General features: G+C 59.0%; 104 protein-coding genes (1 of these 104 cut by a window edge). 52 read left to right on the top strand and 52 right to left on the bottom strand.

Features of this window, described 5'->3' with window-relative positions; translation table 11 throughout:
- Positions 1–361: 361 nt before the first annotated feature.
- The 4 genes from GGR28_RS12675 to GGR28_RS12660 all read right to left on the bottom strand — a co-directional run bounded on the left by GGR28_RS12675 (position 362) and on the right by GGR28_RS12660 (position 4,870).
- Positions 362–1,246 carry an NAD kinase gene (locus tag GGR28_RS12675; RefSeq protein WP_183496175.1) on the bottom strand — a complete coding sequence of 295 codons (885 nt, stop codon included), beginning with the start codon at positions 1,244–1,246 and terminating at the stop codon, positions 362–364.
- Between the two features lie 75 nt (positions 1,247–1,321).
- A complete protein-coding gene (locus tag GGR28_RS12670) occupies positions 1,322–2,725 on the bottom strand; it encodes a BamA/TamA family outer membrane protein (RefSeq protein WP_183496174.1) in 1,404 nt (467 codons plus the stop codon).
- A gap of 62 nt (positions 2,726–2,787) precedes the next feature.
- The gene (locus GGR28_RS12665) at positions 2,788–3,672 is read right to left on the bottom strand and encodes a DMT family transporter (RefSeq protein ID WP_183496173.1); all 885 of its coding nucleotides are present in this window, start codon (positions 3,670–3,672) and stop codon (positions 2,788–2,790) included.
- Between the two features lie 115 nt (positions 3,673–3,787).
- Complete coding sequence (locus GGR28_RS12660) at positions 3,788–4,870, bottom strand: Gfo/Idh/MocA family protein (protein ID WP_319936731.1); 1,083 nt, start codon at positions 4,868–4,870, stop codon at positions 3,788–3,790.
- Between the two features lie 102 nt (positions 4,871–4,972).
- Between GGR28_RS12660 and nadA the strand changes: the two genes are divergently transcribed.
- On the top strand, positions 4,973–5,980 hold the full coding sequence (gene nadA, locus GGR28_RS12655; RefSeq protein WP_183496171.1) for a quinolinate synthase NadA: 1,008 nt from the start codon (positions 4,973–4,975) through the stop codon (positions 5,978–5,980).
- Here nadA and GGR28_RS12650 read toward each other — a convergent pair.
- The 10 genes from GGR28_RS12650 to GGR28_RS12605 form a co-directional block, all read right to left on the bottom strand.
- A complete protein-coding gene (locus GGR28_RS12650) occupies positions 5,977–6,204 on the bottom strand; it encodes a DUF805 domain-containing protein (protein ID WP_183496170.1) in 228 nt (75 codons plus the stop codon). The genes nadA and GGR28_RS12650 overlap by 4 nt on opposite strands.
- Positions 6,205–6,224: 20 nt before the next feature.
- Complete coding sequence (locus GGR28_RS12645; RefSeq protein ID WP_183496169.1) at positions 6,225–8,792, bottom strand: OmpA family protein; 2,568 nt, start codon at positions 8,790–8,792, stop codon at positions 6,225–6,227.
- Between the two features lie 47 nt (positions 8,793–8,839).
- A complete protein-coding gene (locus tag GGR28_RS12640; RefSeq protein WP_183496168.1) occupies positions 8,840–9,943 on the bottom strand; it encodes a PorP/SprF family type IX secretion system membrane protein in 1,104 nt (367 codons plus the stop codon).
- A 35-nt stretch (positions 9,944–9,978) separates the two neighbouring features.
- Positions 9,979–10,485 carry a DUF2480 family protein gene (locus GGR28_RS12635; protein WP_183496167.1) on the bottom strand — a complete coding sequence of 169 codons (507 nt, stop codon included), beginning with the start codon at positions 10,483–10,485 and terminating at the stop codon, positions 9,979–9,981.
- A gap of 12 nt (positions 10,486–10,497) precedes the next feature.
- Positions 10,498–11,088: an SMC-Scp complex subunit ScpB gene (gene scpB, locus GGR28_RS12630; protein ID WP_183496166.1), complete on the bottom strand. Its 591-nt coding sequence runs from the start codon at positions 11,086–11,088 to the stop codon at positions 10,498–10,500.
- A gap of 23 nt (positions 11,089–11,111) precedes the next feature.
- The gene (locus GGR28_RS12625; protein WP_183496165.1) at positions 11,112–11,552 is read right to left on the bottom strand and encodes a MarR family winged helix-turn-helix transcriptional regulator; all 441 of its coding nucleotides are present in this window, start codon (positions 11,550–11,552) and stop codon (positions 11,112–11,114) included.
- Positions 11,553–11,556: 4 nt separating this feature from the next.
- On the bottom strand, positions 11,557–12,402 hold the full coding sequence (locus GGR28_RS12620) for an alpha/beta fold hydrolase (protein WP_183496164.1): 846 nt from the start codon (positions 12,400–12,402) through the stop codon (positions 11,557–11,559).
- Positions 12,403–12,463: 61 nt separating this feature from the next.
- Complete coding sequence (aat, locus tag GGR28_RS12615; RefSeq protein ID WP_183496163.1) at positions 12,464–13,147, bottom strand: leucyl/phenylalanyl-tRNA--protein transferase; 684 nt, start codon at positions 13,145–13,147, stop codon at positions 12,464–12,466.
- Positions 13,148–13,150: 3 nt separating this feature from the next.
- On the bottom strand, positions 13,151–13,447 hold the full coding sequence (locus GGR28_RS12610; protein ID WP_183496162.1) for an ATP-dependent Clp protease adaptor ClpS: 297 nt from the start codon (positions 13,445–13,447) through the stop codon (positions 13,151–13,153).
- 27 nt (positions 13,448–13,474) lie between these two features.
- Positions 13,475–13,945 carry a redoxin domain-containing protein gene (locus tag GGR28_RS12605; RefSeq protein ID WP_183496161.1) on the bottom strand — a complete coding sequence of 157 codons (471 nt, stop codon included), beginning with the start codon at positions 13,943–13,945 and terminating at the stop codon, positions 13,475–13,477.
- A 130-nt stretch (positions 13,946–14,075) separates the two neighbouring features.
- Here GGR28_RS12605 and GGR28_RS12600 point away from each other — a divergent pair, with 130 nt between their 5' ends.
- Complete coding sequence (locus tag GGR28_RS12600; RefSeq protein WP_183496160.1) at positions 14,076–14,891, top strand: alpha/beta fold hydrolase; 816 nt, start codon at positions 14,076–14,078, stop codon at positions 14,889–14,891.
- Positions 14,884–16,803, top strand: a complete 1,920-nt coding sequence (locus tag GGR28_RS12595) for a PAS domain-containing hybrid sensor histidine kinase/response regulator (RefSeq protein WP_183496159.1) — start codon at positions 14,884–14,886, stop codon at positions 16,801–16,803. The genes GGR28_RS12600 and GGR28_RS12595 overlap by 8 nt, the downstream gene beginning before the upstream one ends.
- Here GGR28_RS12595 and hscA read toward each other — a convergent pair whose 3' ends face one another.
- Positions 16,804–18,687: a Fe-S protein assembly chaperone HscA gene (gene hscA, locus GGR28_RS12590; protein WP_183496158.1), complete on the bottom strand. Its 1,884-nt coding sequence runs from the start codon at positions 18,685–18,687 to the stop codon at positions 16,804–16,806.
- 143 nt (positions 18,688–18,830) lie between these two features.
- On the opposite strand from hscA, the gene GGR28_RS12585 reads away from it, so the two are divergent.
- Positions 18,831–19,442, top strand: a complete 612-nt coding sequence (locus GGR28_RS12585) for an L-threonylcarbamoyladenylate synthase (protein WP_183496157.1) — start codon at positions 18,831–18,833, stop codon at positions 19,440–19,442.
- Positions 19,443–19,446: 4 nt separating this feature from the next.
- On the opposite strand, the gene GGR28_RS12580 is transcribed toward GGR28_RS12585, so the two are convergent.
- Positions 19,447–19,746, bottom strand: a complete 300-nt coding sequence (locus GGR28_RS12580) for a hypothetical protein (protein WP_246416701.1) — start codon at positions 19,744–19,746, stop codon at positions 19,447–19,449.
- 13 nt (positions 19,747–19,759) lie between these two features.
- Here GGR28_RS12580 and GGR28_RS12575 point away from each other — a divergent pair, with 13 nt between their 5' ends.
- Complete coding sequence (locus GGR28_RS12575) at positions 19,760–20,620, top strand: hydroxymethylglutaryl-CoA lyase (protein ID WP_183496156.1); 861 nt, start codon at positions 19,760–19,762, stop codon at positions 20,618–20,620.
- Between the two features lie 43 nt (positions 20,621–20,663).
- Positions 20,664–21,278, top strand: a complete 615-nt coding sequence (locus GGR28_RS12570) for a DUF4294 domain-containing protein (protein WP_183496155.1) — start codon at positions 20,664–20,666, stop codon at positions 21,276–21,278.
- Positions 21,279–21,297: 19 nt separating this feature from the next.
- Here the strand turns inward: GGR28_RS12570 and GGR28_RS12565 are convergent, their stop codons facing one another.
- Both GGR28_RS12565 and GGR28_RS12560 read right to left on the bottom strand, forming a co-directional pair.
- A complete protein-coding gene (locus GGR28_RS12565; protein WP_183496154.1) occupies positions 21,298–21,855 on the bottom strand; it encodes an FKBP-type peptidyl-prolyl cis-trans isomerase in 558 nt (185 codons plus the stop codon).
- A gap of 21 nt (positions 21,856–21,876) precedes the next feature.
- Positions 21,877–22,560: a hypothetical protein gene (locus tag GGR28_RS12560; protein WP_183496153.1), complete on the bottom strand. Its 684-nt coding sequence runs from the start codon at positions 22,558–22,560 to the stop codon at positions 21,877–21,879.
- Positions 22,561–22,636: 76 nt separating this feature from the next.
- On the opposite strand from GGR28_RS12560, the gene GGR28_RS12555 reads away from it, so the two are divergent.
- Both GGR28_RS12555 and porQ read left to right on the top strand, forming a co-directional pair.
- Positions 22,637–23,293: a toxin-antitoxin system YwqK family antitoxin gene (locus tag GGR28_RS12555; RefSeq protein ID WP_183496152.1), complete on the top strand. Its 657-nt coding sequence runs from the start codon at positions 22,637–22,639 to the stop codon at positions 23,291–23,293.
- Between the two features lie 36 nt (positions 23,294–23,329).
- Positions 23,330–24,379, top strand: a complete 1,050-nt coding sequence (gene porQ / locus GGR28_RS12550) for a type IX secretion system protein PorQ (RefSeq protein ID WP_183496151.1) — start codon at positions 23,330–23,332, stop codon at positions 24,377–24,379.
- A gap of 185 nt (positions 24,380–24,564) precedes the next feature.
- Here porQ and GGR28_RS12545 read toward each other — a convergent pair whose 3' ends face one another.
- From GGR28_RS12545 to GGR28_RS12535, 3 genes are read right to left on the bottom strand one after another with little or no spacing between them, the layout of a single operon-like run.
- The gene (locus GGR28_RS12545; RefSeq protein ID WP_183496150.1) at positions 24,565–25,596 is read right to left on the bottom strand and encodes a radical SAM/SPASM domain-containing protein; all 1,032 of its coding nucleotides are present in this window, start codon (positions 25,594–25,596) and stop codon (positions 24,565–24,567) included.
- A gap of 18 nt (positions 25,597–25,614) precedes the next feature.
- Positions 25,615–28,776 carry a glycosyltransferase gene (locus GGR28_RS12540; RefSeq protein ID WP_183496149.1) on the bottom strand — a complete coding sequence of 1,054 codons (3,162 nt, stop codon included), beginning with the start codon at positions 28,774–28,776 and terminating at the stop codon, positions 25,615–25,617.
- Positions 28,773–29,672 carry a glycosyltransferase family 9 protein gene (locus GGR28_RS12535; RefSeq protein ID WP_183496148.1) on the bottom strand — a complete coding sequence of 300 codons (900 nt, stop codon included), beginning with the start codon at positions 29,670–29,672 and terminating at the stop codon, positions 28,773–28,775. The genes GGR28_RS12540 and GGR28_RS12535 overlap by 4 nt, the downstream gene beginning before the upstream one ends.
- A 155-nt stretch (positions 29,673–29,827) precedes the next feature.
- Here GGR28_RS12535 and GGR28_RS12530 point away from each other — a divergent pair, with 155 nt between their 5' ends.
- Both GGR28_RS12530 and GGR28_RS12525 read left to right on the top strand, forming a co-directional pair.
- The gene (locus GGR28_RS12530) at positions 29,828–30,217 is read left to right on the top strand and encodes a hypothetical protein (RefSeq protein ID WP_183496147.1); all 390 of its coding nucleotides are present in this window, start codon (positions 29,828–29,830) and stop codon (positions 30,215–30,217) included.
- A gap of 280 nt (positions 30,218–30,497) precedes the next feature.
- Positions 30,498–31,229, top strand: coding sequence for an MIP/aquaporin family protein (locus GGR28_RS12525; RefSeq protein ID WP_183496146.1), 732 nt, complete (start codon positions 30,498–30,500; stop codon positions 31,227–31,229).
- 5 nt (positions 31,230–31,234) lie between these two features.
- Here the strand turns inward: GGR28_RS12525 and GGR28_RS12520 are convergent, their stop codons facing one another.
- Positions 31,235–32,230, bottom strand: coding sequence for a Kelch repeat-containing protein (locus GGR28_RS12520; RefSeq protein ID WP_183496145.1), 996 nt, complete (start codon positions 32,228–32,230; stop codon positions 31,235–31,237).
- A gap of 4 nt (positions 32,231–32,234) precedes the next feature.
- Entirely contained in the window at positions 32,235–32,825 is a 591-nt protein-coding gene (locus GGR28_RS12515; protein WP_183496144.1) for a 3-keto-disaccharide hydrolase, read from the bottom strand.
- Positions 32,826–32,950: 125 nt separating this feature from the next.
- On the opposite strand from GGR28_RS12515, the gene GGR28_RS12510 reads away from it, so the two are divergent.
- Together GGR28_RS12510 and GGR28_RS12505 are read left to right on the top strand one after the other, a co-directional pair.
- The gene (locus GGR28_RS12510; protein WP_183496143.1) at positions 32,951–34,801 is read left to right on the top strand and encodes a glycoside hydrolase family 13 protein; all 1,851 of its coding nucleotides are present in this window, start codon (positions 32,951–32,953) and stop codon (positions 34,799–34,801) included.
- A 91-nt stretch (positions 34,802–34,892) separates the two neighbouring features.
- Positions 34,893–35,504, top strand: a complete 612-nt coding sequence (locus tag GGR28_RS12505; RefSeq protein WP_183496142.1) for a hypothetical protein — start codon at positions 34,893–34,895, stop codon at positions 35,502–35,504.
- Here the strand turns inward: GGR28_RS12505 and GGR28_RS12500 are convergent.
- A complete protein-coding gene (locus GGR28_RS12500) occupies positions 35,475–36,179 on the bottom strand; it encodes an outer membrane beta-barrel protein (protein ID WP_183496141.1) in 705 nt (234 codons plus the stop codon). The two genes, GGR28_RS12505 and GGR28_RS12500, sit on opposite strands and share 30 nt — an antisense overlap.
- Positions 36,180–36,512: 333 nt before the next feature.
- Here GGR28_RS12500 and secDF point away from each other — a divergent pair, with 333 nt between their 5' ends.
- From secDF to GGR28_RS12480, 4 genes are all read left to right on the top strand, one after another.
- Positions 36,513–39,578, top strand: a complete 3,066-nt coding sequence (gene secDF / locus GGR28_RS12495; protein ID WP_183496140.1) for a protein translocase subunit SecDF — start codon at positions 36,513–36,515, stop codon at positions 39,576–39,578.
- A 166-nt stretch (positions 39,579–39,744) separates the two neighbouring features.
- Positions 39,745–39,993, top strand: a complete 249-nt coding sequence (locus tag GGR28_RS12490) for a DUF6364 family protein (protein WP_183496139.1) — start codon at positions 39,745–39,747, stop codon at positions 39,991–39,993.
- Entirely contained in the window at positions 39,994–40,407 is a 414-nt protein-coding gene (locus GGR28_RS19485) for a PIN domain-containing protein (protein ID WP_183496138.1), read from the top strand. It abuts the gene before it with no gap.
- A 78-nt stretch (positions 40,408–40,485) separates the two neighbouring features.
- Complete coding sequence (locus GGR28_RS12480; RefSeq protein ID WP_183496137.1) at positions 40,486–41,640, top strand: Gfo/Idh/MocA family protein; 1,155 nt, start codon at positions 40,486–40,488, stop codon at positions 41,638–41,640.
- A gap of 7 nt (positions 41,641–41,647) precedes the next feature.
- Here the strand turns inward: GGR28_RS12480 and GGR28_RS12475 are convergent, their stop codons facing one another.
- The 5 genes from GGR28_RS12475 to GGR28_RS12455 all read right to left on the bottom strand — a co-directional run bounded on the left by GGR28_RS12475 (position 41,648) and on the right by GGR28_RS12455 (position 49,346).
- The gene (locus GGR28_RS12475; protein ID WP_183496136.1) at positions 41,648–43,138 is read right to left on the bottom strand and encodes a class I adenylate-forming enzyme family protein; all 1,491 of its coding nucleotides are present in this window, start codon (positions 43,136–43,138) and stop codon (positions 41,648–41,650) included.
- Positions 43,139–43,147: 9 nt separating this feature from the next.
- Complete coding sequence (locus tag GGR28_RS12470) at positions 43,148–44,137, bottom strand: 3-oxoacyl-ACP synthase III family protein (RefSeq protein ID WP_183496135.1); 990 nt, start codon at positions 44,135–44,137, stop codon at positions 43,148–43,150.
- A 4-nt stretch (positions 44,138–44,141) separates the two neighbouring features.
- Entirely contained in the window at positions 44,142–45,647 is a 1,506-nt protein-coding gene (locus GGR28_RS12465; protein ID WP_183496134.1) for a sodium:solute symporter family transporter, read from the bottom strand.
- A 5-nt stretch (positions 45,648–45,652) separates the two neighbouring features.
- Positions 45,653–48,136 (bottom strand): TonB-dependent receptor, encoded by a 2,484-nt coding sequence (locus GGR28_RS12460; RefSeq protein WP_183496133.1) that lies wholly within the window; start codon positions 48,134–48,136, stop codon positions 45,653–45,655.
- Between the two features lie 247 nt (positions 48,137–48,383).
- The gene (locus tag GGR28_RS12455) at positions 48,384–49,346 is read right to left on the bottom strand and encodes an alpha/beta hydrolase (RefSeq protein WP_183496132.1); all 963 of its coding nucleotides are present in this window, start codon (positions 49,344–49,346) and stop codon (positions 48,384–48,386) included.
- 231 nt (positions 49,347–49,577) lie between these two features.
- Here GGR28_RS12455 and fabG point away from each other — a divergent pair, with 231 nt between their 5' ends.
- The gene (gene fabG / locus GGR28_RS12450; protein ID WP_183496131.1) at positions 49,578–50,321 is read left to right on the top strand and encodes a 3-oxoacyl-ACP reductase FabG; all 744 of its coding nucleotides are present in this window, start codon (positions 49,578–49,580) and stop codon (positions 50,319–50,321) included.
- A 40-nt stretch (positions 50,322–50,361) separates the two neighbouring features.
- Complete coding sequence (locus GGR28_RS12445) at positions 50,362–51,747, top strand: tetratricopeptide repeat protein (RefSeq protein ID WP_183496130.1); 1,386 nt, start codon at positions 50,362–50,364, stop codon at positions 51,745–51,747.
- 367 nt (positions 51,748–52,114) lie between these two features.
- Here GGR28_RS12445 and GGR28_RS12440 read toward each other — a convergent pair whose 3' ends face one another.
- Genes GGR28_RS12440 through GGR28_RS12430 form a run of 3 tightly spaced genes read right to left on the bottom strand, consistent with a single transcriptional unit; the run spans position 52,115 to position 55,785 of the window.
- The gene (locus GGR28_RS12440) at positions 52,115–53,443 is read right to left on the bottom strand and encodes a sugar porter family MFS transporter (RefSeq protein WP_183496129.1); all 1,329 of its coding nucleotides are present in this window, start codon (positions 53,441–53,443) and stop codon (positions 52,115–52,117) included.
- A gap of 51 nt (positions 53,444–53,494) precedes the next feature.
- Positions 53,495–55,006, bottom strand: a complete 1,512-nt coding sequence (locus GGR28_RS12435) for a hypothetical protein (protein ID WP_183496128.1) — start codon at positions 55,004–55,006, stop codon at positions 53,495–53,497.
- Positions 55,003–55,785, bottom strand: coding sequence for a ParA family protein (locus tag GGR28_RS12430; protein ID WP_183496127.1), 783 nt, complete (start codon positions 55,783–55,785; stop codon positions 55,003–55,005). Before GGR28_RS12430 ends, GGR28_RS12435 begins: the two co-directional genes overlap by 4 nt.
- Before the next feature lie 176 nt (positions 55,786–55,961).
- Between GGR28_RS12430 and map the strand changes: the two genes are divergently transcribed.
- The 11 genes from map to GGR28_RS12375 all read left to right on the top strand — a co-directional run bounded on the left by map (position 55,962) and on the right by GGR28_RS12375 (position 64,461).
- Positions 55,962–56,816 (top strand): type I methionyl aminopeptidase, encoded by an 855-nt coding sequence (gene map / locus GGR28_RS12425; RefSeq protein WP_246416698.1) that lies wholly within the window; start codon positions 55,962–55,964, stop codon positions 56,814–56,816.
- Between the two features lie 136 nt (positions 56,817–56,952).
- Positions 56,953–57,171: a translation initiation factor IF-1 gene (infA, locus tag GGR28_RS12420; RefSeq protein WP_183496125.1), complete on the top strand. Its 219-nt coding sequence runs from the start codon at positions 56,953–56,955 to the stop codon at positions 57,169–57,171.
- A 36-nt stretch (positions 57,172–57,207) separates the two neighbouring features.
- Positions 57,208–57,324 carry a 50S ribosomal protein L36 gene (rpmJ, locus tag GGR28_RS12415; protein WP_183496124.1) on the top strand — a complete coding sequence of 39 codons (117 nt, stop codon included), beginning with the start codon at positions 57,208–57,210 and terminating at the stop codon, positions 57,322–57,324.
- A gap of 17 nt (positions 57,325–57,341) precedes the next feature.
- Entirely contained in the window at positions 57,342–57,719 is a 378-nt protein-coding gene (gene rpsM / locus GGR28_RS12410) for a 30S ribosomal protein S13 (protein WP_183496123.1), read from the top strand.
- Entirely contained in the window at positions 57,719–58,117 is a 399-nt protein-coding gene (gene rpsK / locus GGR28_RS12405) for a 30S ribosomal protein S11 (RefSeq protein ID WP_183496122.1), read from the top strand. The genes rpsM and rpsK overlap by 1 nt, the downstream gene beginning before the upstream one ends.
- Before the next feature lie 102 nt (positions 58,118–58,219).
- Positions 58,220–58,834 (top strand): 30S ribosomal protein S4, encoded by a 615-nt coding sequence (gene rpsD / locus GGR28_RS12400; RefSeq protein ID WP_183496121.1) that lies wholly within the window; start codon positions 58,220–58,222, stop codon positions 58,832–58,834.
- 113 nt (positions 58,835–58,947) lie between these two features.
- Positions 58,948–59,949, top strand: coding sequence for a DNA-directed RNA polymerase subunit alpha (locus GGR28_RS12395; RefSeq protein ID WP_183496120.1), 1,002 nt, complete (start codon positions 58,948–58,950; stop codon positions 59,947–59,949).
- Between the two features lie 204 nt (positions 59,950–60,153).
- Complete coding sequence (gene rplQ / locus GGR28_RS19480; RefSeq protein ID WP_183496119.1) at positions 60,154–60,693, top strand: 50S ribosomal protein L17; 540 nt, start codon at positions 60,154–60,156, stop codon at positions 60,691–60,693.
- 106 nt (positions 60,694–60,799) lie between these two features.
- Positions 60,800–61,828, top strand: a complete 1,029-nt coding sequence (locus tag GGR28_RS12385; protein ID WP_183496118.1) for an LLM class flavin-dependent oxidoreductase — start codon at positions 60,800–60,802, stop codon at positions 61,826–61,828.
- A gap of 23 nt (positions 61,829–61,851) precedes the next feature.
- A complete protein-coding gene (locus tag GGR28_RS12380) occupies positions 61,852–63,060 on the top strand; it encodes a multidrug effflux MFS transporter (protein ID WP_183496117.1) in 1,209 nt (402 codons plus the stop codon).
- 15 nt (positions 63,061–63,075) lie between these two features.
- On the top strand, positions 63,076–64,461 hold the full coding sequence (locus tag GGR28_RS12375; protein ID WP_183496116.1) for a sodium-dependent transporter: 1,386 nt from the start codon (positions 63,076–63,078) through the stop codon (positions 64,459–64,461).
- 52 nt (positions 64,462–64,513) lie between these two features.
- Here the strand turns inward: GGR28_RS12375 and GGR28_RS12370 are convergent, their stop codons facing one another.
- A complete protein-coding gene (locus GGR28_RS12370) occupies positions 64,514–65,299 on the bottom strand; it encodes an NINE protein (RefSeq protein WP_183496115.1) in 786 nt (261 codons plus the stop codon).
- A gap of 150 nt (positions 65,300–65,449) precedes the next feature.
- On the opposite strand from GGR28_RS12370, the gene GGR28_RS12365 reads away from it, so the two are divergent.
- On the top strand, positions 65,450–65,857 hold the full coding sequence (locus tag GGR28_RS12365) for an acyl-CoA thioesterase (protein ID WP_183496114.1): 408 nt from the start codon (positions 65,450–65,452) through the stop codon (positions 65,855–65,857).
- A 2-nt stretch (positions 65,858–65,859) separates the two neighbouring features.
- Positions 65,860–66,873 (top strand): YihY/virulence factor BrkB family protein, encoded by a 1,014-nt coding sequence (locus tag GGR28_RS12360; RefSeq protein ID WP_183496113.1) that lies wholly within the window; start codon positions 65,860–65,862, stop codon positions 66,871–66,873.
- 207 nt (positions 66,874–67,080) lie between these two features.
- Here the strand turns inward: GGR28_RS12360 and GGR28_RS12355 are convergent, their stop codons facing one another.
- Positions 67,081–70,317: a T9SS type A sorting domain-containing protein gene (locus GGR28_RS12355; protein ID WP_183496112.1), complete on the bottom strand. Its 3,237-nt coding sequence runs from the start codon at positions 70,315–70,317 to the stop codon at positions 67,081–67,083.
- A 521-nt stretch (positions 70,318–70,838) separates the two neighbouring features.
- Between GGR28_RS12355 and metH the strand changes: the two genes are divergently transcribed.
- From metH to GGR28_RS12340, 3 genes are all read left to right on the top strand, one after another.
- Entirely contained in the window at positions 70,839–74,537 is a 3,699-nt protein-coding gene (metH, locus tag GGR28_RS12350) for a methionine synthase (protein ID WP_183496111.1), read from the top strand.
- Positions 74,538–74,625: 88 nt separating this feature from the next.
- Positions 74,626–75,765 (top strand): T9SS type A sorting domain-containing protein, encoded by a 1,140-nt coding sequence (locus GGR28_RS12345; RefSeq protein ID WP_183496110.1) that lies wholly within the window; start codon positions 74,626–74,628, stop codon positions 75,763–75,765.
- Positions 75,766–75,789: 24 nt separating this feature from the next.
- Positions 75,790–76,596, top strand: a complete 807-nt coding sequence (locus GGR28_RS12340) for a sterol desaturase family protein (RefSeq protein WP_183496109.1) — start codon at positions 75,790–75,792, stop codon at positions 76,594–76,596.
- A 113-nt stretch (positions 76,597–76,709) separates the two neighbouring features.
- Here the strand turns inward: GGR28_RS12340 and GGR28_RS12335 are convergent, their stop codons facing one another.
- On the bottom strand, positions 76,710–78,119 hold the full coding sequence (locus GGR28_RS12335; RefSeq protein ID WP_183496108.1) for an exonuclease domain-containing protein: 1,410 nt from the start codon (positions 78,117–78,119) through the stop codon (positions 76,710–76,712).
- 153 nt (positions 78,120–78,272) lie between these two features.
- Here GGR28_RS12335 and GGR28_RS12330 point away from each other — a divergent pair, with 153 nt between their 5' ends.
- From GGR28_RS12330 to GGR28_RS12300, 7 genes are all read left to right on the top strand, one after another.
- A complete protein-coding gene (locus GGR28_RS12330; RefSeq protein WP_246416695.1) occupies positions 78,273–79,436 on the top strand; it encodes an exo-beta-N-acetylmuramidase NamZ family protein in 1,164 nt (387 codons plus the stop codon).
- Positions 79,437–79,457: 21 nt separating this feature from the next.
- The gene (locus GGR28_RS12325; protein ID WP_183496106.1) at positions 79,458–79,940 is read left to right on the top strand and encodes a hypothetical protein; all 483 of its coding nucleotides are present in this window, start codon (positions 79,458–79,460) and stop codon (positions 79,938–79,940) included.
- A gap of 79 nt (positions 79,941–80,019) precedes the next feature.
- Positions 80,020–80,985 carry a hypothetical protein gene (locus GGR28_RS12320; RefSeq protein WP_183496105.1) on the top strand — a complete coding sequence of 322 codons (966 nt, stop codon included), beginning with the start codon at positions 80,020–80,022 and terminating at the stop codon, positions 80,983–80,985.
- 99 nt (positions 80,986–81,084) lie between these two features.
- On the top strand, positions 81,085–82,095 hold the full coding sequence (locus GGR28_RS12315; RefSeq protein WP_183496104.1) for an SAM-dependent methyltransferase: 1,011 nt from the start codon (positions 81,085–81,087) through the stop codon (positions 82,093–82,095).
- 51 nt (positions 82,096–82,146) lie between these two features.
- Positions 82,147–83,604 (top strand): nicotinate phosphoribosyltransferase, encoded by a 1,458-nt coding sequence (locus GGR28_RS12310; protein WP_246416693.1) that lies wholly within the window; start codon positions 82,147–82,149, stop codon positions 83,602–83,604.
- 72 nt (positions 83,605–83,676) lie between these two features.
- A complete protein-coding gene (locus GGR28_RS12305; RefSeq protein ID WP_183496103.1) occupies positions 83,677–84,390 on the top strand; it encodes an NUDIX hydrolase in 714 nt (237 codons plus the stop codon).
- 27 nt (positions 84,391–84,417) lie between these two features.
- Entirely contained in the window at positions 84,418–85,686 is a 1,269-nt protein-coding gene (locus GGR28_RS12300; RefSeq protein WP_183496102.1) for an aminotransferase class I/II-fold pyridoxal phosphate-dependent enzyme, read from the top strand.
- Here the strand turns inward: GGR28_RS12300 and GGR28_RS12295 are convergent.
- Positions 85,683–86,861: a cystathionine gamma-synthase gene (locus GGR28_RS12295; protein ID WP_183496101.1), complete on the bottom strand. Its 1,179-nt coding sequence runs from the start codon at positions 86,859–86,861 to the stop codon at positions 85,683–85,685. The two genes, GGR28_RS12300 and GGR28_RS12295, sit on opposite strands and share 4 nt — an antisense overlap.
- Before the next feature lie 162 nt (positions 86,862–87,023).
- Between GGR28_RS12295 and GGR28_RS12290 the strand changes: the two genes are divergently transcribed.
- Positions 87,024–89,141, top strand: a complete 2,118-nt coding sequence (locus GGR28_RS12290; RefSeq protein ID WP_183496100.1) for an outer membrane protein assembly factor BamB family protein — start codon at positions 87,024–87,026, stop codon at positions 89,139–89,141.
- Here the strand turns inward: GGR28_RS12290 and GGR28_RS12285 are convergent.
- Entirely contained in the window at positions 89,122–90,735 is a 1,614-nt protein-coding gene (locus GGR28_RS12285; protein WP_183496099.1) for an ArnT family glycosyltransferase, read from the bottom strand. The genes GGR28_RS12290 and GGR28_RS12285 overlap by 20 nt on opposite strands.
- A gap of 39 nt (positions 90,736–90,774) precedes the next feature.
- Between GGR28_RS12285 and GGR28_RS12280 the strand changes: the two genes are divergently transcribed.
- The 3 genes from GGR28_RS12280 to GGR28_RS12270 all read left to right on the top strand — a co-directional run bounded on the left by GGR28_RS12280 (position 90,775) and on the right by GGR28_RS12270 (position 92,815).
- A complete protein-coding gene (locus GGR28_RS12280; protein WP_183496098.1) occupies positions 90,775–91,314 on the top strand; it encodes a hypothetical protein in 540 nt (179 codons plus the stop codon).
- A gap of 448 nt (positions 91,315–91,762) precedes the next feature.
- Positions 91,763–92,317: a phosphoribosyltransferase gene (locus tag GGR28_RS12275; RefSeq protein WP_183496097.1), complete on the top strand. Its 555-nt coding sequence runs from the start codon at positions 91,763–91,765 to the stop codon at positions 92,315–92,317.
- A gap of 6 nt (positions 92,318–92,323) precedes the next feature.
- Positions 92,324–92,815, top strand: a complete 492-nt coding sequence (locus GGR28_RS12270) for a GNAT family N-acetyltransferase (RefSeq protein ID WP_183496096.1) — start codon at positions 92,324–92,326, stop codon at positions 92,813–92,815.
- Here the strand turns inward: GGR28_RS12270 and GGR28_RS12265 are convergent.
- From GGR28_RS12265 to GGR28_RS12255, 3 genes are read right to left on the bottom strand one after another with little or no spacing between them, the layout of a single operon-like run.
- Positions 92,799–93,569, bottom strand: coding sequence for a TIGR03915 family putative DNA repair protein (locus tag GGR28_RS12265; protein ID WP_183496095.1), 771 nt, complete (start codon positions 93,567–93,569; stop codon positions 92,799–92,801). The genes GGR28_RS12270 and GGR28_RS12265 overlap by 17 nt on opposite strands.
- Positions 93,566–94,465: a TIGR01777 family oxidoreductase gene (locus GGR28_RS12260; RefSeq protein ID WP_183496094.1), complete on the bottom strand. Its 900-nt coding sequence runs from the start codon at positions 94,463–94,465 to the stop codon at positions 93,566–93,568. Before GGR28_RS12260 ends, GGR28_RS12265 begins: the two co-directional genes overlap by 4 nt.
- 5 nt (positions 94,466–94,470) lie before the next feature.
- Positions 94,471–94,749 carry a hypothetical protein gene (locus GGR28_RS12255; RefSeq protein WP_183496093.1) on the bottom strand — a complete coding sequence of 93 codons (279 nt, stop codon included), beginning with the start codon at positions 94,747–94,749 and terminating at the stop codon, positions 94,471–94,473.
- A gap of 188 nt (positions 94,750–94,937) precedes the next feature.
- Here GGR28_RS12255 and GGR28_RS12250 point away from each other — a divergent pair, with 188 nt between their 5' ends.
- The gene (locus GGR28_RS12250; protein ID WP_183496092.1) at positions 94,938–96,425 is read left to right on the top strand and encodes a Na+/H+ antiporter NhaC family protein; all 1,488 of its coding nucleotides are present in this window, start codon (positions 94,938–94,940) and stop codon (positions 96,423–96,425) included.
- Positions 96,426–96,546: 121 nt separating this feature from the next.
- Here GGR28_RS12250 and GGR28_RS12245 read toward each other — a convergent pair whose 3' ends face one another.
- From GGR28_RS12245 to GGR28_RS12225, 5 genes are all read right to left on the bottom strand, one after another.
- The gene (locus GGR28_RS12245) at positions 96,547–98,076 is read right to left on the bottom strand and encodes a GH3 family domain-containing protein (RefSeq protein ID WP_183496091.1); all 1,530 of its coding nucleotides are present in this window, start codon (positions 98,074–98,076) and stop codon (positions 96,547–96,549) included.
- A 72-nt stretch (positions 98,077–98,148) separates the two neighbouring features.
- Complete coding sequence (locus GGR28_RS12240; RefSeq protein ID WP_183496090.1) at positions 98,149–98,844, bottom strand: porin family protein; 696 nt, start codon at positions 98,842–98,844, stop codon at positions 98,149–98,151.
- Between the two features lie 61 nt (positions 98,845–98,905).
- Complete coding sequence (locus GGR28_RS12235; RefSeq protein ID WP_183496089.1) at positions 98,906–99,448, bottom strand: RsmD family RNA methyltransferase; 543 nt, start codon at positions 99,446–99,448, stop codon at positions 98,906–98,908.
- A gap of 21 nt (positions 99,449–99,469) precedes the next feature.
- The gene (locus GGR28_RS12230; protein ID WP_183496088.1) at positions 99,470–100,318 is read right to left on the bottom strand and encodes a DUF3822 family protein; all 849 of its coding nucleotides are present in this window, start codon (positions 100,316–100,318) and stop codon (positions 99,470–99,472) included.
- Positions 100,309–100,890 carry a hypothetical protein gene (locus GGR28_RS12225; RefSeq protein WP_183496087.1) on the bottom strand — a complete coding sequence of 194 codons (582 nt, stop codon included), beginning with the start codon at positions 100,888–100,890 and terminating at the stop codon, positions 100,309–100,311. Before GGR28_RS12225 ends, GGR28_RS12230 begins: the two co-directional genes overlap by 10 nt.
- Before the next feature lie 196 nt (positions 100,891–101,086).
- Here GGR28_RS12225 and tsaD point away from each other — a divergent pair, with 196 nt between their 5' ends.
- The 3 genes from tsaD to GGR28_RS12210 all read left to right on the top strand — a co-directional run bounded on the left by tsaD (position 101,087) and on the right by GGR28_RS12210 (position 104,966).
- Positions 101,087–102,079: a tRNA (adenosine(37)-N6)-threonylcarbamoyltransferase complex transferase subunit TsaD gene (gene tsaD / locus GGR28_RS12220; protein WP_183496086.1), complete on the top strand. Its 993-nt coding sequence runs from the start codon at positions 101,087–101,089 to the stop codon at positions 102,077–102,079.
- 105 nt (positions 102,080–102,184) lie between these two features.
- Entirely contained in the window at positions 102,185–104,491 is a 2,307-nt protein-coding gene (locus GGR28_RS12215) for a TonB-dependent receptor (RefSeq protein ID WP_183496085.1), read from the top strand.
- Position 104,492: 1 nt separating this feature from the next.
- Entirely contained in the window at positions 104,493–104,966 is a 474-nt protein-coding gene (locus GGR28_RS12210; RefSeq protein ID WP_183496084.1) for a thioredoxin family protein, read from the top strand.
- Here GGR28_RS12210 and GGR28_RS12205 read toward each other — a convergent pair.
- Positions 104,963–106,096, bottom strand: coding sequence for a glycosyltransferase (locus tag GGR28_RS12205; protein WP_183496083.1), 1,134 nt, complete (start codon positions 106,094–106,096; stop codon positions 104,963–104,965). The genes GGR28_RS12210 and GGR28_RS12205 overlap by 4 nt on opposite strands.
- Positions 106,097–106,099: 3 nt before the next feature.
- Positions 106,100–106,579 carry a hypothetical protein gene (locus GGR28_RS12200; protein WP_183496082.1) on the bottom strand — a complete coding sequence of 160 codons (480 nt, stop codon included), beginning with the start codon at positions 106,577–106,579 and terminating at the stop codon, positions 106,100–106,102.
- A gap of 150 nt (positions 106,580–106,729) precedes the next feature.
- On the opposite strand from GGR28_RS12200, the gene GGR28_RS12195 reads away from it, so the two are divergent.
- Positions 106,730–108,079 (top strand): TlpA family protein disulfide reductase, encoded by a 1,350-nt coding sequence (locus GGR28_RS12195; RefSeq protein WP_246416689.1) that lies wholly within the window; start codon positions 106,730–106,732, stop codon positions 108,077–108,079.
- A 40-nt stretch (positions 108,080–108,119) separates the two neighbouring features.
- Positions 108,120–108,647, top strand: a complete 528-nt coding sequence (gene lspA, locus GGR28_RS12190; RefSeq protein ID WP_183496081.1) for a signal peptidase II — start codon at positions 108,120–108,122, stop codon at positions 108,645–108,647.
- Here lspA and queG read toward each other — a convergent pair.
- The 5 genes from queG to GGR28_RS12165 form a co-directional block, all read right to left on the bottom strand.
- Complete coding sequence (gene queG / locus GGR28_RS12185; RefSeq protein WP_183496080.1) at positions 108,636–109,565, bottom strand: tRNA epoxyqueuosine(34) reductase QueG; 930 nt, start codon at positions 109,563–109,565, stop codon at positions 108,636–108,638. The two genes, lspA and queG, sit on opposite strands and share 12 nt — an antisense overlap.
- Before the next feature lie 64 nt (positions 109,566–109,629).
- Positions 109,630–110,862 (bottom strand): T9SS ring complex lipoprotein PorK/GldK, encoded by a 1,233-nt coding sequence (porK, locus tag GGR28_RS12180; RefSeq protein WP_183496079.1) that lies wholly within the window; start codon positions 110,860–110,862, stop codon positions 109,630–109,632.
- A 150-nt stretch (positions 110,863–111,012) separates the two neighbouring features.
- Positions 111,013–111,984 carry a PorP/SprF family type IX secretion system membrane protein gene (locus GGR28_RS12175; protein ID WP_183496078.1) on the bottom strand — a complete coding sequence of 324 codons (972 nt, stop codon included), beginning with the start codon at positions 111,982–111,984 and terminating at the stop codon, positions 111,013–111,015.
- Between the two features lie 6 nt (positions 111,985–111,990).
- Positions 111,991–114,000: a thioredoxin domain-containing protein gene (locus GGR28_RS12170; protein WP_183496077.1), complete on the bottom strand. Its 2,010-nt coding sequence runs from the start codon at positions 113,998–114,000 to the stop codon at positions 111,991–111,993.
- A gap of 102 nt (positions 114,001–114,102) precedes the next feature.
- Positions 114,103–114,759: a hypothetical protein gene (locus GGR28_RS12165; protein WP_183496076.1), complete on the bottom strand. Its 657-nt coding sequence runs from the start codon at positions 114,757–114,759 to the stop codon at positions 114,103–114,105.
- 217 nt (positions 114,760–114,976) lie between these two features.
- Between GGR28_RS12165 and GGR28_RS12160 the strand changes: the two genes are divergently transcribed.
- A protein-coding gene (locus GGR28_RS12160; RefSeq protein WP_183496075.1) for an MgtC/SapB family protein crosses the window boundary here: on the top strand, positions 114,977–115,343 show its 5' end (the start). It continues 905 nt past the right edge of the window; only the first 367 of its 1,272 coding nucleotides appear in the window; it begins with the start codon at positions 114,977–114,979; its stop codon lies off the right edge, out of view.

Raw genomic sequence — 115,343 nt, 5'->3', positions numbered from 1 at the left:
AAAGGATATATACGTATCAAATGTTCTATTTGAATGCAAGTATATGAAAATATTTTCATAATCTGCTAGTCCCTGCCCTCATTAATAGGTTCCCTGCCGGTACACATGTAATTTTATATCATTAGTTCTAGGTATGTCTGACCCGGCTATACCCTCTCGGTGCCACAATTTTACTTTTGTAAAACCTTCTTGTCACGGTACAAAGGTGGGGTATATAGGGGAGATTGCTCATTTACAAGAAGGAACCCGGGCAGCGCGCCATATTTTTCCCACTATTAAGCAAAAAAGAGCGGCGAGGTTTAATGGTGATTCTACCGTGCGAACGAAGGCTAAAAATCAGCTTCCGGTGTTTATGGGAGGCTTAGTGATTCCTACGGTCTTCGCCCCAGTTTAGCTTTCCGCGCAGGGTATCCATGAAGGTGATGTCGGGAAGTTTGACGAGGTCGATACCGAAATCGTTCTTTCGTACCGCCAATTCGTGGGCCGCGGTAACGGTTTCGAAGCGTGAATCAAGCGTAGATAGGAAGTTATCGGCCCGGCCTTCGATCTGAAAACTGATTACGGCATCGTCACTGATTACAATCGGACGTACGTTCAGATTATGGGGGGCGACGGGAGTGACTACGAAATTACCGCTCCCCGGGAATACAATAGGCCCTCCGCAACTCAGGCTGTAACCGGTACTTCCGGTAGGCGTCGCTACGATAATGCCGTCGGCCCAGTAACTGTTGAGATAGGCTCCGTTGATATACGTATGTATGGTAATCATCGAGGAGGTGTCCCGCTTCAGCAGCGTAAAGTCGTTGAGCGCGTAGGGGGTTTCTCCGAATATGGGTAGATTGCTTTCTAGATAAAGCATATCCCGCTTTTCCGTCTCAAACCGCCCGCGCGCCAGTAGCCGCATGGCTTCGGACATTTTGCTCTTCTCTACGCGTGCGAGGAATCCGAGCCGTCCGAGATTAATGCCCAGAATAGGAATTTTGTAGTCCTTGATCGTGAGCATTGCGTTCAGGATCGTGCCATCACCCCCGAGGGTAATGAGCATGTCGAATTTCTTGATCCGGAAATCGAGGTGGCTCTCGAATACCCCTACATCCCGCAAAAACCGAATGTGGGGCCGGATTTGCTCCAGATAAGGACCGTAAACGTAGGTGGAAAAATTCTCTGCCGCCAGTAGGTTGAACAGCTCCTGCACCGGTTCCCGATCGGATTCTTTGTAAACCTGACTATAAATTACAACCTGCATGGCGGGGAAAATTAGACGCGCAACAAGGTTACGAAATAATCCCGCACCGGCGGCCTCCGAGTCCGAAGTCGTGTGCTAGAAACTAAGGTTAAGGTTTAAGTACACGCCATCTTCGCCCAGGTGATTACGGTTGTACTGCACCCCCGCCACCATATCGTAATACAGCACCAGATCTATTCCAGCGCCCATTCCGGTAAGTAGGTTGTTGTTGAGGCGGTTGGTTCCGTCCACGAAGGGTGCATTGGCGATACCCTGATTAAACTGTAAGGAAACCAATACCCGCAGGGGGATATACCGGAAGGCATCGATAAAGACCAGCTTTCCGAGATCCACCTTCGTTTTAATTAGCTCCCGCCGCACGCCCAGCCGCCAGATGAGCATATCCAAGCCGTCTACGACGTAAAATTGGTATCCAATGAGGCCGTTGTTACCAAAACCAATGGCCCGGTTTTCCAGGAAGGGTTGGCGGGTCCGGATGAGACTATATTTTGCCGCTATCGCATAATTTAGGGAATAGCGTTTCCCAAAGGGTACGAACTTTCGATAATCGCCGTGAATTTCGAGTCCGTCGCGCTGGCCGTATATCCCTAACCCTTCCTTGGCGATGCCTACGGACAGAAATTTTCCTTTCCAGGGGTAGTTCCGGATATCCCGTCGATCGTTCTGGAAATCGTAGGCCAGCCGGAAGTATTTCTGCTGGGTACGTCCCCCCCCATAGAATTCGGGATTCAGTACGCTGCCGATCGTATCCGCTACTTCCGATTGCCGCCAACCAATGGATAAATGGTGGGATACGTATATCTTTTTTCGGTAGCTGAGGGACAAGTCGAGGTTGGATCGCCGGTAAACGAAGGCATCGGGATTGAAGTAAAATTCCTGACGGTTGTCCAGGGTCAGGTAGTTCTGTTCCCGCCGGCGCAGATTGCTGAATTCAATTTCCATACCGATCGACCCGGCCCGGTTGAGGTAGGGTAACCGGTAGCTTGCCTGCAGGGAGCGGGTGTAACCCGTCGTAAACCCTAGTTTGAGCCGGTCGCGTTGCCCCGTAAAATTATAGTAAGTCAGTTTACCGCCCACGTTTACCCGATCGAGCGAGCGCTCTTCCTCCGTCCACCACACGTTAAAATTGCGGTCGGCCAGTTCAAAAACGGGCACCGGATAGATGTACCACGTCTCCCGCATGCGGACGGTGATGGTCACGCTACCACCCCCCCGCACTTGCGTACTGTCGTACTCCAGATCGACGGAAGCGAATAGGCCCGAATTCATGAGGTTGTTGTAACTGCGCCCGACATCGTGGTCGAAATCGTCGAGGGCCAGTTTATCGCCGCGCCCAAAGGTCATTTCCCGGTACACCACCCTAGGACGGGTTTTGCGGTGCCCCAGTAGGATCACTTCCTCGACGAGCACGGAATCTCCCGGCCCTGCCTGGGCGAGCAGGGGAAACAACAGCAGTAGAATAATGGCAGTTAGCCTCATTTAGCGGATGATACGGTAGGCAGGCTCTAAGTACGCAATTATGACTTTGTTAGTTTGTCCCATCACTTACGCTTACTGAGAAAGACCCCGAGTAACACCAGGCCGATGGCCGGCAACTGAAGGAGGGCGAAACGCTCGTCGTCGAAAAGCCCCCACAACAGGGCGACGACCGGAATCAGGTAACTAACGGTACTGGCAAACACGGCCCCGGTCCGCTGTACCAATCGAAAGAACACGAAACTTGCCAGTACGGTGCTGCCGACCGCCAAAATAGTTACGTACACCAGTGCCCACCAACCCGCCGTGCCGGCCTCCTGAACCGTAGGTACTACCCCACCGGCAGTAAAGGCGTAGATCAGCGCCGGCAGGCCGATGAGAAAAAAACTGGTGACGGTAATGGTCAGCGAGGGCAGGTCGCGAAAGTAATTGGCCACCAGGTTCGCCGAGGTGCCGTAGCAGAAACACGCGGCCAGTACCAGACCGGCGTACGCAAGTTGACTGCTCTGGGTGCCCTCTCCGGGGGTCACGTAGGCGAGCAACACGGCCCCCATGAGTCCTACGACGATGCCGATGACTTGCTCGCGTACGGGTCGGTTGCGAAACACCAGCCAGGCAACCAGGAAGGTACACAGCGGAGTAAGGCTGCTGAGCATTCCGGTGAGGCTGCTGCTGAGGTGCCCCTGGGCGATCGGGAAAAGGAAGGAGGGAATGGCCGTCCCCGTCAGCCCCACGAGCAACAAAACGGGCAGCTGCCCGGGGCTAATGCGACGGAGGTGGGTCACCGCGAAGGGTGCCAGCGCCAGGGCCGACAGCCCCAACCGCAGTACGGCGATCTGCCGGGCGGAAAATACGTCCAGTCCCCACTTGATGAGAATGTAGCTGGTGCCCCAGATCAGACTCAAACCGATCAGGGTGAGGAAGTCCATTACGGTCGGTCGGTCCTGCATGCGGCGAAGGTACCGGTTGGACGGGGTATACCGGTTGGACGGGTACCCCCCGTTGGACCGCTGTACAAAACCCGCCCGACTTCACCAAAAAAACCCCGATCAGATTCAAAAAAATCTATTCCCCCGCATAGCTCACCCCAATTTGCCGCCGCACCTCCGTTAGAGTTTTGTGCAGCAACAGACTGTCTTCCAACGACCACTGCGCTGACTCCCTACGGCCGGCCCGCACATCCTCCATCACCGCTCTGGCCTCAAACAGGTACCCCTTCCCGTCGAACGGGTGGTAATGATTGACGGGCGGATCGTTCTTCCCCCGCAGAACGCTGTACCCGCGCGACTCATGAAAACGGGGATGAATGTGCAATGCCCCCTCCGACCCCAGTAAAAGCGCATCGCACTTGGTGATGCCCAAGAGGGTGGAGTAACAGTGTGCCAACGCTCCACCAGCATACCGTAGCGTGACCTGGGTATCCACATCCGCACCTGCGTCCGTCACCCGCGCCGTCGCGTTGATTTCGACGGGCGCGCCGAATATGTACTGAGCCAGCCAGATCGGATAAATACCGATATCGAGGAGCGCTCCCCCACCGAGCGCTGGGTTATAGAGCCGATCACGGGAATAATCCTCCCGCGGTTGACCGAGGAAGCCAAAGTCCGCCCGCAACCCCTCTACCCTGCCGATCGCACCGCCGTCAATCGCCTTTTTGGCTTCCACCAGCGCGGGTAGAAAACGCGACCACAGGGCCTCCATTAAATACACCCCACTCTCGCGCGCGGCAAGCACCATCTGTTCGACGGCACCGTAACTCATCCCCAGCGGCTTCTCACACAGTACGGGTATGCCGCGCCGCAGGCACAATAACGTAAGTTCCAGGTGTCCGGAATGCGGGGTAGCAATGTACACCGCATCGATTCTTGGACCCTCGAAGGTCTGTTCGTAGGTGCCCGCCGCATGTTCCGCACCGTACTGTTCCGCGAACGCATTGGCCCTTTCCTGGGAACGAGAACCCACCGCAACCAACCGGGCATCTTCGATCAAGGCAAGGTCCTGGGCAAACTGATGTGCGATGTTACCGAGGCCGAGAATGGCCCAATGAAATGTGGCGATGGCAATGTATTTTGGTCGGGACCAAGGTAGCAATTTGTTTGGGCGGGTACGCGGGTGCCGTGTATTTACGGGAGCTTCGCTCGCAGTCACCGTGGCATTCACCCGGAAGGTACTTAGTTTTATTATTAAGCAAAGCAACCAATTCGCACCCCAGCGGTTATATTGGCGTTCCTAAACTTTCAATTACTCCAGATGTCCGCCGAAATCGATCTCGCTACTCGCAACCTCAAACGCCGCGGCTATTTAGACCTCGACGTAGACCCGACCCTCGATCTGGCCGAGGAGATCAACCGGTTGAAGAAGGAGCGCAACGCCGTTATTCTGGCCCATTACTATCAGGAGTCGGAGATTCAGGATATTGCCGACTACATCGGCGACAGCCTGGGCCTGAGTCAGCAAGCCGCCTCCACCGACGCCGATATCATCGTATTTGCCGGCGTTCACTTTATGGCCGAGACCGCCAAGATGCTCAGCCCACAGAAGAAGGTCCTCCTCCCCGATCTGAAGGCCGGATGCAGCCTGGCCGATTCCTGCCCCGCCCCCGTTTTCGCAAAATTCAAGGAAAAGTACCCGGACCATATCGTCGTCAGTTACATCAACTGTACCGCGGAGCTAAAGACGCTGACGGACATCTGCTGCACGAGTACCAACGCGCGCCACGTGATCGACTCCATTCCCCTCGATCAGCCCATCATTTTCGCCCCCGACGTCAATCTCGGTCGGTGGCTGATTAAGGAAACCGGTCGCGACATGGTGTTGTGGAACGGCAGCTGTATGGTCCACGAGATCTTCAGCCACGAAAAGATCACCAAGCTCAAGATCGCTCACCCTAACGCGGCCTTAATCGCTCACCCCGAATGTGAAGCCCACATCTTGGATATGGCAGACCACGTCGGCTCCACTTCCAGTCTACTACGCTTTACCCGCGAGAGCCCCCACAGCGAGTACATCGTCGCTACGGAACCCGGCATCATCCACCAGATGGAACTGGCCGCCCCCGACAAGGTCTTCTATCCCGCCCCGCCGAACAATACCTGCGCCTGCAACGAATGCCCGCACATGAAGCGCAACACCATGGAGAAGCTCTACCTCTGCATGAAGTATGAGATGCCGGAGATTACCCTCCCTGAGTGGGTCATTGAAAAAGGAGTAAAAAGTATCGACCGAATGCTGGAGATCTCCGCCCGCGCCGGCCTCTAAACCGTTGAACCTCTTCCCTTCAGGTAGCGAACGAAGCGGACGGTTATCGCTAGCCCCGGCAGCAGCACCAGAATACTGTAGAATAGGGCGACGGTACCGAAAAACCCATCCCCCGACCACTGCTCCAATCCGTGCAGGCATAGGGTGACCCCCAGGTTGATTCCGAGAAAGGAGGCGTATTCCTTCCAGTCGCTCCGTCCACCGAAATCACCGAAACGGCGCAACCCTTTGAGGTACCCGGCGATCATTCCTCGATATCGAAGCTGTATTCTACGAGTTCGATCACCGGTCTTCCGTTGCGATCACTCTGCTCAAGGAAAATGTCGATACCGATGGTCTCGGCTTCTTCCTTGCTGGCACTATCGAAGGTGACCTGCAGCGTGCCCCGGTCGCCGGGTGCGTATACGTTGGAGTTGTCGTGTTCGATCGTCGTACACTCACACGCCTGGATCAGCATGATCTGGGCTGGGACCTTCCCCTCGTTAACGAAGGTATAGGTGAAGGTTCTTTTCTCCCCCTGCTTTACTTTTCCAAGATCGATCTCGCGTCGGTCGAACTGGAGAATGGGTAATCCGTCGATCTCGGCCTTGGATTTACCGTGCAGGGTGCTTTTCGGACTAATGCTATCGCGCGGTTCGGTATTGCGGTCGGGGCCTTCGATGGCCCGTTCGATGATATCACGCCGAATGATGATGGTAGTCGGCCCTTCGAGCACCTTGAATTCCGTGCGGCGGTTGAGCTGGTGGGCGATCTCCCGTTGCTCGTTGTTCGGCAGAGCGTTGATGTAGGCTTCACTCAGGGTATCGCCCGGCTGAAAGATTCCCGTGCGGCCGGCCAGTCGTTCGGAAACGACCAGCGGTACCGTCTCTCCGTATCCTTCAAACTTAACCCGGTTGGCGGCGACGTCTCCCTTAGCGATAAGCCACCGGCGGGCCGCGTCCGCCCGTCGCTTGCTCAGGTTCAGGTTGTACTCATCCTGCCCCCTGAAGTCGGTGTGAGAACTCAGCTCAATGACCAGTTCGGGATACTGCTGCATGAGTGCGGCCAACACCCGGAGGTCCCCCTCGGCATCGGGTCGGATATTGGACTTGTCCAGATCGTAGAGAATATTTTCCAGTGCGATGGACTCTTCGATCTCGATGGTATCGTAAACGGGAATGGTGGCGGGATCGACGGGAATCGGTTTCAGGAAGAATACCTGCTCAAAGCTTTTGCTCTCCTCCAGGCCCAGGGTGTTCAACTCCACAGTATCCGGGTAGTAGCCCGGATGCTTGGCAATGACGCTGTACTCCGTCTCGAGCACGAGGGCGAAATCGAAGCGGTTGCCGTTGTCGCGGCTTTTCTGGGATCCGGGCCCCTCCGGCTGTCCGTTCCGGATGGGCTGCAGCTCGATGGTTCCGTTATTAAGGGGCTGTCGCGCTTCGCTGAACAGACCGACCACCAGATTCGCGTAAAGGCTCGCGATCTCGAAACCGTAAATATCGTCGCAGCAGGTCTTGCTCTTTACCGACCGGCCCTCTCCGGGCCGATTGCTGGTCATAAATCCGATCAGCCCATTACCGTAGACGCTCAGGCTCTGGTCGTCGACGCTGCTGTTAAATCCCGGCCCCATGTTTTCCGGGGTGCTCCATTCGCTGCCGTTCCAGGCGGAATAGAAGAGGTCGGTGCCCCCCATGGTAGGAAGTCCGTCGGTGCTGAAGTAGAGGGTTCCGTCAAAGTAGAACGGAGTCATATCGTCACCTACGGTATTGATTTTTTCACCGAGGTTAACGGGGGTAGCGTAGCGGCCTTCCCCCTCGTAAGTGGCATAGTAGATGTCGAAGCCGCCGTACCCGCCGTCCATATCGCTTACGAAGAACAGCACCTCTTCGCCAAACAGCTCCCCCGTCGCAGGTTGCAGGGCGAGATAGTCGTCGCTGTTGATCCCGGATACGGGATTGCCGCTTTTCCAGCCGGTATCGTCCACGTCGCTCAGGTAGATTTTGGCCTCCGCTACCTTGTTGCTGTTCATGGCCAGGCGATTGTAGTACAACCGGCGACCATCGGCACTCAGGCTCGGATTGGCGCTGTGGACACCCGGACGGTTCACCTCCCGTCCCAGGGGCTCCGGATTTTCCCACTCCCCTTCCTCGTCCCGTACCGAGCGGTAGATCCGCAAAAAGGTATTCTCATCGTTGGCGTCCGTTAGTTCTACCGGCGTTGTCGCCTTTACCGTAGCGTAGTACAGGGTGTTTTCGTTGGCGCTGTAGACGGGCGAGTATTCGCTCCACACGGTATTGATCTTGCGGTCTAGTAATTCCAGCGCCACCTCCCCGGTTTCCGCCACGGCATCGCGGTACATGCGGGCACCTTCGATCTCCATCCGGGCAAGTTGGCCGAGTACGGGGTCGTCGTTATGCTGCAGGAAGTTTGTCAGGTAGGTCACCGCCTCGTCGTACTGCTGGTCCATCTTGAGCAGGCGGCCGAAATAAAAGCGGTGGATGTTATTGGTCGTATCGCTTGCTTCAATACGGCGAAAGGTCTGGGTATACCCCCGGATGCCGGCTGCCACGTCGCGCAGCTCGTAGTTCATCTGTGCCATCAGGGGCAGCAGGTAGTCCTCGTCGTTCTTGTCGTGTAGCTCCCGGTAGGTATCGAGGGCCACGGTCCAATTGTAGGTAACGCGGGCGGAGTCCGCGGCGGCCAGTAGTTGTTCTTCGTTGGAGCTGCCGGCGAGCGGCTGGGCGAAGGAGGGCAGGGCGACGGCCAGGAAGAGTGCCGTGAGCAGTAGCGACTTGGTGTCCCGTAAAGTATCCGTAAGGGTCCGTATCATGGAATGGGCGGGAATAAGTGAACGATTAAAAACGTGGCCGGCAGGCATTAAATTCTCGGGCACAACATCGCGGGTACGACCGTTGGCTTTTTGTAAATATTAAAAATGTACTGTGCCGACAATTCGAACGCTCCCTGGTAATTCGTTACCGTTCGGGACTGGCTGAGGGTGATGTCGTAGCTAAGGGCTGCCCGGATTTGCTCATAGTCCAGACCTATTAGCACCTGCGCCGCGTCGCCCGTACGATACCCGAGCCCTAACCGAAGGTTAAGGTTGGGCTTAAGCGCCCGACTGCCCCAGGCCTGCACGGAAGCGGAGGTAACCGAGCTGGAAGACTGCACGAAGAGCGAGGGCTGAAACCGCCACTTTTCACTCAATTCCAGATCCAGGCGCGCGTGGCCGTGCAGCGTCGATCGGCGACGGCGCTCGTTGTCACCGGCCCGGGTTCCCAGGGTCGTCGTGTCCACGGCCAGTGTATCCGTACTTGGGGTAAGCAGGGTGCCACGTTTCGGCCCGTTGAGGTGAAGGACGCTTACGCCTACCTCCAGCAGGTTGCTTTTCTTCGGGTCCAGTACGGAGCGCAACATGACCCCGGCGTTGATGTCGTTGTAGCTCTTGTCACTCCCGCTTCCTTCGGCGTTGCTGGGCTTGAGCTCGCCCTGTGTCTGTCCCCCGCCACCCAGGGAGGGGTCGATGGTAAGTTGTTGGCTCAGGGTGGCCGAACCTACATCCAGACTGTACGTAGTGCTTCCGTACTGAGCACCTAGGGTGAATACGTTGCGGCGATTGTCATCCAGGGCGAGGTGGTAGGCAGCGGAGAATCCGAAGAAGGTAGATTTTAATCCCAGGTCGCCGGTCGTGCCGGCCTTGTCGCTGACCAGATTGGCCCCCACCCCGATCCAGTCGTACTTACGCAGGCCCTTGATGACCGGCGCGTCGACGTAGGCACTGGGCGTGCTGAGGCCATTAAGGGTGTACCACTGGCCCCGGTAGATGCCCCCCACCCGCAGGCTTCCACTGTATGCGCCGGTCTGTGCCGGATTTAACCACAGGGGATTGTAGTCGTGGAGGGTGAAGTGATTGTCCTGCGACCTCACCGCCAGCGAGCAGCAAAAAAACAAAAACGCAAGCAGGTAGTGACTCGATCGCATGGGCAAGGTTTACGGCCCAAGATAAGCACCAGTAACTACTTCCTGACCAGCGGCCGTTTGTATACCGGAACCGTGCTGCAGGGCTCGCCGAACATAATCGATCGGGCTACGGGCCGCAGCTTGGCGGTGATCTCCAGATAGGCGGCGGCCGGCACTTCCCGGTCTCCGCACCCCTTGATCACGACGCGCTGGTCGGCAAAGTTTTCCGGGTCCAGCCGATCAACCGCACGCCGGTAGTGATCGCGCAGGTACTCCGCTTCGGTACCCTGGTAAATGTCGGCGGTATAGGGCACCGCCGCAGCGGCAACCAGCATGTAGGCCCAGGCCGGGATGATGGCGTCGGCGGAGCAATACACCAGCAGGACTTTGTCCTGATACTGACTAAAATCGTGCTCTTTGATGGCTTCACGAAAATCCTTCTCCTTCAGGATCAACTCCATAAAGAGGTACTCCTTCAGGTCGAACGGCACCAGTGCCCGTTCGGGCCAGTAATCTTCCAACTTGAGCGTAATCAGGCCTGCGGCGGCGACTTTGTTGACCATGGGGGTTGCGTGTTAGCCGGCTTCTTCCGCCACCTCGACCATCAGCTCCTCGGGCTCGCCGATGGTTTGCTCCGGTAGTTTGAACTCGCGGGGCTGGGGCAGATCGGCCATTGACCGAATGCCGAAATAGTCCATAAATTTTTCGGTCGCGCCGTACAGCAGGGGTTTACCTACGCTTTCCGACCGGCCGATAATGGTAACAAGCTCCTTTTCCAATAGTTTCTGCAGGGCATAATCGCAGCTGACGCCCCGAATCTTTTCCAGTTCGGACCGGGTCACCGGCTGTCGGTAGGCGATAATACTCAGGGTCTCCAGGGCCGAGCGGCTAAGTTTCTTGGTGCTCTGCTGACGTAAGTGTACCCCAATGGTCTGGTGGTAGGTGCCCTTACTCATAAACTGGTACCCCCCGGCTATCTCGATGACCTCAAAGCTGTGTTGCGCGTGGTCGTAGCGGCGGCGGAGCTCGGCGATGCATTCCAACAACTGGGTGTCCGCGAACTCCAGGCCGAAGGTTTCCTGGAGTACCGCGCGAATTTCCGCAAGCGGTATCGGCTGGGGAGAAGCGAAGATCAGGGCTTCAATGTGTTGAGCAAGAGATTCCAATGGCTAGGGGTATGGGTGAAGGATTAGTCTTCCTCGCCGAAATTTCCGCGGATGTGCCGGAGGAGTTCCTGTAACCGCTCGTAATCCGCTTCGGTAAGGCCTTCCCAGGTTTGACGACGGAGGTCTTTGACGTAGGGCATGATGCGCTCGTGGATATTCCGGCCGGCTTCGGTGATCACGACCTGGTACCGGCGGCGATCGTTCGGAAAACGGCGGCGCTCCACCAGCTTCTTTTTCGCCAGCTTATCGATGATCCTGCTTACCGTAGGAGCGTCCTTAAACGTACCGTTCGCAAGGTCGGTCTGACTGGCATCTCCGTCCGTATATAACCGGTCCAGCAGGACCCACTGCTCGGTACTAATTTCAATGCCCTCATCCTTAAAAGCGCGGAGGTAGTGTTGTTTGAGCAGGCGGGTGGTCCGGTCTAGTACCGTACCGACGTTGGGGTAAGCGAGTGGTGACACGCAGCTAAGGTAAGGCAGTCACCAAACTATTTCGGTAGTATTCGGCCAGTAACTGTTCCGGAAGCCAGTGACTGCCGACGTACCGCTGCAGCGTGACGGACGGCAGGGGTTCGTACATACTACTTAACCGATCGTGGTGCAGCAACGGGTCCTTATCTCCGACGAAGACCGTACAACTCATGTTTCTGTCCCGTAGGGCCCGTTCGAAAGCGGCCGGCCGCGGGGGGAATTTCAGCACGCTTCTCAGGGTGCCCGCCAGCCGCCGCCGAAACGGTCGGTCGTTGAGGTTATACTTCAGGTATTCGGTGGAATACCGGTTAATCAGTCCGCGCTTACTCAACCACTGGCTCATCCGCAGGATTGCCCGTGGCCGTTCCGACAGCCGCGCCAGGGGTTTGACCAGGGTGGCGGGGAGGGTATCGATCCAGTTGGTGTAGCGCCCTCCGGCACCATCGGGGGCAACGAGGGCGAGATCGCAGAGCTTGTCGTGGTGCAGACCGGCCAGGCAGGAGCTCAGGTAGCGCCCGCCGAGGCTGTGACCTAGCAAGTACACGGGCCGATCCGGGTAGCGATCCAGTAGCTGCTGGAGTAATGCGGTAAGCTCCTCGGTGGAGTACCGATCCGTGTACCATTCCGACTTTCCGTGGTAGGGCAGATCGGGTGCCAGCGTGGTGAAGTGGTCGCCCAGGTGAGTACCCAGCCGCTCCATCCGAGCCCCGTTGCGTCCGAACCCGTGCAGCGCAATCAACAGCGCGGTGCCCTGGCCGTACTGCCGCACAAAGAGCCGGTCTTGGGGAGCGGAAGGATCGGAATCGGGTTTATCGGCGGTAAGCCAGAAGTGCGTAGTCATAAGTAACGAATGCTTGCGGGATTAACACCGCCAGCAGCGGGGCAGTTGGGTAAGCCGCACATCAGTGCCATTTGCCCCGCTCGGATTCCTCTCCATCGATGCCTTCCAGGTGGTCGATAAATTCAATCCGGGGTATCGCCTGCCCTCCGAGACTCCGGAGGTGACCCGTCTCCTGCTGGCAATCGATCATCCGGTAGCCCTTACTTTCCAACCGGCGGACAAGCGAGATGAAGCCAAACTTGCTCGCGTTCGGTCGCTTGAAGAACATACTTTCTCCGAAAAATACCTTGCCCAGGGCAAGACCGTAGAGCCCTCCCACGAGTTCATCCTCTTCGTATACTTCTACGCTATGGGCAATCCCGAGATCGTGAAGGGCACCGTAGCCCGCAATCAGCTCGTCCGTGATCCAACTTCCCCACTGCCCGGGACGGTGTAGCGAGCGGCACTCTTCCATCACCCGACGGAAGCAGGTGTCGTAGGTAACCCGGTACTTCTGCTGATTGAAATAAGGGCGCATACTCTTACTGACGCGCAGGTTTTCCGGAAAAAGCACGAAGCGGGGATCGGGATGCCACCATAAGATGGGTTCTCCTTCCGCAAACCAGGGAAAAAAGCCAATACGGTAAGCATTAAACAGTCGATCCGGGGAAAGATCGCCACCAAAACAAGCAGGCCCTTCTCCGTTTACGCGCAGGGGGTTGGGAAACAACTCCGGAAACCGGGGGTCGAGGCGATATAGGGGCATCTACTACCCTTTCCCCTCAATCACGGCACTGAGGCCGCGGTCGCAGAGTGCGTCCTTCTTGGGACGCAACTCATTAAAGGCAGCCGACTTAACGGTAGCCTTACCCTTGAGGTGAATCATAAGGGCCAATTGTTCGGATTGCTCGGAGGAATGCCCCAGAACATCCACGAAGCTCTGCATGACCCAGTCGAACGTGTTGTGATCGTCATTGAAAACGATCAGGTCGGCGGGTTCCCCGATGCTTACGTCAATGTCCTCTTCGAGTAAGACGTCTTCCTGGCCGGATGCAAATATGCTCATAACTTTACGCGCTAATTCTTAAAAAAACTACTGTAGGCCGGCCAAAGTTTCCTTGATTGCCGAATAATCGGGCTGATCTCCCGCCGATTCGAGCACCTCGGCGTACCGAACCACTCCCTCTTCGTCGATGACGAAGGCGGCCCGCTTACTTACGCCTTCCATTCCCATTACGAACGTATCGTAAAGGGCACCGTACTGGCGGCTTACCTCCTTATTGAAGTCACTCAACAGGGGGAAGTTCAGTTCATGCGCGGCTTTGAAGCGCCCAAGCGTGAATACACTATCCACACTTATAGCTACAACGGATGATTTCAGCCGATTGTATTCCGCAAGCGAATCTCGCATGGTACACAACTCTTCCGTACACACGCCGGTGAACGCCAGCGGAAAGAAAAGAACGACCAGGTGACCACCGGTAAAATCAGCCAGACCGACCTCCTTTTGCTCATCACTGTATAATTTAAACAACGGGGCTTTGTCACCAATTTTCAGGGCCATGGCAGCAATTGTATTGAAGTGCTAAGACAATTGACCCGACCGAAGGTTGAATGCGAGAGTACCCGCAGCCCCGAGTACCGGATGGCTAGTGCGCAATTGACTAAATTTGCAATTCAAACATGCATTTGCAATGGGGATCACTTCAGCACAACGGGCACATAATGTGCGCATCACCGGTGCACCTACGGGGCAACCCATACTTTTCGCCCACGGATTTGGCTGCGATCAGGATATGTGGCGATTGGTCGCTCCCGCTTTCGAGGACCGTTACCGGGTGATCTGCTTCGACTACGTCGGTGCCGGAGGCGCCACGCGCCCATTCGACCCCCAACGGTACGCGGAACTGGAAGGGTACGCAAAGGATGTACTACTCATCATCAACGAACTCGAGCTGGACGATGTGATCTTCGTCGGACATTCGGTAAGCGCCATGATCGGACTGCTCGCCGCAAAGCAACTGCCGCACCGTTTTGCAAAAACGGTTATGATCGGCCCCTCGCCCCGCTACATCGACGACGGTGAGTACCACGGAGGCTTTAGTAAGGAAGACATCGACGATCTGCTGTCCGATCTGGAAAGTAATTTTGTAGGGTGGTCCGCCGCCATGACGCCCCACATCATGGGAAATGCCGACCGGCCCGAACTGACGGAAGAACTGAACCGGTCATTCTGCCGGATGGACCCCGAAGTGGCCATTCATTTTGCCCGGGTCACCTTTCTCTCCGACAATCGCGCCGACCTTACGCAGCACCACACCCCTACGCTGGTACTACAGTGTAGTGAAGACGTCATCGCGGACCGCGCCGTTGGGGAGTACATCTCCCGGCAACTGCCCGATTGTACGATCGATTTTCTATCCGCAAAGGGACACTGCCCGCACCTGAGTGCGCCGGAGGAAACCATTGCCTCCATCAAGCGCTTTCTGGACGCCGAACCATATGACTGAGAAAAATCCGCTATCCAGTCTTCACGTCTCACAACAAATTGATGAGCGCGCCGGCCAGTTGTTTGAGTCCGCTCCGTGTGGCTACCTGTTTACCTCGACCACGGGCCGGTTTTTGCGGGTCAATCAAACGTTCTGCGAATGGCTGGGATACACTTCGGCAGAACTGGTAGGCTCGTGCTCGCTGATCGATTTGGTAAGTCGCGGATCCCGGATCTTTTTTGAAACCCATTTTTTTCCCGTTCTAAACCTTCAGGGAACGGTAGAGGAGATCAACCTGACCCTCCAACGGAAGGACGGCAGCCGCTTCCCAGTCCTCATCTCAGCGACCCAACACCACGATCCGGAGGGTCGCTTCCTCTTCAACAGCCTCATCATTCTCAACTTTGCCGTTCGCAAACAGTACGAATCAGAACTACTGGAGGCCAAAAAGCGGGCGGAATCGTCCGACCGGGCCAAGTCGTACTTTTTATCCACCATCAGCCACGAGGTGCTTACCCCCCTGAATGCGATCATCGGCATGTCCGACCTGCTGGAAACGACCAACCTCACCCCCCACCAGTCGCGCCTGCAATCGATTCTCTCGAAGTCCGCGGTCCACCTGCTGCAATTGTTCAAGAACGTACTGGTCGTCAGCAAGGCCGGTCTGGGCCAATTGAAGGTAGCCAGTAATCCCTTCGATCTGCGCGAATTAACGCACTCCGTCGTTAATAGTTTTCGTTTCGACAGCCGCAATCATGGCCTCGAACTCCACGTCGAGATCGATAACCGCCTACCGGAAACGCTGGTGGGCGATGCCACCCTGATCAGCCAACTGCTCACCAACCTGGTCGGTAATGCGGTGAAATTCACCGATGGCGGGTCGGTGCGTACGCAACTTTCGGTCCGGGAGTTGACTCCCCAGGAGGTCGTGATTGAGTTTTCAATCGCCGATACCGGCATCGGAATCCCCGCCGAGAAGCTCAAAAAGCTCTTCGTTCCCTTTTCCCAGGCATCCAAGGACATTCACTCCCGCTACGGCGGTTCGGGGCTCGGCCTGGCCATTTGCAGCAGCATTCTGGAACAGCTCGATAGTCAGATGGAGGTCGAAACCGAAGTGGGCGTTGGCTCCCGGTTCTCTTTTGAATTGACCCTCCCCCGGGGAGAAACTCCCCCGCAACCCAGCCCCCCGCCTCACAAATTGCCCCGCATCAATCGCGGCAGGGTGCTGCTGGTGGAAGATAATGACACCAATGCCTACCTGGTTTCCCGTTATTTCCGCCAGTGGAACGTTGCCTTCGATATTGCCACCGACGGCAAAGATGCCATCGAGCAGGTGCAGGAAAAAGAGTACGATCTAATCCTGATGGACTTACGCATGCCCGTAATGAACGGATACGATGCGGCGGCCCACATCCGTCAACTCAAGGCCCCCCGGGGCTCCATTCCCATCATTGCCTTCTCCGCATCCTCCAGCCTCACCATGAGCAGTCGAATGCGTGAGGCGCAAATTGACGACTTTTTACTTAAACCCTTCGCCCCCGGAAAGCTCCACGCTATTTTATTAGAGTATTTACCCGCTCTTCTCCCAAAGCCAGAAGATATGTCGCGCACCCGCTTTAGCCAATTACGCCAAACTTTCGACGAAGACCCGGAGGAACTCGCCGCATTCGCCGTGATCCTCGAACGGGAATTGCTCACCGCCGCCACCGAGCTGGATGCCGCCATAGCGGCCACCAATGCCCGCACCGTCGGCGATCTGAAGCATAAACTGAAAACCAGCATGCAACTGCTCGGTGCGGGCGAACTGATGAAGCGCCTGGGTTACATTACCGAAGACCTGAAGAACCAGGAGCCCGTAGAGCCCCAGCGCCAGCGGCAGGTGGTGGCCGACCTGCGTGAGCTGGCCCACCAACTCAAAAACGAGAAGTGGTAATTAGTCCACGTCACGCCCCCGCATCGCCGCGGCAACGTTGCGGTCCAGCGCCTCGTGGGCCAGTGGTGTCGTAAACGTATTGAGTTCCGCCAGCCGCTCATTGATCGCGTCCTTGTTGTCGCCCTCGGTACTGCGCGCCAGTGCATCGATGTACCGGTTGATCTCGCTGACCTGTTCGCCCGTCAACCAATCTTCGTTCTGCTGAATAAACTTTCGCGAGCTTAGCAATACATTGTTCGCTTCGGTCCGGGCCTCGGCCAGGCTTCTTGCCCGCATGTCCTCCTCGGCGTGGGTAAGGCTGTCAATGAGCATCAGGGCCATTTCCTCCTCACTAATCCCGTACTGCGATTTGATGGTTACGCTCTGCTCGGTACCGCTGCGGTGCTCCGTAGCCTTCACGCGCAAAATTCCGTCTGCATCGAGGTAAAAGTGGATCTCGATCTGGGGAATTCCGGCCGGCATGGGCGGTATGTCGGTAAGGATAAACTCCCCCAACTTCCGGTTATCGGCGACCATGTCGCGCTCGCCCTGGTACACGGCGACCTTGAGTTTTACCTGTCCGTCCACACTCGTCGTGTACTTCCGCCCGACCTTCGTGGGCACCTTTGAGTTGCGTGGAATAATGGGATCCATGAGGCCACCCACCGTTTCGATACCGAGGCTCAGCGGCGTGATGTCCAGCAGCAGTACGTCCTGCTGGTTGCCCGCCAGTACATCCGCCTGAATGGCCGCACCGAGCGCTACTACCTGGTCGGGATCAAGGCGATCGTTCACTGCCTTGCCGAAGAACGTGCCGACCTGCTCCTTCACCAGCGGCACCCGCGTGCTGCCCCCTACCATAATGACGTGGTCGATATCACTCTTTTCCAACTTCGCGTCGGCAAGGGCACGGACGCAGGAGCTGAGCGTACGCTCAACGAGCGGTGCAAACCGGTCGTTGGCCTCGGCGCGGGTGAGGGAAAGCGGTGTTCCCCTAAACTCCGCCGAGAACGTTTCCTCGCTCGACAATACTTTCTTAGCCCGTTCGGCCAGCAGGCGGATCTCCCCCCGCTCCCGGGTGGAGGAAAGTTCCAAGCCGTGCTTCTCCCGCCACAGGTCGACGATCGCCTGGTCGAAATCATCCCCTCCCAGAAAGGTGTCACCGTTGGTGGACAACACTTCGAATATTCCCTGCTCGATCCGCAGGATCGACACGTCGAAGGTGCCCCCCCCAAGGTCGTATACCGCGATCGTACGCCCCTCATCTTCATCGGTGAGTCCGATGCCGTAAGCCAGGCTGCTTGCCGTAGGCTCGTTGACAATGCGCAGTACGTCCAGACCCGCCAGTTTTCCGGCATCGCGGGTGGCCTGCCGCTGGGCGTCGTTGAAGTAAGCGGGTACCGTGATCACGGCCCGGTTAACGGCGCTACCAAGTTCGGCCTCGATGCGCTCTTTGAGCGACTGCAGGATACGGGCGGAGAGTTCGATGGGACTGTAGTACCGGGTGCGCCCGTCGCTGCTCGTGACGGCCACCTTCACGAGGCGGTCCTCATCTTCGTCGATGATGCGGTACCCGAAGCGATCCTTCACTTCACTCAGGTCACCAAAGCTTTTTCCCAGCAGACGCTTAACGGAGTAAATGGTGCGTTCGGGTTCCGTTGTGAGAAAGGGCTTGGCCGCTTCCCCTACGACCACGCTGCCGTCTTCCCGGAAGTGGACGATACTCGGCACCAGTACGCTCTTTCCGTCCTTCCCGGCCACGGCCACCGCGTGGCCGTCCTTTACGTGAGCGACCAAACTGTTGGTGGTGCCAAGGTCGATTCCGACAATGGTTTCCCCGACGGAGCTCACCGCCTCGTCCTCCTTCACTTTGCCCGCCTGTAAGTCAATACTATATTTTGCCATGGAGCTAATACGTCTCAGGTCACGGACTGGTTTTACCATCCGGGAGCCCGTGGGGCGGAGAGAAGGTCGCCCGTGCATACTCCCAAGTGTAGATTTTACTAGATTCACACTTCGCACGAGTATATTGCCGCAAAAACCTGCCCATGCTAGTATCCATCAACCCCGATAATCCACAGCCCCGCCTCATCAAGCAAATGGTTGACATCCTCGAGGAGGGCGGCGTCATCATCTACCCCACCGATACGGTCTACGGCATCGGCTGCGACATCACCAACAAAAACGCCGTAGAGCGCGTAGCTCAGATCCGGGGCATCGACCCCCAAAAGGCCATGTTCAGTTTTATTTGCCAGGACATCAGCCAGGTCACCGAATATTCGGCCACCATCAACAACGACATCTTCCGGGTCATGAAGCACAATCTGCCCGGTCCCTTCACCTTCATCCTGAAGTCCAACAACCGCACCCCTAAGGTCCTCAAGAACCGCAAGGAAACCATCGGCGTCCGCATCATCGACAACAACATCGTGGACGCTCTCGTCCGTGGCCTCGGTCGGCCCATCCTCACCGCCAGCGTAAAGCACAGCGACGCCGTCAAGGAATACTACACCGACCCCCACGAAATTAACGACGCATTCGGCAAGCGGGTCGACGCCGTCATCGACGGAGGAATCGGCGGCAACGAGGCCAGCACCATCATCGACTGCACCGGCGAAGAAGCCCTGCTTCAGCGGGAAGGCGTCGGCGTACTGAAGTAAGGCGCTAAATCTCCTCCCGCTCCCAGTCCGTCTGCCCAAGGTAGATCAGAATCAGCCCCACGATGATCATCAACAGCCGCAGACCGAAGGAAAAAGCCACGCCCAGTTCGTAGATCCAGGACATGAAAAAGATGTCCACGCCCACCATATTCAGCAGTATCGACACCAGGCCGAGGAAGAACAGCAGAAATCCGATAACGGTAAGGGTGGTGGCGTGCTTGAGCATCGTGAAGGCAGGATTGGTCACCTGCAAAACTACCACCGGACTGGGGGTGTTGTCGCAACAAGGGTGATATTGCTCCATAAATAACACGGAAGTGTCAGAAGTTAAGCTCATAGAATGTCCGCGCGATGCCATGCAGGGTCGGCACGACTTCATTCCCACGGAGGTCAAGACCGCCTACATCCAGCAGTTGCTGGGCTGCGGCTTCGACACCCTCGACTTCGGCAGCTTCGTTTCCCCTAAGGCCATTCCGCAGATGCGGGATACCGCCCGGGTGGTCGCCGCGCTTGACCTCGACCACACCGACACCAAGCTCCTGGCCATCGTAGCCAACCGCCGGGGAGCCGAGGCGGCCCTGCAGTTTCCCCAGATCGACTACCTGGGCTACCCCTTCAGCGTCAGCGAAACCTTCCAACTGCGCAACACCAATGCCACCCTGGCCGATAGCCTCGAGCGGGTCAAGCAAATCCAGGAACTCACTCAGAAGGCCGGCAAGCAAATGGTGCTGTACCTAAGCATGGGATTCGGCAACCCCTACGGCGACCCCTGGAACGCAGAGGTTGTAGAGCAGTGGCTGGCCCGGCTGGCCGAACTCGACATACGTATTTTCCAGCTCAGCGATACGATCGGGGTAAGCTCCGCGGCGAGCATCACTTACCTTTTCTCCAACCTCATCCCCCGCTACCCCCACCTCGAGATCGGAGCCCACCTCCACACCACCCCCACCACCTGGGAAGAAAAAGTGGTGGCCGCCGCCGAGGCCGGCTGCCGCCGCTTCGACGGGGCCATTCGCGGATTCGGGGGCTGCCCCATGGCCCGCGACGAACTCACCGGCAATATGCCCACCGAACGCCTCGTTGAATACTTCGGGAGCGAACTCACGGGAGTTGATTCACACCGATTTGCCGCCGCGATGGAAGCGTCCGGTCACGTTTTCGGTCCGCTCCCCGCCTGATTCGCGCACGAAATTAATTACATTACGGAACACTCATCGCACTATGCGTAGTCTCTTGCTCGGTTCGCTCTTCCTTCTGCTCGGCCTCTCCGCCGCGGGCCAGACCGGCTACACCAAGGTCGACGGCAAGTACTACCCCTACGCCCTCGACGACTGCGGCGATACCCTCATCATCGCTCAGCTCAGCGACGTTTCCGTCAGCTCCCCGGAAGTATTCAACAGCGAGGAGGAGTACAAGCTGTACCGCCGCTACCGCATTTACGCCCAACGCGCATACCCCTACGCGGTCGACGCCATCCGCATTTTCCGGGAAACGGAGTACATGACCCAGAACATGAGCAAGCGCGACCGCCGCAAGTACATCAAGCGGTTGCAGAACGAACTCGAGGAAAAATTCGAGGAGCCCCTGAAGAAAATGTCCAAAACCCAGGGCAAGGTGCTCATCGCCATGATCGAGCGGGAGACGGGCGAGCCCATCTACGACCTCATCAAGGACCTGCGCGGCGGCCTCACCGCCCGCTACTGGGCTACCCTCGCCGGATTCTACGGCCACAAGCTGAAGGATAAGTACGAGATCGGCGAAGACCACATCCTGGATGCCGTGCTCGACGATTTCGACGTCAGCTACGAGCTACCGGAAACTACGGTCAACCAGTAACGCCCATCCGGCATTTGCCCTATTCCTCCAGAATCGTAATCTCCTCGATTAAAAATTCCAGCGGCGCGTCAGCCGGTACCAGGGTATCTCCGTTCGGGGCGACCAGTCCTTCCGTTCCGTAGGCCAGCTCGCTCGGCGTAAGAATCCGTAGCCGCGCCCCCGGCCTCACCCGCTGTAGGGCAATGTTCCAGGCGGGGATCAGATCGCCGATCCGGAACCTTAGCTTATCCCCCCGCCGCTTGCTGTTGTCAAATTCCTGGCCGTCGAGAAAGGTGCCCACATAGTGCACGCTCACGATATCGCCCTCCATGAGCCGGTTGTATTCCCCCGTATCCAGTATCTCGTAGAAGTACCCTTCCGGCGCCGCGTACACGTCGTAGTTGCGGTCGATGGCCCGGTTGATGATCGCATTTCGCTGGCGTCCGGCCATGTCGTCGGAGGGACTCAATTCAGCGATTAGTCGTTCCTCGATGGCGCTGCGCTGGCTCGCGTCGCGTTCGGTTTCGGTGCTTTCCTGGGCGGGCCCGCAGGAGCAAAGGAAAAGGAGCAAGCAGCAGTGGAAGATGGTTTTGATCATTAGGCCGAATGGTTTCTTTAGTTACCGTTCACCGGCCAGGAGTGCTTCCGCCCGGGCCAGAATGCGCAGCAGGTCGTCCCGGTTTGCGGTTTTTAATTTATGCTCCTTGATGTAAGCGGTGAGTTCTTCCCGCAACCCCAGGTCGCCGGCCAGTCGGCGTGGACTCATGCTCAGGGAAACAAGCTCACCGTCGACCATTGCATAATAATGTGATCGGCTCACAAAACGCGCCAGGCGTCCGGGCTTGCCCATGCTCGATTCCCCCTTGTAGTCATTGGTCACCTCGTAAAACATACTCGCCGTGAGGAAGTCCCCGTGAAAGAGCAGTTCGGCGTACTTATCGGGCAAACTCGGGTTGATGGCCCAGCCGTAGGTATGCTCTACCCCATCGTCGTCCCTGACCCGTGCCCGCAGAAAATGGTGCCCGGCCAGTTCCCGCAACTCCCCGTCGATCACGCACTCGAAGCGGCTGGTGAATCCATTGAAGTTCAGGGAATCGACGGGGTATTCGTTCAGGGCGGCATCGTAGAGCACCCCCGGGCGGAAGGTGGCGTAGCGGTAGGCTGTCCCCTGCACTCCCCGGTAGCGGCCGAATTCCACCACCAGGCTGTTTTCGTGCAGGTAATCGACCTCCGTTTCCTGCGCCATCAGCGCGATGCCCGGCAGGAACACGATAAGAAGACCGGCAAGCGTTTGGCTGAACATGAGGGGAAAATATGAATTAGGTACTGACCTACCGGTAGTACTAGGTCGGTTACGAAGTTAACAAACAACCACCGTCATGGCACGCACCCTGCTGACATTGCTCTTGATCGGAACGCTCTGCACCTGCGGACCCGCCCACGAAATTGAGGAAGAAACGGACGCCCTCGGCTTCCGCAGCGAATACCAGGTCGACCCCGAAACGGGACTGAGACAGGGCTTCGGCCGCCGCTACGACCCCGCCGGCAACCTCATCGCCGAAGAAAATTACGTCGACAGCAAGCTCGACGGCACCCGCACCGCCTACTACCCCGACGGCAAACCCGAACTCGTCGAGAACTACAAAATGGGGCAATTCGAGGGGGAATACGTCACCTACGACTCGACGGGCAACCTACGCATGCGGGGCAGCTACGTTGATGGGGCCATGGCCAAGGTGTGGACCCGCTACTACCCCGACGGCGGCGTGCGGGAAGTAGTGACCTTTGCCGACAACCGCGAAAACGGCCCCTTCCGGGAGTGGCACGAGAACGGAAATCCCAGTGCCGCGGGAGCCTACCTCAACGGCAAGGAAGAAGGTACCCTCTTCGTTTTCGACACCACGGGGGTCCTGGAGGCAGTCCGGGAATGCCAGCAGGGCGCCTGCTCCACCCAGTGGCGAAGGGAAGACGGGGGCACCCCGCCCGCCACGGCACCGAATATGACACGTCCGCCGGCCGTCAATGCCACGAACTAGGCCGCGGGAGCGTCTGGCTTACGTAACTTGCGGCGTATGCGATGTGTAGCGTTTGTGGTCCTGCTGGTGCTTTCCCTACCCGCCCTGGCGCAGGTCGGCGGCATTTCGGCCTACGAGTTCCTGAACCTGCCGAACTCGGCCACGGTATCGGCGCTGGGCGGCCACCATATGGCACTGATGGACGACGACCTTACCCTGGCGGCCCGCAATCCCAGTCTGCTCAACCGGGCCATGCACGACCGCATCGTGCTCAGTCACGCCTTCCTGCCCGCCGGCATCAACAGCAGCTACCTGGCCTACGCCCGCCACCGCGATGACCTCGGCACCACCTTCCACGCCGGACTGCAGTACGTAGGCTACGGTAACGATCTGGTGCGGCGCGACCCGACCGGACAGGACCTTGGCACCTTCGGCGCTTCCGATTTTGCCCTGACGGTGGGGGCGGCCCGGCAGATCGAGGAGCGGCTCAGCGTGGGCGTCAACGTAAAGGCCATCGCCTCCCAGCTGGCCGGGTACAACAGCTTCGGACTCGGACTGGACGCCGGAGTGCACTACCAGGATACCACCGGCCGCTTTCAAATATCCCTGCTGGCGCGCAACTTCGGTCGTCAATTAACCCACTACGATTCCGGTGGTACCCGCGAACCCATGCCCTTCGAATTACAACTCGGCATCACCCGGGAGCTCAAGTACCTTCCCTTCCGCTTCTCGGTCATCTACCGCTACCTCGACCGCTGGAACGTGCTCTACGACGACCCCAACGCGGAGGACAACTTCACGCTTCGCTTAATCGGAGAGGAAGAAACGGGCGGGCGGGGCGCAGGAGCAGTGTTTTTCGACAACCTTGCCCGACACTTCGTGCTCAACGGCGAACTGCTCATCGGTAAAAATCGCAACCTACGGGCGCGGGTGGGCTACAATCACGGGCTGCGGCGGGAGCTGCGGGTATCGGACTTCCGCTCGGGTGCCGGCTACAGCTTCGGTTTTGAGTGGCAGACGCGGCGCTTTCGAATCGCTTACGGACGGGGGACGTATCATTTGGCGGGTGGGGTGAATCAGGTGGGGGTGGGGGTGGTAGTACGGTAGGGGTTTAGTACGGTAGTAGTTTAGTACGGTAGTACGGTAGTTTTTTAGTACGGTAGTAGTTTAGTTAGTTAGTACGTTGGTATTCTTTTTAGCCCCTCATTCCTTTAATCCTTTATTCCCTCAGCCCCTTCAATCCCTCATTCCTTCAGCCCCTCAATCCTTCATTCCCTCAACCCTTCAACCCCTCAGTGGATGAGGCCTAGTTTTAGGGAGTCCTGGTCGGTGTGGGTGAGGTGGTGGAACATTTCGGCGAGATTGACTTCGGGGGTGCGTTCCTGGTGATTGGCGTGGCGGTGGAGGTAGTCCTGGAGGGAGCCGCGGTCGATGCTGAAGCGGTTGTTGCCGCACTTGTCGCAGAGTTCGCGTTCGCAGAGGCGGCCTTCGTCGCTGAGCTGGCGGAGGCGGCGGTAGGGGGCGTCGTGCCAGATGTCGTGGAGGCTTTTTTCCTTGACGTTGCCGAGGACGAGGCTGCGGCGCCAGTCGTGGCAGCAGGTTACTACGTCGCCGTTGAAGAGGATGCCCATGTAGAAATAGAGGGCCGGGCAGCCGCTCATGTCGTACTGGATGAGCTGCTTGCGGTTGAACTCCTGGTCGAAGGGGAGCATGTCCTCGAAGTGGGTCTCGGGGAGGTTGCCGGCGCGGTCGTTGAGGGGGTTCATGTAGAAGGTGATGCCCCGGCTCTTCCAGTAATCGCGGGCGGCAAAGATCTCTTCCCGGGTTTCGCGCAGGAGGATGGAGGTGACGATCACTTCGGTACGCGCGCCGGCCTCGCGTAGGGCGGTGTGGAGCTGGTTGACGTTGCGGAGGACGGTAAGGCCGTCGATGCCCATGGTCTTGCGGTAGGTATCCGGGTGGATGCCGTTGGAGCTGATGTGGATGGTCTCGAGGTTGAGGGACACGAGGCCGTCGATGATCTTTTGGGTGAGGAGATAGCCGTTGGTAGTGATGTTGAGGCGCACCCCGGGGAGTCGCTGACGTAGGTAGGCCAGTCGGGGCAGGATCCGCTTATCCATCAGGGGATCGGCCATCAGGAAGGGTTGGACCATCGCTACGGAATACTGGCTGATCTCGTCGACGATGCGGCGGAATACTGCTTCTTCCATATTGCCCATCGCCAATTCCTTCGAGGTGACCGGATAGGGGCAGAAGCTGCACTTCGCGTTGCAGTAGGCGGTCGTCTGGATCTGGAAATTATTGGGAAAGTCGAGGGCTTCCATGGGTTAGTGGATTGAGGGTCAGTTGAGCGTATAGGAGCAATTGCCGCAAATGGGGATCTCTCCGTCGCGACCTTCGGTGTGGAGGCGGCGTATCTCCCGGTAGGCGGGGCCGTTCCAAATTTCCCGAATGCTCTGCTCGTATACGTTTCCGAGCACTACGCTGCGGCGCCAGTCCATGCAGCAGAGGATGCAGTCGCCGTTGTAGAGGATGTACATCTTGTAGTAGACCAACTCGCAGCTGCGCACGGGTACCTCGCTGATCGCCTGGTAATTGAGTTCGGAGAAATTGGTCACGTTGCCGCCGCGGTTGACGAGGGGCGAGGAGCCCGCCTGCACGCCGAGTCGGCGCCAGTTCTCGATGTTTTCGGCGATCTCGTCGGCCATCAGCTCGGTTTCAATCATGTTGACGTAGACCTGCAGGTGATCCGGCTTGTGCGCGAGCAGGTACTCGATGTTGTGCATCACCTTTTCGTAGGGGATGCCCATGATCTTTTCGTAAGTCTCCGGCTTCGCTCCGTTAAAACTGAACCAAATGGCATCGATACCCGAGGCGATGAGGCGGTCCGTCACCGATGGGACGAGCGGGGTGCCGTTGGTCGTGACCGTGACGGCGGCGTGGGGCACCTTGTCCTTGGCCAGTTTGATCCACTCCGGCACTCGCTTGTCGATGAAGGCCTCGTTCATCAGGAAGGGTTCGATGCGGCGTAGTCCGGGCTCGTTGGCGCATTCCTCGATGATCTTCCGGTAGAGCTTCTCCTCCATGCGACCGACGGGATACTCCTTGGATACCTCGGGGTAGGGGCACATGACACAGGTCGCGTTGCATAGGGTGCTCGTCTGGATCTGGATCTCCACCGGGAAATCCGGCAGCCCGTCGAACCGTTGGATGTAGCTATCGTGGTCGGAGGGAAGGGCGGCGGCAACCTCATCGAAAAGCGCCTCCCACTGGGGAACTACCACTGCGGCGGCATAATCTTTTTCCGCCTTTTGGCGCAGCCGATCGCCGTAATCCCGTCGCAGGTTTGCATCTAGGGTGAGGGTTCGGATAGCCCTGGTCAGGGCCGTGTCGTTGTCGGCATCATAAAGCATGCCGGCCCGCCCCCCGTTGAGCTGGGCGGCGGCGGCCCCGTCGCGGGTGGCGATCACGGCCAGTGCGGCGGCTCCGGCTTCGTTGATCACGTGCGACATGCCCTCGCCGGTTGCGGGCAGTACGAGCATGTCGGACGCGATCAGAATGCGGGCTACGTCCTCCCGATTTCCTGTAAATAAGAAGCGGTCTGGCTCCGGTAGGGTACTGCTTGCCAACGCCCTTAATTCGGAAGCATAGGCGGGCTGGAAAGTGTCGTGTCCTCCCACTACGAGGAAGCGCAGTTCGGGGTGCCGGGGCAGCAATTCGGCGGCGGAGCGAATCAATTGTTCGACGCGTTTTTTCGGATCGAGGCGGCCCACGAAGGTTACTATCACTTCCTGTTTGCCAAAATTGTAGGCGGCACGCAGCTCGTCGCGGTTCTCAAGTTCGTACTCCGCCAGGTCCACCATACTGGGTAGGTAGCGGGCATGGCCGGGGTTTGCCATTCCCCGACGGGCGGCATTGCGGATGGCGGGAGATACGCCTACGTAGCGGAAGGTGTTGTGTTTGGGGGTTACGCCAGCTTCGGCGACGATACCACCGTGCTCGATGAGCTTACACCGTTCCCGGGGCAGGTGGTCGAACAGCTGGTGGGCGAAGCGGGCGTCCTGACAGGCCACCACAATGGCGATGTCTTCCCGTTCGATCTTGCCGACGAGGTAGCCGGCCTTCTCGTTCCAGGTCGCCAGCCCGTGGCAGGTTTCGTCGATAGCAACTCCCGCCGCCCGAATGGTGCCGATGGCGGGGCAGCCCTCATCGGTCGCAAACAGGCTCACCACCGTTGGACGGTAGCGGCGGCGGTCGAGGTACTTACTCAGGATGGCCACCTCCGTCTCTTCCCCTCCGGTGCGGAGGGTGTTCATGAGAAACAGAACGTTGAGGGGCCTCCGATTCCCATCGGTCTGCTGGGCCGCGGGTACGGTGCGGACGTACTCCAGTTCCGCTGCGAACAGGTCGGCTAGGTGATCGGTGTTTGTTTGCAGGTCGAAGCGTTCGATCACCCGTTCCCTACCCTGGCGGGCCAGTTGGTGCCGCAGACCGGGTTCCGCGAGCAGCCGGTTCACCGCCGTTGCGATCGCGCGAATGTCGTGGGGCGGCACGATCAGGCCGGAACGTTCGTCTTCCACCAGATCGGGGATGCCCCCCACCCGGGAAGCAACTACGGGAATGCCCATGGCCATCGCCTCAACCAGACTATTCGGCAGCCCATCCGCCAGCGAGGGATGACAGAGGACGTCGGTGGCCGCCAGCAGGAAAGGAACATCCTCTACGTGCCCCAGAAAGCGCACCCGCTCCCCTACCCCGAGCTGCCGGGCCAGCGTACGCAGGCGCTGTTCGTCCTCCCCCGTGCCGGCGATCAGGAAGGTAGTGTCGGGATGTACGCGTACGATCTCCGATACCGACAGCAACAGGTTATCCTGCCCTTTCTGTGGAGAAAGTCGGGCCAGACAGGTCACGACCGGACCGTCCGGTTTCAGGTCCCAGTGCCGTTTAGCTTCCGTGCGGTCGATGGAGGCGGTACTGAACTTCGCAAGGTCTACGCCCTCCCGAACGGTCTGGATGAAGTTCTCCTCCCCCGGTTGCCAGCTCAGGAAGTCCTGCCGCACCCGCTCGCTCACTACATGTAGTCGTTGCACCCGCGTCCCCGCCCCAAAGCCATAGTGTTCCGGCGTCAGCCCACCCATGGGGGGTAAACCGGTCTTTAAGATCAGGGCCATTTTCCGGTTCGCCGGCCGGTCCTCGTTGATGCGCGCAACCATGGCACCCAGGATCTCCGCTTCGTTGAATTGCCCGATCACCGTACAGCAGAGCACGTCGATCTCGTTCTTCCGCAGGTAGTGATAAATAGGCTCGTAAAAGGGGACGATGCCCCCCCGGGAAAATCCGAACAGCCGCTTCTGCCTGCGTAAGCATTCGCCGTAGAGGGCGGAGCGCCAGGGGCACATGATGTGTACGGTGTGGCCCAGGTTTTCCAGCCGCTGCGTGGCCTTGAGTACCCAGAGTTCGCCACCGCCGAGGATGTGGATGTCGTTAAAGAAGCAGATATTCATGCCGGTTCGTTTTGTAGGGTGAGGACGCCGCTGTGCTCCAGCACTTCGGTTACTGCCGACATCACCCGGTCCGGAGAAAATTCATGGGGATCGCCGTAAAGCACCCGGCAGTTGGTGGCTTCGCTCGGCTTGGCCCAGCCGGGGGGCATCAGGTCGGAATAGAGCATGACCATTGCGGCATCCACCGCGTGTGCCAGGTGGCCGATGCCGCTTTCGAGGGTGACTACGCAGGCCGCGGATTCGAGCAGCGCCGCCACCGCCTTAATGGGAAGACCGTACAGGTTGCGCCACACGGGAGATCCGTAGCGCCCGTCGTATTCCGAACCGATGGCAACGATGTCGTTGATGCCGGTGGCCCGTAGCCGTTGGCACAGCTCGAGCCAGTTTTCCATCGGCCAGTCCTTTTTCCTACCCTTTCCGTCCTCGCGGTCCGGATTGGAGTTGGAGTGAAAACTGAGTACGACGTAGGGTTCCTTCACCAGCGATCGGGCCATCTTCCGGTCGGCTGGAGTGAGGTAGATATAGGGCCGTTCGCGTACGGGCTCCAGTCCGAGAAAGTGGGTGAATCCCCGGGAGATGTGTTCCTGGAAGACCTCATGGGTGGTACAGAATCGCTTCATGTCCATGACGTGCAGCGTCTGGGGAGCGTTGAAATCCAGCGGGAGGGTGTGGATCCATTCCTCACTAAAATCCTTGAGGCCGTCGAAGAGCATCTTGTCGTTGTACAGCAGAAAATCGATGTCGGGGTTGCCGTCGAGCACCCGGGTATAGCCGGCACTCTGGGTTACGAAAGTGACATAGCTGTCGGGGTGGGCAAGCTTAAAGGCCCGCAACGCACACGTGATGCAGAGGGTGTCGCCGAGGGCATTGTGACTGATGAACAGGTAGCGCTCCATACCAAAAGATTAGGGGGTGCATAGCAAGGTTGGGACAGCTGCGGGGGGCAGGGTGCCGGTGAAGAAATGAGGCGGCCGCGGGGGTATCGGCAAGCTATTGACCGCCCCCGCCCGGCCCCGTTGGCGGACCTCCCGGGATAGGTGGGTCGTCAGTGATGGGAGAGAAGATTGTGACCGGGGTGACCAGTGAGGGCGTGGGTGTGAGAGTGGGACTGATGGTCGAAATCACCGGACTCAAATTCGTAACCACTGGGGTGAGGTTTGTAAGCACCGAATTGATGGTCGTCACCGTCAGGGGTGTATTGACCGTCGTTATCGTCAGGGGCGTCTCAAGGGTTGTGACCGTGAGCGGCGTGTTGATCGTAGTCACCGTCAACGGCGTCTCGAGGGTGATGATGGTAAGCGGCGTGTTCAGGGTGGTCGGTGTCAGTACCGTAGTTATCGTAGTTAGCGTAGTCGGCGGTGAAGTGATGGTAAGCGGCGTAAAGGGAGTCTGTGGTGGAGGCATTGGTGTGTCGGTTTTTGTGTTAATTATTGCGGGGTAGCCGGTGAGCCGCAATCCCCTTACTCCTCAATATACCGGTCTGACAAATGTGTTACAACTTACGTATGTACTTTATTGCGTATAATTTGGCTTTTAGGCGCCCATTAATGCCGTTATCCGAAATTTCAGCAAGGCAAGCCTCATTTGGGCGGGGACGCGGGAACAGAGCAATTGGGGAAGGCTAGCGGAGGGGGCCCGACGGGCACTTTAGGGTTGGGTGATTACATTAGTCGCCCACTACCGCCAAAAACTTACTCAAACCGCCCGAATACTCACCTCCTATGATTCTGTACATTGGCGAACTCATCGGTACCGCTATCCTCATTCTTCTCGGCAACGGGGTTGTCGCCAACGTACTGCTGGCAAAGACGAAGGGGCACGACAGTGGGCTCATCGTGATCGCCTTTGCCTGGGCCATCGCGGTGTTCACCGCGGTGTTCATCACGGCTCCGATCTCGGGGGCCCACCTCAATCCGGCCGTAACCATCGGGTTGGCCCTGGCCGGCAAGTTCGACTGGTGGCTGGTGCCGGGCTACGTGATCGCTCAGATGATTGGCGCGTTCGTCGGCCAGTTGTTCGTGGTCCTGTCCTACCGCGATCACTACCGGGCTACCGCCGATCAGGGGGCCGTACTGGCCACCTTCAGTACCGATCCGGCCATACCGAATAATTTATCCAACATCATGACGGAGGCCATCGGCACCTTCGTGCTGGTTTTCGCGGTGCTTTACATCACCGGGCCCAAGTTCGGCGACTCTCCGGGCAGCCTTGGCGCGCTCGACGCCCTACCGGTTGCACTGGTGGTGTTGGGGATCGGCCTTTCGCTGGGTGGTCCGACGGGATATGCCATCAACCCCGCCCGGGATCTCGGTCCCCGCATCGCCCATGCGCTCCTTCCCCTGCACGAAAAGGGGGATAGCAACTGGGGCTACGCCTGGGTCCCCGTGGCCGGCCCCGTACTGGGAGCCCTGGCGGCGGCGGGCCTGTGGCACCTGGTACCGGTGGCGCTGTAACGGGTTTACTTCAATTTTGCCCGGATCATATCCGCTAGTTCGGGCTGTCCTCCCCGCTGACCGCAGCCGCTGGCCATGATCAGGTGATCGTCGTCGAGGATTACTCCCGTACCGTGGCGACCACGGACGAGCGGCGGCATCGCGGTCCACAGTCCGGAATTGACATCCAGTGCTTCCACTTCGGCGTGAGCCGGCTCCTGGGTGTCGGATTCGCCACCGATTACAATCAGTTTATCGCGCAGCCCGATCGCTGCCGTTCCCGCCCGCCGGGTGGGAAGTTCCCTGTCCAGGGTAGTCCAGCGACCGGAATTGATGTCGTACACGTCAACCGCTCCGATGGTATTGGCAAAAGGATTTGTTGCGGCAACCGTTGTCCGGCCGGCGGCGGCGTAAAGTTTTCCGTCCACAACGGCCGCCTGGAAGTGATCGCGGGGGCGGGGAGCGTCGGGCAGCTGCGTCCAGGCTCCGGTAGCGGGGTCGTAGGCATCGAGCCAATTCTTATGGTCGCCGCGGTGGCCGTCCCGGATACCACACACCAGGTAGATGAGCCCGTCGTGCAGTACGACACCGGCCCCGCCGCGGCGGCGGTCTTCCGGTATCTCGTGACCCTGCCGCCATTCGTCGCGGTCGGGATTATAAATGTATACGTGGGGCAGAGGTGTTTCGCCGGGATACTCACCCGTCATGGCACCCAGCAGGTAGATCTCCCGTCCGTAAACCACCGGCTGAAAGTGGTGAATTTCCACCGGGGGTTTGGCTCCCTCGGTCCACCGCTGCGTACGGGTATCGAATACGGACACCGGCCGGATTCCCCGACCCCCGAGCAGGTAGTACCGGTCACCGACGGCAACAAAGGCGGCCTCGTGGCGGGCGACCGGTTCCGTATCGTTGTCGACGAATTCCCAACTTTCGGTGGTCGTGGGTTGCCGGTGGACGGTACAGGACAGCAGTCCCGTGATGAGAAAGAGGAAGATATAGCGGGCAGATCGGTCGATGGTCATCGGACTATACTTTACGTAGGACGATATCGCGCCACCGCACCTTGATGCCGCCGCCGTCGTGGATCTGGAGGGCGATGGATCCCCTTCCCTCGCCGATTTTTTCGTCTTCGTATTCCACCATTTTCTGGCCGTTGAGCCAGGTGGTGACCTTATCGCCCTCGGCGCGGATCTTCAGCTGGTTCCAGGCCCCCATTTTGAGGTAGCCGTCTTTTTCGGGGTCGGGCTTGATGAGCCAGCCGCGGCCGTAAGACTCGTAGATGCCTCCGGTGTCGTGACCGGGAGGAGCGACTTCCACCTGCCAGCCGCTGATTTTGGTTCCGTCGATCGTAGAGCGAATGAAGACGCCGCTGTTGCCGTCCGCTTCCTGCTTAAATTCCAGGGTAAGCTCGAAATCGTCGTAGAACTCGTCGGTGGCCAGGTAACCGTACTGGGCGTCGGGGCCGCTCTCGCAGATGATCTCACCGTCTTCGACGTACCATTTTTCGGTTCCGTAGGCCGTCCAGCCGTCGAGGTTCTCCCCGTTAAACAGAGCGGTCGTGGGACGGCTGCAACCGGCCAGTACGCAGGCACAGAGGAGGAATAGGTAGTACTTCATGGATTGTGTTGATGTGTTGGCCAAGGTAACGTACAAAATTGATACCTCTTCCTACTACTACTGTTGGATAAGCCCCGTCAATATCACTGGGTTGTACGTACTTTTCCCCAATCAATATCAGCCCGATGTCCAGTAGCCTTTATTTCACCGCAACGTTGTTCCTCCTGTTTATATCCGCGACGCTTACGGGGCAGGACCTCCGCGTCGAACCACCCAACTGGTGGACGGGAATGCAGGACAGCTCCCTTCAATTGCTCATTCACGCTACCGACCTTGGGAGTACCGAGCTGCGGGTAAGCGGAGAGGGGGTGGAACTCCTTGCTACACATACCGCCGATAGCCCTAATTACCTCTTTGCCGACCTGATCGTCCGCCCGGGTGCCCCGGCCGGCGAGGTTAGCCTGAACTTCTTCCGGGACGGACAGTCGGTCATGACTCACGCGTACCGGATCATGGATCGGGTGCGTCCCGCCGCCGACGTGAAGGGTTTCGACGCCAGCGACGTGATCTACCTCATTACACCGGACCGATTCGCGAACGGGGACCCGGAAAACGACGTAGTAGCCGAACTGCGCGAGACGACCATCGACCGCGAAAAAGGCTTTGCCCGTCACGGAGGGGATCTGCGGGGCATCACCGACCAGCTTGACTATTTGGACGATATGGGGTTTACGGCAATCTGGCCGAGCCCCGTCCTGGAAAACAATATGCCGCAGTATTCCTACCACGGCTACGCGATCACCGATTACTACGCCGTGGACCCCCGCTTCGGCACCCTTACCGACTACAAGGCCCTAGCCGACGCGGCCCGGGACCGCGGCATCAAACTGATCATGGACCAGGTGGTGAACCACTGCGGTTCGGGGCACTGGTGGATGGACGACCTGCCCTTCGATAACTGGATAAACTACCAGGGGGACCCCCAGATCACTAACCACCGCCGTACCACCCACCAGGATCCCAACGCCGCCCGGGTCGACGCCGAGCGGATGACCGGCGGATGGTTCGTGTCTTCCATGCCCGACCTTAACCAGCGCAATCCGTTCATGGCAGCATACCTGATCCAAAACAGCCTGTGGTGGATCGAAACCCTCGGGCTGGGAGGGGTTCGGCAGGATACGTATCCGTACCCCGACCCGGGCTTCCTTGCGGATTGGACGTGCCGCATCATGATGGAGTACCCAAACTTCGCCATTGTCGGAGAGGAATGGTCGATCAACCCTGCCGTCGTTGCTTACTGGCAACGCGGCAAGCAAAATGCGAACGGGTACACGTCCTGCCTACCTAGCGTAATGGATTTTCCCCTCCAGCAAGCCCTTATCGAGGCGCTCACGGAAGAAGAAAGTTGGGATCAAGGGTTGATAAAACTCTACGAGGCCCTCGCCAATGACCTCGTGTACTCCGAGCCCCGCAATCTGATGGTCTTCGGCGAAAACCACGATATGGATCGGCTGACCACCCAGCTCGGCGGCAAGGTGGATCGCATCAAAATGGCGCTCACCTACCTGCTCACCATCCGGGGCATCCCGCAATTGTACTACGGGAGCGAGGTACTGCTACAAAACGACGCGTTTCCGGGCGACCACGGCGTTATCCGCACCGACATGCCGGGCGGCTGGGCCGGTGATCCGGTCAGCGCCTTTACCGGTCAGGGACTCACCACCGACCAAAGGGAGGTGCAGGAATACCTACGCACCTTACTCAATTGGCGAAAAACCATGCCGGTGATCGCAACCGGAAAAACCCTCCATTTTGCACCGGAGAACGGTACCTACGTCTACGGTCGCTACGACGCCGATCAGCGGGTACTCATGGTGCTCAATAAATCTGCGGAGGCGGTTACCCTTGATTCACAACGCTACGGGGAGCTTATCGGGCCGGCTACCCGCGCCGTATCCATCGGTGGAGACGCGCAACCAATCGCGGAGGGCCTATCGGTGCCCGCCCGCTCGGCCGCGGTATTCGTGCTTGAGTGACCCGGAGCGACGTCGTGACCGGCCGAAAACTTCGAAGATTGATTGCTTTTCTCCGCTTAAATTGCCACGCACCTGCGCCCCCGCCCTGCCTATGCCATTGCTCCAATTCCCCCCCCGCCGCCAAGGAAACCACCACGATACGGTAAGCATGTACTGCCACGACGTCGATGCGACGGCGGCCTACCGGTTAGCCGTGGATAGGCTGTTCGCGGTAAACGGCTGGCATGAACTCAACAATTCCTTTAAGACCCAATTCTGGCTATGCGATAGCGAAGGAGCACCAGTGGACCGTAAACCGGTTGCGGGTGATTACGTGCGCATTGACCTGACGGGGCCGGGCAGCCCGAGCGGTGACGGATATGATTGGGTGAGGATCGAGCAGATCGAAGCGGGGGACGGCGATGATCCCTACGCCGCCATGACGGTTACCCCGAGCGCTAATCCACTCAGTCAGGATCCCGCCATTGCCCACTTCTTCGCGGCGGGGGCAACGAACACCTTTGTCGTGCGCCGTCTGGGCAATTGCGTGACCGCCGAAGTGCACGGGCGCAACGAGGTACCGAACACGGAGGGAGTGCCGCTGCTCGATCGGGTCCGCAACGAGTCGGTAGCCCTGCTGGGGTCCGTTGGGCTCAGTAAAATTCAGTGGAAGGACTGGACGAGGGGTGTCGTATCAGTTGTCGAGATGGAGACGGATGGATAGGCCGGCCTCGATCAGCACTTTCGAAGAGGTGGTCGTTTCCAGCCTGAAGCGAGTGGGCACGTACGCCAGATAAGGCTCCAACCCCAGTACGACCGTACTGGACAGGTAGCGTTCGTAGCCCGCAAAAACGGTCACGGTACGCTGGGGATAATCGACGTATTCCTTTACGCTTCTCCGGTTGAAAAAGCTGGTGAAGGCGCGGGGGTTACCGCCCCAGCGGTTGACGGTCGTACCGGCGCCGAGTAGAAAACTATCGCCGTTGGGGAGAAAATCAAACCGGTAGAGAACGGACAGCGGCAGTTCGATGCTGCTGTACACTATCAGGCTGTTGCCGGAGACGGTGGAATCGGATTCGACGAATACTTTGTCTACCCCGTACGTATTACGCTTATAGGAAAGGTCGACCCCCCCGCGCACAAACCAGTTCGGCGTGATCGCATATTCCAGATAGACGCCCGCACCGACGCCAAGCGATAGTCCGTCTTTGCCCCGGGTATAACTTCCCTTGGCCGGCGGCTCAGCCGTCTGGGACGAGGTGATGTAGCGGAGTTGGGGGGAGAAGTGTACCCCCACGTCGAGGGGCGACTGGGCCGATGCCGGGGCAGTCAGCAAACCTAACAATGCAATGATGATCGTCAGGAAAAGTGAGTTCGGGTGGGTGTAATTCTGGTGCAAGCTCTAGTGTTTGATAAACGGTGAAACGTACCGAGGCGGGGGATAAGTGCGACACTGGACCCTTTAACGCGCCGGTTTGTCACCTTTCGGATACTTATGACGCTACCCTTACAGTGGGGTCACTTCTTAGCCCGGACTACGCCAAAATTTGGTAGACATCCGTCACCCCCCGGGGATGGGGCATAATTGTTGCGCCCCGGAGCCGTATATTTGCGCCCGCTTCGCAAACCGGGTCTGGGAGGCCCCGGCCGCGACGGCTTCAACCATCCTTCTTCAAATTGGTGGTCCGCCCGACTTCCGACGGCGGCTCCGCCGGAACTTAAATTTTTAACTATGCAAGGCAAGGGACTGATAAAGTTTTTCCTTGTGGTCATGATCCTCGTGACGGTTGCGCAGTACATGTTCGTCATCCCCACCAATGCGGTGGAAAATGATGCGGACAATTACGCGCAGAACCTAACGGGAGAAGACTCAGGCGAAGCTTACCGCATTGCTCGTGCGTCCTATCTGGACAGCATCTCCGATCAGGAGGTTTTTCGACTTCCACTGATCAAATCGTACACCTACCAGGATCTCAAGGCCCAGCAACTCGCGCTCGGCCTCGACCTTAAGGGCGGCATGTCCGTCGTACTCCAGGTCGATCTAAGGGAATTTCTGATCTCACTGGCCCGAAATTCCAAGGACCCCACATTTGAAGAAGCCATTTCCGCAGCCTCCCAAGCGCAGCAGAGTGCCGACGACGACTACATCACCCTCTTCGCCGACGCATGGCGGGAGCGGGCCGACGGCAAGCAGCTCAATACCATCTTCAGCCGCAACGACGCCCTGCGCGACCAGATCGGCACCAACACCTCCGACGCGGAGGTAGAGCGCATCCTGCGTGAGAAAGCCGACGAAACGGTCAACCTCACCTACGTCATGCTCCGCAAGCGCATCGACCAACTCGGTGTAGTGCAACCCAACGTAAGCCTCGATGCCGAGCGCGACCTCATCCTGGTCGAACTGCCCGGTGTCGAAAATCCCGAACGCGCCCGCACCTTCCTGCAGGCCGCGGCGAACCTCGAGTTCTACGACGTGCTCAACATCGACCAGAATAGCGTGAACGCCCTGGTGCAGGCCGATCAGTTGCTGGAACGGCGCCAGGCACTCGCTGCCGGCCGCGACAGTTCCGAGCTTTCGGCGACAACCACCGTTATGGACACGGTCTACGCCCAGGACGAACTCGGCAACCTGACCGACAGCATCGCCTCCATTGAGGAGCGCGAGGTGCCCCGGCAGACGGCCGGTCCCCTCTTTTCCATCCTGTCGCCCAACAACGGCAGCTTCGGCCCCGCCGTAGTGGGTATCGCCGAGGCCGGCAACCGCGCCCAGGTCATGAAGTACCTCAACGACCCGGAGGTGAAGCGACTCTTCCCGCGCAACGCCAGTTTCCGCTGGTCGGCCACTCCCCTGGATGCCGATGACCAGGGTACCCCCGGCAACCTGTACCAACTCTACCAGCTCGAACTGCCCCGCAGTGGTGAAGCTCCCCTGACCGGTGAGTACGTCACCCGCGCCGGTTCCGGCCCCGAGCCGAATGGCCAGGTCGCCGTCAACCTCAGCATGAACTCCGAGGGCGGGCGCATCTGGGCCCGGATGACCACGGCCGCCGCGGCCGACGGAAACCGTCAGGTAGCGATCGTGCTCGACAGTCAGATCGTTTCCGCTCCCCGCGTGAATGGCCCCATCACCGGCGGTAGCACCAGCATTACAGGCGACTTTACCGTACAGGAAGCCACCGACCTGGCCAATATTCTGCAGGTCGGCCGCCTCCCCGCCCGCACGCAGATCATCCAGGAAAGCATCGTCGGACCTTCGCTCGGTGAAGCCAACATCAACAGCTCCATTACGGCCCTGCTGATCGGTTTCGGCTTGGTACTGGCCTTCATGCTTTTCTACTACGGTGGAGCAGGCATCGTGGCCATTGTGTCGCTGTTGCTGAACCTCGTGTTCATCTTCGGCGCTCTGGCCAGCCTCGGCACGGTACTTACCCTGCCCGGTATCGCCGGTATCCTGCTTACGATCGGTATGGCGGTCGACGCCAACGTAATTATCTACGAGCGGGTCCGCGAGGAACTGCGGGTAGGAAAAACGGTGCCCAATGCGGTCCGCGACGGCTTCTCCAACTCCTACTCTACGATCATCGACGCCAACATCACCACCATCCTCGTGGCGGCAGTACTGGCCTACTTCGGTCTCGGCCCCATCAAGGGATTTGCCGTGGTGCTGATCGTCGGTGTCATCGCTTCGGTCTTTACGGCCGTACTGGTGGGTCGCCTCATGGTCGACTACTGGGTCGAAAAGAAGGGCACCATGACCTTCTGGACGGGCGGCAGCAAGAACCTTTTTGCCGACATCAACATCAACTGGCTGAGTTTCCGCAAAATTTCCTACGTCGTCAGCAGCGTACTGGTAGTAGCCTCCCTGCTCGCGATCTTTACGCGTGGTTTTGACCTCGGCGTCGACTTCTCGGGTGGTTACAGCTATACCGTCGTACTCGATAAGCCAGTCTCCGCCCAGGAACTGCGCAGCGCACTGGAGGGGCCCTTCCAGGCTACGCCGACCATCAAGTCGGTCGATAGCGACAATACCTACAACGTCGTCACCAAGTACCTGATCGACGAGACCAACCCCATCGATGGCAAGGAACCACAGGACGTAGTACTGGCCGCTCTCTACGAGGGCGTGACGGCGGCGACCGGCGACAACTCCGTCACCCTGGAGCAATTCAGCAATCCGGAATTCACCGGTGGTACCCACATCACCAGCGTGAGCAAGGTAGGCCCCACGATCGCCGACGACATCAAGCGTTCGGCCCTGGAGGCCGGCGTGGTAGCCCTACTCGGCATTTTCCTGTACCTGCTGTTCCGCTTTAAGGGCAAGCGCTACTCCATGGGTGCCGTCGCGGCTCTGTTCCACGACACCATCATCACGATGGGCATCTTTGCGGCCTGCTGGGGTTGGATTGGCTTCAACATGGAGGTCGACCAGGCCTTCATCGCCGCTATCCTGACCGTGATCGGTTACTCCATCAACGATACGGTGGTGGTTTTCGACCGCATCCGCGAGTACCTCAACAGCTACACCAAGCGCGATTCCCGGACCCTGATCAACGACGCCATCAACAGCACGATCAGCCGGACGGTGATGACCTCCTTTACCACCATCCTCGTGGTACTGGTGCTCTTCCTCTTCGGTGGTGCCAGCATCAAGGGCTTCGCCTTTGCCCTGTTGGTCGGTATCGTGGTCGGTACCTACTCCTCGATCTTTATCGCCAGCCCCATCGTCTACGACCTCTCCGGAGACCGGGACGCCAAGGAAGTGAAGACCGAAGCCGACACGCCGGTAACCACCACCTAGAACCTTGACCTCCCACATGGTTCTTTTCGCAAAAGCCCCGTCCGATTGAATCGGACGGGGCTTTTGTGTTCGATTTGGGCGGGGACGCGGGAGCGGTGAAATCCCGAAAGCCAGGCAAACTTACCACGTATACACGTGTTAATTTACAAATGCAACACGTGGCGAAATGAACGCTAAACTTACGCTGACCGTAGACCAATCGGTTATTAAAGAGGCAAAACTATACGCTGTTTTGCACGAGACGAGTGTTTCGGCCCTAGTGGAGAATTACCTGCGAAAAATAACCAGCGGCAGCGTTACGGATGAGAAGCCGGAAGTTTCACTGGTGCGGAGTATAAAGGGAATTGTAAGCTTACCGCCTGAAAATGATCCTACCAAAGAGTTTATCGAGCACTCCGAAAGCAAGCATCGGTAGATGATGGATGTCCTTTTTGTAGACACGAATGTTATTCTCGATTGGCTAGCAGATCGAGCCCCCTTCAGCGAAGCCGCTACTCAACTATTCGAGTTAGCTGAAAAAAAAGAAGTTGTCTTGGTAGCCTCTTCTACCTCTTTTATTGTGTCTGAATATGTACTTCGAAAGCACCTAAGTAAGGCAAAAACGCTTCGTGTCCTTCATATCTTACGCAGCGTTACCCGCATTGCCAATACCGGAGAGCGTCAACTGGATATGGCACTTGGTTCGGGATGGAATGATTTCGAGGACGCCTTTCAAGAGGCGTGCGCTCGATTAGCCGGGGCTTCTACTATAATCACAAGGAACGCGAAAGACTTTTCACAGTCTACCTGTGCAGTCATGTCGCCACACGAATACTTGTATTCTCGCTAGCCGCTCCCATCCTCTGCCGAGAAATCACCCGCAGACTTTTCCCTATACTTGTCGCCCAACCGGAAAATATAGAACATCATGCAAAGAAGACTAAGAATGGGAATGGTCGGCGGCGGCCGCGGAGCGTTTATCGGGGGCGTGCACCGCTTCGCCGCGGCACTGGATCAGCAGATCGAACTGGTCTGCGGTGCCTTCAGCAGCGACCCGGAAAAATCCCGCCTGTCCGGTAAGGATTTCTACCTGCCCGCCGAGCGGGTCTACGGCTCCTACGAGGAGATGATTCAGCGAGAGAAAGCACTTCCCGAGGGCGAGCGCATGGACTTCGTCTCCATCGTTACCCCCAATCACGTCCACTTCGGGCCCGCCAAAATGGCCCTGGAGAACGGCTTCCACGTGGTGTGCGACAAACCCCTCGCCTTTAGCGTCGATGAGGCCCGTCAACTGGTCGATCTTGTTGAGCAAACCGGACTGGTCTTCGCTCTTACCCACAACTACACCGGCTACCCGATGATCAAGCAGGCCCGCCATATGGTCGGTGAAGGTAAGCTAGGCAAGATCCGCAAGATCGTCGTCGAATACCCCCAGGGCTGGCTTGCTAACGCCAAGGAAGAAACGGACAACAAGCAGGCCAGCTGGCGGACCGACCCCAGTAAATCCGGTCTCGGCGGTGCCATGGGCGACATCGGCACCCACGCCGAAAATTTAGCGGAGTACGTATCCGGTCTAAAGATCACCGAAGTCTGCGCGGACCTCACCGCCTTCGTCGAGGGTCGCCGACTGGACGACGACGCCAACATCCTCCTTCGCTTTGAAAAAGGCGCCAAGGGCGTTCTGCACTGCTCCCAGATCGCCGTCGGCGAAGAAAATGGCCTTAACATCCGGATCTGGGGAGAAACCGGCGGTCTCGAATGGCACCAGGAGGAACCCAATACCCTGATCTACAAGCGTCACGAGCAGCCCGCGATCCACTACCGGACCGGCGTAGGGGAACTCTGCGCCGCCGCCCTGGCCGCCCAGCGCGTCCCGCCCCCCGGCCACCCGGAGGGTTACCTGGAAGCCTTCGGCAACATCTACAAAAACTTTGCCGCTACCGTAGCCGCCCGCATGGACGGTCGTGAACCTACCGACATTGAAACGGACTTCCCCACCGTACACGACGGACTGCGGGGCATGCGCTTCGTCGAGGTGGTGGTCGAGAACTCCCGGAGCAACGAAAAATGGAGTAAGGTGTAGCGAGTAGCTACTTCCGCGCTTTCAGTGCCTTACGATCCACCTTTCCGGTAGCATTGCGCGGCAAGGCCTCCAGGAACGTGAAGTGTTTCGGCACCTTGAAGCCGGCCAGTCCCTGCCGACAATAAGCTTGTAAGTCGATAGCGGTAACTGATGCTCCCGGGGCGAGTACGATGTAGGCGTGCCCAACTTCGCCCCAGCAGGGGTCCGGTACGCCGACGACGGCCGTTTCGCCCACGGCGGGGTGCTCCTCGAGGCGGCGTTCTACTTCGGCGGGGTAGACGTTTTCCCCACCCGAGATGTACATTTCCTTGAGGCGACCGACCACATAGAAGTAGTCCTCCGCATCGCGCCGCACGGTGTCTCCGGTGCGGAACCATCCGTCGCTGAACGCCCGTTCCGTCGCTTCTGCATTGCGCCAGTAGCCGGGGGTGGTCATCGGTCCCCGTAGCCAAAGTTCGCCGGACTCGTCCGGTGCGCAATCGGTTCCGCTTTCCCGGACCACCCGGGTCTGCACGTAGAAGTTTGGCCGGCCGATGGAGCCTTTTTTCGTTAGCGCATCGTCCTGGTGCAGGGAGAAGAGGTTAGGCCCCACCTCCGTCATTCCGAATCCCTGGCGGATGGGTACGCCCCGCCGGTGCCACCGCTCGATGAGGGCCGGGGATAGAGGTTCGCCCCCTACGATGAGGTACTTCAGTTCGCTGAGGTCAGTGGTAGCGAAGGCGGATGACTCGGCCAGCATCCTGACCATCGTTGGTACGGCCATGAAGACGGTCACCTTTTCCACCTCCAGCAAACGCAGTACCTCCCCAGCGTCAAATTTCCGGAGCAATCGCGTGTACCCACCCCGGTGCAGCAACGGCGTCGTGAGGACGTTCCAGCCACCCGTGTGGAAGGGGGGCATGACATTTACCGTCCGACTATCGGGCCCCAGGTCGAGGGAGAGCACGGTATTCTCGCTATTCCAGAACAGCATGCGGTGGGTGTAGAGCGCTCCCTTGGGGAAGCCCGTGGTGCCGGAGGTGTAGAGAATGAAAATGGGGTCATCCTCGGCGGGACTCTCCGGGATGATCGACCTAACATCCGTGCCCGTGGCCGCTGACTTTATTTCTTGCAATTCGTAGCGGGGCGGGTGCGGTTTTCCATTGTCGGTAGCCGGCAGCACGTGTTGCCATCCTTCCTGGTAAATGACCAGCGCGGGCTCGGCATCTTCCAGGATGTAGGCTACTTCCCGTCCGCTCAACCGGTAATTGACCGGCACCAGCACGAAGCCGGCTTTCTGAGCGGCAACGAAAAGCAGGATGTACGCGGGGTCGTTTTCGGCGAGGACAGCGATGCGATCGCCCTTTCGTAGTCCCTTTTCCAGAAGGAAATGGGCCAGGCAAAGGCCTCCCCGGTGCAATTCGGCGTAGGACAGCGACCGTTCCCCGTCGCTTACGGCAATGCTATGGGGGGTGTAACGCGCCCAGCGTGCAGTCCAGTCGGTAGGAGCAACATTCATGCGGACAAGTTACAGGCGGAAGGCGGCGCTGGCGAAGGCAAGTCCCCCACCCGATCCGATAAAGTACACCAAGTCGCCGCGGTTGACCTTCCCCTTCTCGAAGGCATCGTGGAGCGCCATTGGAATACAGGCGGAACCGGTATATCCATAATAGTGCATAATGGTGTGTGCCCTAGCCGGGTCGACACCGAGACGGTCGAGGGTAGCGCGAATGGCGTTCACGTTGATCTGAGTAATGAAGTAGTGGTCCACTTCCCCGGGCGGCGTACCGATCCGGGCAGAAAGCCGGCGCGCCATATCGCTCCAGGTGTCGGGATTGAGCTCGGTCGGGAAGCGGTGCACGAACTGCAACTGATGATCGTGGCTGGCGATGGCGTCGCAGCTGACCGGTTGGCGGGTCCCGCCGCCGTAAATGCCCATCCAGCCGTTGTATTGCCCCTGCGAGCGGAGTTCGCTGGTCAGGAAACCACGACCCGGCTCCTCGCTGCTTTCGAGTACCACCGCCCCGGCCCCGTCGGCAAAGAGGGTGACCGTCTTCTTATCCTGCATGTTCAAGTACTTGCTCATGGCGTATCCTCCGATGACGAGGACGCGGTTGTACTGGTCGTCGCTCCTGATGTACTTGCTGCCGATGTCGAGGGCGGTCACAAAGCCAGCGCAGGCCGTATTGACGTCGAAGGTGCCCGCCGCCGTAGCACCGAGCCGGTCCTGCACCACGGAGGCGGTGGAGGGGGAGATAAACTCGGGCGTATCCGTAGCGACGATGAGTAGGTCGAGATCGGTTGCCGCGATGCCGGCATTTGCCAGGGCCTGTCGGCCGGCCGCTTCGCAGAGGTCGGCGGTGCTTTCGTCGGGGGCGGCCCAGCGGCGTTCGTAAATCTCGACGTTCTTCCGCAACCAGGTGTCGACGTCCTCGCCGAGCAGGCGGTTGAAGTAGGCGTTGTCGACGACGCGTTCGGGTGCATAGGCTCCGGTACCGGTGATGATGGCGTTGCGCATATACTTAAGATTGTACCGTTTGGGTAGCGGCGCGTCGGCGCGCCAGCAGGGAAAGGATTAGGGTGGGCGGAACGGTCACCAGTAGGGCAATGGTCGCGGTGACTCCCGGATTAGCGAAGGCCGGCCCGGCATCGCCGAAAAGTCGCTCGCCGTAGAGATAAAGTCCGAAGTGGATCGTCAGCGCCAGAGCAGAGAAGAACCAGACGGTCCGCAGCTCGACCCGTCGGAAGAGTACTCCGGCCAGCAGCGGCGGGACGGCGGCCAGCACCAGTCCATACACCCCCACCTGCCCAAATATGCCCAGCAAGGGCGGCGGATCCAGGGATACGAAGAAGGCCGCCACGGCAACCACTATGAGCACCCCCTGACTGACCCGCATCGCCAGCCGCATCCGGCCCTCCTCATCCAGCCGGCTACGGGTACGCCGCAGCAGGTTCAGCACCAGGTCGTTCGCGGTAATCGTCGAAATGCCGACGAGCAAACCGTCCAGGGTCGACATGGCCGCGGCCAGTAAAACCACGCTCACGACGGTAAACAGCCAGGTCGGAAATTGCTCGCGCAGATAGACCGTCATCACCAGATCCTGGCGGAAGGCTCCCGTCACCGGGTCCGCCAGTGCCGCTTCGGGGACGGCCACCCGCGCCCAGAATCCGGTGAGCAGCAGCAGGGTAAAGAGCAGGTAGACCACCGAAAAAATGCCGATGTAGCTGCCCACCTCACGGTTGGTCTTGACGTACAGGGCCTTGGTGAGGATGTGCGGTTGACAGACCAGGGCTCCTCCGATGCAAAAACCCGCCACGTAGGTCGAGAAGTAATCGCTGTAGAAGCGACTACCCGGATTGACTGCTTTTAACAGATTTTCCCCGGCACCCGCGACCCCGCCCCAGAAGTCAGGATGGTCCCGCATCACGACTATGCCCGAACCGAGGATGAGCAGGGTGACGCCGACCATGAGAAAGCCCTGCAGCATATTGGTGTACACGTGGGCGTAGGTGCCGCCGATGAGCACGTAACTGGTGACGAAGACCAGCGTAATGAGCAGTGCCACCGTATTGGTAACCCCCAACAACTGCTGCATGACAATCGAGATGCCCCCCACCAGCAACACGATGAAGGCAAAACTGAGCAGGTTGATGAAGCCGAAGTACAGCGAAAAATTGTCGGAGCCGTAGCGTTTTCCAATCCAGTCGGGGATGGTCAGTGCCCGCATGCGCTCGCCCATCTCCCGAAAGCGAAAGGAAAGCACCAGAAGCATCAGGACAAAGCCCAGGTAAACAGCCAGTCCCAGGTGCATGAAGGCCGCCAGTCCGTCGACGTACACGAAGCCCGGATTGATGATGAAGGTAGCCGCCGAAGCCGTAGCCGCCGCTAGGGTCACGCCCACCTGCAGCGGACTAAGATCGCCCTTGCCGATGGCGAAACTGCTGAAGCCGTCCGTCTTGCGCAGGCCGAGCCAGCCGAGGTAGGAGGTACCCAGGAGGTAGAGAATAAAGAGGGTCCAGGCCAGCATCTACGTTACTTAGCGGTGCGCCGCGGGGGCAGGTTGAAGCGCAGTTCCAGGGTGTAGAGTCCGCGGGTTGGCGCGCTGGCCGTAAACTCCCGCAGTTCGCTGTTGAAGAGGTTGTTGGCGGCGGCCGACAGACTCACCCGTTCGCTGAAGCGGTAACCCACGCTGGCATCAAAGGTAGCGAAGCCGCCCAGCGGGCCGTAGTTGTAGCTGTCGGTACTGCGCGCGTTCTCGACGATCGGTGTGCCCCGGTACGTCATGCCCGGATGGCTCCGACTGGCAATCTGGAAGCTGCTGAAGTAGTCGTAGGCCTGTACCCAGCGACCGAAGACGCTGCCGAACCAGCGCTCGCCGCTGTAGGAAAGTCCGGCCCCCACCTTGTGGGTGGGCGCGTTCACCAGTACGTCGAGGAAGTTTACGGTACCGTCCTTGTTGAAGTCATTTTCGGGATCGTCCTCGTCCACGCTGTAGTCGAAGTAGCTGTAGTTCACGAAGCCGTTGAGCTGGGGCGTGAAGTAGTAATTCAGCCCTACGTCAAATCCGTAAGTATTCACCTGCCCGAAGTTGATGTAGGTCGCGACCAAGCCCTTGTAGATGGCGTAAGCATCCTGCACTTCCTCGGTCGGTGTATCGCCGCGGTGGGTGGTAACGCCGACGACCGTAACTGGACTCAGGAAATCCTTGCTGATGCTGTAGTACGCATTGACGTCGAGGAACAACTTATCCTTTTTCAGCTGGCCCCGGTAGCCCAATTCGAAGGTGGAGATCTTCTCCACCTGTTGGGGATCGATGGTGCTGCCGTCCGCCAGGGTAAAGCCCTCAGCGTTGCCTAGAATGAGCCCTCCGAAGAGGTTGCCGAACATATTGAGGATGGTGGGGGCGGCGATGCCCTGTCCGTAGGTGAGTCGCCAGGTGCCGCGTTCGTTGATGTGCAGTAGGCCGAGTTTGGGGACGAAGTTGAAGTCGTAGATCTCGTGGTTGTCCGCCCGGGCCGCGGCGAGGGCCCGCCAGCCGTCGCCGAAATCGTAGGTCAGGTGAGCGTAGGCTCCGATCTGGCTGACGGGGATGTAATCGTCGTCGTTCTCGTCGAGCAGGTAGGTGCCCCGACTATTCGCCCGGTCCAGTTGGTACTGCGCGCCGGCCACCAGATTAAGCTCCCCGAAGGTGTTGTAGTACTGGGCCTCGGCGTTCCACCGTTCGGAGGCATCCTGAAAGAGGGCACCGGTGGCGTAGCTGAGCGGTCCGCGGGCGACGGCTTCCGACTGTCCGGCATCGAGCAGGCGGTAGTACTGCTTGGTGCGGTCGTCGATGGAGTAGGTGCTGTCGGTCCGGGAAGCCGTGTAGTAGGCCTGGGCAAACCAGTGTTCGCCGCTGGCCCGCAGTTGAAGGTAGCCGATGCGCCAGTCCTTGATCTGGTTGCGGCCGACGTTGGTGGCCGACAGGTAGGTGCTGTTGCTCATGCCGCCCTTTAGCTGAAAGCCGAGTTGATCGCTCGGGTCGTAGTGGAGGGCGAATTCGCCGCGGAGAAATTCGATGTCGCGGTCCAGTTCGAGCTCCTCGTAGCCTTCCTTAATGCCGTCCGGCATAGCGTTGCCCTCATCGTCTTCCGCTCCCATCCGGTCGATGTACACCGAATCCACGTAGTCGAACTCGGTTCCGGTGGTGTATTCTCCGGTCACCTTAAAGGCCCACTTGTCGTTGAGTGCCTGGGCGTGGCGGACGCGGGCACTGAAGTAGGCATCTCCGTCGCCGGTTACGCCCGGGTTGAGGGTGACCATGGTACCGGGGTAGCGGCGGGGGTCCTTGGTAATGGTGTTCAGGAGACCGTTGTGGGCGTTGGGCCCGTAGAGGGTGGAATTGGGTCCGAGAATGATCTCCACTTGCTCGATGTCTTCCTTGATCGTCGTATTCAACGGACCGAAGGGCAGCCCCGTAGCAACCAGGGTGCTGAAGCGACCGTCGGTAACCTGCAGGTTTTTGGCGTTGAAGTTGGAATTGAAGCCCCGAATGTTGAAGGCAGGGGTCGCCAGTCCGGCGCGGAAGTAGTCCACCCCCTTCTGGCGGGCGATCAGCTCGGCGGGGTTGCCGGCGTACTCCAGGATCTCGCGGCTGAAAATGGTCTCGATGGTGGCCGGACTTTCCGTGATCCGCTCCGGGCGGGCGGAACCGGATACGACCACCTGGTCCAGGTCCAGTCCTTCGCTCAGAGTAAAGTTTAGCGTCAGCGACTCGCCGGCAGACAGAGTGATCTCCTCCTCCGCAACCGCAAAGCCAACAAATGTGGCTCGTAAGCGATAAGTTCCGGCCGGCAGTTCGAGGGTATAGTTGCCATCCACCTCGGTAAAGGTGCCGACGGAGCCTTCGGCTGTCCCGACGGTCGCACCGGGTAGGGACTGACCGCCCTCGGTGGTCACCCGCCCCGTCACCGTGGCCCGTTGGCCCCAGGCGGTCACCCCCAGCAGCAATAAAAGAAATGTTAGTGAGTAGCGCATGATCGTTGACTTAACTAGAAACAGATAATTATTCCGGCATATCGCAATTCATCAACCAGAATTCTCCGCTTCCAATCTTTAGCGGAATATTGTTCAGTTACCAATGTATACGGTCCGATCGCTATTACGCGCCGCGTTAAAGAACTAAAGGGGGTTGACTTAACATAGGATTATGCCGGCGTCGTTCTATAAAGTGCTTGCGTATGCTCAAATTTCATCCTGCACTTCGATGGGTTGACCGACTCCTTCAATTTCCTCCCGCCGCAAAGTCGGCGAGCAACCGATTGAATTCTTCCGCCCGGTCCCACTGCACGAAGTGTCCGGCGTCATCAAGATATTCGATGCGCACCTCCGCTATTCCTTCCTTAGCCGCCCGGCCGACTTCCTCCAGAGTAAGCTGGGGGTGCAGTACGCGATTCGGGATGAGCTGGTCGTCCCGTCCGAATACGATCAGCGTCGGTACCTCCACCCGATCGAGTTTCTGGTCTACGGGCCCCGCGAGCATACCGGCCACGCTACCGGCAATCAAGCTGGCGTAATAAGGGTAGGCTGCGGTGTCTTCCCGCAGGGTCATCCGGTCATCGATCATGAAGCGCGCATCGTCCGGCGTACCCCCATGAAAGTTCAGGTCGAAATTGGCTTCGATCTGCTCCGGCGAGAGCGACTGAATGATTTCCGGCCGGACGTAGGTGGCAAAAAATTGCCGGTCCCGGTCGCTGAAGGATTCCAGGCCGGCGGGTGCGACCAGCACCAGGCGCTCCAGCCACTCCGGTTGCCGGCTTGCGAGTTCCAGGGCAATCTGCCCGCCCATGCTGTGTCCGACCAAAATCAGGGGAGGGAGCCCCATCTTTTGTACGAAGGCATCTACTTGGTTGGCGTAGAAGGACATCGTAAAGGAATACTCCCCCTGACCGGAATTTCCGTAGCCGGGCAGGTCGATCGCCACGCAGCGGAAACGGTTGCCCAGTCCGGCAACGGTTTTATTCCACGCCTGCAGATTCGAGCCGAGCCCGTGAATAAACAACAGGGTACCCTCCCGCGCTTCCCCCTCGTCCGTATAGGCGAGCTGCACGGAGTCGTTCACGTCGAGGTAGTTCACGGTGGGTGGGGAGGAAGTCATCTGGAAAGTAGTGGTTTGGCTGCCCAATCGCCCCGCTCCGACCAGAGATAAGAGGGCAACTAACAGCGTGTACGGGAGGATCATTTTCATCGGGAAGGTGGTATGGCGGCAAATTAGGGCGGGGTACGCGGGTGCGGGGCAATTGAAGGAAAGCAAGCTTTTTTGGGTCCACCCCCCTTTCTTCATACTAAAATGGTAATGCCTTCGGTGTTTTCTTCCATTCACATCCCCTAAAGTCGCCCCTCCCTATTTTACAGGCTTCCAATCCTCCGGCCCTTCCCTGAGTAGCTTTCACGCTTTAATTCAACCCACCTAACGATCATGCACAGACTTAAGAACCGCATCGCCATCATCACCGGTGCCGCTCGCGGCATTGGCCGCGTTACCGCCCGACGCTTCGCGGAGGAGGGTGCCGCTGTGGCCCTCTGGGACATCGACGAACCTGCCGGCCGGGCACTGGCCGAAGAACTGGTACAAGCCGGTCACCAGGCCGAGTTTTACCGGGTCGACACCACCGATCTGGACGCCTGCGAGGGGGCTGCCCGCCGGGTCATCAACGATCTCGGCGGTCTCCACATCCTCGTCAACAACGCCGGCATTACCCGCGACAGCAGCTTCAAGAAGATGAGCGCGGAACAGTGGCAACAGGTCATCGACGTCAACCTCACCGGGGTTTTTAACAGCACCAAAGCGGTTTTCCTCCACCTGTCGGAAGCCGGTTACGGCCGTATCCTGAACGCCAGCTCGGTCGTGGGCCTCTACGGCAACTTCGGACAGACTAACTACGCGGCCACCAAGGCCGGACTGATCGGCATGACCAAGACCTGGGCGCGGGAATTCGGTCGCCGAGGCATTACGGTAAATGCGGTAGCCCCCGGATTCATCGCCACCGAAATGACCGAAGCCATGCCGGAAGGAGTGCTCAAAAGCATGCGGGAACGCACGCCCCTGCAACGCCTGGGCCAGCCCGAAGACATTGCCAACGCCTACCTCTTCCTGGCTAGTGAGGAGGCCGGCTTCATTACGGGTGCCTGCCTGAGCGTCGATGGAGGGCTGGTGCTCTGACGGGGGCGTTGTACCTTCCGGGGCCAACCCGCCCGAGCCATTGCGCGACCGCCTACGCAAGTTTACCGCCTTCACCGAACGACTGCTGCCGCACGAAACGGCCTACCTGATGGGCCACCACCAACTGGAGGATGCCGACCGCATCGCCATCCTGGAACGCGTGGAACGCAACAGCCGTGAGGTCAGCAGTTTTCTACCCTACGACGAATCCATCGACAAGCGCAAGTACCACCACTTACGCCACTGGATGGAAAAGAAACTGGCCGCCATCGACGTCGACGAACGACACGCCTGGCTGCTGCGGCTCGAGCGGCTGATCGTCACCGATGCCATCGACCAGGAGGACGAACGTCAGTTGCTGCGCGCCATTCGACATTACGAGCACCCCGGCTTCTACTTCATGAAGTTTTACGAAGTGCTGGGCCACTACCGCCATTTTCTGCAAATTCGGATGCGGTACCGCGATCACGCTACGGTACACGATTTCCTCATGACCTACGCGGACCATTACGCCCGCAGCAAGGAGGGGTACGACCGACTTCACGCCGTCACCCAGGATGTCGTGGAGCAGTACGCCCGCCGTGGGGGAGAAAGCTGGCAGTGGGCCGAAAGCCTGGAGCAGGTGTTTCTGGATGGCGATATGGATGGCCTGAACCGCTACCTGGCCCTCGTGCGCCTCACCTTCGTCAGTTTCAATCACCGGGAGTACGACCGCATCCTCGTCCACTTCGACCGGATCGACCGCGCCTTCCGGGATGGGCGCAACTACTCCCCCCGCCTGCTCACCAACTACTACGGCAACCGCATGCTGCTCCACGCCTACCGCCGGGAGTACGAGCGGGCCATTTACTACGGTTGGCTGTCGGTGCGGTCCCTCAACTACGATCACCTCTTTTACGTCAACAACCTGGCCTCCCTACTGCTGCGCCTCGACCGTGAGACGGAGGCCCTGGAATTGCTTCAGGGGGCCAAGCAGGCGGCAAAGACCACCGTCAACTCCTACAACCGCATCGGTTACACGGCATTCTATCTGGAGGCGCTCCTAAAGACCGGCCGCCTGGAACAGGCGGAATCCTACGGAGAAAGCTACCTCCGGGCCTACCGCAAGGAAATCCTCCGCTACCGCTGGCACCTCTTCTTCACCGTCTACTTACTAGCCCTCCTCCGCCGCGGACAGCCGACCCGGGCCCTCAAGGTCATCCGCCAGTTCAAACTCCTGGACCGCGATGCCGCCGCCGCCAACAAACCGGGCTACTTGCCCACCATCCCCACCCTCGCCGAGCTGGCCCGCTGGCGGGAGGGCCTGCTCACGGACAAGGAGTTTCACGCCTCCTTCCGCAAGCGGCTGCACTCCCTCCCCGAAGCAAGCGAAGAAAGAGAACGCTTCGCCGCTTTTTGCCGTGACCTGGAGCCGCTGCTGCAGTGATGGTTCGCGGCCTTCCGGCTCGTGGCGTCCCGCCGCGGCATCCTGGTTCGTGGCGTCTCGCCGCGGCTCTTGGTTCGTGGCGTCCCGCCGCGGCTCTCGGTTCGTGGCGTCTCGCCGCGGCTCTTGGTTCGTGGCGTCCCGCCGCGGCTCTCGGTTCGTGGCGTCCCGCCGCGGCTCCTGGTTCGTGGCGTCTCGCCGCGGTCATCATCGAAACCCGCTATCACCCCGGCAAGATGCCGGGAACCAACCTGCCGCGGTCCCGGTTCGTGGCGTCCCGCCGCGGTCATTATAGAAACCCGCTATCACCCCGGCAAGATGCCGAGAACCACCAAACCCCGGCAAGATGCCGGGAACCACCCAAAAACCCCTAGCTCACCAGCTCCTTCTGCAAATCCTCCAGTTCCACGCCCTTCGTTTCCGGCATGAGGAAGTACACGAAGGCAAGCTGGCCGACCATACACAGGGCGAATACCGCGAAGATGGGCCCCTCCCCGAAGGTGCTGGCGAGGAAGGGGAAGTTGCCGCCGATGAGTGCGGCGAAGATCCAGTGAGTGGTGCTGCCGAGTGAGGCACCGAGCCCCCGCACCTCGTTGCCGAAGATCTCGCTGATGAACACCCAGATCACCGCACCCTGCCCGATGGCGTGGCTGGCGATGAAGACGAAGAGCCAGATCGGTACGATCAGTCCCTCCAGATTGCCGGTGAAGAAGGCCCAGGAGACGGCCGAGAGCGAAATGAGGTAGCCAAACGTACCGATGTACATCAGCTTCTTCCGCCCGCTGCGGTCGATGAGGTACATGCCGATGAAGGTGAAAATCACGTTGACCACCCCGATGCCCACCGACGAAAGCAGCGCGCTTTCGGTACCCAGGTTAGCCGCCTCGAAGATCCGCGGAGCGTAGTAGATGACGGCATTGATGCCCGATACCTGATTAAAGAAGCCAAAGAGGAAGGCGTACAGGATCGGACGATTGTACTTGCCGCTGAAGAAGGTGCTCAGGGCCACCGTTTCCTGGGTGGTATTCGATGCCTCGATCTGGGTGAGCTCGTGCTGGGCGGTCGTCGGGTCGATCTGCTGGAGCACACCAAGCGCTTCCTCCCGCAAACCTCCCTTGGTGATCAACCACCGCGGGCTGCGCGGAACGAAGAACAACAGGACCAGAAAGACCAGCGCCGGAACCACTTCGACCCCCAGCATCAATCGCCAGTCGACCGCATTTACGGCGTCCACGATCAGGTAGTTGCTGAAGTAGGCCACCAGAATACCAAGCACCAGGTTCAACTGAAAGGCGGCAACGAGCTGGCCGCGCACGCGGGCGGGTGCCACTTCGGTGATATAGAGCGGTGCCACTACCGAGCTGGCCCCTACGCCGAGTCCGCCCAAAAACCGGAAGATGTTGAGTTGCAGGGGGTCCGCGGCCAGCGCGGAGCCGGCGGCGGACAGCAGATACAGGATTGCGATGGCGATCAGGGTAGCCTTTCGTCCGTACTTATCGGCGGGCACTCCCCCGAAGATCGCGCCCACGATGGTACCGTAGAGCGCCATGGCCACGATCTGCCCGATCGCCAGGTCACTTAGTCCGAACTCGGCTTGTATGGCTTTCTCCGCTCCGCTAATTACAGCGGTATCGAATCCGAATAAAAAGCCTCCCAGGGCTACGGTGATGGCCCAGGTCCAAACGCGTGCGGTGTTCATACATAGTCGAGTTGTGGCCTAAATGTAACGCACGGAAGCCTTCTTTCCCCCCTACTGGGCCATTCGCTTCAAACCAAACAAGCTTGGCATTACAATTGCCCGCCCCCGCACCCGCGCGCCGCCGCCCCCCTGCACCGTCGTATCGCCGGCCGGCAATTGGTAAAGGCGGTACTCCCCGGTCTCGCCTAATTGCCATCCCTCCCGGACGAAGTACGGCAAGGCACTGCTGAGCTCGCTCTCGTAGGCCTCGTCGGGCAGCTCCAGGGTAGTCGGCTCCACCCCCTGTTCCAACAACCGCGAGGGCCAGGAACGCTCGGCCTCCAGGTAGGGGTACACCTGCACCCAGAAGAACATGACCGTAAGCATTCCCGCCAGCACCGATCCACCAATGGCAAAATCCCGCCGGTCGCCGAATATCCCGAGGGTCGCCAGCAAACTGAAGATCCAGTACGCCGCCGCCATACCCAGTGCCGCCCGAAAACCCGCGCCCGGAAAGGCCAGTCCGCCGCCGAGCAGGAGTAAAAAGACGGCGATGAATGCTACGATCAGGTGCAGCACCGAAGCGGTTTTGACGTAATTCTTCCAGGGGTAGTTGTCCTCCCGAAAGTACAGTTGCATCTGCTTGCCGGCGACGAGGGACAGCAGCAGCATAAACAGCAGCGACTGCGCCAGCAACGTACTCACCAGCGCCATGGCAATGATGAGGGAAAACTGCTCGAATTTCTGGTTCTTGAAAACGAGGTCGCGTACGCCCGCTACCAGCCAACCCGCCAGCGGAAGCATCCCGAGCAGCCCGTAGTACAGCAGATCAAGTACGCGACTGTCCTCCTGCCCGTAGTACCAATAGGTGTTGGCCTCCTGGGGACCCTGCACGAGCAGCACGAGGCAGGAAATACCGACCGAAAGACCGGCCGGCGTCTGCCAGTTGTAGTCCGTACGCTGAAACACGGTAAGGATAACCAGCATCAGTCCCAGCAGCAGCGTCGAAACCGGCGCGGCAATGGCGGCCAGCATCACGAAGATGCCGAACGCCAGCATCTTCCGCGTGTCACCGGCCAACCCGTAGAGCATGACGGTCCAGAACATACCCGCGTGGCCCAGCAGCGCCAGGGCATCGGCCGAGGCCACCTTGCCGAAGAACGGCAGAAATAGGGAAGCGCCCGCACACAGCAGGGTCAACTCGCTGACCTGCCGCCCGAACAGTCGCTTCGCCCACCGGTAGGTAAAGAAGGCCGTCAGCAGCATACAGGTAGCCGACACCAGGCGGGGAAACAAAAAGATGGCGTCGGTCTCCGTATCAATGGCTAGTCCCAGCGGCAGGAGGGCGTGGTTCAGTGCGGCGGGCAGGTAGCTTCCCCAGTCGTTGCCGACGGCCTGCGCCAGCGCAAACCCCTCCGCACCCGGCCAGGCCGTAATGACGTCGAGCCGAATAACGAGCGCGGCGAAGAAAAAGAAGGCACAGATCCACACGAAGAAGCGCCAGCGGCTGGAGACCTTGGCGGGATCGGGGGCGGCGGTTGCGGCGGTACTGGGGGTGGCCTTGCGGCGTTTTTTTCGGCTCACTTGGTAATCTTCTCCCCGTTGTTGAGCAAAAATTCCTCGGCGAGGTTGAGGAAGTTGTTCGCGCCCCGGCTGCCCGCGTTGATCATCACCACGGGCATGTGCATGTTCGGCGCCTCGCTGATGCGCGCGTTGCGGTGGATAATGGTTTCGAACACCTGGTCTCCGAAGCCTTCGCGCACTTTCTCGACGACCATATTGGCCAGTCGCAATCGCTGGTCGTACATGCTCAGCAGGATGCCTTCGAGCTGCAACTTCGGGTTGAGTTGCTGCTGCACGAGCCGGATGGTGTTCTGCAATTTCGATAGTCCCTCCAGGGCAAAGTACTCACACTGCACAGGCACGATCACGGAATCGGCCGCGGTGAGTGCATTGATGGTGAGCAGGCCCAGGCTGGGCAGGCAGTCGATCAGGATGTAGTCGTAATAACTACGCAGGGGCTCGACGATGCTGTTCTTCATCACGTCCTCCCGCCGGAAACGGTTGATCAGCTCTACTTCGGCACCGACCAGGTTAATGCTGGACGGAATGATGTGGAGGTTGGGCGTTTCGGTTTCGTAGATGACTTCGTTGACGTCGAGTCCGCCGACAAGGACCTCGTAAATGCTCGCTTCCAGTTCGTCGGCCGGGATGCCCACGCCGCTGGTTGCGTTGGCCTGGGGATCGGCGTCGATGATCAGTACCTTGCGTTCCAGAATGGCCAGGGAGGCCCCCAGGTTTATCGTGGTCGTGGTCTTCCCCACCCCACCCTTTTGGTTCGCAATCGCTACGACTTTTGCCATGGCCGCGAAGGTACGAAACTGGATGCGAGGGCGGGGACGCGGGTGCAAGGTCAGTGCGTAAAGCGGTGCCGCCTCCGGGCGAAACGGCCGGATGTCACCCCTTCTTTCAACCACCCGGTGATCAACGTGTTAACAACCCTTGAAACAACTAGCATATGGGCAGGAAAGGCAGAAAAATGATCTACAAAACGCCCGAGGAAATCGAGCGTAGCCGTGCTGCCTGCCTCTTGGTGTGCGAAACCCTCACGGAAGTGGGTAAGATGCTCCGTCCCGGATTGACGGGCAAGGAGATCGATACCTTCGCCGAAGAGTTTATTCGCGACAACGGAGCTGTCCCCGGTTTTAAGGGACTGTACGGCTGCCCCTCCACCCTGCTGGTTTCAAAAAATGAAGAGGTCGTTCACGGCCTTCCCGACGAAGACCAGATCTTCGAAGACGGCGACATCCTCTCCATCGACTGCGGTACCATCGTAAATGAATTCTACGGCGACGCCGCATACACGTTTTGTGTGGGAGACGTAGCGGAGGATGTGATGGAACTGTGCCGCCGCACCAAGCACAGCCTGTACCTCGGCATCGACGCGGCCCGGCAGGGCAACCGGGTCGGTGACATCAGCCACGCCGTCCAGCACTATACCGAACGCGAGAGCGGGTACGGTGCCGTGCGCGAACTGGTCGGACACGGACTCGGACGCAGCCTGCACGAAGCTCCCGATGTACCGAATTTCGGGAAGCGCGGTCGTGGTCCCGTCCTCAAAGCGGGCCTCATCATTGCCATCGAGCCCATGATTACTCTCGGCAAGCGGAGCGTGGTAAGTCGGGAAGACGGATGGACCATTATCACCATCGACGGTAGCCCGGCGGCTCACTACGAGCACTCGATTGCCATTAGCCCTGACGGTGCGCCCGCCGACCTGATGAGCGACCACCGCCCCATCGAGGAGGCCATCCGCAACAACCCGAATCTACGGGTAGTGGACAATATCGACGAAGAACTGGTGGCGCGTTACCAGCCCCTGGTGATGGTGTAGGTGTGGCAATGCCGCCTCAATGTTGCTGATGGTCAACCACTTCCGCCCGCTAAGCCTTTACTTAGTGAAAACAAGTTCATAAACCATTTGGGTGGTGAGAAAAATAATCTTACCTTTGCCCTCCGAAATTTAAAACATGTCCAAAAAAGACCTGATCAAGCAGGATGGCGTGATTGAAGAGGCTCTCTCGAACGCGATGTTCCGAGTACGGCTGGAAAACGACCACGAAATCAAGGCAACGATCTCCGGAAAGATGCGGATGCACTACATCAAAATTCTTCCCGGTGATAAGGTAGCGGTGGAGATGAGCCCCTACGATCTAAGTCGGGGACGCATCACGTACCGTTGCAAATAGACTGTCGCACTGCCGCTGGTCGTAAATTCTTTTACTATGAAAGTCAGACCCTCCGTTAAGAAGCGTTCGGCCGATTGCAAGATCGTCCGCCGCAAGGGAAAAGTTTACATCATCAATAAGAAGACCCCGAAGTTCAAGCAACGTCAGGGATAAGCTAAGCTAGAGTTACTATGGCAAGAATTGCAGGAGTTGATCTGCCGCGTAACAAGCGCGGCATCATTAGTTTGACCTACGTCTTCGGCGTAGGCGATACCCGCGCCGGTGAGATCCTCGACCGCGCCGGAGTAGATCACAACACTAAGGTACAGGACTGGAGCGACGACGATATTCGTACGATCTCCAACCTCATTACCAACGAGTACAAAGTAGAGGGTGACCTACGCACCGAAGTTTCTACCAACATCAAGCGTCTTATGGACATCGGCTGCTACCGCGGCCTGCGTCACCGTAAGGGTCTTCCCCTGCGCGGCCAGCGTACCCAGACCAACGCGCGTACCCGTAAGGGCAAGCGTAAGACCGTAGCGAACAAGAAAAAAGCGACTAAGTAATGGCTAAGAGACAGGCAGCCGGCCGCGTGGTAAAGAAGCGCAAAGTAAAAGTTGACAACGAAGGACTGGTGTACATCCAGGCTACGTTCAACAACATCATCATTTCGATCACCAATAAGCAGGGTGACGTAATCAGCTGGGGCAGCGCCGGTAAGGAGAAATTCCGCGGCAGCAAGAAAAGCACCCCCTACGCCGCTCAGGTAGCTTCCGGTAACGCCGCCCGCGTTGCTTACGAAGCCGGTCTGCGCGTCGTCGAAGTCTACGTAAAGGGGCCCGGCAGTGGCCGCGAGGCCGCGATCCGCGCCATCGACGGTGCCGGCATCCGCGTAGCAAAGATCAAGGATGTAACGCCCATGCCCCACAACGGCTGTCGTCCTCCTAAGCGTCGTCGCGTCTAAGCACGATGTTTCTCCGGGCTTGTCCGCGCTGCGGGCAAGATGCTAATCCGTTTCCCGACCCGGGGGAGACTATTCCGCAACAACTAAAGACATCACGTCACTATGGCTAGATATACTGGTCCAAAGGCTAAGAAAGCCCGCGCCCTCGGCGAACCCATATTCGGCTACAGCCGCGCCTTCGAGCGTAAAAAATACAAACCCGGTCAGCACGGTAACACCCGTGGCCGGCGTCGCCAACCCTCCGACTACAAGCTACAGCTGACGGAGAAGCAGAAAGCCAAGTACACCTACGGTGTGCTCGAACGGCAGTTCCGCAACCTCTTCGAGAAAGCCGCCGCATCCCGTGGCGTGACTGGTGAGTTGTTGCTGCAATTCCTGGAGGCGCGTCTCGACAACGTCGTGTTCCGCCTCGGCCTGGCTCCCACCCGCCGCGCCGCCCGCCAGCTGGTTTCTCACCGCCACATCATGGTGAACGGCCGCCTCAACAACATTCCCTCTACCCAGATTCGCCCCGGCGATACCGTATCGGTACGCGGCAAGTCACAGGGCCTCGAGGTCATTCGCGACACCATGAACGGTAAGAGCGACGTGCGCAACCACGGCTGGCTCAACTTTAATTCGGAGAAGATGGAAGGTACCTTCCTTGCTTACCCCGAACGCGAGAACATTCCCGAAAAGATCAACACCCAGTTGATCGTCGAACTCTACTCGAAGTAATTCGGGTTGGGGGGTGGCCGTATCCACCACCGGACTTACGGCCACCCTCTATTTTTAGCCCTGATTTGGCCCCCGGCCGGTTAGGGCATAATAATTTACAGCAGAAATATCATATGAGCAGTATCCTAAATTTCCAGAAGCCGGACAAGATCACGATGCAAAAGTCGGATGAGTTCCACGGCAACTTCGAATTTAAGCCCCTGGAGCCCGGATTCGGTCAGACCATCGGTAACTCCCTGCGCCGTGTGCTCCTCAGTAGCCTCGAAGGATTCGCCATTTCCGCCGTCCGTATCGCCGGTGTCGACCACGAGTTCGGCACCATTCGTGGCGTAGTGGAGGATGTTGTCGAAATCATCCTCAACCTCAAGCAGGTTCGCCTTAAGCAGGTGATCGAGAACGACGAGATGGAGGAGGAGAAGATTTACCTCACCATCAGTGGCAAGGAACAGTTCACCGCCGCCGACATCGACGAACACACCAACGTGTTCAAGGTGATGAACCCCGACCTGCTGCTCTGCACGATGGAGTCTTTCGTCAACCTCGAAGTAGAACTCACCGTCACCAAAGGGTACGGCTACATTCCCGCAGACGAAAACCTGCCCAAGAACGCCCCCATCGGCGTGATCCCCGTAGACGCCATCTACACCCCGATCAAGAACGTCGCTTACCGCGTCGAATCCACCCGCGTAGGACAGCGCACCGACTACGAGAACCTCATCCTCGAAGTCAAGACCGACGGCACCATCCACCCCGAAGATGCCGTACGTGAAGCCGCCCGCATCCTGATCCAGCACCTCATGCTGATCACCGACGAGCCCATCGAGTTCCAGAGCACCGGTGCCCGCGAAGAAACCATCGTCGACGAGCACATCCTGCACATGCGCAAGCTACTCAAGACCAGTCTGGAAGACCTCGATCTCTCGGTACGCGCCTACAACTGCCTCAAAGCCGCCAAGATCAATAGCCTCGGCGAACTGGTCCGCTACGACACCCACGAACTCCTTAAGTTCCGCAACTTCGGCAAAAAGTCCCTCGTAGAAATCGAAGAACTTCTCGTAGAGAAAGGACTCACCTTCGGCATGGACCTGAGCAAGTATAAGCTGGACGAAGAGTAGGTTAGTACGGTAGTCGTTCAGTACGGTAGTACGGTAGTACTCCCCTACCGTACTGAACGACTACCGTACTACCGTACTAAATCCCCGGGTCATCCATACCGATGTAGTTTCCTTTAAACAACCACGGCAAATTACCCCTCCCCCTCGCAGTTGCCCGATCTGCAATGAGTCGGAGGAGCGTGTTGCCGGCCAAACCATCCTGACATGCGTCACGGTAAGAAAGTTAACCATTTAAGTCGCAAGAGTGCCCACCGTAAGGCCCTGCTGCGCAACCTCACGATCGCCCTCATTACGCACAAGCGCATCAACACCACCCTGGCGAAGGCCAAGGCACTGCGGGTGTACGCCGAGCCCCTGATCACCAAGTCGAAATCCAACGATACCCACAACCGCCGTACGGTATTCAGCTACCTGCAGGATAAAGTGGCCGTCGAGGAGCTGTTCAGCACGGTCGCCGATAAAGTAGCCGACCGCCCCGGTGGTTACCTTCGCGTGATCAAGACCGGTTTCCGCCTCGGTGACGGTGCCGAAATGGCCATGATCGAACTGGTCGACTTCAACGAGGTCTACAACAAGGACGGTGCCAAGTCTACCGGCAAGACGCGTCGCAGCCGTCGTCGTCGCGGTGGCAGCAACAAGTCCGAAATTAAGGCAACTTCCGCCGGAACCACTGCCGCAGCGGCAGCTACACCGGCAGCCCCAGCCCCCCCCGCCGATGCTCCGGCTTCCGGCGAGGAGGAGTAATCCCAATGACATTCTTTTTCAAAGCCCGAAACGCAGTGCGTTTCGGGCTTTTGCCTTTTCAAGAAACTCTGCCCCCGCTCGCCGGTTGAGGTAGCAAACCTGAACGATGGAAATTGGATTCGACAGCTTCGGCTCCGCCGTAGTGGATGAAACGACCGGAAAAGTACTCCACGCGGAGAAGTCCATGACCGACCTGCTCGACCGTATCGTACACGCCGACCGCATGGGCATCGATGTCTTCGGCATGGGAGAGCACCACCGACCGGACTACTTCGACTCCTCCCCCGTCACCATCCTGGCCGCCGCTGCCGCCCGTACCGAACGCATCAGGCTCACCAGCGCCGTCACCGTACTCAGCGCGGCCGACCCGGTGCGTGTCTTTCAGAGTTTTGCTACCCTGGACCTCATCGCGAAGGGTCGGGCAGAAATGGTAGTCGGTCGCGGCTCCTTCATCGATGCTTTCCCCCTCTTCGGGTACGATATGAAGGACTACAATGAGCTCTTCACCGAAAAATTAGACCTGCTGCTTAAGATTCGGGACAATGAGCGGGTAACCTGGTCCGGCCGCTTCCGCCCCACCCTGAGCGATCAACCCGTGTACCCCCGTCCGAGTCAGGATCCCTTCCCCATTTGGCTGGGCGTCGGCGGCACACCGGCCTCCTTCGCGCGGGCGGGTACGCTCGGCCTGCCCCTGATGGTCGCGGTGATCGGGGGTGAGACTCATCGTTTCCGGCCGCTGATCGACCTGTACCGGAAATCCTGGACCGAAGCCGGGCACGACCCAGCCGGAATGAAAGTCGGCCTGCATTCCCTCGGCTATGTCGCCGAAAACACCAACCAAGCGGTCGAAGATTTTTACCCCGGCCACACCCGCACCATGAACAAGATCGGCCGGGAGCGCGGCTGGAGGCCGCAGAGCCGTCCCCACTTTGATGCCCAACGTGGCCCTCTCGGCGCGTTGCTTGTGGGCGGTCCGGAAGAAGTCGCCGAAAAGATCCTTCGCCATTCCGAAGCCCTGGGCGGCATCGATCGACTGACCTTGCAAATGGACAGCGCCGAACTCACCCACGAGCAGCGGCTGCGGGCCATCGAGCTCATCGGTAAGGAAGTCGCTCCCCGCGTAAAGGCGGGCTAAGTCGCCCCCAAAAAACTCGTGAAGTGAAAGATCCCAAAAGCCAGCGTGGCTTACTTATTCTCGTGCTCGGCTCGCTGACCACCATCGGTCCGCTCTCGATCGACATGTACCTGCCGGCCTTCGGTGGTATTGCCCGCGAGCTGGATACGGAGATCAGTCGCGTTTCCCTGTCGCTGTCCAGCTTTTTCGTCGGTCTGGCGATCGGGCAACTGATCTACGGTCCCCTACTCGAGCGATTTGGGAGGAAGAAGCCCATGTACATCGGCCTGATCATCTATGCCCTCAGCTCACTAGCCTGCGGGCTGTCGAGTTCGGTAGAAGAACTCATCGTGTTCCGCTTCTTTCAGGCCCTGGGTGCCTGCGGCGGACTGGTAGCCTCCCGGGCGATCGTGCGCGACCTGTTCGACACCAAAGATATGGCGAAGGTGTTCTCTCTACTCATGATGGTCATTGCGGTGTCGCCGATCATTGCGCCCACCCTGGGGGGATTCATCGCTACCGCCTTCGGGTGGCGTTACGTTTTCGGCATACTGGCGGGAATGTCGCTGCTTATTCTTACCGGCGGGTACCTGTTGCTGGCGGGCTACGACCGGATCAATCCCGGTTATTCCCTTCGGCCACGGGCCATTGCAACTAATTACCTCTCCATTCTGACCGATCGCCATTTCATCGTTTACGCGATGACGGGTGCCTTTTCATCCGCCGGGCTGTACGCTTACATCAGTGGCTCACCCCATTTGTACCTGGAGTTGTTCGGACTGAACGAAAAGCAGTACGGCATTGTGTTTGCCGTGATCGCGGCGGGACTGGTCCTGGCCACTCAGCTAAACAACCGGGTGCTGAGAAACCGGTCGAGCGAACGCATCGTCCAATTAGCTCTGATCGGGCAATGTGTCATTGCGGTCCTGCTCCTGGTCGACGTTTCTTCCGGATTCGCGAACCTCTACTTCACGACGGGACTGATCTTCGCCTACCTGTTCTGCCTAGGGTTCATCTTCCCCAATGCCTCCGCCCTCTCCCTCGATACCATGCGGCACACGGCGGGCAGTGCCTCCGCGTTGATGGGATCGTTGCAAATGGCCGTAGGTGCCGTTGCTTCCGCCATCGTGGGCATCCTACAGAACGAGACTGGTGTGCCGATGGCCGGCGTGATGGCCGTATGTGGCGGTGTGGCGCTTACTCTGCTTAGCGTGGGTTCCCGCCGGATGCCCGTAGCCTCCAGTGCTGGATAAGCTATCTTTCGGCCCATGTCCGTAAGATTCTCCCGGCTGGGCCACGTGCTTGCTTCCGCCGGCGCCGCCATCGGGGTGGCCAACCTCATCATTTTTCCCTACCGCGTCCACTACTTTGGGGGAAGCGCCTACGTGCTGGCCTTCGTCGCCTTCACGCTGCTCATGGGCATTCCGCTGATGATCCTCGAAAACGCCATGGGCAAGCGCCGGGGGACGGATGCAACCGACGCGTTTGAGGTATCCGGGGCATCACCCCGCTGGAAGCTGGTGGCGTGGCTGGGGATTCTCACTACCATCCTGGTCGCTTCCTTTTACCTGGTGTTGGCGGGGTGGACGCTGGAGTATGTGTGGAAGTACGCGACGGACTACGCCACCGTTGCCGCCACCCCGGCCGGACCGGCCTTCGGCGAGGCCATCGGCAATATTCCCCGCGCCTTGTTGTTCACCGGCATTTTTACGGGGCTGGTTGCCCTGGTCTGCTCCCGCGAACTCTACGCGGGCATCGAGCGCCTCAGTAAATTCGCGATGCCCCTGCTGGGAATTCTGCTGGTGTTCCTCATCGTTTCGCTCCCGATTATGCAGCCGCAAGCGGTGGACTACGGCAACTTGCTAAAATTCGACTGGCGGGCCCTCTTGCTACCCTCCGCTAATGGTGAACTGGGCATCCTGCACGCACTGGGTCAGGCGTTCTTCAGTCTCGGACTCGGGGCCGTGGCTATGCTCACCTTCGCCGCCCATGCGGATCGGGACACAGACGTGCTGCGTAGCGCTCCCCAAATCGTACACCTGGATACTATCGTTGCCGTACTGGGTGCCCTGCTCGTCGTACCCCTGCTGGGCGGAGTTCAGGGAGACATTTACGGCGGCCCGCCCCTGGTATTTATAAACTTGGTGGAGATCTTCAAAACCTACGGCGATGCCGCCCAGTGGGTGGGTTTGCTGTTCTTCCTACTGTTGGCGGTTGCTATCCTGACCTCCGCCGTATCCCTGTTCGAGCCGTTCCTGCGGACCATGACGGAGCATTACGGTTGGGAACGCAGCTGGGGTAGCTTCGTGACCGGTGTGCTGGTGTTCGCCCTCACGGTGCCCGTGGTAATTTCTTGCTCCCCCAACGGCCCGGAGTGGCTGACCGATTTTGCTAACATGGGCGATCCGGGTCTTGGGTACTTCAACTTTTTGCTGGAGTGGGCCGGCAGCATTTCCCTGCTCGTCGGCGAACTGCTGCTCTGCTGGTTCCTTCTGAAAAAATGGGGACTGCCGGCACTATTTGACGAGTTGGCAATCGGGGGCCCCATCGTTGCTCCTGCGCGCCGCCGCCGGCTAACTTTTGCGTACCGCTACGTCATTCCGGTCGGGATCGGGCTGCTGCTGGCAGCGAAGGCGTGGACGCTACTGTTCTGACGTAGTGCTGTAAAAGAGGTGGGGCGGGTACGCGGGTGCCGGGCAAATCCGACTAAGAGCGAAGGATTTTGGCTTTTTCCCGCTTGAAGGCGTCTTCGGAGAGGATGCCGTCTTCCTTGAGTTGCGCGAGCCGTTCGATGCGGGTGATGAGGTCGTCCGAGAGTTCGAGCGTTTCTTCCGGTGGAACGGTTGCGGTCGCTTCGGGGGCAGGTTCCCCGGGAAGGCGGTAGCTGTTGGACTTAAAGGCGAAAAATTGGGGGGTGGACCGGAGAAAGGACAGGTGGTCGTGGCGGTCCATCTCGTCGAAATCGTAGTAGCCGTTCTCGATGGCCTTGTTCAGGTGGAACAGCGCCGTATCGGTGTTTTCGTGGATGGAGTACAGACAGGCCAGTTTGAAGTGGACGTCGGCTTGGCGGGGATCAACGTTTAGGGAGCGGCGATAATCGCGGATGGCTCCCTCGAAATCATACTCCTCGTAGGCCTTGTCGGCGCTGAGCTGGAAGGGGTCCTTCTTCGGCACTTTATTCTCCGGCACCGCTTCTTCCTGGCGGGGGGCGGGGGCGGACTGCGGCTGGCCCACGTGGTTGTTAATGACGATCTGGGGCGGTTGCTGGTAAGTTTGCCGCATCACGTAATCGCGGTTGTACTTCAGGTTGAAGGCTTCCTCGCTCTGGGTGAGGAACACGATGCCGTCGATCATGGCGATGATGGAGGGAATAAAGGTCCAGATGAAGATGAGGTACAGAAATCCCTTGCCCGGTTGACCGAGGTAGAAGCGGTGGACGCCGAAGCCACCGAAAAAGAGGGCTAAAATGGCCGCGGTCGTTTTATTCTTCATTTACGGAACGTCAATCTTGCTTTAGCGTCTAAAGATCGAAAAAATACGGCGGGCGGGCAAGTGGGCTACGGCGAATTAGACCGACGGTCGCCCCTCCTCTACTCCCGTCGGTAAAACATCTACATTTGATCCCGATTGACTGCCGCACCTATGATCACCACTACTACGATCCACCGCGTACGCTACGCCGAAACCGACCAGATGAGCTACCTCTACCACGGGCACTACGCCCTGCTGTACGAGATCGGGCGGGTGGAGATGTTGCGGGAGCTGGGCCGAAGCTATGCCACCCTCGAACGGGAACTGGGGATCATGATGCCGGTGATGAGCATGAACCAGCGCTTCATCCGGCCGGCGCGCTACGATGAGGTGCTGACCATTACGACCTCGCTGCGGCACGTGCCCGACCAGACCATCACCTTTCACTTCGAAATTCACAACGAAGGGGGCAAGTTGGTCAACGGCGGATCGATCAAGCTCTGCTTTGTTGAGGTTAAGACCGAGCGTCGGGTATCCGCGCCGGAGTACCTGCTGCAAATCATTCGTCCTTACTTTTAAAGGTGAAGAAGTTCGACATAGGCGCCTTCAAGCGGTACTTCACCGAACACCCCTGGGTGATCGGGCTGGGGAAATACGCCCGGGAGAACAGCTTTATCGGATTTCACGGCGTGCCCATTTACGATGTAGTGGTGTTCGTCATCAACGAAGCGACCCGCGACGACCTGTTTACCCGGGCCAACAGCGTGGCCTTTAGCATCTTTTTGTCGCTCTTTCCTTCGATTTTGACCCTGTTTACCCTGGTGCCCTTTGCGCTGGACCTGCTCTCGATCTGGTTCCCCGCTTTGGAGGATTTCAACATGACGCTTTACGAAGAGATTAAGCGGGTCATGCCGGGACAGGCGGGCGACATCGTTTTCGGCTTCGTGCAGGAGATCACCAATTCGCCGAAGATCGGCCTGCTCAGTTTCGGTTTCATCCTGGCCATTTACTTCTCCAGCAACGGGATGATCGCCCTGATGCAGGCCTTCGAGAAAAGCTACGTAAAGACCTTCCGGCAGCGTGGTTTCCTGCGTAAACGCATGGTGGCGGTGGGCCTGACCTTTCTGGTCGGTCTGTTCATCGTGGCCAGCGTCGTGCTGGTCATCCTGGGCGACAGCATTATCGGCTGGGTCAATTACTGGTTGGGGATCGGCGCGCTGGCCGCCTTTATGATCAACCTGCTGCGGTGGATCACCATGCTGGCGCTGTACTACATCATTATCGGCACCCTGTACCGTTACGGTGCGGCTACGATCAAGCGGTTCAGCTACGTGAGTCCGGGGGTGACGCTAGCCACCATCCTGAGCCTGGCAACCTCGGTAGCCTTCAGTTTTTACATCGACGGCTTCAACCGCTACGATACCTACACCAAGTTTTACGGCTCGATCGCCACGGTCATTATTGTGATGTTGTGGCTGCAGCTGAACGCCCTTATCCTGATCATCGGCTTCGAGTTGAACGCGGCCATCGCGGTGCACCGGGATTTGACGCTGGTGGAGGATGAAGAGGAGCAGGACCAAATGGAGGAGGAGTGACGGGGGGGGGAAGCGGTCCGACCGCTTAAGCCGTCGGACGGGGTGACCCCGTCCGGCATTTCGAATCGCCGACGGGGTTGAGGTACCGTGCCACCCCAGTTCAATTTATCGTTTGGAAATATCACCGATGTTTACTACAGTGGTCCGACGGGGGCACCCGGTTGGACGGGGTACCCCCGTCCAACCGGTATACACCTGGCGATGGTTTTATAGCTTCACAAAGCGCTTTGCGGACAGTTGATCTCCCTCTCCGATGCGTAAGTAGTATACACCTCTGGGCAGTATGCTAACATCCAACTTTTGCCGCAAGAAGGCGCCGGATTTCCACAGGACAATATTGCGTACCTGCCGTCCCTGCGTATCGATGATCGTTGCACGCAATTGACCCTCGAACGGACTTTCCCATTCCAAGGTCAGCTGGCTGCTGGTTGGGTTAGGAAAGACGCTGAAAGTAGTCTGAGCAAGATTTGATGCTGCACCCTGCTCCGTCGCTAAGGAGAACGCGGTAGCCGGTTGACGTGGCTCAATGTCTCCGCAACCCGGGTCGGGGTCTCCAACCATGTCATCGCTGGGTGGCTCGGCGGCCGTCAGCGTGAGCAAGACCTTGTCCAGCAGGGCCCCGCTTTCGCGGAAGGCGAAGTCGACAGTGTTGGGCCCCTCCTGTAGGGACAGCGCGATCGGAAGTTGCTTCCACTGGTAGGCGGCCCCGTAGGAGAATCCGCGAGCCCATTCGTACCAGGGGCCCCCGTTGGCCCGCACCCAGTAGGAGTCACTCAGGTTAGTGGGCGTATTGACCCGGGCGAACAGGTTGTAGCTGCCGGAATCAACGTCCGTCAGTTCAAATCGAACCAGGTTTGCCGTGTCGACGGCCGGCGGCCCGTCCACGGAACTGTTGCCCCTGACTACGACTGCAGTGTTATTGCTCGCCCGGGAGTCGGATTCGGTCTGCCACGCGCTGCCGACCGAGGCACATTCGCCCTCCAGCCAGAACGTATTGCGATCGGTGACCACCGGTGTCGGCGTAAAGGGACAACCGTCGGTGCCGCCGCCCGCAAAACTCGGCACGATGCTGTACTTGGTTAAGAGTAGTTTGTCGATCGTGACACCGGCTTCCAAGTAGCTGATGTCAATGGTATTGGTACCCGCCTGCAGCGCCCCGCCGGGCACGGAATAGCCGGCCCAGGCCAGTCCCTTGCCCGTGATGCGGGCGGGTTGGCGCAGCAGCCACGGTCCATTGTTGTATCGCAGCCAGAAGGCGTCGCTATCCCGGTCCGGCAGGTTTGCCCGGATCCAAATACGATAGTCGCCCGAACTGTCAGGATCTTCGATCACGAAGCGGATCTGGTTGCCGGGTAGGTCCACGGGGGGTTGGAACCGGCTGGTGCTGCGGGTGCTGGTGAGGACGATCCCGTTAGATGCTGCGGGGTCAAGCCGCGCCTCCCAGGTACTGCCCACGATGGCGCACTCGGCTTCCAGCCAAAAAACGCCCTTGTCTACCGGCGCAGGCATGATTTCCGGGCATTCCTGGGTGACTATACCGACCCCCGTAGGCAAGAAGTTGACGTCGGTAGTCAGCAGGATTTTGTCGAGCCGCGTGCTGTTTTCCCGGTAGGTAAAGTCGATGGTGTTGGTGCCGCTGTGCAACTCCGTCACGGCCAGTTGTACCCACTGGAAGCCTTTTCCGATGCGGAAGCCGCTATTCAGCTCCTGCCAGGGTCCGTCGTTGATCCGCAGCCAGTACGAATCGTTGGTTTTGGTAGGTGCATCCACTCGGGCCAGCAAGCGATAGGGTGTATTCAGGACGGGATCGACTACCGTAAAGCGGACGATGTTTTCCGGCGAATCAGTCGGGGCCGCGTCCAGGGAAACATACTGCGTTTCTACGTAGGCTCCGCCGGCTGCGTCGTCGCTTAACTCTTTCGTCCAGCGGTGGCCAATTTCGGCGCATTCTGCTTCCAACCAATAGGTGGCGTACGGCCCAGTGCCTCCGCAACCCGGGTCGGGGTCTCCAACCATGTCGTCGCTGGGCGGCTCGGCAGCCGTTAGCGTGAGCAAGACCTTGTCCAGCAGGGCCCCGCTTTCGCGGAAGGCGAAGTCGACGGTGTTGGCCCCCTCCTGTAAGGACAGTGCGATCGGAAGTTGCTTCCACTGGTAGGCGGCCCCGTAGGAGAAGCCGCTCGCCCACTCGTACCAGGGGCCCCCGTTGGCCCGCACCCAGTACGAGTCACTCAGGTTAGTGGGCGTATTGACCCGGGCGAACAGGTTGTAGCTGCCGGAATCAACGTCCATCAGTTCGAAGCGTACCAGGTTTGCCGTATCCTCGGCCGGCGGCCCGTCCACCGAACTGTTGCCCCTAACCACGACTGCAGTATTGTTGCTCGCCCGGGGGTCGGATTCGGTCCGCCACGCGCTGCCGACCGAGGCACACTCGCCCTCCAGCCAGAACGTGTTTCGGTCGGTGACCACCGGTGTCGGCGTAAAGGGACAACCGTCCGTACCGCCGCCCGCAAAGCTTGGCACGATGCTGTACTTGGTTAAGAGTAGTTTGTCGATCGTGACACCGGCTTCCAGGTAGCTGATGTCAATGGTATTGGTACCCGCCTGTAGCGCCCCGCCGGGAACGGAATAGCCGGCCCAGGCCAGTCCCTTGCCCGTGATGCGGGCAGGCTGGCGCAGCAGCCAGGGTCCATTGTTGTACCGCAGCCAGAAGGCGTCGCTATCCCGGTCCGGTAGGTTTGCCCGGATCCAGATACGATAGTCGCCCGAACTGAGGTCCGGGTCTTCGATCACGAAACGGATCTGGTTGCCGGGTAGGTCCACCGGGGGTTGAAAACGGCTGGTGCTGCGGGTGCTGGTGAGGACGATCCCGTTGGATGCTGCGGGGTCAAGCCGCGCCTCCCAGGTACTGCCCACGATGGCGCACTCGGCTTCCAGCCAGAACACGCCCTTGTCTACCGGCGCAGGCATGATTTCCGGACATTCCTGGGTGACTATACCGACCCCCGTAGGCAAGAAGTTGACGTCGGTAGTCAGCAGGATTTTGTCGAGCCGCGTGCTGTTTTCCCGGTAGGTAAAGTCGATGGTGTTGGTGCCGCCATGCAACTCCGTCACGGCCAGTTGTACCCACTGGAAACCTTTTCCGATGCGGAAGCCGCTATTCAGCTCCTGCCAGGGTCCGTCGTTGATCCGCAGCCAGTACGAATCGTTGGTTTGGGTAGGCGCATCCACCCGGGCCAGCAGGCGGTAGGGTGTATCCAGGACGGGATCGACTACCGTAAAGCGGATGATGTTTTCCGGCTCGTTAGCGGGGGCCGCGTCCAGGGAAACATACTGCGTTTCTACGTAGGCTCCGCCGGCTGCGTCGTCACTCAATTCTTTTGTCCAGCGGTGGCCAATTTCGGCGCACTCCGCTTCCAACCAGTAGTCGCTAAGCTGCGCCCGCAAGGTTGAGAAGGTGGTTAAACATATAAACAGAGCAATAAGTGTATGGGTGTGGTTCATAGTGGGTTAAATTGAATTTTATTGGGTGTTCTATTGTAAGCTAGGTTCATTTCGGCAATACTGCAAGCTTTAAATCACCCATCCGGAATTTTAAATTTCCGACATAGTACAGGCCTTGCGCCGCCCCTAAATTTTATTCATTTTTTGGGAGTATTCAAGCGGTCCGACGGCTATAGCCGTCGGACCGCTTAACCCGTCGGACGGGGTGCCCCCGTCCGGCATTTCAAATCGCCGACGGGGTTCAGGCATCACCCAAATTCTATCTATCGTTTGGAAATGTCACCGGTGTTTACTACAGCGGTCCGACGGGGGCACCCGGTTGGATGGGGGTACCCCGTCCAACCGGTAGACCAGGTAACCACCGGTATACCACCCCGCCACCGGAAAACCATCGAAAACTACTTACTGGCCGCGGTCGGTGCTAGCCAGAAATTCACGATCTTTGCCCGCTTAAATTATACCCCATGAACCGTCCCCCACTCTCCGAAATTTTCGCCGAGCGCATTCTGGTGCTGGATGGCGCGATGGGCAGCCTGATTCAGGGATATAAGCTCACGGAGGAAGACTACCGGCGTGGCCACTTCGACAACCACCCCAGCGACCTGAAGGGCAACCACGACCTCCTCGTACTCACGCGGCCCGACGTGATCCGTGAGATCCACGAGGCCTACCTGGCCGCCGGTGCCGACATCATCGAGACCAATACCTTCAGCGGCACCTCGATCGCGCAGGCCGACTACGGCACCCAGGATTGTATCTACGAACTCAATAAGGCCGCCGCCCGGGTAGCCCGGGAAGCAACCGACAAGTATTCAACTCCCGATAAACCCCGGTACGTCGCCGGCGCGATCGGTCCCACCAACCGGACGCTCAGCATCAGCCCCGATGTGAACGACCCGGGCTACCGGGCCATTACCTTCCACCAACTGGCCGCGGCCTATAAAACCCAGATGGAAGGACTTGTCGACGGTGGGGTCGACTGCATCCTCATCGAGACCATCTTCGACACCCTCAACGCCAAGGCCGCCATCTTCGCCCTGGAGGAAGTCCGGGACGAGCGCAGCATCAACCTGCCCGTCATCATCTCCGGTACGATCACCGACGCGAGCGGCCGCACCCTGTCCGGCCAGACCGTCGAAGCCTTTTACATCTCGGTGGCCCACGCAAACCCGCTCTGCATCGGACTGAACTGCGCGCTCGGAGCCAAGGAAATGCGCTCCCACCTGGCTTCGCTTTCCCGGATCGCCGAATGCTACGTCCACGCCTACCCCAACGCCGGCCTCCCCAACGAAATGGGTGAGTACGACCAGGACGCCGAGGAGATGCAGGAGTACATCCGTGAATTCGCGGCCAGTGGATTGGTCAATATGATCGGAGGGTGCTGCGGCACCACACCAAATCACATTGCTGCCATGGCCCGGGCAACCCAGGACCTGCGCCCCCGCCCCCTCAACGGCCGCTCGATAAATACCCGCATCAGCGGACTGGAACCCCTCGAGATACGCGAGGAAACCAACTTTGTCAACGTCGGCGAACGCACCAACGTGACCGGCTCCCGCAAATTCGCCCGCCTCATCAAGACCGGCGACTACCCCACCGCCCTCGACGTCGCCCGCGACCAGGTGGAAGGCGGTGCCCAGGTGATCGACATCAATATGGACGAGGGCCTGCTCGACAGCAAGGAAGCCATGACCACCTTCCTCAACCTCGTCATGGCCGAACCCGACATTGCCAAACTGCCCGTAATGATCGACTCGTCGAAGTGGGAAGTGATCGAGGCCGGGTTGCAGTGCGTGCAGGGCAAATGCATCGTCAACTCCATCAGCATGAAGGAAGGCGAGGAGGAATTTTTGCGCCAGGCCCGGCTGGTTCGCCGCTACGGTGCCTCGGCGGTGGTCATGGCCTTCGACGAGGAGGGACAGGCCGATACCATCGAGCGCAAGGTCAACATCTGCGTACGCGCCTATAAGCTACTGACCGAGGTAGCAAAATTCGACCCCCAGGACATCATTTTCGACCCCAATATTTTCGCGATCGCCACCGGCATCGACGAGCACAACAACTACGGGGTAGACTTCATCGAGGCCACCCGCCAGATCAAGACCCTCTGCCCGGGGGTGAAGGTCAGCGGTGGCGTTTCGAACGTAAGCTTCTCCTTCCGCGGCAACGACGTGGTGCGCGAGGCCATGCACTCGGCCTTTCTTTACCACGCCATTCGCGCCGGTATGGACATGGGCATCGTCAACGCCGGCCTCATCGAGGTCTACGAAGACATCCCCAAGAACTTACTGGAGCTCGTCGAAGACGTGATCCTCAACCGCCGCAACGACGCCACCGACCGCCTCATGGAGTTCGCCGAATCCCTCAAGGAGGTGGGCGGCCGCACCGTACAGCGCGACCTGGGATGGCGCGAGAGCAGCGTGCAGGAGCGCCTGCGGCACAGCCTCGTCCGCGGCATTACGGAGTACATCATCGAGGATACGGAAGAGGCCCGCAAGCAGTACCCCCGGCCTCTCCACGTCATCGAAGGTCCGTTGATGGACGGCATGAACGTCGTCGGCGACCTCTTCGGCGCGGGCAAAATGTTTCTTCCCCAGGTAGTCAAAAGCGCCCGCGTCATGAAGCAGGCCGTGGCCTACTTACAGCCCTTCATCGAGGAGGAGCGGGAACTGGCGGGGCCGCAGGAGCAGGGGGAAATGGTTGAAGAGCAGTCCCGCTTCAAAGGCAGTGTCCTCCTTGCTACGGTAAAGGGAGACGTACACGACATCGGCAAAAACATCGTCGGCGTAGTGCTCGCCTGTAACAACTACCAGATCCACGACCTCGGAGTCATGGTGCCGGCCATTAAGATCCTGGACGAGGCCGACCGGCTGAAGGTAGACGTAATCGGCCTGTCGGGACTCATAACCCCCTCCCTCGACGAAATGGTCAACGTAGCCACGGAGATGGAGCGCCGCGGCCTGAAGACCCCCCTGCTCATCGGCGGGGCAACCACCAGCAAGACCCATACCGCCATCAAGATCGAGCCGAACTACGGCGGTCCCACCGTTCACGTCCTCGATGCCAGCCGGGCGGTTACCGTAGTCAGCGAGCTGCTCAACGAGGATGCGGAGAGTCGTCGCACTTACCTCGATGGCATCACGGCCGAGTTCGAACGCGTGCGGGTGCACCGTGCCGGTCAGCAGTCAAACAAGAAGTACCTACCCATCGGCCGGGCCCGGGAAAATGGCCTTAAGCTGGATTGGGTAAATTATGATCCGCCCGTCCCCACCTTCACCGGCACCCGAATATTTGACGAATACCCCCTAGCGGAACTGGTCCCCTTCATCGACTGGACGCCCTTCTTCACCAGCTGGGGCCTAGCGGGCAAGTACCCCGACATTCTTACCGACGAAGTGGTGGGCGAACAGGCCAGTCAACTGTACCGGGAGGCGCGGGAAATGCTGGATAAGGTGGTGGCTGAGAAATGGCTCCGTGCCGCGGCCGTGATCGGCTTCTTCCCCGCTACCGCCGACGTGTCCCGCGATACGGTGCGAGTGACGGCAACGGACAAGACGGTGGAGCTACACCAACTTCGCCAGCAGAGTAAAAAAGCAGCCGGGCGTCCCAATCTTTCGCTTACCGACTTCATTGCCCCGGCGGATAGCGACAAGCAGGACTACATCGGCGCCTTCGCCGTTACGGCGGGCATCGGGATTGAGGAGCACGTAGCCCGCTTCGAAGCTGCCCACGACGACTACAGCGCCATCATGGTCAAAGCCCTCGCCGATCGCCTGGCCGAAGCACTGGCCGAAGCACTGCACCTGCGTACCCGCCGCGAGTTCTGGGCCTACGCCCCCGATGAGGCACTCGAGAACGACGACCTTATTACCGAGCGATACCGGGGCATCCGACCGGCACCCGGCTACCCGGCCTGTCCGGAGCATACCGAAAAGGCCAAGTTGTGGGAACTGCTCGACGTGGAGGCAGCTACCGGCATTAAATTGACGGAGAGTTATGCCATGTACCCCACCGCCAGCGTCAGCGGCTGGTATTACAGCCATCCGGAGGCCAGTTACTTTACGGTGCGGGGCATTCAACCCGATCAGGAGCGCGACTATGCCCGACGCAAGGACTGGGATCCGGTAACTGCGGATCGCTGGCTGGCCGCTATTCGGGGGTAACGGTCGGTGTAACCACATTAAATAACTGAGCGTCGTGCAAAGTACCACGCCCACGCACTAACTTAGTGGCGCGCTGAAAATCGGCAGTATGCTCAAAATTTTTACTCACTTGCTCCTCCTGTTCGGGACGATGTCTGCCTTTGCGCAGGTTACCCTGACCAACGCCTACTTCCCCGCGGCGGGCGATACCCTGCACTACGGTGTGGCGGACAGCACCTTCAGCGTTGATTTGCTCACCGCAGGCGCGGCGCGTCAGTGGGACTTCGGAACGCAGTCCGCAGCCTCTACCCGCACCCGGGTTGTCGAGATGGCCAGCGACACCACCTTTACGGACGCGACCCTGGCCGTTGAAATTGACGGCACCACTACCGGATTTTACCGGGTAACGGAATCGGTGTATGAACTGATCGGCGTTCGGGGTAGCCTGCAGCTTTTTCCCGGTTACCGCTTCGCGGCCCCCGTCTCCCCGGGCCGGGCGATACGAAGAGCTCCCCTCAATTACGGCGACCAGTTCAGCTCCATTACCAGTAACGTGCTTACCGTACCTCGCGACAGTATACCCGACGAGGCCTTCCAATTGGTGGGAGATGCGCTCAACAACGTTGACTCCATCCGGATAACCTCCGTCAGCAACCGGATCGACGAGGTGGACGCCTACGGTACCCTCACGCTAAACGGACAGACCTACGAAGTACTGCGGGAGCGCCGCACCGAAACCGTAAACACGACCATAGAGGTAAAAACCGGCTTCCTATCCTACATCGACGTGACGGCCCTCGTCCGCGCGCAGGTTCCGGAAACAGCCAACTTTTTCGGCAGCCAGGACCCTACGACCACCTATTACTTCTGGTCCAATTCCGAGAAAGAATCCGTCGCCACCGTTACTACCGATGAATCAGGAACGCCCACCGGGATGACTTTCATCCGCGGCGATGCGACCAACTCGGTCGGTGGTCCATACCTGGCGCAGGCGCAAGTGAAAGTCTACCCAAATCCCGCCCGGGGACGTACCACCTTTGAGGTAGAAGGGCTCGATCCCGGCAACTACACCCTTACCCTGACCAATGTACTGGGCAGGAAGATCTCCGCTACCCACTTCCGGCCGAGCGGCAACCAGGCCGTGGTGCCCCTTGACGTCAGTGGCCTGCCCCGCGGCGCTTATCTGTACAGCCTGACCAACGAACGCGGCCGCATTCTTACCACACGTCGGCTACTGGTCGGAAGGTAATCGGCGAAAGGAGTAACTTTCGCTATGGAGTCGATCATCAGTTATTTTGAATCAATCCCAAGCAGCCACCGTACCCTCATCCTGGTGGGAGGGCTCACCATTTTTTGGCTGCTGGAAAGCGCCGTCCCCCTCTTCACGGCCGAGTACAAAAAATGGCGCCACGCCGGCATCAACATTTTCTTTACGTTCACGACGATCCTGGTCAACTTCGTGCTTGCCTTCATTTTGGTAAAGGGAAGCCAGTGGGCCGTCGCCAATGAATTCGGCCTGCTGCAGTGGGTAAATCTGCCGCTCTGGGCCACCGCCGTTGTCGGCTTGCTGTTGCTGGATTTCCTCGGGGCTTACCTCGCCCACTGGACGGAGCACCGTGTGCCGCTGCTCTGGCGCTTCCACCTGATCCACCACACCGACCAGAACGTCGACACCACGACCGCCAACCGCCACCATCCGGGAGAAAGCGTCATCCGCTTCGCCTTTACGACCGCCGCCGTCGTCGTCCTGGGCGCCCCGATCTGGCTGGTCTTTCTTTATCAGAGTGCCAGCGTGATCCTTAGCCAGTTCAACCACGCTAACATCACCGTACCGCAGGGAATCGACCGGGTCCTACGCGCCGTCTTCGTCACTCCCGACATGCACCGGGTACACCACCACTACCAACTGCCCTACACCGACACCAACTACGGCAACATCTTCAGCATCTGGGACCGCCTCTTCGGCACCTACTCCGAGCTCGACAACCAAAAATTAGTCTACGGAGTCGACACCCACATGAACGAAGAAGATCACCAGAGCATTCGGAGGATGTTGGGGATACCGTTTGGGAGAAAGTAGTTTAGTACAGTAGTACGGTAGTAGTTTAGTACAGTAGTACGGTGGTTCTGTAGCCGTGACTACCGTACTACCCCCTACCATACTACTGTACTACTGTACTACCCCCTACCGCACTACCTCACTACCTTCCCCGTACTCAAATTCACCATCTTCCCCCCCTTTTCGCTGACGTAGCGTTGGATGATGCGGGCCGTATCCGGGTAAGTGACGGTTTTTTTGACGCTTTCGATGGCGGTGTGGATGTCGTGGCTTTGTTCCTTGTCGATGTAGCCGAATCCCTGGTACTTGCCTTCGGAGACGAGGATGACGGAGGCTTCGTCGTGGGTGCGTCCGGTGTCGAAGAGGAGGAAATCGTCGTCGAAGACGTTGCGGAGGTGGAGTCGGGCTTCTTCGGCGCGCAGGTTGTACTCCTCGGGTTCTTCGTGACCGGCACAGCCGCCGCGGCACTGCTTTAGGTGGAAGTGAAAACAGGCGGACTTGGTGGGATAAATATTGGTGAACGCACTGCACAGTTCGAGGTGCTTGCGCACGAAGTTGAGGCGCCCCTTGGCCCGGCTGATGGAGGGGTATTCGCTGATCACATCCTGCTCCTTGCGGACCTGGGCGGAATTGCGAACCACATCGAAGCAGCGGAAACCGCGTTCGTTGACGTAGCTAACGATAGCGTGGCTGAAACGTTTGCCGCGCTGTGCCCGGTTGATGCGGGGCTGTAGGCGCTTGATTTCTTCGCTTTCCAGGAGCAGGGCCACCAGTTCGCTGCCGGTAATTTCGTAGGTGATGTCAGCCACCTTTTCGGCGATGCGGCTGCCCTTGGAGGTATGGTCGTTGAAGTGCTGGGCGATGCGCTTGCGGATGTTGTTGCTCTTACCTACATACACGACGTCACCATTGACATCGTGGAAGTAGTAGACGCCGGTCTCCTCCGGGATTTCCATGATCTGCTCGAGCTTGATCTGCTTGGGCAGGCGGGTTTCCTTGATGCCGTGGTTGATGAGCCGTTTGGCTTCCTCGGCACAGTCTTCCCCGGCGAGGCAGAGGGCAAGCAGTTCGGTGGTAGCTTCGGCGTCGGCGAGGGCGCGGTGGCGGGCGTCGACCGTAATGCCGAAGTGCTTGATCAGGTTGCCCAGGCTGTAGCTTTTGAGGCCGGGAAAGCACTTGCGGGCCAGCCGTACCGTACAGAGCTTGCGGCGGGAGAAGGTGTACCCCAGTCGGCCGAATTCTTCGCGGAGGAAACCGTAGTCGAACTTCGCGTTGTGGGCCACGAAAATGCGCCCCTCGGTGAGTTCTACGATCCGCTTGGCTACTTCGAAAAACTTGGGTTTCCCCTTCACCATTTCCTGGGTGATGCCCGTGAGCTCCACGATTCCGGCGGGGATGTACTGCTCCGGATCGAGCAGGGTTTCGTAAGTTTCGACTACCTTTTCGCCGTCGAAGATCACGATGCCGATTTCGGTAATGCGCGCACGGGAGGCGCGACTGCCCGTCGTCTCGATATCCACGATCGCGTATTCTCTCTTACTCATAGCTCACTTCCGTCGCCCGCGGCGGTCATCATTCAATGCACTCGAATGGCCAAGGTATACCTATTAATTTGTTTTTCCTTAACCCTTAACGCAAATTGTTTTAAGTCGGGCGGGGCCGCAGGTGCCGGAGATCCCCGGGAAGAGCACGGTGAATTGGCTTCACAAACCGGCCAGAGCCAGGACCTTAGCTCGGTTCCGGATTCCATTGCTCCTGCGTTCCCCGCCGCGTTCTACCCCGACCGCTACCTGCCGGAGCTGGAAGGGAAAACGCTCGGCTTGGTCGTCAATCAGACATCGACCGTAGAGAACACCCACCTGGTGGATACCCTCCTTGCGCTCGGGCAGGACGTACGCCGGATTTTCGCCCCCGAGCACGGATTCCGTGGGGATGCCGATGCCGGTGCGCAGATCAAGGACGGCGTCGACGTCAGAACCGGACTGCCCATCCGCTCCCTCTACGGCAGCAATAAGAAACCAACGGAGCAGGACCTGGCCGATATCGACCTGATCGTTTTTGACATTCAGGACGTGGGTGCCCGGTTTTACACCTACATCTCCACCCTCCACTACGTAATGGAGTCGGCCGCCCGCTACGGCAAGCCCGTCCTGGTCCTCGACCGGCCCAACCCTAACGGCCATTACGTGGACGGGCCGATCCGGCAACCGGGTTTCGAAAGTTTCGTGGGGTTGGATCCAATTCCCGTCGTACACGGTCTTACCGTCGGCGAATACGCCCGCATGGTGAACGGCGAAGAATGGCTGGGTGAGGGACTGCAGTGCGAACTGACGGTCATCCCTGCCCCCGGCTATACGCACTCGACGGTCTACCAGTTGCCCGTGCCCCCCTCCCCGAATTTGCCCAACCAGCGCAGCATTTATCTCTACCCCAGCCTGTGCTTTTTCGAGGGGACGGCCCTGAGCGTGGGGCGCGGGACGGACCGGCAATTTCAGCTGTACGGCCACCCGGCACTCGCTTCCGCACCGGATACCTTCACGCCCCGTCCGGGACCGGGTGCCGCCGATCCCAAACTCAACGGACAGTTGTGTCGCGGATTCGATCTCAGCAACGCCGAAGCCGGTACTTACCGGGGTTCCCAACTGGACCTGTCGCCCGTGCTGAGTACGTACCGGATACTTACCGACCAGGGCGTGACCTTCTTCACCCGTCCCGACTTTTTCGACCTGCTGGCCGGCACCGATAGCCTGCGCAAGATGATCGAAGCGGGCCGATCGGAAGCGGAGATCCGCGAAAGCTGGGAGGCGGGTCTGGCGGCGTACCGTGCTATGCGTTCGGGGTATTTGCTGTATCCGGAATAAGGGCTCCTTTATCCTATTAGTATGATCGTACCGACCTTCGTATACCGCTACCGATACACCCTGCTGGCGTCGATCATCGGGCTCCTGTTTCTCGTCCCCCTACTGCTGAAAGTTCACAATCGGTACTGGGAACCCTTCCCCGCCCTCATTTTGCCGGGAAGTGGCTCGGTCATCTCCAACGAGATTGATGCGTACCGCCACCCTCTCGTTCAGTTGTCGGGCATCGATCTGCGTTCCGGCGAGCTGCGGCCGCTCGATCTTGCCCTGCTGCTCGATCCCGTGCCGTCCAGGTATTTTGGACCGATGATTCGGCGGGGCATCTTCGCTCAAGCGACGATCGACGGGTCGGCGGAGCTATCCGAATGGCTGCAGCATAAACTGCTGGAGCAGGGCTGCGAACCGACACCCATCATCGTGCGGGAGCTGCTGTTGCGCTACAACCGTCGGCTAGACGGAATGGATGAAGTCGAAACAACCAACGAATACCGCATTGAACTGCATTGAATCCTGGGCCCGTTGGTTTTTCGTCCGAGTAGGGATGGCGACTCACCTGACTGCTACGGCGCAGTCTAAGCTCCGGATAATGATCGGGTGCTTTTTGCTGTTTGTCTATCTCCCCACCTTTCAGTGGCTGAGTGAGGTGCCACAGGGGTTTTTCCACCCCCCACCGGTGAGTTTAGCCAGGCTCTTCACCGATTTTCCGGGGAAGTTCGGTGCCATGACCATCGATCTGTTTATGGTGATGGCGACGGCCTGCCTGACCCTCGGAATTCGGGCGAGACTGGCCTCCGTCGTTCTTGCCCTTACTTACCTGGTGGGCGCTTCGTTTCAGCTCAGTTTCGGGAAGATCGACCACGCTTCCCTGTTTCCCCTTACCCTGCTCTGCTTTTCGTTATCCAACTGGGGCTGCCGGCTGGCTCTTTTTCCCGATCGGGAGTGGAGACGCGACTGGTTGGCGGGGGCCCTGACCGCCGTGTTCATTTGTTTGGGAATGCTAACGGCCGGCTACTATAAGGCGCGGGGGTGGATCGATTTTGACCTCGGGACGAGTGGTTTTTTGAACTGGTTCTATATCAGTTTATTCGGGGAATACAATCTGGTACCCGCGGATATCGTGTTATCGATCACCCCCTATGGGTTTGAGTGCCTCGACTACCTGGCCGTGCTCTTCGAACTATCGCCCTTCTTCTTTTTACTTGTGGGACCGCGCAGCTGGCGGATCTGGATCGTCGCCGCTTGCCTTTTTCACCTGAGTACTACGCTGTTGCTTGGCATCCACTTCCTGACCCATGCCGTGGTCTACCTTCCCTTTCTGGTGTCCGGCCGTCCCTGGTTCCGGGACCGCCCTGGCCTGCCGCGGTGGCTGGTCGTAGCGGTTGGCCTTGCGGCATTTTTGCATGTGGCACTCCGGTATTCGGGCTTGCCGGCCGTTCACCTGCTGCTACCCGTGGCCTGGCTACCACCCGCGGCGACCTTATGGATCGGCATGGTTGCCTGGGTGGTGCTGTTCCTCGTTGGGCTAGTCCGCCTGCGATCGCCCAGCGGCTGATTCGTGCGCTTCGGAAAGTATTCGGCCGTGCTGCGGGGGGAAGGGGTACCTTTGCGCCACGCGCTACCGCCACGTTTGGTCGTTCGCCAATTGCACTGAATGCACCAATATAAAGCCCTGGCATCCATCACCGATGTACTGCTGGATGATGCCACCGGGCCAGAATTGTTACGGGAGACGATCGACGAGTACCGTGACCTGCTACTTACCGCCTCGGGCATCGATCTGGGCGGAGCCGAAGCCATCGACCATTTCAATACGGGTACCGGCGTAGCCATCGGTGCCACCTGGGCCGCCCTCTGCGTTGATGACCTGATCCGTACGCAACGTTTCGTCAGTGGGTTGTACCGGGCCGTACAGGACGTAATCGTACGCCGTTCGGGGCCGGTCCACGTCCTTTATGCCGGCACGGGTCCGTTCGCTACCCTGGCGCTGCCCCTGATGACCCGCTTCACTCCCGAGCAGTTGCAGTTTACCTGTCTGGAGATCACCGATGCGAGTTTTCTGGCCGTACGGCAACTGTTCAGTGCCCTGGACCTGGAGCGCTACGTGATTGACGTCATCCAGACTGACGCATCTACCTTCCGCATTGCCGGGGAGTTACCGGTCGACATTATGCTCAGTGAAACCATGCAGTACTGTCTGATCGACGAGATGCAGGTACCCATTGCCCTGAACCTGATGGCGCAACTACCGCCCGAAACGATCATGATTCCGGAACGGATCACCCTCCGGCTGGCCGTCCTGGAGGATACGAAAGATCAGCCCGTGGCCACCGATCTGGGAACCATCTTTACCGTTGACCGGGCCAGCCTACAGGCCTACCGCGCGGAGCCAGAATCCACCGATTGGCCGACCGTCCGACTACCGGTACCCATGCTGCCTCCTTCGTCGCGTCCCGGTCCGCTCGCCATCCGCACGTTGATCGACGTGTACGGATCCATCGGACTGACCGATTACGAAAGTGGCCTTACCATACCTAAGATTATCGATGATTATCCCGATGAACTGAACCCGCTGGAGGCCATCGACTTCACCTACCAGTTAACTCCCTCTCCCCTACTGTGGATGGACTTCGTGTTGCCCCTGGCACCCCTTGCGGTCGCGTAACCGGGAAGTGAACAATTGAGCATAGCTTTGTTTGTGATTCAAACTAAGCCAATGACCTCCCACCTGCCTGCGGTCTATCGCCCGGATTTCGGTATGCTTACCGACCTCTACGAGCTCACGATGGGGTACGGCTACTACCGGCAGCGGATTCACGAGCGGCGGGCGGTGTTCCACTTATTCTACCGCAATCCGCCCTTCGACGGCAAATTTGCCCTGGCGGCGGGCCTGCCCCTTGCGGTCGACCTGATTCGCGGGCTTCACTTCAGCGCCGACGACGTTCAGTACCTGGGCCGGCTGAAGGGCAGCAACGGTGAACCTCTTTTTCGGGAACCCTTCCTCAATTACCTCCAACGGCTCAAGTTTACGGGAGACATCGATGCGGTGCCGGAGGGAGAGATCGCCCTGCCCCACGAACCCCTGCTTCGCATCGAGGCACCGCTGATCCAGGCCCAGCTGCTGGAAACTGCCCTACTGACCGTCATCAATTTCTCTACCCTTATTGCTACGAAGGCCGCTCGTATTCGGGCCGCGGCGGGCGACGACCCGGTCATCGAATTCGGGCTGCGGCGTGCCCAGGGGATCGACGGGGGAATGACCGCTTCCCGGGCCGCTTACCTCGGTGGCTGCAACGGTACGAGCAATCTCTGGGCCGGACGTTACTACGATATACCCGTCAGGGGCACCCACGCTCACAGCTGGGTAATGGTGTTTCCGGATGAGCTGACGGCCTTTGCAGCCTACGCGGATGCCATGCCGAACAACGCCATTTTCCTGGTGGATACCTACGACACCCTACAGGGGACCCGCCACGCCATCGAGATCGGTAAGGCCCTGCGGGCGAAGGGACACGAGATGCAGGGAATTCGTCTCGATAGTGGCAACCTGGCCGCACTCTCCATCGAAGCCCGTCGCTTACTGGACGAGGCCGGTTTCCCCGATGCGGCGATCGTCGCCAGTGACGGTCTCGACGAGTACGCCATCAAAGAACTCAAGGACGCGGGTGCCCGGATCGGGATTTGGGGCATCGGTACCCGGCTTGCTACCGCCTACGACCAGCCCGCCCTGGGTGGAGTGTATAAACTATCCGCCATTCAGGATGAAGGAGGGAACTGGCAATCCCGGATGAAGCGTTCCGATACCGCTGAAAAAGCCAGCAACCCCGGTCGCCTTGCCGTCCGCCGGTACTACGACGGCGACCGCCCCGTAGCCAGTCAGTTGTACAACACCCTGGCCGGCGAACCCTCGAACCGCGTTGTCGATGCATCCGGCACCGTCCACCGAATTTCCGGTGCCCCTCAGGAATTATTGGTTCCGGTCTTTCGGGATGGTGCCATGATCCACCGCCCCACCGATCTACACCGCACCCGCGACCGCGCCATAAGCAACTGGCAACGGTGGAACCGACCGGATATGGGCGATTTTATCTACGGACTCGCCCCCGAACTGCTGGCCGAAAAGCAAATTCTGAGCGATACCCCACACACCCCAACCGCCGACGAGCATCACTAGCTATCCCCGCCGGCCGTCCCGCCAAATGGTACATTGAACATCGAACTTTGTAATTTGTAAATCCCACCCCCCTTGCCCACCTACTCCCACCCCCGCCCCTCCGTTACCGTTGACGTGGTCGTATTCGGCTACGACGGCGGTCGGGACCTTAAGTTGCTACTCATTCAGCGCGGTGGCGAACCCTTTAAGGGGCAGTGGGCCCTGCCGGGTGGCTTCGTCGATATGGAGGAGGACCTGGAGGCAAGCGCCCTGCGCGAACTGGAGGAAGAGACGGGCGTAAAGGACCTTTTCGTAGAGCAGTTGTACACCTTCGGCGCGCCGGGCCGCGACCCGCGGGGCAGGGTTATTAGCGTGGCCTACTTTGCGTTGGTCAACCTCACCGATCACCCGGCCGTAGCCGCTTCCGATGCTGCGCGGGTCGAGTGGTTCAAGCTACACGAACTACCGGAGTTGGCCTTCGACCACGCCGAGATCATCGAGCTGGCCACCTCCCGGCTGCGGGCCAAGGTGCGGTATCAGCCCATCGGCTTCGAGCTGCTGCCGCGAGAATTTACCCTGGCCGAACTGCAGGCGCTCTACGAAACCGTGCTCGGCGTACCCCAGTTCAACAAGCGCAATTTTCGGACCCGCATCATGAAGACCGGCATTCTGCAGGAGGTCGGTCGCCAGGAAAACGTGGCCCACCGTCCCGCCGTCCTCTATAGTTTCAATGAGGAAACCTACCACCGGCTGGTGCAACAGCGCGATTCGGCGGTGCTGCGTCGGGCGCTTGATTTCGAAATTTAGCCCTTCCCCAACGACCAAAATAACCCTATGCTATCTACCAGAGGAGAGAAGAAGGCCAGTGAGCCGCTGCGCCCCGACTTCGCCCTTTTCGACCGGGCAATGGAGAACCTGTACGCACCCGACAAGCCCGACGGGGCAATTACGCTATGCATTGCGGAAAATTTACTGCAGTGGGAGGCGATCCGCGATAAGCTTCGCCAAATCGCTACGACCCAAGCGTGGCCGGACTGGATCGCTGCATATGCCCCCCTGGCCGGTCACCCCGAGTTTCGGGAGTCGGTCGCTCGCTTCGTGAGCAAGCACATTGCGGGAACGGAGTTGAAGGCGGATCATTTTTACGGGTCCGCGGGAGCAACGGCGGTCATCGAACTGACGGCAATGGCGCTAGGCGACCCCGGTGACGTAGCGGTGTTTCCGGCACCGGCTTACCAGGCGTATCTCCCGGACATCAACAGCAAAGCGGGACTGGAACGCTACGACATCCGCGACTACGCCGGTTCGTTCGATGGTCCCTTTCACCCCCTATCCGTTGCGGAACTGGATGGCGCACTATCCAAACTTGGGAACAGGTTCCGAATGCTGGTCCTGACCCAGCCGGACAACCCGACCGGAGCGATCTACTCCAGTGAACAACTCGAGATCATTGCCGACTGGTGCATTGACCATCGCATTCACCTCGTCGTAAATGAGATCTACGCGCTGAGTCAGTTTTCCCGCGACGCCGCCGACATTACCAATACTTCCGCCTATACCTCCTTTTTACCGCTGCTCGAGCGCGCGAACTGTCCCTACCTCCACTGGTGGTACAGCTTCTCCAAGGATTTCGGTATTTCGGGCTTCCGGGTGGGCTTGTTGTACAGCCGCAACGAGGACTTGCGCGGTGCCTATACCAACTTCAATGCGCCCCACCAGATCAGCACCCTCACGCAATGGCTACTGGCGGAATTGCTCGACGATGACGAGTGGGTAACTGCGTTTCAACGCAACAACAAAGCACTACTGACCGAAGCTTACACGACGGTTACCCAAGCACTCGATGCAATCGACGTACCGTACACCCCGGCCCGGGGCAGTCTGTTCGTATGGGCGGATTTCTCCCGCTTCCTGGCTGAAGTCACCCCGGAGAAATCCGAGGCGCTCTGGCGAGATATCTTCGACCACACCGGCGTACTGCTCACGGCACCGGGCGGATTGGGTCAGGCCCGGGCCGGATGGTACCGCATCGTGTACAGCGGGGTAAGTCCGGAAGCACTGCGGGAAGCCATGCGTCGGCTCACAACATTTCTAACTCCCTAGCCAGCTACTCCGACGGCTGCCGCGAGGGCGGTCTCCAGATCCTTTACCAGGTCGTCCGCATCCTCTACGCCGACGCTGAGGCGAATGAGGCTGTCGGTAAGTCCGACGCTCAGTCGCTGCTCGCGGGGGATGCTGGCGTGGGTCATCGAGGCGGGGTGACCGATCAGGCTTTCTACGCCGCCGAGGCTTTCGGCCAGAGTGAAGTACTTAGTGTTCTTCATCACCTGGGTAGCTGCTTCCATGGTGTCCTCCTTCAGGTCGAAGCTCACCATTCCGCCGAAATCACGCATTTGCCGGGCGGCTACTTCGTGGCGGGGGTGATCGGCGAGGCCGGGGTAGTAGACGTTGGCGACCAAGTCGTTGTTCTGCAGCACTTCTACGATGCGCCGGGCGTTCTCGCAGGCCCGCTGTACCCGCAAGTGGAGCGTTTTGATCCCGCGCAGGACGAGGAAGCAATCCTGGGGGCCGGGTACGGCACCCACGGCATTCTGCAGGTAATAAAGTCGCTTGGCCAGGTCTTCATCGCGGGTAACGACGGCGCCCATCACCACGTCGCTGTGGCCACCGAGGTACTTCGTGGCGCTGTGCAGCACGAGGTCGGCACCGAGTTCGAGGGGCTGTTGCAGGTAGGGGCTGGCAAACGTATTATCGACGCAGGTGAGGATGTTCCTTTCCTTCGCCAGGGTGGTGAGTGCCTCGATGTCGACGATATTAAGCATCGGGTTGGTGGGCGTCTCGATCCAGAGCAGTTTCGTTTCGGGCTTGATCTGCTTAGCGAGGGCGTCGGCATCGCGCATATCGACGAAGCGACTCTTAATGCCAAAGGTGCCCAGTACGGCCGTCAATAAACGGTAGCTGCCACCGTAGAGGTCGTCGCTGGCCAGGATCTCGTCGCCGGGCTGGAACAACCGAATGATCGCATCCATGGCGGAAAGGCCGCTGCTGAAGCAGATGCCGTGTTCGCCGCGCTCGATGGCCGCCAGGTTATTCTGCAGGGCGGCGCGGGTGGGGTTGCCGGTACGGGCGTATTCGTAGCCTTTGTGGACTCCGGGAGCTGACTGTGCGTAGGTGGAAGTCTGGTAGATCGGGGTCATTACCGCCCCGGTCTGGGGGTCGGGCTCTAATCCTCCGTGGATACACTGGGTAGCGAAGTTGGCGTGCTGGTCGGCTTTCATACGTGGGGGTTTAGGTCGGATAACGTCTCGCGTGGGGCGGGAGTTGTGGGCCGAAGGTCGGGGCGTTGTACGCCGAGCAGCCGGGCGGGGCCGCAGGTGCAATGCCAATGGGACCGGCGCTGAACGCCGAGCGGAGTCCCCCTAATTACCGATCTTCCGCCAATGACCGCCAGACTTGTCTACTTAACCTGCCTGATCGCCGCGTTCGGCTGTAGCCGGCCCGACCCAGTCGACAACCCAAACGACTGGGCACACTACCTCGGCGACCCCGCCACCACCCAGTACAGCAAGCTCACGCAGATCGATACGTCCAACGTCGCCGACCTGACCGTTGCCTGGTCCTATTCCTCCGGCGACCGCGATACCCTGAATCGAAGCCAGATTCAGTGCAATCCGTTGGTGATCGACGGCGTGCTCTACGGCACGAATCCACAGTTAAAGGCCTTCGCGCTGGATGCAGCAACGGGAGCGGAAAAGTGGCACTTCAATCCTGCCGTATTCAATGAAGAGCTGCTGGGCATGGGGACCAACCGCGGCCTCAGTTACTGGACAGACGGTACCCGGCGACGGATTTATTACCCCGCCGGCTCCTTTCTCTACGCCCTGGATGCGGTGACGGGGCAGCCAGTTCCGGAGTTTGGCGAGAACGGCCGGGTCGATCTCCACACCGGACTGGGGGATGCGGCCCGGGAGCAGTTCGTGATCTCGACCAGCCCCGGCATCATCTACGACGACCTGATCATCATGGGCGGGCGCGTAAGTGAGGACATCGGTGCCGCCCCGGGTCACATTCGGGCCTTCAGTATCCATACCGGGGAGCTGGTCTGGATGTTCCGAACCCTCCCGGAAGGGGCTTCGGGGGGAGCCAATGCCTGGGCGGGGTTGAGCCTCGACGTAGAGCGGGGGTACGTGTTTGTCCCCACGGGCTCTGCTTCTTACGATTTTTACGGAGGCAATCGTCCGGGCGAAAACCTGTACGCCAACTGTGTGCTGGCCCTCAATGCCCGCACCGGAGAAAAGATCTGGCACTACCAGACCGTCCACCACGACCTGTGGGATCGCGACCATCCGGCTACCCCCGTACTGATCACGGTCGAGCACGAGGGCAAAGACCGTGACGCAGTGGCCCAGGTCACCAAGGGCGGATACCTTTTCTTGCTCGATCGCGATACGGGGGAGCCGCTGTTCCCGGTGGAAGAGCGCCCCTACCCCGCTTCCGACCTTGCGGGGGAATCCACGAGCCCCACCCAGCCCATGCCGACCCTGCCGCCGCCCTTCACCCGGCAGGAGCTGACCGAAGCGGACCTTTACCCATTTGATTCCGTCATGAACCGGGAGGCGCGGGAAGTGCTGGCCAAATCCCGCTACGGAGGACCCTTCATTCCGCCGAGCGAGGAGGGCACCATCATGTTTCCCGGCTTCGACGGCGGAGCCGAGTGGGGCGGGGCTTCCTACTCTCCCAGCGACCGGCTGTTCTTCGTCAACGCAAACGAGATGCCGTGGATGCTAAAGATGAACCCCGTACTGGAGCTTTCCGGAGCGGATCCCGGTCGGTCGGTGTACGCCATCGCCTGTCAGGCCTGTCACGGTCCCGATCTCCGGGGCGGTGGGGTATTTCAGAGTCCTTCGCTCCTCGGTCTGGCGCCCCGGTTGGACGTACCGGCCATCACGCAACTTATCCACAACGGGCGCGGGGCCATGCCGGCCGTCACCTGGCTCGAAAAGGAACAGGTAACGGCCGTCGCGGAATGGTTGCTTACCCTTGACGCGGATACTTCAGTGGAGGAGATCAGCGCCTCCATGGCCTCCGGCGATAAAGAAGAAGCAAGTGGGGAAGGAAGCTGGCCGTATCCCTACATTATGGGTGGGTACAAGCGGTTGCGGACGAGCGACGGCCATCCCATTACCTCGCCGCCCTACGGAACCCTCTCGGCCATTGACCTGGACCGGGGCAGCATTCGCTGGCAGGTGCCCCTGGGTGAATATCCCGATCTGGTCGCCCGCGGAATTCGCAACACGGGTTCCGAAAACTACGGTGGTCCGGTAGCGACTGCCGGTGGCGTGGTGTTTATCGCCGCGACTCTAGACGAGAAGATCCGCGCATTTCGGGCACGGGACGGGCAGTTACTGTGGGAGGCTCCCCTACCGGCGGCGGGTTACGCTACCCCCTCGGTTTATGCCGTGGACGGCCGGCAGTACGTGGTAGTCGCATGCGGAGGGGGTAAGCTGGGTACTAAATCCGGTGATCGCTACGTCGCCTTCAGTTTGCCGGCCCGTTGACCGCCGGAGGCGGGACGGGCCGTCGGAAGAACGAAAACCCACCCCGCTGGTAGAGTAATTCCGCATCCGGCACGTCCCCCCGGGCTTTCTCCGTCAACCGCAACGGACTGGAAAAATACAGCGGGTGAGGAATGGCATCGTAGAAGGTTTGCTCCCTTGTGCGTCCACCCTGCTCCTGCGTCACCGCCCCATAGAAGAGTGGCGTGTACGATTTGTACCGGCAGGTACCCAGCAGCACGTCCTGCCCAGCGAAGCTCCGGTAAAATTCTACGGCGGCACCCTGGGTGTACTGTTGGATACGCGGAGCGAATACGGGGAGGGCCACCAGGCAAAACAGGAACATCGCAAGTAGATGCAGGGCGGCGCGCGACCGGCGAGGTGGCTTAAGGTAGGCGTCGACCAATAAGAGACTGGCAACGATCAGCGTGGGCAGGATGGTGTACCACGGCCAGGACACCGGCATTTCCAGGCGCGACGCCAACTCCGAATCGGTCACCAGCGGCAGCCAGTAGGCCATCGTCCATCCGGCAACCGCGATCAGTAGGGCGGCGAACAGGTAAAGGCCCCAAACCGATCGCAGCCCCACCAGCAAACGCTGGGGAAAGAGGGTGTGCGGGCCAGCCGCTGCCGTCCACCGCGCCGCAAACCAAGTGAGCGGAAAGTAGCAAAGACTAGAATAGTGGACGATCTTGGTGCTTACGATGGAAAACAGGATGAGGGTCACCCAGAACAGCATCCGCATACCGCGGTCCGTCGGCGAGCCGTACTTACGGGAGTCGACCAGGGCCGGGAGGGCAAACAGGGCCGCGGGAAAACAGCCGATCAGCAACACCACCACGTGGTAGCCGAAAAATCCGCCGTGCCCGGCATCTTCTTTAGTGAACAACCGCCACTGGTATTCAAAGAAGGCGCGCACGAAATAGCCCCCGTCTTCCTGCCACAGGGCGGTGAGCCACAAGGCAGCCGGTAGCAGGGAGAGCAGTCCGACAAGCAAGTACGCGTACCACGACTTGCCGCGCCGTCGCAACAGCAAACCCAGGGCGACCAGGCCTACGATCAGCGCGGCTACCGGCCCCTTGGTGAGGATGGCCAGTCCCAGTAGCAATCCGCTAAGTAAGATGGTAGGCAGCGAGACGGGCCCGGGGGAAAACAGCCGAACGACGGCCAGCAGGATGAACAGGTTGAACCAGGGGTCGATGATGCCGGAACGGAAGTAGAGGGCGGGCAGAAGACTGCCGGCATAAAATGCCGCCCACCAGTAGCCGATTCCGCGGCGGCGGCCGTAGTAGGCCAGAAAGGAAAGGGTCGCGGCCCCGCACAAAATATTGGGGAAGCGGGCCGCGAATTCGTTGACGCCGAGGGCACGGTAGCTCAGCCACTGCATCCAGGCAAAGAGGGGTGGCTTTTCGTGAAACGGCAGGTAATTGATCGTGGGTTGCAGCAGGTTGCCGGTAAGGTGCATCTCGCGGGCGATCTCCGCGAAATTGATCTCGTCCCAGTCGAACAGCCACAGCTGCCCCAAGCCCCAGGACCAGAGCACACAGATCAGGAGCAGCGCTCCGATTGCCAGGAAGATTTCTTTACCACTATTCACGAAGCTGCGCGTTAGGTAGGTAAAGTTACCGCCTTGCCTATGCTTCGCCTTCTTACCCTGCTCTTGCTGCTGTCCGGTTGTTATGCCGACGAGCTCGAACGGGAAACGCAGCAGGAACCCTTCTTCGATCTGGCCGGCTACATCGACGGGCAGGTAGATAGCCTGACCGCCGGGCGCTCCGCCGTGGAGAAGACCATCGTTCTCAACGGAAATTCCGAAACCCAGACCCTCAGCGACCTGAATTTTGGCAACGACCTGAAGGTGTTCCGCAATGCCGACATCAATAAGCCGGCCTACCTGGATAAGTATCGCACCGATCGCAGGCAAGCGGGGGATACGCTGATCCAGACGTATACCGCAACCGACAGCACGCTGGAAACCCGGTTGCTGACCGTACGCAGTCTGGCCGATCGGCCGGTGCGGATTGACATCGTGCGGCGTACGGGGACGGTGCTTTCCGCCGGCATTCATCACCTGAGGTACGATCCGGCCTCCGGTTACCGGTTGCGCACGGAGCAGCAGAATACCTTTGGCACCGACCTGGATGCGACCATTACGGTCAGCTGGCAAAAAAAATGAGGCAGTGCCACCACAGCACTACCTCAGCCCTAACCAAATAAAACCAAATTATTCTAAGTCACGCAAAAGGCCTTTTGGCATTGCGTTGATTCAAATATATGAACTTATTGTACCAAAGTTCATAACCGAGTCCCAAAAAATTTGAGGGAATTTAATTTTGCCAATTCTGGATGTCGTATAAATATCGTGTTGACTATCTTATTTTGCGGCAAATTTTAAATTGTTCGCCGCATATTTCCGGTGAATACCGATCCGGTATTCCGCACGATGGTTGGTGGTTGATTTTTGAGTAAAATTAAATTTGGATGTAGCGACGCATTGTTGCCTAACCTTCTAAATACCGCGATGGTACATTCGGAGCATTTGTAGCGAAATTCCGCTTTCGAATCAGCGGCAACCGTTTTGAAATCGTAGAACAACCGCTATTTTCAGCCCTTTATCTTGCCGTATGCCCGCAACCGATCGCGTCAAACTTCATGAATTGTACTTTCAGCCCCTCCTGAGTCAGGAAGCCATTCACCAGCGGGTGGTGGAGTTGGGAAAAGAACTGCACGACCGCCTGGACAGCGGCGATCCCAGTTTCATCATCATGCTAAAGGGGGCCTTTGTTTTCGCGGCGGATCTCGTCCGGGCCAGTCGGCTCAGCGGTGAGATCGGATTTGTCCGTACCAGCAGCTACTCCGGCACCGAAACGGAGGGAGAAGTACGCCTCCTGATTCCCCCGGAAGAAGACCTTATTCGGAACAAGGACGTGGTGCTCATCGAAGACATCATCGACAGCGGGCTCACCATGCGGTCCTTCCTGCCGAAGTTGCGGAAAATGTCTCCCCGCTCGATCACTTTGGTCACACTGCTCCACAAACCCCAGGCCCAGCGCGTCGATGTGGCGATCGACCTGATCGGTTTCACGATTGCCCCTAAATTTGTCGTTGGCTACGGCCTGGATTACGACGGACTGGGGCGACAGTTGCCCGCGATCTACCAACTCGAAGAAGCGTACTGACCGACTATGCTCTACCTAAGACCCATTCTCCCGTCCGATAATGCCGCCGTGGCCAGAATTATCCGCACCGTGATGCCGGAATTCAACTGCGTAGGGGAAGGCTACTCGATCAATGATCCGGAACTGGAGGATATGCACACCGCCTATTCCCAGCCCCGCTCGGGCTTTTTTGTCCTCGTCGACGATACCCGGAACGATGAAGTAGTCGGCGTCGGAGGCTATGCGCCCCTCGCGGGCAGCGACGGTACCGTCTGCGAACTCCGTAAGATGTACCTGCTCTCCCAAACCCGTGGAAAGGGCGGCGGCAGGCTGTTGATGGACCGCTGCATTACGGACGCCCGCCGGGACGGATACGCGCGGATGTACCTCGAAACCGTAGCGTCAATGACCAGCGCGGCGGCGGTCTACGAAAAGTACGGCTTCACCCCACTGCCCGGTCCGTTGGGCAGTACCGGGCATAGCGGCTGCGACCGCTTTATGATCAAATCTTTTCGGTGAGGTATTTCCAGTACCGCTTAGGTACGTGCTGTAGATGAAGCTTGATGTTCTTGCGCTCGGGAATGTCGACAGCCCGGAAGTAGGTCTGCCAGAGCTCCTGATAATCCGTCTCTCCCGCCTCCAGCATCTCCGCCGACAGGCTTCTCAGCCGGCCGTCCTGGTTCGAATCGAGGGTGATAAACTCGGCTCGTTTCTGCTCGCTGCTCCAGTGCAGGCCATAGTGGCGGCGGGTATCGTAGATGAGCCATTCCATTGCGGGATAGCGCGCCGCAAAGTGGTCGCCAATTAGGGGCAGACAGTTGAAATCGGGGTTTATCAGCGCGACGTACATACCGTCCCCGGTCTGTTGGAAGCGGACAAAGGCGTGCATCCGGTGCACTTCACGCCCCATCTGTTGCTTCAGCCGTAACACGCGTCTGATCCGTTCGTCGCCGGCATCCTTGCTGACGTCGAGGGCGTGCACGGCCATCTGTCGCCGGACGAAGTGTAAGATCAACCGTTCCACCTCCGGCTGCTCCGTCAGGTATGCGTGACGCAACAGTTCTACGATGCGGTCGTTGCCGCTGCGCTTCTTCAGGCCGGCGATTACGCGAGCAGCGTGTTCCGGATTCGTTTCTATCGGAATCTCCTTGCCGAAAAGTTGTTGCTGAAACCGATCTTCGGGGATGATGTCGGTTACCTCCGCCCGCAACCGAAAGGCTTCGAAGATTGCCGAGAGTAAGCCCGCAAACGTGCCGTCGTAGGTAAAGATCACCCCAGCAGTTGTTCGAGGGCCTGACTTAGTTCGGGGTAGGCAAATCGGTAGCCGGCCGCCTCGATCTTAGCCGCTGAGCAGCGGGTGCTGTCCAGCACGGTATGGCTCATCTCCCCCATGGCAACTTCCAGCGCGGCGGCGGGGGCAGGGACGACGAGAGCCGATTTATTCAGTGCCGGACCCAGAGACTGGGCAAAGGCCTTACTACGCACCGGATTGGGGGCGGTACCGTTGTACACTCCCGTAAGTTGATTTTCCAGAGCGAAGACGTAGATGCCGACCAGGTCTTCGATGTGGATCCAACTGAAGTATTGCTTGCCGTCGCCGAAGTAAGTCGACGTCCTTACCTTCAGCGGGAGGAGCATCTTTTCCAGCGCCCCTTCCTTCGGGTGTAGCACGATGCCGGTACGATTGATGAAAACCGGAATGCCCAGACGGGCGACCTCCCCGACGGATTCTTCCCACAGCACGCACGACTGACTAAGAAAACCGTCGCCGGGGGCGGCATCTTCCGTCAGTAGTTCCTCACCGCGGTCGCCGTAGTAGCCGATGGCACTGGCCGAGAGGTAAAGCTTGGGGGTGATCCCGAGGCGGGCCATGGTGGTCGCTAGGAGACGGGTCGAGCCGGTGCGGCTCTCGATGATCACCTTCTTTCGTTCCTGCGTCCACCGCTCGTCGGCAATGCCGGCACCGGCCAGGTTGATGACATAACCTACGTCCGCAAAGGCCGCGGCGTCGATCACGTCGGTGTTCACGTCCCAGACGAAGGTGGCAAACTCCCCGCCGGGGCGGGCAGTGCGACTTAGGTGACGGACTTCGTAGCCCGCACTACGCAGCTTGCGCGACAGGTGCATGCCCACAAATCCGCTTCCTCCACCAATAAGTACCGTTTCCATACCCATTAGGCGTTGGCGGGTACGAACTCATAGTAGTAGGGGTCGTCGCCGTCCTCCTCATAGGCCAGCGCGAGCTCCCGGTTCTGCATTTCTAGGAAAAATACCTCCCAGGTGACGGGGTTCAGGTCGAAGTCGTCGTTGTTGTCGACTTCTTCGAAATTGATGCGCAGCGGCTGACTGTTGTAGCCGTCCTCTACCTGATCCACCATGGCGGGAAGCCCGTTCCGTGCCGAAGCGAAGGCCCGGATGAGGTTGTGGTCGATGGTTTTAATTGTCTTGGCCATGCTGCTGAAGGTTGTTTTACTCTCTAACCACTGACCGCCCCGTAATTGTTTAGGGGACGCAGCGCGCGCCCGCGCGGACGGACACCGTGGGCCGGAGTAGGTGAATAGCCCGGCAAAATGCTACCTTGCCGTAGCTTCAATTTACGCCTTTTCCGGCTGAACTCCACCCCTAACCTCCCCTTTCGCCCATGGCCGAGCAGCTTGGATTTCTCACTCTCCTCCCGCCGGTGATCGCCATTATACTGGCCATCCTCACCCGGCAGGTGTTCATTTCACTCCTGGCCGGCATCTTTTTGGGCTACGTTATCCTGGCCGGCGGGAATCCGTGGATCGGCTTCCTCGATACCCTGCAGGGGCTGGTCGACGTCTTCGCCGACGCCGGCAATACCCGTACCATCATGTTCTGTGCGCTGGTCGGTGCCCTCATTGTGTTCATGCAGCGCAGCGGCGGGGTGAACGGCTTTATTGCCAGTATCGACCGACGGTTGCGGACCTACGAACAGCAGCGGAGTGGATCCAGTCGGACCGTGGTCCAGCTGCTTGCCTGGATCACCGGCTTCCTGGTCTTTGTGGAATCCAGCATCAGCGTGCTCACCGTAGGCACCCTATACCGACCCATCTTTGATAAGCTCGGCATCAGCCGTGAAAAGCTGGCCTACATTGCCGATTCTTCTTCGGCACCCAGCTCTATTCTCATTCCATTCAACGGCTGGGGAGCGTTCATCATGACCCTGCTGGCCGCGGAGGGCTTCGCCAACCCCTTCGGCACCATGCTGCGGGCACTGGGCTATAATTTTTATGCCTTTGCCGCCCTGGCGCTCGTGCCCGTCGTTATCCTCACCGGCGTCGAGTGGGGCCCCATGAAGCATGCCGAGCGGCGGGCGCGGGCGGGTAAATACCTCAACGACGGTGCCCAGCCGGTCGTAGACGAGTCCCTTACCAGCGTCGAGGCCAAGGAGGGCGTAACGCCGCGCGCCTTCAACATGGTCGTCCCGATCGTGATTATGGTTATTTGCATGCCCTTCATGCTCGCCTATACGGGGTGGGCCGATGCCCGCGAAATAGTAGGAACGGGCGGGGGCGCGGGAGCAATGATCTTTCAGGCCATCGGCAGTGGGAGTGGATCTACGGCGGTGCTTACTGCGGTGACGATTTCCATCCTGGTGTCCATTGCCAGCTATAAAGTGCAGGGCATATTTGGCATTCGGGAGTCGGTGGATCTGGTGCTGAAGGGCATTGCCGGCCTGATTCCGCTTGCGCTACTCATGCTGTTGGCCTTCGCCATCGGGGCGCTCTGTAAGCAGCTCGAAACCGGTATCTACGTTTCCGAGCTGGCACGGGGCTGGTTGTCTCCCGGGCTCGTCCCCTTTCTCGTGTTCGTCGTTACCTGTTTCATTGCCTTTAGTACGGGAACCAGTTGGGGCACCTTCGCCATCATGATTCCGATCGCCGTACCGATGGCCCGGGAGATGGACGCCAATGTGCTCATGGCCATTGCCGCCGTACTGGGTGGGGGCGTCTTCGGCGACCACTGCTCCCCTATTTCGGATACGACCATTCTATCGAGTCTTGCCTCCGCGACCGACCACATCGATCACGTCAAGACGCAGTTGCCTTACGCCGGGCTTGCCGGGGGGGTGGCGGCGGGGCTGTACCTGATTTTGGGCTTACTCTGAGCTGATCGCGAAATTGGATTGGAAGCGGTCGGACGGCTTAATCCGTCGGACCGCTTAAGCCGTCCGACGGATTTTCAGCGGACGGGGTGACCCCGTCCGACGGTTAAGCGGTCCGACGGGGTCACTTTTTCAAAAATTCCAGCAATTCCAGCAATTTCTCCTCCGGCATCACCTTCGGAAACTTGATCTGCCCCCCCTTCTTTTTGGTCTGTTCAAGGAAGGCATAGAGGCGATCGGCCGGCTCCACTCTGACCCGAATATCCTTCAGGGCCTTCTTGCGGGCGACGGCATAATTTTTGTTGGCTTCCTGGAGGTGGCGGTCCAGTTCCTCCTTTGCCTTCTCCGCGTCTAGTTCGCCTTCCTCCAGTCCGAGTACCCACTGGTGCACGTACTCGCCGTCTTCCTCGCGCTTGATTGCCCCGACGGTGAATTCTTTCACCGTGGCACCGGTATTTTTATTCAGGACCCCGATGGCTTTGTTGAGCTTTTCTTCGGAAAGCTGGCTGCCCACTACGTTGAGGAAGTACTTGGTCCGTCCGGTAATGACGATCTCCATCTTTTCCTTATCCATGAACTTGATGGTATCGCCGATCATGTACCGCCAGGCACCGGCGGGTGTCGATACGATTAGGGCATAATCAACCCCTTCCTCTACCCCGCGAAAGTCCACGACTTTCGGCTTTTCCAGGATGGTACCCGCCGAATCGAATCCACGCTCGTTGTGGGGCACGAACTCGAAGTACATGCCGTGGTCCAGGGCGAGTTCCATTGCCATCGTGCCTGGCCGCGCGTTGAAGGCGAAGAAGCCTTCGCTAGCTAGGTAAGTATCCATGATGGTGATCGGGTGGTCCAGCAGGGCCTCGAAGGTTTGGCGGTAGGGCTCGAAGGCCACGCCTCCGGTCGTATAGATCGATAGGTTCGGCCAGATCTCGTGGATGTTGCTGAGCTTGTTGTGCTCGATCACCTTACGCAGCATCATCACCATCCAGGAAGGAATTCCGGCCAGGGCACCCACGTCCCACTTCGGCGCCTCCTCCGCAATGCGTTGCACCCGCTCGTCCCAGTCGGCAATCTGTGCGATTTCCAGGCCCGGCTTATACACCCCCTCCATGAATTCGGGCATGTTGCTTACGTTGATGCCACTGATCTCGCCTTCCAGCCAGCCGTCCTTCTCGTTGAGGTCCGCCGAGCTGGTGAGCATGAGGATGTCTTTCTCAAACAACTCCGCCGGCAGATCGAAGTTAGCGAGGCATTCGGCCTGGGCGCGCCCCACCCGTTGGGTACACTCCAGCATCTCGTCCGTGACCGGAATCCGCTTGCTCTTCTTTCCGGTCGTACCGCTGCTGAGGGCGAAAAAGCCGGGTCGACCGGGCCAGGTGATGTCGGGATCGTGGCGCTGTTTTTTCCACCATTCTTCGTTTATGGTATCGTAATCGAAGATCGGCACCTCCTCCCGGTAGGTCTTACGCACGTCTTCGGCCTCCAGAATACGGGCGAAGTTGTAGTACTTGCCGAAAGCGGTATCCTTGGCGGTTTCCAGCAGATTCCTCAGTTGTTCCTCCTGGGCCGCATACGGGTCGCTGGGCTCGTGGGGAAGCAGGGTATGCTTGGTCTGAATTAACGCCTTGATTACGTGTCCGTAGAATGCCATAGGAGAATAAGCTGGGAAGCAATGATTGTCCCCAGGAAACGCCCCCCCATTACGGGTGTTCGCGGACCGAGATCAGATAAAGAGTCGCCGAACCACGATTCGCAGCCCCAGCTGGTAGTAGTTGCGATTGGCAATGGTATCGGCGTCCGGCCGCAGGTTGCCGTTAAGGAAGAACTGAAAGGTGGGCTGAAAACGAATGGCCCAGTCGGTCGAAAGCTTGCGGTCGTAACCGATCCCGGTCAGAAAGGAAGTTACGAAGGGCCGGTAATCCACGGCATCGTCGGCCAGCGTCTCCGTCCCGGTTTCGGCACCATTGGCGTAGGTCGTTCGCCGGATTTTAGTTCCGAGGTGGTACTGCAACGCCACGCCGAGTACGAAGAGCACCCGGTCGTTGTCGGTCACATCCTGATAAAAGTTAACGTCGAAGGGTAGCGCGAGGTAATTAGCGGACACATCGTCACTAAAGGTGGTGGCGCTGCCCGGGGCGGGCTGTTCCAAGGTAGCGTAACCGGCCCTGGTGTACCGCAACCCCGTACTGAAACCGATCCGATCCACCCGCGACTCGTAAAGAATTCCGATACCAAACCCTACCCCACCCTGCTCCAGGCTGTCGAGCCGGTCGAGCTGGGTGAAGGTAGCGCTGTTCGTACCCGAAATACGGCTCTCGCTAAGCTGCGGACTCAACTCCAGACCAATACTGCGCTCCAAGGTTTGGGCGGATGCGGCCAGCGATAATGCAACGAATAGAACAGGCAGCCATCTTAGCATCGGGACAGTTTTTTACTAAACTGCAACGGACGGTCACAAATTATTGCCCCCCGCTATTTCCTCAGGTCTGAAAGAAACTGAAGATGGTCTTACCGTATTTGCGCACCTCCGTGCACCGGGGATCGCCCGTAAAGTCGTGGTGAGGATTGTGCTCCAGTACGAATAGCCCCTCCGGAGCGATCAAACCGGCATTGAACACCAGGTCCGGCAGTTCAGGAATGTTGGGCAGCGGGTACGGCGGACCGGCAAAAATGTAGTCGTACGGTTGACTGACGGGACGCTCGAGAAACTTAAAAACGTCCATACGCCACACCTGAATGCAGTCTTCCACCCCCAGGGTAGCGATCGTCTTCTTGACGAAAGCCACCGCGGGCGGGTGTTTGTCTACGTAGGTCACATCGCAGCATCCCCGGGAGATGAACTCGTAGTCGTGACTGCCCGTACCGCCGAAGAGGTCGAGCACCCGTAAGTCCTCAAAGTCCAACCGGTTATTCAGCAGGTTGAAGAGTCCCTCCTTGGCGTAGTCGGTCGTGGGTCGCGTGGGCCAGTTATCGGCGGGCGGACTGAAGCGGCGACCCTTGAATTTACCGGAAATGATGCGCATGTCGTCGTTGGTTTATCGGGTCTAACCTAGGCAGAGCAGGTCGAAGTAAAGGTGGGCCGGCAAATGAATCAGTTCGGCGGGAGCAGCCGGCGGTACGCCGTATTCGCTGAATCGTATGTCTTCGATGTACTGATAAAACTGCCCGTACAGTTCCCCCTCCGTAGTCAGCTCGCCACACAGGTACAGGGGAATGCGATCCGGAGCGAAGTCACACTGCTCGTAGGCCAGGAGCATATAGTAAATGCCGTCCTGTGCACTACCGTAGACGAAGGTGTTGTAGTATTCCAGGTTTCCGTTGCGGTGACCGGCCACGAACATCCGCTGTCCGCGTACGGCGCACGAGATGGCTTGGTGGTTCAGCCGCCGCGACCGGGCCGCCCAGGCGGTCAGCAGGCTACCTGCATAATGTTGACTGCCGTCGGTACCGAGGGTTCGCTCCGCGGTGGCCAAGTGATCGCGGCGGGCGGAATAAATGATCTCTGCATCCAGTTCGTGGAGGTGCTCGTGGCGGACTTCGTCCTCCAGCCCCACCAGGGTCAATTGCTCTAAATAGGAGCGGGTACTTTCCTCGTCGAATAGTGGGCCGGGCACAAGATTCAGTACGGGGGTGTCCCAGGCCAGCGTTAGCTTACCGTAGCGGGTCCCGTTCAGCTTCGCATCAGCCGCTACCAGGCGGCCGAAGGCGGCGGACCAGTCCTTGCGTTCTTCGTTGCTGAAGGCGTAGGAACGATAGGCTACCAAGCGGTTTTCGTTCCGATCACGGATGATATACGCAAAACTGTCCATCCCCGTAAGGATGGACAGTTCGTAATCTTGCGTGCGGCCCGGATGGAACGCACTGGCGGTTATATCGTAATTGCTTATTCCCAATTCCCGGAAAGACTGGGCTTACTCAGATCACCGAATTTGAGCGGTGCGTTGGGGTCGTACCGCTGATCGTACCGCTTGAACCGCTCGTCGCCGAACCGATCCATAAACTCCTTACGGGCAATACCGACCTGTACTACGGGCACCTTGGTCGACTGGTAGTCGATGGTGTCGGCGGCAATGTCAAACACCTTGTTGTCGGTGTAGGGGACGTATTCCAGCCGGTCGAGGTCGATGCCCATGGCATTGATGCTGTCGATCGCGGAAGAATAGATGGTGTCGTAGGCGCTGGTGGGATCGAAGTCGGGATCGTCGGGATCACCAACGATGCGAACTTCCATAAAATTCTCGTTGCGGAGCACCTGCTTGAGGGTATCGAAAGAGGGGGCGAACATACCGGTAATGTCGCGGTACATCTCCTGCGTAGTGCGAATCACCTTCAGCTGATCGGCCACGGCATCCTCCCTTACGGCACGCTCGTCGGCAAAGGTGATGGGTTCCTCGATACTGCGGTACAGCAAGAAGGCCAGGATGAAGGCCAGAACCAGAAAGGCCAGACTAAATAATTTACGCATCGTGAGCAGTTAATTTGTGCAAGTATAAAACATTTTCCTTTGGACCCCGAATTGGCCGGGGATAAATATACGTTCCCCGGCGCGCAATTCGTTAGACCAGATTGCACCAAAAAGATGCCGCCGGCCGGGGTTTTGGCGCAACGACGGAGCCATTTTCTTGTTTGCCACTACTTTCGGCCTCCCTCATCCCTCCACCATGCCCACTATTTTAGCCATCGAATCCAGTTGTGACGATACTTCCGCCGCAGTGGTCCGCGATGGGGTGGTCCTCAGCAACGTCACCGCGGCCCAGGCCGTCCACGTAGAATACGGTGGGGTGGTACCCGAATTCGCCAGCCGCGCCCACCAACGAAACATCGTTCCCACGGTCGATGTAGCGCTCCGACGCGCCGCGGTTGCAGCCCGGGAGGTGGATGCCGTGGCCTTTACGCGCGGACCCGGACTCATCGGCTCCCTCATGGTGGGCGTCAGTTTCGCGAAGGCATTCGCCCTGGCGCGCAACATCCCCCTCATCGAAGTGGATCACATGCAGGCCCACGTGCTGGCCCACTTTGCGGAGGACCCCAAGCCGGAATTTCCTTACCTGTGCCTGACCGTCTCCGGAGGGCATACCCAGCTGGTCGTTGTCCACGCTCCCCTGGAGCAGGAAATCATCGGCCGAACCATCGATGACGCCGCCGGAGAAGCCTTTGATAAATCGGGAAAGCTCCTGGGCCTCCCCTACCCCGCCGGCCCCGAACTCGATCGCCTTGCCCGCTTGGGCACTCCCGTGCTCCGGTTTGCCCAGCCCGATCCCGGTGACCTGAATTTTAGTTTCAGCGGCTTGAAAACCAGTGTACTGTACACCCTCCAGAAAGAAAATAAGCGCGACCCCGCGTACGTCAGCCAGCACCTGAACGACATTTGTGCCTCTATCCAGGACGCTATCGTGACCACGCTGATGCAAAAACTAATCGCCGCAGCCGAGCAAACCGGCCTCTCCCGCATCGCCCTGGCCGGCGGGGTCTCCGCCAACAGTGAGCTGCGGCGGCGACTGGTTTCCGAAGGACAAGCAAGGGGTTGGAATACCTACGTACCCCGCATCGAGTACTGTACCGACAACGCCGCCATGATCGGCATCACCGCCACCTTCAAGTACGACCTCGGCGTTTTTACCGACCAGTCCGTCGCCCCCTCCGCCCGTCTGTAACCTACTGCCACCATCCGGGAGAAAATGAATTGCCTAAAAGTTATGTTAGTCTTGGCTAACTTATTACTTTTATGCATCAATATTCAATCCAGCAATACTTCCGGCATGAAAATTTCTCTACTGGTGGTAGCCCTACTCTGCCTGCAATCGCTTCGCGCCCAATCCGGCACCGTCTCCGGGACCATCCGGTCGGAGGAGGAAACCCTTCCCTTCGCTACCGCCTACTTTCCGGAACTTGACCTGGGAACTACGGCAGACCTCAATGGAAAATTCACTATCGCTGGCCTACCCGCCGGTCTCCATACCCTCGAAGTGCGAATGGTGGGATACTCCGTCTACCGTCGGCCGGTAGAAATCCGGGCGGGGCAGGACACGGTACTTTCAATAGAACTGGTGCAACATATGTCAGCGCTGGACGAGGTCGTGGTCACCGCTACCCGCACCGAAAAGCGCAGGACCGACGCACCCGTTATCGTAAGTCTCGTCAACAGCAAGCAGCTAGAGCGGGCGGCGGCAAACACCCTATCCGACGGACTCAGCTTTCAACCCGGCCTGCGCGTTGAGACGGACTGCCAGACCTGCAACTACACCCAACTCCGCATGAACGGCCTCCAAGGCGGATATTCCCAAATCCTGATCAACGGACGCCCCATTTTCAGCCCACTCACCGGCCTGTACGGCATGGAACAAATACCCGTCAACATGATCGAACGCATCGAGGTCGTGCGGGGAGGAGTGTCGGCCCTCTATGGTTCGAGCGCGGTCGGGGGCACAGTCAACGTCATCACCCGGATACCGGTAAAAAATGACTACCGCCTCACCGGGACGTACCAATCGGTCGGTGGCCGTACGGCGGACAAAATTCTCGCTGGCAACGCTACGCTGGTCAATTCGGGCGGGAACGCAGGAGCAACGCTCTTCTTCAACAAGCGAAACCGCGGTCTCTACGATGCCAATGGGGATAACTTTTCCGAACTACCCACCCTAAAGAATACTTCCGTGGGGAGCAGTCTTTTCTTCCTCCCCACCGACAACCAGAAACTGGAAGTAAGCCTGAGCCACCTGTACGAGTACCGCTACGGCGGCGAAATGGTCGACCGACCCGCTCACCTCACCCAACAGTCGGAAGAACGTACCCACCGGGTGCTGCTGGGAAGCCTCGACTACCAAATCAACTTCAACGACGACCTAAATTCCCTCATCCTCTACTACGGCGGTCAACGGACGGACCGCGATCACTACACCGGAATCCAACCCGACGCATCCGTCGAATTGGAAGCCTTCCACGCCGATCCACCCTACGGTACCTCCGAGGTCACCACCCACCAGGGCGGCGTACAGTTCAACAACGGCTTTCCCGATTTCCTGGGGGGGAAGGCTACCCTCACCGTCGGTGCCGAATACGTCTACGACGACGTCTTCGACGAGATTGGAGCCTACGACTACCTGATCGATCAGACGACTACCAACCTCGGGGTGTTCGTACAGCACGACTGGGACATCAGCCCCCAGCTTGCGCTGCTGGCGGGGTTCAGGGTCGATAAGCACCGACTGGTCGATTACCCGGTGGTCAGCCCACGCTTATCCCTGCTCTATAAGCTCCGCGAGACCACCCAGTTTCGGCTCGGATGGGGGACGGGATTTCGGGCACCGCAGGCCTTTGACACCGACCTGCACATTGCCTTCGCCGCCGGGGGAGTATCCCGCATTTCCCTCTCCGACGACCTGAGGGAAGAGCGGTCCAACAGCTTCACCGGCTCGGTAAACTTCGATCGGGCCAGCGAGCACTTCATCGTCGGTTTTACGCTGGAGGGCTTTCATACTTACCTGCGGGATGCCTTTTACCAGTTTCCGCTCGGGGCCGATGCTTTCGGGGAACGCTTCGAAAAGCGGAACGGGGCCGGTGCTACGGTGCAGGGGTTCAGCCTGGAAGCCCGGGCAAACTTCGATTACGTTTTTCAGGTGGATGCGGGCTTCACGGTGCAGTCGAGTCGCTTCGACGAGCCCGTTGAGAACATCGCAGGTTTACCGGCTACCCGCGATTTTCTCCGGACGCCGAACAATTATGGCTATGCAACCCTCACCTATACCCCAACCCAGGATTGGAGTGCCTCGGCAAACCTCGTCCAGACCGGCTCGATGCGACTGGCCCACTTCGGGGGGGAGGGTACCGGGCAGGCGCACGACGAGTACTTCGACTCGCCGGCCTTTACCGACATCGGGCTACGACTAGCCCACACTTTCCGCACGGACCGCGGGCGCACGGGACTAGAAGTATTCGGAGGCGTAAAGAATTTGCTGAATGCCTACCAGAGCAATTTCGATTCAGGGAAGAACCGGGACAGTAATTTCATTTATGGCCCCGGTCTTCCGCGAACCCTCTACGTAGGCGTTCAGATCAAAGCGCTGTAGTATGCACCTACTAAAAGTGATATTCACCGGGCTACTGACCTGCCTGATACTACTTCCCGGATCGGCGCAGTCCGGTGTGCGTTGGCTGAGCTTTTCGCAGTTGGCGGATAGCCTGAAGGTTTCGCCACGGCCGGTCTTCGTTGACTTCTACGCCGATTGGTGCACTGCCTGCGTACGGATGGATCGCCGGGCGTTTCGGCATCCCGAGGTGGTTCGACTGCTTAACGATCGCTATTATGCCGTTCGCATGGACGTAGAATCCCCCGATACCATTGTATTCGGAGGACAAGTATTCGTAAATGAGCGGCTGGGGCGGGTCAATCCGATTCACCAGATCCCGCTACTTATGGCGGGTCGCCGGGGCAAACCGTTTTCCCTCCCGGCCATGGTCCTACTGGATGAGCAATTCTCGGCCACCGCCCGCTATTTTCAGTACCTGAGTGCCGAACAGTTGATCGAGATCCTTAGCGATTAAGTGGCCCTCCGACCCTTCCAGCCCGCCTTCGCACCCAGCAGAACGGCGGTGCCCACCCCCACCAGATAAAGCGGGTAAATCAACTGAACGGGGAGGTACCAGCGCAGCGCATTACCGTGGCCGAAATGCCTACATACGGATCTGAGTAAGATATAATCGATCACCCCCTTTATTCCCCAGGCCAACAGTCCGGATACCAGAAATACCGGATAGATAATACCGAGAACCAGTGCCCCGAGAATACCTGCCGAGGTAAGAAAGGCCAGCACCTGGGCAACACTCAGCGCCGGGCTTTGGTAGTTGCCCGCCTTGCCCGCCCAGCGGATGCGTTGACGCCATACCGCGCGCCAGTCCGCCACCGGAGCGGTAGTGACCAGTCCGTCCACTTCCGCTGAATAGACGATGCGCAAGTTTTCTTCGGCCGCGAATTTATGGAGCAGCAGTACGTCGTCGCCCGAAGGAAGGTGATCGACCCCGGCGTAGCCTCCTACACCGTAAAAACTGTCGCGCCGAAAAGCAAAGTGGGCACCGTTTGCGAGAGCGGGCGTACCCGCAGTGGCCGTAGCGGCGGTGAACAACTGAAATCCGGCCAGGTCCAGGGCCTGAAAGTTGGCACACAATCCGGTGGAAGGGGTAATGAGTACGGGCCCAAGGACGACATCGGCCCCGCCGGAGAACGCTTCCGCTACGCGCCGCAACGCCCGCGGAGGCCACCGGCAATCGGCATCGGTCGTGACGATCACTTCGGCCGTCGTGCGGGAAATACCAAGAGTGAGGGCGGCCTTCTTAAAGGCTACGGTACCGGGTGGAGGGGGAAAATCGGCTAACCGAATCAGCCGTGCTCTTTCACCAAATTTCACTGCACCTGCGGCCCCGCCATCCGTGGAAAAGTCGTCTACCAGAATGAGCTCGTAGCGGTCCGCTGGGTAATCCTGGGCGAGCAAGTCGGCCACCAATTGCGGGAGATGGGCGGCTTCGTTGCGGAAGGGAACGACGACGGCTACGGTCGGGAGCTTGGCCGTCGGTATGAGTTTACGGGCGAGCGTACCTAACCAGTGTTGGTAATTGTAGCACTGCCAAAGTAAATACAGGGTGGAGAGTACGAGCGGACCGGCCGCCAGCCAACGCAAAACTTACTTGAAGTACTCGTCGTACCCCGGCTCGTCGCGGCGGCGGGGCTCCGGTGGCGGCGGCAGCTCTTCGTAGTGGGTATCGATGTCTACCGGGCTGTCGGGCAGTTCCTCGTAATCCACCCACTGACCGTTGCGGCGAACGTCGGCTTCGCGGCGGGCCTCCTTAACCTTTTTCTTGAACAGGGCCATGCCCAGAAAGTAGAGGAAGACGAAGGGGTAGAAAATGATCGTGAGCGCGGAAGCGACCAGTCCGTAAATCGCGTTGCGCTTGAACAGCCCCTGCAGTGCTTTGAAGTAACCCAGTACGACCTTGTAGTCGATCACCAGAGCGGCAATGAGGACGAGCCAGGAGAAACGATAGAGCAGCGCGATGACCCAGCCGACAATGGAAAACATCACGTAGAGCACCACCAGCGAGATGATGATGCCGCCGATCGTGGCCAGGGGGGAGCGTTCAAGGGGGGAGCGGAAAGATGCCATATGTTGGTAACAGCCCATGCACCGACGGGGTTGGCGGGAAGGTCCCCGGGGGCGGGTATTTTCGTCGGAATCCGTCGTTTCATCGGCAAACGCCGGTCGGTAGCCCTCCGACGACTAGGGTGAAGCACTCCCGTGCCGTAAATTCGCCGAATGAAATGTGTTGCGACGATTCTTACGGTATTCACTGCGCTGTCGCTCGGCGCGCAGGGCGAGGTTACCATCCTGGCTGCGGTGGAGGGCTGTGCTATCCCCCTGCAGGTGTATGCCTTTACCGGCTTCGGATTCGAGCCGGTGGCCGTACTGGAACAGAACGAGCGCGGCGACCAGTCGGCTAGCGTGTCCGTCGACGAGCCGGTATTTCGGTACCTGGGCCCCACACCCGCTGATGCCCTGCCCCTTATTCTGACGGGAGGCGACACGATCGAAGTGGAGGGAAGTTGCGGACAGATGCGGCAGGCCACCGTAGCCAGCAGCCCGATCAACGCGGCCTATACCCAGCTCAAGGCGACGTTCGACGAGCAAAACGAGCGCTATTCGACCCTGGTCCAGGACATCGAAGTGGTGCGCGACGAGCGGGTGAACCGGGATGGCAGGGAAGCCATGCGGGAACTGGATGAGGAAAAACGGCAATTGGTGCAGCAGCTAAAGGAGGCCTACCCCATTCTCGGGCGTATCGCCAGCCTCAATACCTATCTGAGTCACTACTCCGCGGAAGAGGGTCAGTACGCCAACCAGTTAGATCACTACATCGGCACCTTCTTTCAGTTCGTTGACTTCGGGGATTCGGGCTACGACGATCTGGCCTGGACCTACGAAGGTGGTCGCAACTTCACCGATAATTTACTGAGGGCCCTACCGGCCGACCGGCTTACGGAGGCGGTGCTTGAGCAAACCGGACGCTGGCCCGCGGGTAGCCGTGCCCGTTTTATGGCCCGTAGTGGTGCCCTTGCTTCCCTGCTCACCAAGAAACACCCGGCCGGACTGGAAGTAGCCGATCAGCTGATCGAGGAATACGCGGATGCATATCCGGACCCCATCGCTGCCCTACGGCAACAGACGGCTCCATTGCGCAGTTCCGCTATCGGAGCACCGGCCCCCCTGTTCACGGCAAGTACCCCCGACGGAGGGGAGATCAGTTTGGAAAGCCTGCGCGGCAAAGTCGTGCTGCTCGATTTCTGGGCCAGCTGGTGCGGTCCGTGCCGCCGGGAGAATCCCAACGTGGTCAGGATGTACAACAAGTACAAAGACGAAGGCTTCGAGATTCTCGGGGTGAGCCTCGACGACCGCAAGGACCGGTGGGAAAATGCCATTGCCGCCGACAAACTTACGTGGTTGCACGTCTCCGATCTGCGGGGGTGGAAGAGTGAATACGGTCAGCTCTACGGAGTGACCAGCATTCCCCAGACCGTCCTGCTCGACCGCGACGGCAATATTCTGGCGCGCAACCTGCGGGGTCGTGATCTGGAGCGCAAACTAGCGGAGGTGCTGGGGGTGAAGTAGCGGCGGCATCCTTGGCAGAATCCTCTTTACCTTTGTGCGGATGAAAACTTTCAAATCACGGCTGCTGGTCGTTCTTACCGTCATTATTATATCGGTGGGATTGGATCAGTGGACGAAGTATCTCGCCACCGTTCACCTGCAGGGGGAGCCGGATCAGTTCTTCTTCGGCAATGTGTTGCGCCTGACGCACGTGCACAATACGGGAGCCTTCCTGAGCATCGGCTCGGGGCTCAACGATTTCTGGCGGCCGATCCTCCTTAATCTATTTCCGGCGATCCTACTGGTTGCCCTGCTGTACTACATCTTTCGCGAGAAGCTGCTCAACCGCTGGCAGGTTGTGGCCCTGGCCCTCATCGTGGGCGGTGGATTGAGCAATATCGTCGACCGGCTACTTTACGGCCACGTGGTGGATATGTTGCACCTGAAGGCCTTCGGGCTGCAGACCGGCATTTTCAACGTAGCCGATATGGCCATCATGGCCGGCATGTTCATTATGCTTCCCTTCGCGCTGCGTCCCCAAAAGCCGGAGCCGGTACACCAGGCGGAGGAAGAACCCTCATCCTTCTAGAAAGTCGAGGTTGCGGCGTAGGCCGCTAAATTTCGTGCGCTTTACCGCCGACTTCCTGAAGACCCTGCGGAATACCTCCTCCGTCATTTCCCGCCACTCCCGCTTCCCCATGTTCGGCAGCTCGGGGTTAGGAGCGAAGGCGGGTTCGCTATGGGGCTGGCTGAAGCGGTTCCAGGGACAAACTTCCTGACAGATGTCGCAACCGAAGGCCCAGCCCTCCATCCGACCGGCAAATTCTTCCGGTATGGCCTCCCGGAGTTCAATTGTGAGGTAACTGATGCACTTGCTGCCATCGACGAGGTACCCCTCCGGACTGATGGCCTCCGTCGGGCAGGCATCGATGCACCGGGTGCAGGTGCCGCAGTGATCGCGGATGCGGCTGTCCGGAGCGGGCTCCAGGTCGGAGATCAGTTCGGCGAGAAAAAAGTAACTACCCGCTTTGGGGTTGATGAGCAGGGTGTTCTTGCCCGTCCAGCCGGCTCCCGCGCGGGCCGCCCAGTCGCGTTCCAGTACCGGGGCGCTGTCGACGAAAACGCGGCCGTCGATGGGGCTGCCGATTGTTTCTTCCAGGCGACCAACCCACTCCCGCAGTTTGGCCTTCACTACGGTATGGTAGTCTTCTCCGTAGGCATAGCGGGCAATTTTGGGCGTTTCCCGGCTGGGGGAGTCGTCGGCGGGGAAGTAGTTGTAGAGGAGGGAGACGACGGATTTGGCTCCGGGGACCAGTTTCGTGGGATCCACCCGCTTATCGAAGTGGTTTTCCATCCACCGCATGCTGCCGTGGTGTCCGGCGTTGAGCCACTCTTCCAGGCGCCGCTCCTCGGGTTCCATTCGCTCCGCCGCGGCAATGCCCACGAAGGAGAAGCCCAGGTCGTGGGCCGTCCGTTTGATGTGGGTAGCGAGTTGGGTAGGATTCATGGCAAATACAAAACGGCCGCCCCCGGGTGGAGTGCGGCCGTTAAGGTAGGTTGGTTCTGCTCGACTAGAAGTCGTTGATGGAGCGGCCGGTGAACGACATGACGTTGCGGAAGCCGATGTAGGACTTGGTCGTGTCCTGGTATTCGTAGGTACGGGTGCCGTTCTGGAGGTAGAAGCTGATGTCCTTCCAGCTGCCGCCGCGAATCACCTTACGCTTGTAGGAGATGGGGTCATCGTCCTTGGCGTTGTAGCGGATATCGGGGTTGAAGTCGTGGACGAAGCTGGTGGCGTTCTCCTGGAAGGCGGTGATGGTCCATTCGGCAACGTTGCCGGCCATATTGTAGAGGCCGTAGTCGTTGGGGTAGTAGGCATCGACCGGTACGGTGTAGGAGCCGCCGTCGTCGGCGTAGTTGCCCCGTCCGGGCTTGAAGTTAGCCAGCAGACAGCCCTTGCTGTTGCGGGCGTAGGGGCCACCCCAGGGGAAGGGAGCGTTTTCCTTACCACCGCGGGCGGCGTATTCGAATTCGTACTCCGTGGGGAGGCGGAAGTTTTCGATCAGGGCATTTTCGTTGTAGGTATTCCAGAGAGTCGTACGCCAGAAGCTAAAGGCGCGGGCCATGTGCCAGTCGATACCGACCACGGGGTAGTTGTCGTAAGCCGGGTGGCTGAAGTAAACGCGGGCCATCGGCTCATTGTAGGCGTAGGCGAAATCGCGTACCCAGACTAAGGTGTCGGGATAGACGTTCACCGTCTTCTCCGTGATGTAATCCGTGATGCCCTGTCCATCGTCACCGCGGGGGCGGGCCATAGCGGCTTCGGTCCAGTCCACCTCACTGTAAGTGTACTCGTACAGATTCGTATTCACCTGCTTCTTGCCAGCATAGTACTCTTCGAGGTAGAGCTCGGCGAGGGATTCGTCGGTGTAATCGATGGGCAGTTCCCAGTCGATGTTGCCGTTCTCGTCGACGTCACCGAGGATGACGTGGGCGATCGAGTCCCGGACCCAGTTCATGAACTGGCGGTATTCGTTGTTGGAGATCTCCGTATCGTCCATGTAGAATCCGTTGATCGTAACGGACTTGGGACGTTGGATGAAGGTGCCGGTGATGTCCTGATCGTTGTTACCGATGTGGACGGTGCCCGCGGGAACGTAGACCATTCCGTAGGGCTGCACCCCCTTCCAGGTGGGACGATTGAGATCGCCGACGAGCTCGCCGGTTTCCCTACCACCGCCACAGCTGGACAGCGCAATAGCCATTACGGAGACGGCGAAGATTGTTTGTAGAACGGTTTTCATACGCGAGACCGGAATTGTCCTTTGAATTTTCAATGGAGCGGATAGTTGTGGGGGAAACGAAGGTAAAAACATGGTTAGTATCGTAGCAGGTACCACGGAACAAAGTTTAACAGATAGACCGACGAAATCGCGGCAAGGCGACAAAGGCGATCATTGTTTGGTTCGTGGGTTAAAGATAATGGGCGGCGGCACCCCCGCACCGATGCGTTTCCGCAAGTTGTACTTGAGCGTGATCTCATGACTGCCGTCCTGCACGCTACGCAGGTCGGAAAGCGTAAGATCGTAAGCGTAGGCCAGCGTGATCTTTTCGGAAAGGTTCATGCCGGCCATTATTACAATCGCGTCCGAGGTCTGATTATTGTAGCCACGATAGGCAGCACCGGCAAAAATATTCTCATTGTACCGGGCAATGGCACCAAAACTCAACTGATGCTGGGTACCATCGCTTACGGCAAAGACCATTGGAAGAACCTCCCAGGCCCGCAAAAGATCGAAGCGGGCCCGAAGATAACCGTGGTACTGTCGCCCGAAGCGGTAGTCCAGCCCGGGAAAGGCCAGTACCCCCTCATTGAGGTTGCGTACGGAGATGCCGCCCTCCAGGCGATCGGCCTGGTAATACAGCCCGGCATCCACGGTAAAGGTGCCCGCCCCCTCGTTGCCCGTAGGGAGCAGATCGTCGTTGTGAATGATGCTCCCCGGCAGTTCGTACGTCCCGTCGGAGGTCCGCAGCCGCGCCCCATCGAGGCTCATTTGGAGGTAGCGCCCCGACAGCCCCACCGACCATACGGCCGAGGGACGCACCAGTTGGTAGTTCCAGGTCACGCCGAAGCGATTGAGCTGACGTGCTCCGATTTCGTCGCGTTCGGCCTCGACCCCGAACCCACTACTGAGAAAATAGACCGGCAGGTGAGCACTCACCCGCTGTCCGCTGGGTTGCCCGTCGAGGCCGGTCCACTGCGTTCGGTACGTGCCGGTAACGCTCAGGCTGTTGTCTAGACCGGCGTAACCGGGATTGAACTGAACGGGGTCCAACCAGAATAAGCTGTACTGGGCAAATTGCTGCGCAGCCACGGACCCACCTAGCAGTAGCAGGAGAAAAACCGGTAGTAGTTTTTGGGTCATGGACGATCAGTTCAAAAGTTGGCGGGCGGCATCGCTGCTACCAACCGGGATTCGGCAGGTCTGGTTCTCGCACACAAAGTAGCGAAGTTCAGTAATGTAACGATTCGCTAGCAGGGGAACATCGTCCCGTGGCACTTCGGACGCAACGATCAGTAAGCCGGGTCGGTAGTCCGACAAGAATTCCCGCGCGGCGCGCCGCGCGCCCTCCCCGGTGACGACCAGTTCGCGCGCGTCGGATTGCATAAGCAAAGCAGTAAGTCCCCAACCGGCAAAACTGGTGGGATAGCGCTCTATCGCACCGGCCATGGCTTCCACCATGCGGTTGGCCCGCGTTTCGTAGCGGTCCTCTCCGGTGAGCCGTCCTAGTCGGTACAGGTTGTGGGCCATCTGGGAATTGCCGCTGGGCAGAGCATTATCGTAAAAGTCCTTGGTGGTTACAGGCAGTTCGCTTTCGTTCGGTGGGCGTAGGTAAAACATACGGTCTTCAGCGTCGGAAAAGGTTTCCAGCACGTGATCGACCAACTCACGCGCGTCCTTTAGTCCGTAATCGAGGGAAAAGGTAACCTCGCCGAGATCCAGGGCCGCCGAAGCCAGCGCGGCGTAGTCGTCAAGAAAGGCGGGCGCACCGAGTTGCCCGGAGGTGCGGTTGCGGTACCAGCGCCCGTCACTATTTAGTTGATCGGTCAGCGCGGCGTACAGCTCGGTAGCCAGGGTTAGGTAACGTTCGTCACCGGTGGCCCGGTAGCACCACGACCAACCGGATACCAGCAGAGCGTTCCACTGTAGGATCAGTTTGTCGTCGGCACCGGGGGTAATCCGCATTCGCCGGACGTCGGCCAGGATACGGCGGGCATTAGCGATCTTGGCTACGGCTACGTCGACGGGCAGGTCGGTCACCACCGGTAGGGGCCCGGGTCGGTAGGGAATGTTGGTGCGCTCCTCTTCCCAGTTGCCTTCGGGAGTGATGCCGTAAAAGTCCGCCACCAGGTCAGCGTCTTCGGGGGGTAATAGGTCACGAAGTTCATCGTACTGCCAGACGTAGTACTTTCCCTCCACCCCCTCACTGTCGGCATCCAGGGCGGCGCGGTAGCCACCGTCGGGTAGGGACATCTCCGCCTGTAGCCAGTCGGTAGTTTCCTCGATGGCCTGCAGGTAGCGGGGGTCGGGGGTGACGAGTTGGAGTTTGCCGAGGAGGCGCAGCAGAAGTGCGTTGTCGTAGAGCATTTTCTCGAAGTGGGGCACCCGCCAATTGGCATCTACCGTGTACCGACTGAATCCGCCGCCAATCTGATCGTAGATGCCGCCGGCAAGCATGGCGCGCATGCTGTGTCCGGCCTGGAACACATCGTTGTTGTTGCCGGAGAGCACGCCGTGGGCCAGCAGGAGCTCCAGGGACTGGCTCATCGGGAATTTCGGTGCACCACCGAATCCCCCGCGGGCACTGTCGTAGTTCTTGCGCAGGTTTTCCATCAGGGTATCGATGCCTTGCGTTTGGCGCTCCAGTCCCAGCAACCGGTCGCCGCCGCTGCTGATGTTATTGACCAGGTTTTCGGCCTGCTCTTCGAGGCTCGGGCGGTCCTCCCGGTAAGTTTTGGCGATGTGGAGCAGCAATTCGGTCCAGGAGGGCCGGTTGTACTTCCGTTCCGGCGGGTAGTAGGTACCGGCATAGAAGGGGCGCGCATCGGGCAGCAGGAAGGCGTTCAGGGGCCACCCTCCCCCACCGCTGATGGCCTGACAGGCATCCATATAAACCTGGTCGACGTCGGGCCGTTCTTCCCGGTCCACTTTGATGCACACGAAGTGCTCGTTCATCACTTCCGCGGTAGCTTCCACCTCAAAGCTCTCGCGCTCCATCACGTGGCACCAGTGGCAGGTGGAGTAGCCGATGCTGACCAGGATGGGCTTGTCTTCCCGTTTGGCCCGCTCCAGCGCTTCGCCGCCCCAGGGATACCAGTCTACGGGGTTGTGGGCGTGTTGCAGCAGGTAGGGGCTGGTTTCGTGTTGGAGGCGGTTCATAAAAGTAAGCTTTGGTAGTAAAGTGGACGGCGGGTCAATGAGTTCGCCACCCCCTCAATCCTTCACCCCCTCAATCCTTCTCTCCCTCACCCCCTCACCCTCTCACCCCACCTGCACAGGCAGTGAACAGTCCGTACTACGTTCATTCCATCCCGTCTCCCGGTAATTCCAGCAGGCACCGTACACGCTGCAATAACATATTTCTACTTTAACCCGGCCCATAAACTGGGTCACGGTGGTAAAATCCATTTCCCTCAGGTCGAATCTTAGGGTAAACAAGGCGACTTCCTCACCCACCGGAAGGATGCCCCCGTCGATGGTATTGCTGAATAGTTGGGTCATGGCCATTCCGGGATAGCGTTCGTTGATGCGGTCCTCGAGGGAGGCGGCGGAAACGGGGTCCCCATCGAGCGTAATGCTCAGTTTGCTCAGGAGTGCCGGTCCGACGCCGGTGTTTATCACCGTCATGGTAACCCGGGTGATGGTGTCCCCCCTTATCTCAAAGCGCTTATCCGAGTTCACGTAGGGAAGTACGCTGGCCGATTTCTGGGCATCCATCAGGGCCTGCTGTTCCTGAAGGATTTGCGTTTCCCGGACGGCAACGATGGTACCGACGAGACTGACCACCAGTGCGATGAGGGCGATCACGTCAGAACGGTCAACCGCAAACCGCCGCTGTGTCTGCGGAACGGGCGCGGCTGTCCCGCCTTCGGTAGGCCGGGAGACGTCCCGCGACGATTCAGATGCGGCAGGTTCCATAGCCACAAATATATACGCAGCCTGCCGGGACCACCAAAGTGCAACAGGGGGGCGCAATACCCGCATTACCGCCGGACAAATTTTTACTGCCGTAGGCTACGTTTTAGCGGTATGTTAGGAGCATAAAATCGTACGCGCAGTAGCTCCCGTGAAGATCGGCCGAAGAGAGTGAACCCTGGTGAACCCCGCGGCCGGTGCCGGGCTTTCATTTTCCGACATGGACTACACCCCCTTCCTACACCTCGCCACCTCCCTCGGGCTCGGTCTGCTGGTCGGTCTCCAGCGGGAGCGCGCTAATTCCGAACTCGCGGGCATCCGCACCTTCCCACTCATTACCCTTACCGGCACGCTCTGCGGACTGCTGTACCAGTTGGTGGAATCGCCGTGGATCCTGGTGGGTGGCCTGTTGTCGCTCTGCCTGTTGGTCGTAACGGCCAATTTTGTCCGGGGGAAAAGCCTTTCCGACGACGATGCCGGCGTAGGACAGACCACCGAGATCGCCATCCTCCTCATGTTCCTGGTCGGAGCGTTTCTACCCATCGGGCCTACCTCCGTTGCCGTAACCACCGGGGCGGGGGTAGCCA

Origin of the sequence: Neolewinella aquimaris, assembly GCF_014197245.1 — a bacterium.
Classification (GTDB): domain Bacteria; phylum Bacteroidota; class Bacteroidia; order Chitinophagales; family Saprospiraceae; genus Neolewinella; species Neolewinella aquimaris.
Note: the sequence above shows the minus strand (reverse complement) of the source record. Positions and strands in the feature narration are given on the sequence as shown.

Excerpts from the sequence above, each read along its gene's own strand:
- infA (WP_183496125.1), top strand. The coding sequence starts at position 56,953 with ATGTCCAAAAAAGACCTGATCAAGCAGGATGGCGTGATTGAAGAGGCT.
- GGR28_RS12395 (WP_183496120.1), top strand. The coding sequence starts at position 58,948 with ATGAGCAGTATCCTAAATTTCCAGAAGCCGGACAAGATCACGATGCAA.
- rpsK (WP_183496122.1), top strand. The coding sequence starts at position 57,719 with ATGGCTAAGAGACAGGCAGCCGGCCGCGTGGTAAAGAAGCGCAAAGTA.
- GGR28_RS12540 (WP_183496149.1), bottom strand. The coding sequence starts at position 28,776 with ATGAATATCTGCTTCTTTAACGACATCCACATCCTCGGCGGTGGCGAA.
- hscA (WP_183496158.1), bottom strand. The coding sequence starts at position 18,687 with ATGGCAAAATATAGTATTGACTTACAGGCGGGCAAAGTGAAGGAGGAC.
- GGR28_RS12310 (WP_246416693.1), top strand. The coding sequence starts at position 82,147 with ATGACCTCCCACCTGCCTGCGGTCTATCGCCCGGATTTCGGTATGCTT.
- GGR28_RS12250 (WP_183496092.1), top strand. The coding sequence starts at position 94,938 with ATGGCCGAGCAGCTTGGATTTCTCACTCTCCTCCCGCCGGTGATCGCC.
- GGR28_RS12645 (WP_183496169.1), bottom strand. The coding sequence starts at position 8,792 with ATGATACGGACCCTTACGGATACTTTACGGGACACCAAGTCGCTACTG.
- GGR28_RS12300 (WP_183496102.1), top strand. The coding sequence starts at position 84,418 with ATGCTATCTACCAGAGGAGAGAAGAAGGCCAGTGAGCCGCTGCGCCCC.
- GGR28_RS12370 (WP_183496115.1), bottom strand. The coding sequence starts at position 65,299 with ATGAAGAATAAAACGACCGCGGCCATTTTAGCCCTCTTTTTCGGTGGC.
- GGR28_RS12275 (WP_183496097.1), top strand. The coding sequence starts at position 91,763 with ATGCCCGCAACCGATCGCGTCAAACTTCATGAATTGTACTTTCAGCCC.
- map (WP_246416698.1), top strand. The coding sequence starts at position 55,962 with ATGATCTACAAAACGCCCGAGGAAATCGAGCGTAGCCGTGCTGCCTGC.
- GGR28_RS12465 (WP_183496134.1), bottom strand. The coding sequence starts at position 45,647 with ATGCTGGCCTGGACCCTCTTTATTCTCTACCTCCTGGGTACCTCCTAC.
- GGR28_RS12320 (WP_183496105.1), top strand. The coding sequence starts at position 80,020 with ATGATCGGGTGCTTTTTGCTGTTTGTCTATCTCCCCACCTTTCAGTGG.
- GGR28_RS12175 (WP_183496078.1), bottom strand. The coding sequence starts at position 111,984 with ATGACCCAAAAACTACTACCGGTTTTTCTCCTGCTACTGCTAGGTGGG.
- secDF (WP_183496140.1), top strand. The coding sequence starts at position 36,513 with ATGCAAGGCAAGGGACTGATAAAGTTTTTCCTTGTGGTCATGATCCTC.
- GGR28_RS12480 (WP_183496137.1), top strand. The coding sequence starts at position 40,486 with ATGCAAAGAAGACTAAGAATGGGAATGGTCGGCGGCGGCCGCGGAGCG.
- GGR28_RS12510 (WP_183496143.1), top strand. The coding sequence starts at position 32,951 with ATGTCCAGTAGCCTTTATTTCACCGCAACGTTGTTCCTCCTGTTTATA.
- GGR28_RS12605 (WP_183496161.1), bottom strand. The coding sequence starts at position 13,945 with ATGGCCCTGAAAATTGGTGACAAAGCCCCGTTGTTTAAATTATACAGT.
- aat (WP_183496163.1), bottom strand. The coding sequence starts at position 13,147 with ATGCCCCTATATCGCCTCGACCCCCGGTTTCCGGAGTTGTTTCCCAAC.
- GGR28_RS12170 (WP_183496077.1), bottom strand. The coding sequence starts at position 114,000 with ATGAACCGCCTCCAACACGAAACCAGCCCCTACCTGCTGCAACACGCC.
- GGR28_RS12635 (WP_183496167.1), bottom strand. The coding sequence starts at position 10,485 with ATGGTCAACAAAGTCGCCGCCGCAGGCCTGATTACGCTCAAGTTGGAA.
- GGR28_RS12440 (WP_183496129.1), bottom strand. The coding sequence starts at position 53,443 with ATGAACACCGCACGCGTTTGGACCTGGGCCATCACCGTAGCCCTGGGA.
- GGR28_RS12210 (WP_183496084.1), top strand. The coding sequence starts at position 104,493 with ATGCACCTACTAAAAGTGATATTCACCGGGCTACTGACCTGCCTGATA.
- GGR28_RS12535 (WP_183496148.1), bottom strand. The coding sequence starts at position 29,672 with ATGGAGCGCTACCTGTTCATCAGTCACAATGCCCTCGGCGACACCCTC.
- GGR28_RS12470 (WP_183496135.1), bottom strand. The coding sequence starts at position 44,137 with ATGCGCAACGCCATCATCACCGGTACCGGAGCCTATGCACCCGAACGC.
- GGR28_RS12675 (WP_183496175.1), bottom strand. The coding sequence starts at position 1,246 with ATGCAGGTTGTAATTTATAGTCAGGTTTACAAAGAATCCGATCGGGAA.
- GGR28_RS12235 (WP_183496089.1), bottom strand. The coding sequence starts at position 99,448 with ATGCGCATCATTTCCGGTAAATTCAAGGGTCGCCGCTTCAGTCCGCCC.
- GGR28_RS12245 (WP_183496091.1), bottom strand. The coding sequence starts at position 98,076 with ATGGCATTCTACGGACACGTAATCAAGGCGTTAATTCAGACCAAGCAT.
- rpsM (WP_183496123.1), top strand. The coding sequence starts at position 57,342 with ATGGCAAGAATTGCAGGAGTTGATCTGCCGCGTAACAAGCGCGGCATC.
- porQ (WP_183496151.1), top strand. The coding sequence starts at position 23,330 with ATGCGATGTGTAGCGTTTGTGGTCCTGCTGGTGCTTTCCCTACCCGCC.
- GGR28_RS12270 (WP_183496096.1), top strand. The coding sequence starts at position 92,324 with ATGCTCTACCTAAGACCCATTCTCCCGTCCGATAATGCCGCCGTGGCC.
- rpsD (WP_183496121.1), top strand. The coding sequence starts at position 58,220 with ATGGCTAGATATACTGGTCCAAAGGCTAAGAAAGCCCGCGCCCTCGGC.
- GGR28_RS12365 (WP_183496114.1), top strand. The coding sequence starts at position 65,450 with ATGATCACCACTACTACGATCCACCGCGTACGCTACGCCGAAACCGAC.
- GGR28_RS12455 (WP_183496132.1), bottom strand. The coding sequence starts at position 49,346 with ATGAAAATGATCCTCCCGTACACGCTGTTAGTTGCCCTCTTATCTCTG.
- GGR28_RS12280 (WP_183496098.1), top strand. The coding sequence starts at position 90,775 with ATGCTTCGCCTTCTTACCCTGCTCTTGCTGCTGTCCGGTTGTTATGCC.
- GGR28_RS12315 (WP_183496104.1), top strand. The coding sequence starts at position 81,085 with ATGCACCAATATAAAGCCCTGGCATCCATCACCGATGTACTGCTGGAT.
- GGR28_RS12260 (WP_183496094.1), bottom strand. The coding sequence starts at position 94,465 with ATGGAAACGGTACTTATTGGTGGAGGAAGCGGATTTGTGGGCATGCAC.
- GGR28_RS12670 (WP_183496174.1), bottom strand. The coding sequence starts at position 2,725 with ATGAGGCTAACTGCCATTATTCTACTGCTGTTGTTTCCCCTGCTCGCC.
- metH (WP_183496111.1), top strand. The coding sequence starts at position 70,839 with ATGAACCGTCCCCCACTCTCCGAAATTTTCGCCGAGCGCATTCTGGTG.
- GGR28_RS12240 (WP_183496090.1), bottom strand. The coding sequence starts at position 98,844 with ATGCTAAGATGGCTGCCTGTTCTATTCGTTGCATTATCGCTGGCCGCA.
- GGR28_RS12460 (WP_183496133.1), bottom strand. The coding sequence starts at position 48,136 with ATGCGCTACTCACTAACATTTCTTTTATTGCTGCTGGGGGTGACCGCC.
- GGR28_RS12665 (WP_183496173.1), bottom strand. The coding sequence starts at position 3,672 with ATGCAGGACCGACCGACCGTAATGGACTTCCTCACCCTGATCGGTTTG.
- GGR28_RS12525 (WP_183496146.1), top strand. The coding sequence starts at position 30,498 with ATGATTCTGTACATTGGCGAACTCATCGGTACCGCTATCCTCATTCTT.
- GGR28_RS12560 (WP_183496153.1), bottom strand. The coding sequence starts at position 22,560 with ATGTTCAGCCAAACGCTTGCCGGTCTTCTTATCGTGTTCCTGCCGGGC.
- porK (WP_183496079.1), bottom strand. The coding sequence starts at position 110,862 with ATGAAAACCGTTCTACAAACAATCTTCGCCGTCTCCGTAATGGCTATT.
- GGR28_RS12340 (WP_183496109.1), top strand. The coding sequence starts at position 75,790 with ATGGAGTCGATCATCAGTTATTTTGAATCAATCCCAAGCAGCCACCGT.
- GGR28_RS12580 (WP_246416701.1), bottom strand. The coding sequence starts at position 19,746 with ATGGAGCAATATCACCCTTGTTGCGACAACACCCCCAGTCCGGTGGTA.
- GGR28_RS12585 (WP_183496157.1), top strand. The coding sequence starts at position 18,831 with ATGCTAGTATCCATCAACCCCGATAATCCACAGCCCCGCCTCATCAAG.
- GGR28_RS12555 (WP_183496152.1), top strand. The coding sequence starts at position 22,637 with ATGGCACGCACCCTGCTGACATTGCTCTTGATCGGAACGCTCTGCACC.
- GGR28_RS12515 (WP_183496144.1), bottom strand. The coding sequence starts at position 32,825 with ATGAAGTACTACCTATTCCTCCTCTGTGCCTGCGTACTGGCCGGTTGC.
- GGR28_RS12290 (WP_183496100.1), top strand. The coding sequence starts at position 87,024 with ATGACCGCCAGACTTGTCTACTTAACCTGCCTGATCGCCGCGTTCGGC.
- tsaD (WP_183496086.1), top strand. The coding sequence starts at position 101,087 with ATGCCCACTATTTTAGCCATCGAATCCAGTTGTGACGATACTTCCGCC.
- nadA (WP_183496171.1), top strand. The coding sequence starts at position 4,973 with ATGTCCGCCGAAATCGATCTCGCTACTCGCAACCTCAAACGCCGCGGC.
- GGR28_RS19485 (WP_183496138.1), top strand. The coding sequence starts at position 39,994 with ATGATGGATGTCCTTTTTGTAGACACGAATGTTATTCTCGATTGGCTA.
- GGR28_RS12610 (WP_183496162.1), bottom strand. The coding sequence starts at position 13,447 with ATGAGCATATTTGCATCCGGCCAGGAAGACGTCTTACTCGAAGAGGAC.
- GGR28_RS12345 (WP_183496110.1), top strand. The coding sequence starts at position 74,626 with ATGCTCAAAATTTTTACTCACTTGCTCCTCCTGTTCGGGACGATGTCT.
- GGR28_RS12600 (WP_183496160.1), top strand. The coding sequence starts at position 14,076 with ATGGGGATCACTTCAGCACAACGGGCACATAATGTGCGCATCACCGGT.
- GGR28_RS12565 (WP_183496154.1), bottom strand. The coding sequence starts at position 21,855 with ATGATCAAAACCATCTTCCACTGCTGCTTGCTCCTTTTCCTTTGCTCC.
- GGR28_RS12295 (WP_183496101.1), bottom strand. The coding sequence starts at position 86,861 with ATGAAAGCCGACCAGCACGCCAACTTCGCTACCCAGTGTATCCACGGA.
- GGR28_RS12620 (WP_183496164.1), bottom strand. The coding sequence starts at position 12,402 with ATGACTACGCACTTCTGGCTTACCGCCGATAAACCCGATTCCGATCCT.
- GGR28_RS12335 (WP_183496108.1), bottom strand. The coding sequence starts at position 78,119 with ATGAGTAAGAGAGAATACGCGATCGTGGATATCGAGACGACGGGCAGT.
- fabG (WP_183496131.1), top strand. The coding sequence starts at position 49,578 with ATGCACAGACTTAAGAACCGCATCGCCATCATCACCGGTGCCGCTCGC.
- GGR28_RS12545 (WP_183496150.1), bottom strand. The coding sequence starts at position 25,596 with ATGGAAGCCCTCGACTTTCCCAATAATTTCCAGATCCAGACGACCGCC.
- GGR28_RS12505 (WP_183496142.1), top strand. The coding sequence starts at position 34,893 with ATGCCATTGCTCCAATTCCCCCCCCGCCGCCAAGGAAACCACCACGAT.
- GGR28_RS12255 (WP_183496093.1), bottom strand. The coding sequence starts at position 94,749 with ATGGCCAAGACAATTAAAACCATCGACCACAACCTCATCCGGGCCTTC.
- GGR28_RS12385 (WP_183496118.1), top strand. The coding sequence starts at position 60,800 with ATGGAAATTGGATTCGACAGCTTCGGCTCCGCCGTAGTGGATGAAACG.
- GGR28_RS12520 (WP_183496145.1), bottom strand. The coding sequence starts at position 32,230 with ATGACCATCGACCGATCTGCCCGCTATATCTTCCTCTTTCTCATCACG.
- GGR28_RS12530 (WP_183496147.1), top strand. The coding sequence starts at position 29,828 with ATGGGAGAGAAGATTGTGACCGGGGTGACCAGTGAGGGCGTGGGTGTG.
- GGR28_RS12475 (WP_183496136.1), bottom strand. The coding sequence starts at position 43,138 with ATGAATGTTGCTCCTACCGACTGGACTGCACGCTGGGCGCGTTACACC.
- GGR28_RS12165 (WP_183496076.1), bottom strand. The coding sequence starts at position 114,759 with ATGGAACCTGCCGCATCTGAATCGTCGCGGGACGTCTCCCGGCCTACC.
- GGR28_RS12195 (WP_246416689.1), top strand. The coding sequence starts at position 106,730 with ATGAAATGTGTTGCGACGATTCTTACGGTATTCACTGCGCTGTCGCTC.
- GGR28_RS12215 (WP_183496085.1), top strand. The coding sequence starts at position 102,185 with ATGAAAATTTCTCTACTGGTGGTAGCCCTACTCTGCCTGCAATCGCTT.
- GGR28_RS12225 (WP_183496087.1), bottom strand. The coding sequence starts at position 100,890 with ATGCGTAAATTATTTAGTCTGGCCTTTCTGGTTCTGGCCTTCATCCTG.
- lspA (WP_183496081.1), top strand. The coding sequence starts at position 108,120 with ATGAAAACTTTCAAATCACGGCTGCTGGTCGTTCTTACCGTCATTATT.
- rplQ (WP_183496119.1), top strand. The coding sequence starts at position 60,154 with ATGCGTCACGGTAAGAAAGTTAACCATTTAAGTCGCAAGAGTGCCCAC.
- GGR28_RS12375 (WP_183496116.1), top strand. The coding sequence starts at position 63,076 with ATGTCCGTAAGATTCTCCCGGCTGGGCCACGTGCTTGCTTCCGCCGGC.
- GGR28_RS12570 (WP_183496155.1), top strand. The coding sequence starts at position 20,664 with ATGCGTAGTCTCTTGCTCGGTTCGCTCTTCCTTCTGCTCGGCCTCTCC.
- rpmJ (WP_183496124.1), top strand. The coding sequence starts at position 57,208 with ATGAAAGTCAGACCCTCCGTTAAGAAGCGTTCGGCCGATTGCAAGATC.
- queG (WP_183496080.1), bottom strand. The coding sequence starts at position 109,565 with ATGAATCCTACCCAACTCGCTACCCACATCAAACGGACGGCCCACGAC.
- GGR28_RS12490 (WP_183496139.1), top strand. The coding sequence starts at position 39,745 with ATGAACGCTAAACTTACGCTGACCGTAGACCAATCGGTTATTAAAGAG.
- GGR28_RS12430 (WP_183496127.1), bottom strand. The coding sequence starts at position 55,785 with ATGGCAAAAGTCGTAGCGATTGCGAACCAAAAGGGTGGGGTGGGGAAG.
- GGR28_RS12595 (WP_183496159.1), top strand. The coding sequence starts at position 14,884 with ATGACTGAGAAAAATCCGCTATCCAGTCTTCACGTCTCACAACAAATT.
- GGR28_RS12200 (WP_183496082.1), bottom strand. The coding sequence starts at position 106,579 with ATGGCATCTTTCCGCTCCCCCCTTGAACGCTCCCCCCTGGCCACGATC.
- GGR28_RS12640 (WP_183496168.1), bottom strand. The coding sequence starts at position 9,943 with ATGCGATCGAGTCACTACCTGCTTGCGTTTTTGTTTTTTTGCTGCTCG.
- GGR28_RS12325 (WP_183496106.1), top strand. The coding sequence starts at position 79,458 with ATGATCGTACCGACCTTCGTATACCGCTACCGATACACCCTGCTGGCG.